General features: G+C 68.9%; 96 protein-coding genes and 1 riboswitch (2 of these 97 cut by a window edge). Of the genes, 43 read left to right on the forward strand and 53 right to left on the reverse strand.

What is annotated here, in order from left to right; translation table 11 throughout:
* From DMC64_RS30305 to DMC64_RS30330, 6 genes are all read right to left on the reverse strand, one after another.
* Positions 1 to 52: the 5' portion of a biotin carboxylase N-terminal domain-containing protein gene (locus DMC64_RS30305; RefSeq protein WP_125736322.1), read on the reverse strand. The gene continues 1,901 nt to the left of window position 1, outside the view; 52 of the gene's 1,953 nt are visible here — the first part of the coding sequence; its start codon is at positions 50 to 52; its stop codon lies off the left edge, out of view.
* 5 nt (positions 53 to 57) lie between these two features.
* A complete protein-coding gene (locus tag DMC64_RS30310) occupies positions 58 to 1,656 on the reverse strand; it encodes an acyl-CoA carboxylase subunit beta (RefSeq protein ID WP_046199778.1) in 1,599 nt (532 codons plus the stop codon).
* Complete coding sequence (locus DMC64_RS30315; protein WP_125736323.1) at positions 1,653 to 2,801, reverse strand: acyl-CoA dehydrogenase family protein; 1,149 nt, start codon at positions 2,799 to 2,801, stop codon at positions 1,653 to 1,655. Before DMC64_RS30315 ends, DMC64_RS30310 begins: the two co-directional genes overlap by 4 nt.
* A complete protein-coding gene (locus DMC64_RS30320; protein ID WP_125736324.1) occupies positions 2,798 to 4,489 on the reverse strand; it encodes an acyclic terpene utilization AtuA family protein in 1,692 nt (563 codons plus the stop codon). Before DMC64_RS30320 ends, DMC64_RS30315 begins: the two co-directional genes overlap by 4 nt.
* Entirely contained in the window at positions 4,486 to 5,280 is a 795-nt protein-coding gene (locus DMC64_RS30325; RefSeq protein ID WP_125736325.1) for a TIGR03084 family metal-binding protein, read from the reverse strand. The genes DMC64_RS30320 and DMC64_RS30325 overlap by 4 nt, the downstream gene beginning before the upstream one ends.
* 364 nt (positions 5,281 to 5,644) lie before the next feature.
* Positions 5,645 to 6,499: an NAD(P)-dependent oxidoreductase gene (locus tag DMC64_RS30330; RefSeq protein WP_125736326.1), complete on the reverse strand. Its 855-nt coding sequence runs from the start codon at positions 6,497 to 6,499 to the stop codon at positions 5,645 to 5,647.
* Positions 6,500 to 6,549: 50 nt separating this feature from the next.
* Here DMC64_RS30330 and DMC64_RS30335 point away from each other — a divergent pair, with 50 nt between their 5' ends.
* The 5 genes from DMC64_RS30335 (at position 6,550) to DMC64_RS30355 (ending at position 12,883) form a co-directional block, all read left to right on the forward strand.
* A complete protein-coding gene (locus DMC64_RS30335; protein WP_038523787.1) occupies positions 6,550 to 6,942 on the forward strand; it encodes a MerR family transcriptional regulator in 393 nt (130 codons plus the stop codon).
* Positions 6,943 to 7,042: 100 nt separating this feature from the next.
* Positions 7,043 to 7,882 carry an enoyl-CoA hydratase-related protein gene (locus DMC64_RS30340; RefSeq protein WP_125736327.1) on the forward strand — a complete coding sequence of 280 codons (840 nt, stop codon included), beginning with the start codon at positions 7,043 to 7,045 and terminating at the stop codon, positions 7,880 to 7,882.
* On the forward strand, positions 7,867 to 8,487 hold the full coding sequence (locus tag DMC64_RS30345) for an acetoacetate decarboxylase family protein (RefSeq protein WP_125736328.1): 621 nt from the start codon (positions 7,867 to 7,869) through the stop codon (positions 8,485 to 8,487). The genes DMC64_RS30340 and DMC64_RS30345 overlap by 16 nt, the downstream gene beginning before the upstream one ends.
* A 222-nt stretch (positions 8,488 to 8,709) precedes the next feature.
* Positions 8,710 to 11,730: a ribonucleoside-diphosphate reductase subunit alpha gene (locus DMC64_RS30350; RefSeq protein WP_125736329.1), complete on the forward strand. Its 3,021-nt coding sequence runs from the start codon at positions 8,710 to 8,712 to the stop codon at positions 11,728 to 11,730.
* A gap of 76 nt (positions 11,731 to 11,806) precedes the next feature.
* Positions 11,807 to 12,883 carry a ribonucleotide-diphosphate reductase subunit beta gene (locus DMC64_RS30355; protein WP_037344090.1) on the forward strand — a complete coding sequence of 359 codons (1,077 nt, stop codon included), beginning with the start codon at positions 11,807 to 11,809 and terminating at the stop codon, positions 12,881 to 12,883.
* A gap of 183 nt (positions 12,884 to 13,066) precedes the next feature.
* Here DMC64_RS30355 and DMC64_RS30360 read toward each other — a convergent pair whose 3' ends face one another.
* Positions 13,067 to 15,697: a hypothetical protein gene (locus DMC64_RS30360; RefSeq protein WP_125736330.1), complete on the reverse strand. Its 2,631-nt coding sequence runs from the start codon at positions 15,695 to 15,697 to the stop codon at positions 13,067 to 13,069.
* A gap of 728 nt (positions 15,698 to 16,425) precedes the next feature.
* A riboswitch (cobalamin riboswitch) is annotated at positions 16,426 to 16,640 on the forward strand.
* Between the two features lie 98 nt (positions 16,641 to 16,738).
* Here DMC64_RS30360 and metE point away from each other — a divergent pair.
* The 4 genes from metE (at position 16,739) to DMC64_RS30380 (ending at position 23,124) form a co-directional block, all read left to right on the forward strand.
* Positions 16,739 to 19,012: a 5-methyltetrahydropteroyltriglutamate--homocysteine S-methyltransferase gene (gene metE, locus DMC64_RS30365; protein WP_125736331.1), complete on the forward strand. Its 2,274-nt coding sequence runs from the start codon at positions 16,739 to 16,741 to the stop codon at positions 19,010 to 19,012.
* A gap of 138 nt (positions 19,013 to 19,150) precedes the next feature.
* Positions 19,151 to 20,596 carry a cytochrome P450 gene (locus DMC64_RS30370; RefSeq protein WP_199755166.1) on the forward strand — a complete coding sequence of 482 codons (1,446 nt, stop codon included), beginning with the start codon at positions 19,151 to 19,153 and terminating at the stop codon, positions 20,594 to 20,596.
* Between the two features lie 234 nt (positions 20,597 to 20,830).
* A complete protein-coding gene (locus DMC64_RS30375; RefSeq protein ID WP_125736332.1) occupies positions 20,831 to 22,642 on the forward strand; it encodes a diguanylate cyclase domain-containing protein in 1,812 nt (603 codons plus the stop codon).
* 17 nt (positions 22,643 to 22,659) lie between these two features.
* Complete coding sequence (locus DMC64_RS30380) at positions 22,660 to 23,124, forward strand: peroxiredoxin (protein ID WP_037344085.1); 465 nt, start codon at positions 22,660 to 22,662, stop codon at positions 23,122 to 23,124.
* Here the strand turns inward: DMC64_RS30380 and DMC64_RS30385 are convergent.
* The 4 genes from DMC64_RS30385 to DMC64_RS30400 all read right to left on the reverse strand — a co-directional run bounded on the left by DMC64_RS30385 (position 23,111) and on the right by DMC64_RS30400 (position 27,063).
* A complete protein-coding gene (locus DMC64_RS30385; protein WP_125736333.1) occupies positions 23,111 to 23,641 on the reverse strand; it encodes a GNAT family N-acetyltransferase in 531 nt (176 codons plus the stop codon). The genes DMC64_RS30380 and DMC64_RS30385 overlap by 14 nt on opposite strands.
* A gap of 139 nt (positions 23,642 to 23,780) precedes the next feature.
* The gene (locus DMC64_RS30390) at positions 23,781 to 24,989 is read right to left on the reverse strand and encodes an LCP family protein (RefSeq protein WP_037344081.1); all 1,209 of its coding nucleotides are present in this window, start codon (positions 24,987 to 24,989) and stop codon (positions 23,781 to 23,783) included.
* 94 nt (positions 24,990 to 25,083) lie between these two features.
* A complete protein-coding gene (locus DMC64_RS30395; protein ID WP_125736334.1) occupies positions 25,084 to 26,346 on the reverse strand; it encodes a cyclopropane-fatty-acyl-phospholipid synthase family protein in 1,263 nt (420 codons plus the stop codon).
* A 21-nt stretch (positions 26,347 to 26,367) separates the two neighbouring features.
* A complete protein-coding gene (locus DMC64_RS30400; RefSeq protein WP_037344078.1) occupies positions 26,368 to 27,063 on the reverse strand; it encodes an alpha/beta hydrolase in 696 nt (231 codons plus the stop codon).
* Positions 27,064 to 27,194: 131 nt separating this feature from the next.
* On the opposite strand from DMC64_RS30400, the gene DMC64_RS30405 reads away from it, so the two are divergent.
* Positions 27,195 to 27,923: an SIS domain-containing protein gene (locus DMC64_RS30405; RefSeq protein WP_037344077.1), complete on the forward strand. Its 729-nt coding sequence runs from the start codon at positions 27,195 to 27,197 to the stop codon at positions 27,921 to 27,923.
* A gap of 91 nt (positions 27,924 to 28,014) precedes the next feature.
* Positions 28,015 to 29,163 carry a serine hydrolase domain-containing protein gene (locus DMC64_RS30410; protein WP_125736335.1) on the forward strand — a complete coding sequence of 383 codons (1,149 nt, stop codon included), beginning with the start codon at positions 28,015 to 28,017 and terminating at the stop codon, positions 29,161 to 29,163.
* A gap of 93 nt (positions 29,164 to 29,256) precedes the next feature.
* On the opposite strand, the gene DMC64_RS30415 is transcribed toward DMC64_RS30410, so the two are convergent.
* A complete protein-coding gene (locus tag DMC64_RS30415) occupies positions 29,257 to 31,122 on the reverse strand; it encodes an ABC transporter ATP-binding protein (protein WP_125736336.1) in 1,866 nt (621 codons plus the stop codon).
* Between the two features lie 146 nt (positions 31,123 to 31,268).
* On the opposite strand from DMC64_RS30415, the gene DMC64_RS30420 reads away from it, so the two are divergent.
* Positions 31,269 to 32,570: a glycosyltransferase family 87 protein gene (locus tag DMC64_RS30420; RefSeq protein WP_125736337.1), complete on the forward strand. Its 1,302-nt coding sequence runs from the start codon at positions 31,269 to 31,271 to the stop codon at positions 32,568 to 32,570.
* Here the strand turns inward: DMC64_RS30420 and DMC64_RS30425 are convergent, their stop codons facing one another.
* The 5 genes from DMC64_RS30425 to DMC64_RS30445 form a co-directional block, all read right to left on the reverse strand.
* A complete protein-coding gene (locus DMC64_RS30425; protein WP_003071237.1) occupies positions 32,571 to 32,780 on the reverse strand; it encodes a helix-turn-helix domain-containing protein in 210 nt (69 codons plus the stop codon).
* A gap of 178 nt (positions 32,781 to 32,958) precedes the next feature.
* Positions 32,959 to 34,587, reverse strand: a complete 1,629-nt coding sequence (locus DMC64_RS30430) for an ABC-F family ATP-binding cassette domain-containing protein (RefSeq protein WP_038515461.1) — start codon at positions 34,585 to 34,587, stop codon at positions 32,959 to 32,961.
* 142 nt (positions 34,588 to 34,729) lie between these two features.
* Positions 34,730 to 35,398 (reverse strand): acVLRF1 family peptidyl-tRNA hydrolase, encoded by a 669-nt coding sequence (locus DMC64_RS30435; protein WP_199755152.1) that lies wholly within the window; start codon positions 35,396 to 35,398, stop codon positions 34,730 to 34,732.
* A gap of 226 nt (positions 35,399 to 35,624) precedes the next feature.
* The gene (locus tag DMC64_RS30440; RefSeq protein WP_125736585.1) at positions 35,625 to 38,495 is read right to left on the reverse strand and encodes a S8 family serine peptidase; all 2,871 of its coding nucleotides are present in this window, start codon (positions 38,493 to 38,495) and stop codon (positions 35,625 to 35,627) included.
* Between the two features lie 213 nt (positions 38,496 to 38,708).
* Complete coding sequence (locus tag DMC64_RS30445) at positions 38,709 to 40,271, reverse strand: deoxyguanosinetriphosphate triphosphohydrolase family protein (RefSeq protein WP_125736338.1); 1,563 nt, start codon at positions 40,269 to 40,271, stop codon at positions 38,709 to 38,711.
* 43 nt (positions 40,272 to 40,314) lie between these two features.
* On the opposite strand from DMC64_RS30445, the gene DMC64_RS30450 reads away from it, so the two are divergent.
* Both DMC64_RS30450 and DMC64_RS30455 read left to right on the forward strand, forming a co-directional pair.
* Positions 40,315 to 41,442, forward strand: a complete 1,128-nt coding sequence (locus tag DMC64_RS30450; RefSeq protein ID WP_125736339.1) for a lycopene cyclase family protein — start codon at positions 40,315 to 40,317, stop codon at positions 41,440 to 41,442.
* A 72-nt stretch (positions 41,443 to 41,514) separates the two neighbouring features.
* Complete coding sequence (locus DMC64_RS30455; protein WP_125736340.1) at positions 41,515 to 43,197, forward strand: GGDEF domain-containing protein; 1,683 nt, start codon at positions 41,515 to 41,517, stop codon at positions 43,195 to 43,197.
* Positions 43,198 to 43,274: 77 nt separating this feature from the next.
* On the opposite strand, the gene DMC64_RS30460 is transcribed toward DMC64_RS30455, so the two are convergent.
* From DMC64_RS30460 to DMC64_RS30470, 3 genes are read right to left on the reverse strand one after another with little or no spacing between them, the layout of a single operon-like run.
* Positions 43,275 to 44,435: a sulfotransferase gene (locus tag DMC64_RS30460; protein ID WP_125736341.1), complete on the reverse strand. Its 1,161-nt coding sequence runs from the start codon at positions 44,433 to 44,435 to the stop codon at positions 43,275 to 43,277.
* Between the two features lie 10 nt (positions 44,436 to 44,445).
* A complete protein-coding gene (locus DMC64_RS30465; protein WP_125736342.1) occupies positions 44,446 to 45,228 on the reverse strand; it encodes an SDR family oxidoreductase in 783 nt (260 codons plus the stop codon).
* Entirely contained in the window at positions 45,225 to 46,394 is a 1,170-nt protein-coding gene (locus DMC64_RS30470) for a DUF1214 domain-containing protein (RefSeq protein ID WP_125736343.1), read from the reverse strand. The genes DMC64_RS30465 and DMC64_RS30470 overlap by 4 nt, the downstream gene beginning before the upstream one ends.
* Before the next feature lie 87 nt (positions 46,395 to 46,481).
* On the opposite strand from DMC64_RS30470, the gene DMC64_RS30475 reads away from it, so the two are divergent.
* Positions 46,482 to 47,363, forward strand: a complete 882-nt coding sequence (locus tag DMC64_RS30475) for a helix-turn-helix domain-containing protein (RefSeq protein ID WP_125736344.1) — start codon at positions 46,482 to 46,484, stop codon at positions 47,361 to 47,363.
* A gap of 224 nt (positions 47,364 to 47,587) precedes the next feature.
* Here the strand turns inward: DMC64_RS30475 and DMC64_RS30480 are convergent, their stop codons facing one another.
* Positions 47,588 to 48,055, reverse strand: coding sequence for a nuclear transport factor 2 family protein (locus DMC64_RS30480; RefSeq protein ID WP_016333182.1), 468 nt, complete (start codon positions 48,053 to 48,055; stop codon positions 47,588 to 47,590).
* 77 nt (positions 48,056 to 48,132) lie between these two features.
* On the opposite strand from DMC64_RS30480, the gene cysD reads away from it, so the two are divergent.
* Both cysD and cysC read left to right on the forward strand, forming a co-directional pair.
* Positions 48,133 to 49,041, forward strand: coding sequence for a sulfate adenylyltransferase subunit CysD (gene cysD, locus DMC64_RS30485; protein ID WP_125736345.1), 909 nt, complete (start codon positions 48,133 to 48,135; stop codon positions 49,039 to 49,041).
* Positions 49,041 to 50,867, forward strand: coding sequence for an adenylyl-sulfate kinase (gene cysC, locus DMC64_RS30490; RefSeq protein ID WP_125736346.1), 1,827 nt, complete (start codon positions 49,041 to 49,043; stop codon positions 50,865 to 50,867). Before cysD ends, cysC begins: the two co-directional genes overlap by 1 nt.
* Before the next feature lie 8 nt (positions 50,868 to 50,875).
* Here the strand turns inward: cysC and DMC64_RS30495 are convergent, their stop codons facing one another.
* Genes DMC64_RS30495 through DMC64_RS30505 form a run of 3 tightly spaced genes read right to left on the reverse strand, consistent with a single transcriptional unit; the run spans position 50,876 to position 53,334 of the window.
* Positions 50,876 to 51,529 (reverse strand): response regulator transcription factor, encoded by a 654-nt coding sequence (locus DMC64_RS30495; protein ID WP_125736347.1) that lies wholly within the window; start codon positions 51,527 to 51,529, stop codon positions 50,876 to 50,878.
* Entirely contained in the window at positions 51,526 to 52,755 is a 1,230-nt protein-coding gene (locus DMC64_RS30500) for a sensor histidine kinase (RefSeq protein ID WP_125736348.1), read from the reverse strand. Before DMC64_RS30500 ends, DMC64_RS30495 begins: the two co-directional genes overlap by 4 nt.
* A 9-nt stretch (positions 52,756 to 52,764) precedes the next feature.
* Positions 52,765 to 53,334 carry a TetR/AcrR family transcriptional regulator gene (locus DMC64_RS30505; RefSeq protein WP_125736349.1) on the reverse strand — a complete coding sequence of 190 codons (570 nt, stop codon included), beginning with the start codon at positions 53,332 to 53,334 and terminating at the stop codon, positions 52,765 to 52,767.
* 90 nt (positions 53,335 to 53,424) lie between these two features.
* Here DMC64_RS30505 and DMC64_RS30510 point away from each other — a divergent pair, with 90 nt between their 5' ends.
* On the forward strand, positions 53,425 to 54,642 hold the full coding sequence (locus tag DMC64_RS30510) for an MFS transporter (protein ID WP_125736350.1): 1,218 nt from the start codon (positions 53,425 to 53,427) through the stop codon (positions 54,640 to 54,642).
* Between the two features lie 13 nt (positions 54,643 to 54,655).
* Complete coding sequence (locus DMC64_RS30515) at positions 54,656 to 56,620, forward strand: AarF/ABC1/UbiB kinase family protein (protein WP_125736351.1); 1,965 nt, start codon at positions 54,656 to 54,658, stop codon at positions 56,618 to 56,620.
* Here DMC64_RS30515 and lepB read toward each other — a convergent pair.
* The 9 genes from lepB to DMC64_RS30560 all read right to left on the reverse strand — a co-directional run bounded on the left by lepB (position 56,544) and on the right by DMC64_RS30560 (position 64,422).
* Positions 56,544 to 57,344, reverse strand: a complete 801-nt coding sequence (lepB, locus tag DMC64_RS30520; protein ID WP_125736352.1) for a signal peptidase I — start codon at positions 57,342 to 57,344, stop codon at positions 56,544 to 56,546. The genes DMC64_RS30515 and lepB overlap by 77 nt on opposite strands.
* An 18-nt stretch (positions 57,345 to 57,362) precedes the next feature.
* Positions 57,363 to 57,692: a YnfA family protein gene (locus DMC64_RS30525; RefSeq protein WP_125736353.1), complete on the reverse strand. Its 330-nt coding sequence runs from the start codon at positions 57,690 to 57,692 to the stop codon at positions 57,363 to 57,365.
* 323 nt (positions 57,693 to 58,015) lie between these two features.
* Complete coding sequence (locus tag DMC64_RS30530; RefSeq protein ID WP_016333171.1) at positions 58,016 to 58,423, reverse strand: metal-sulfur cluster assembly factor; 408 nt, start codon at positions 58,421 to 58,423, stop codon at positions 58,016 to 58,018.
* Positions 58,420 to 58,869 carry a Fe-S cluster assembly sulfur transfer protein SufU gene (gene sufU / locus DMC64_RS30535; protein ID WP_007029705.1) on the reverse strand — a complete coding sequence of 150 codons (450 nt, stop codon included), beginning with the start codon at positions 58,867 to 58,869 and terminating at the stop codon, positions 58,420 to 58,422. The genes DMC64_RS30530 and sufU overlap by 4 nt, the downstream gene beginning before the upstream one ends.
* Positions 58,869 to 60,155: a cysteine desulfurase gene (locus DMC64_RS30540; protein WP_125736354.1), complete on the reverse strand. Its 1,287-nt coding sequence runs from the start codon at positions 60,153 to 60,155 to the stop codon at positions 58,869 to 58,871. The genes sufU and DMC64_RS30540 overlap by 1 nt, the downstream gene beginning before the upstream one ends.
* Positions 60,156 to 60,194: 39 nt before the next feature.
* Complete coding sequence (gene sufC / locus DMC64_RS30545; protein ID WP_016333168.1) at positions 60,195 to 60,965, reverse strand: Fe-S cluster assembly ATPase SufC; 771 nt, start codon at positions 60,963 to 60,965, stop codon at positions 60,195 to 60,197.
* Positions 60,966 to 61,001: 36 nt separating this feature from the next.
* On the reverse strand, positions 61,002 to 62,174 hold the full coding sequence (gene sufD, locus DMC64_RS30550) for a Fe-S cluster assembly protein SufD (RefSeq protein WP_037344045.1): 1,173 nt from the start codon (positions 62,172 to 62,174) through the stop codon (positions 61,002 to 61,004).
* 2 nt (positions 62,175 to 62,176) lie between these two features.
* Positions 62,177 to 63,625 carry a Fe-S cluster assembly protein SufB gene (gene sufB / locus DMC64_RS30555; RefSeq protein WP_007029701.1) on the reverse strand — a complete coding sequence of 483 codons (1,449 nt, stop codon included), beginning with the start codon at positions 63,623 to 63,625 and terminating at the stop codon, positions 62,177 to 62,179.
* The gene (locus DMC64_RS30560) at positions 63,622 to 64,422 is read right to left on the reverse strand and encodes a metalloregulator ArsR/SmtB family transcription factor (protein WP_016333166.1); all 801 of its coding nucleotides are present in this window, start codon (positions 64,420 to 64,422) and stop codon (positions 63,622 to 63,624) included. Before DMC64_RS30560 ends, sufB begins: the two co-directional genes overlap by 4 nt.
* Before the next feature lie 198 nt (positions 64,423 to 64,620).
* On the opposite strand from DMC64_RS30560, the gene mptB reads away from it, so the two are divergent.
* The 5 genes from mptB to DMC64_RS30585 all read left to right on the forward strand — a co-directional run bounded on the left by mptB (position 64,621) and on the right by DMC64_RS30585 (position 70,045).
* Positions 64,621 to 66,207 carry a polyprenol phosphomannose-dependent alpha 1,6 mannosyltransferase MptB gene (mptB, locus tag DMC64_RS30565; RefSeq protein ID WP_125736586.1) on the forward strand — a complete coding sequence of 529 codons (1,587 nt, stop codon included), beginning with the start codon at positions 64,621 to 64,623 and terminating at the stop codon, positions 66,205 to 66,207.
* 19 nt (positions 66,208 to 66,226) lie between these two features.
* Positions 66,227 to 67,153, forward strand: coding sequence for an ABC transporter ATP-binding protein (locus tag DMC64_RS30570; protein ID WP_037344043.1), 927 nt, complete (start codon positions 66,227 to 66,229; stop codon positions 67,151 to 67,153).
* Positions 67,150 to 67,950: an ABC transporter permease gene (locus DMC64_RS30575; RefSeq protein WP_125736355.1), complete on the forward strand. Its 801-nt coding sequence runs from the start codon at positions 67,150 to 67,152 to the stop codon at positions 67,948 to 67,950. Before DMC64_RS30570 ends, DMC64_RS30575 begins: the two co-directional genes overlap by 4 nt.
* Positions 67,951 to 68,014: 64 nt before the next feature.
* On the forward strand, positions 68,015 to 68,983 hold the full coding sequence (locus DMC64_RS30580; RefSeq protein WP_125736356.1) for a heme A synthase: 969 nt from the start codon (positions 68,015 to 68,017) through the stop codon (positions 68,981 to 68,983).
* 114 nt (positions 68,984 to 69,097) lie between these two features.
* Entirely contained in the window at positions 69,098 to 70,045 is a 948-nt protein-coding gene (locus tag DMC64_RS30585; RefSeq protein WP_125736357.1) for an acyl-CoA desaturase, read from the forward strand.
* Positions 70,046 to 70,124: 79 nt separating this feature from the next.
* On the opposite strand, the gene DMC64_RS30590 is transcribed toward DMC64_RS30585, so the two are convergent.
* A complete protein-coding gene (locus tag DMC64_RS30590; RefSeq protein WP_125736358.1) occupies positions 70,125 to 70,991 on the reverse strand; it encodes a RimK family alpha-L-glutamate ligase in 867 nt (288 codons plus the stop codon).
* Positions 70,988 to 71,296 carry a hypothetical protein gene (locus DMC64_RS30595; RefSeq protein ID WP_037344035.1) on the reverse strand — a complete coding sequence of 103 codons (309 nt, stop codon included), beginning with the start codon at positions 71,294 to 71,296 and terminating at the stop codon, positions 70,988 to 70,990. Before DMC64_RS30595 ends, DMC64_RS30590 begins: the two co-directional genes overlap by 4 nt.
* A gap of 95 nt (positions 71,297 to 71,391) precedes the next feature.
* On the opposite strand from DMC64_RS30595, the gene DMC64_RS30600 reads away from it, so the two are divergent.
* Both DMC64_RS30600 and DMC64_RS30605 read left to right on the forward strand, forming a co-directional pair.
* Positions 71,392 to 72,363: a quinone oxidoreductase gene (locus tag DMC64_RS30600; protein WP_125736359.1), complete on the forward strand. Its 972-nt coding sequence runs from the start codon at positions 71,392 to 71,394 to the stop codon at positions 72,361 to 72,363.
* A complete protein-coding gene (locus tag DMC64_RS30605; protein WP_125736360.1) occupies positions 72,360 to 72,887 on the forward strand; it encodes a GNAT family N-acetyltransferase in 528 nt (175 codons plus the stop codon). The genes DMC64_RS30600 and DMC64_RS30605 overlap by 4 nt, the downstream gene beginning before the upstream one ends.
* Positions 72,888 to 72,936: 49 nt before the next feature.
* On the opposite strand, the gene DMC64_RS30610 is transcribed toward DMC64_RS30605, so the two are convergent.
* The 4 genes from DMC64_RS30610 to DMC64_RS30625 all read right to left on the reverse strand — a co-directional run bounded on the left by DMC64_RS30610 (position 72,937) and on the right by DMC64_RS30625 (position 78,142).
* Entirely contained in the window at positions 72,937 to 73,509 is a 573-nt protein-coding gene (locus DMC64_RS30610) for an FKBP-type peptidyl-prolyl cis-trans isomerase (protein ID WP_125736361.1), read from the reverse strand.
* Between the two features lie 10 nt (positions 73,510 to 73,519).
* Positions 73,520 to 75,775, reverse strand: coding sequence for a UvrD-helicase domain-containing protein (locus tag DMC64_RS30615; protein ID WP_125736588.1), 2,256 nt, complete (start codon positions 75,773 to 75,775; stop codon positions 73,520 to 73,522).
* Between the two features lie 70 nt (positions 75,776 to 75,845).
* Complete coding sequence (locus DMC64_RS30620) at positions 75,846 to 77,027, reverse strand: MFS transporter (RefSeq protein ID WP_233629878.1); 1,182 nt, start codon at positions 77,025 to 77,027, stop codon at positions 75,846 to 75,848.
* A gap of 134 nt (positions 77,028 to 77,161) precedes the next feature.
* Positions 77,162 to 78,142: a heme o synthase gene (locus DMC64_RS30625; protein WP_125736362.1), complete on the reverse strand. Its 981-nt coding sequence runs from the start codon at positions 78,140 to 78,142 to the stop codon at positions 77,162 to 77,164.
* A 300-nt stretch (positions 78,143 to 78,442) separates the two neighbouring features.
* Between DMC64_RS30625 and tkt the strand changes: the two genes are divergently transcribed.
* The 7 genes from tkt (at position 78,443) to DMC64_RS30660 (ending at position 88,401) form a co-directional block, all read left to right on the forward strand.
* Complete coding sequence (tkt, locus tag DMC64_RS30630) at positions 78,443 to 80,545, forward strand: transketolase (RefSeq protein ID WP_073847007.1); 2,103 nt, start codon at positions 78,443 to 78,445, stop codon at positions 80,543 to 80,545.
* A 10-nt stretch (positions 80,546 to 80,555) separates the two neighbouring features.
* Entirely contained in the window at positions 80,556 to 81,668 is a 1,113-nt protein-coding gene (gene tal / locus DMC64_RS30635; RefSeq protein ID WP_037344543.1) for a transaldolase, read from the forward strand.
* 8 nt (positions 81,669 to 81,676) lie between these two features.
* Entirely contained in the window at positions 81,677 to 83,296 is a 1,620-nt protein-coding gene (locus tag DMC64_RS30640) for a glucose-6-phosphate isomerase (protein WP_037344022.1), read from the forward strand.
* Positions 83,293 to 84,822: a glucose-6-phosphate dehydrogenase gene (gene zwf / locus DMC64_RS30645; protein WP_016333149.1), complete on the forward strand. Its 1,530-nt coding sequence runs from the start codon at positions 83,293 to 83,295 to the stop codon at positions 84,820 to 84,822. Before DMC64_RS30640 ends, zwf begins: the two co-directional genes overlap by 4 nt.
* Positions 84,819 to 85,823 (forward strand): glucose-6-phosphate dehydrogenase assembly protein OpcA, encoded by a 1,005-nt coding sequence (opcA, locus tag DMC64_RS30650; RefSeq protein WP_037344020.1) that lies wholly within the window; start codon positions 84,819 to 84,821, stop codon positions 85,821 to 85,823. The genes zwf and opcA overlap by 4 nt, the downstream gene beginning before the upstream one ends.
* On the forward strand, positions 85,820 to 86,575 hold the full coding sequence (pgl, locus tag DMC64_RS30655) for a 6-phosphogluconolactonase (protein WP_016333147.1): 756 nt from the start codon (positions 85,820 to 85,822) through the stop codon (positions 86,573 to 86,575). Before opcA ends, pgl begins: the two co-directional genes overlap by 4 nt.
* 623 nt (positions 86,576 to 87,198) lie before the next feature.
* Positions 87,199 to 88,401, forward strand: coding sequence for a sensor histidine kinase (locus tag DMC64_RS30660; protein ID WP_162836902.1), 1,203 nt, complete (start codon positions 87,199 to 87,201; stop codon positions 88,399 to 88,401).
* 153 nt (positions 88,402 to 88,554) lie between these two features.
* Here DMC64_RS30660 and DMC64_RS30665 read toward each other — a convergent pair whose 3' ends face one another.
* The 7 genes from DMC64_RS30665 to DMC64_RS30695 all read right to left on the reverse strand — a co-directional run bounded on the left by DMC64_RS30665 (position 88,555) and on the right by DMC64_RS30695 (position 94,256).
* On the reverse strand, positions 88,555 to 88,896 hold the full coding sequence (locus tag DMC64_RS30665) for an RNA polymerase-binding protein RbpA (protein WP_034311760.1): 342 nt from the start codon (positions 88,894 to 88,896) through the stop codon (positions 88,555 to 88,557).
* Between the two features lie 65 nt (positions 88,897 to 88,961).
* Positions 88,962 to 89,192 (reverse strand): preprotein translocase subunit SecG, encoded by a 231-nt coding sequence (secG, locus tag DMC64_RS30670; protein ID WP_016333144.1) that lies wholly within the window; start codon positions 89,190 to 89,192, stop codon positions 88,962 to 88,964.
* A 140-nt stretch (positions 89,193 to 89,332) separates the two neighbouring features.
* Entirely contained in the window at positions 89,333 to 90,118 is a 786-nt protein-coding gene (tpiA, locus tag DMC64_RS30675) for a triose-phosphate isomerase (protein ID WP_037344017.1), read from the reverse strand.
* Complete coding sequence (gene pgk, locus DMC64_RS30680; protein WP_305019201.1) at positions 90,118 to 91,326, reverse strand: phosphoglycerate kinase; 1,209 nt, start codon at positions 91,324 to 91,326, stop codon at positions 90,118 to 90,120. Before pgk ends, tpiA begins: the two co-directional genes overlap by 1 nt.
* A gap of 9 nt (positions 91,327 to 91,335) precedes the next feature.
* Entirely contained in the window at positions 91,336 to 92,340 is a 1,005-nt protein-coding gene (gap, locus tag DMC64_RS30685; protein WP_016333141.1) for a type I glyceraldehyde-3-phosphate dehydrogenase, read from the reverse strand.
* Between the two features lie 184 nt (positions 92,341 to 92,524).
* Positions 92,525 to 93,706, reverse strand: coding sequence for a winged helix DNA-binding domain-containing protein (locus tag DMC64_RS30690; RefSeq protein ID WP_125736364.1), 1,182 nt, complete (start codon positions 93,704 to 93,706; stop codon positions 92,525 to 92,527).
* A 118-nt stretch (positions 93,707 to 93,824) separates the two neighbouring features.
* Complete coding sequence (locus DMC64_RS30695; protein ID WP_125736365.1) at positions 93,825 to 94,256, reverse strand: nitroreductase family deazaflavin-dependent oxidoreductase; 432 nt, start codon at positions 94,254 to 94,256, stop codon at positions 93,825 to 93,827.
* 87 nt (positions 94,257 to 94,343) lie between these two features.
* Between DMC64_RS30695 and DMC64_RS30700 the strand changes: the two genes are divergently transcribed.
* A complete protein-coding gene (locus tag DMC64_RS30700) occupies positions 94,344 to 95,291 on the forward strand; it encodes an AraC family transcriptional regulator (RefSeq protein ID WP_125736366.1) in 948 nt (315 codons plus the stop codon).
* 19 nt (positions 95,292 to 95,310) lie between these two features.
* On the opposite strand, the gene DMC64_RS30705 is transcribed toward DMC64_RS30700, so the two are convergent.
* From DMC64_RS30705 to DMC64_RS30720, 4 genes are all read right to left on the reverse strand, one after another.
* A complete protein-coding gene (locus tag DMC64_RS30705) occupies positions 95,311 to 99,777 on the reverse strand; it encodes a hypothetical protein (protein WP_125736367.1) in 4,467 nt (1,488 codons plus the stop codon).
* 13 nt (positions 99,778 to 99,790) lie between these two features.
* Positions 99,791 to 100,531 carry a hypothetical protein gene (locus tag DMC64_RS30710; RefSeq protein ID WP_052120950.1) on the reverse strand — a complete coding sequence of 247 codons (741 nt, stop codon included), beginning with the start codon at positions 100,529 to 100,531 and terminating at the stop codon, positions 99,791 to 99,793.
* Positions 100,532 to 100,578: 47 nt separating this feature from the next.
* Positions 100,579 to 102,030, reverse strand: coding sequence for a hypothetical protein (locus DMC64_RS30715; RefSeq protein ID WP_125736591.1), 1,452 nt, complete (start codon positions 102,028 to 102,030; stop codon positions 100,579 to 100,581).
* A gap of 79 nt (positions 102,031 to 102,109) precedes the next feature.
* Positions 102,110 to 102,739: a peptidase inhibitor family I36 protein gene (locus tag DMC64_RS30720; RefSeq protein ID WP_158634274.1), complete on the reverse strand. Its 630-nt coding sequence runs from the start codon at positions 102,737 to 102,739 to the stop codon at positions 102,110 to 102,112.
* 151 nt (positions 102,740 to 102,890) lie between these two features.
* Between DMC64_RS30720 and DMC64_RS30725 the strand changes: the two genes are divergently transcribed.
* From DMC64_RS30725 to DMC64_RS30740, 4 genes are all read left to right on the forward strand, one after another.
* Positions 102,891 to 103,289: a hypothetical protein gene (locus tag DMC64_RS30725; RefSeq protein ID WP_125736369.1), complete on the forward strand. Its 399-nt coding sequence runs from the start codon at positions 102,891 to 102,893 to the stop codon at positions 103,287 to 103,289.
* Positions 103,290 to 103,387: 98 nt separating this feature from the next.
* Positions 103,388 to 103,825, forward strand: a complete 438-nt coding sequence (locus tag DMC64_RS30730; RefSeq protein WP_037343995.1) for a PPOX class F420-dependent oxidoreductase — start codon at positions 103,388 to 103,390, stop codon at positions 103,823 to 103,825.
* 313 nt (positions 103,826 to 104,138) lie between these two features.
* On the forward strand, positions 104,139 to 106,643 hold the full coding sequence (locus tag DMC64_RS30735; protein WP_125736593.1) for a PQQ-dependent sugar dehydrogenase: 2,505 nt from the start codon (positions 104,139 to 104,141) through the stop codon (positions 106,641 to 106,643).
* Between the two features lie 126 nt (positions 106,644 to 106,769).
* Positions 106,770 to 107,279, forward strand: a complete 510-nt coding sequence (locus tag DMC64_RS30740; RefSeq protein WP_125736370.1) for an NUDIX domain-containing protein — start codon at positions 106,770 to 106,772, stop codon at positions 107,277 to 107,279.
* Here DMC64_RS30740 and DMC64_RS30745 read toward each other — a convergent pair.
* Complete coding sequence (locus DMC64_RS30745; RefSeq protein WP_228708328.1) at positions 107,254 to 107,865, reverse strand: TetR/AcrR family transcriptional regulator; 612 nt, start codon at positions 107,863 to 107,865, stop codon at positions 107,254 to 107,256. The two genes, DMC64_RS30740 and DMC64_RS30745, sit on opposite strands and share 26 nt — an antisense overlap.
* A gap of 85 nt (positions 107,866 to 107,950) precedes the next feature.
* On the opposite strand from DMC64_RS30745, the gene DMC64_RS30750 reads away from it, so the two are divergent.
* Positions 107,951 to 108,829, forward strand: coding sequence for a sterol desaturase family protein (locus DMC64_RS30750; protein WP_125736371.1), 879 nt, complete (start codon positions 107,951 to 107,953; stop codon positions 108,827 to 108,829).
* Here DMC64_RS30750 and DMC64_RS30755 read toward each other — a convergent pair.
* Together DMC64_RS30755 and DMC64_RS30760 are read right to left on the reverse strand one after the other, a co-directional pair.
* On the reverse strand, positions 108,803 to 109,807 hold the full coding sequence (locus DMC64_RS30755; protein WP_125736372.1) for a glucosyl-3-phosphoglycerate synthase: 1,005 nt from the start codon (positions 109,805 to 109,807) through the stop codon (positions 108,803 to 108,805). The two genes, DMC64_RS30750 and DMC64_RS30755, sit on opposite strands and share 27 nt — an antisense overlap.
* Before the next feature lie 85 nt (positions 109,808 to 109,892).
* Positions 109,893 to 110,816: a hypothetical protein gene (locus DMC64_RS30760; protein WP_125736373.1), complete on the reverse strand. Its 924-nt coding sequence runs from the start codon at positions 110,814 to 110,816 to the stop codon at positions 109,893 to 109,895.
* Between the two features lie 60 nt (positions 110,817 to 110,876).
* Here DMC64_RS30760 and DMC64_RS30765 point away from each other — a divergent pair, with 60 nt between their 5' ends.
* The 4 genes in view from DMC64_RS30765 to DMC64_RS30775 are tightly spaced (at most 3 nt apart) and all read left to right on the forward strand, a layout consistent with a single transcriptional unit that may run on beyond the window.
* Positions 110,877 to 113,618: an FHA domain-containing protein gene (locus DMC64_RS30765; protein WP_233629879.1), complete on the forward strand. Its 2,742-nt coding sequence runs from the start codon at positions 110,877 to 110,879 to the stop codon at positions 113,616 to 113,618.
* Positions 113,572 to 113,805, forward strand: coding sequence for a hypothetical protein (locus DMC64_RS43360; RefSeq protein WP_233629880.1), 234 nt, complete (start codon positions 113,572 to 113,574; stop codon positions 113,803 to 113,805). Before DMC64_RS30765 ends, DMC64_RS43360 begins: the two co-directional genes overlap by 47 nt.
* A 3-nt stretch (positions 113,806 to 113,808) precedes the next feature.
* Positions 113,809 to 115,023, forward strand: coding sequence for a glycosyltransferase family 4 protein (locus tag DMC64_RS30770; RefSeq protein ID WP_199755155.1), 1,215 nt, complete (start codon positions 113,809 to 113,811; stop codon positions 115,021 to 115,023).
* Positions 115,017 to 115,343, forward strand: partial view of a class I SAM-dependent methyltransferase gene (locus DMC64_RS30775; protein WP_125736374.1) — the beginning only. It continues 381 nt past the right edge of the window; the window shows 327 of its 708 coding nt (coding positions 1-327); its start codon is at positions 115,017 to 115,019; its stop codon lies beyond the right edge, outside the window. The genes DMC64_RS30770 and DMC64_RS30775 overlap by 7 nt, the downstream gene beginning before the upstream one ends.

The raw sequence follows: 115,343 nt of genomic DNA on the forward strand, positions 1-115,343 counted from the left end.
ACACGCGGCGGGCGATCTCTCCGCGGTTGGCGACCAGAAGTTTCTCGATCATGCCGCTCACATCCTGAAGACGCCGAAGCCTTCGGCGCCCTTCACTGGTCCATTGTGGATCACGGACAGGCTGAGCCCGAGCACCGTGCGGGTGTCGCGAGGATCAATGATCCCGTCGTCGTAAAGCATCCCGGAGAGGAACATCGGCATCGACTCGGCCTCGATCTGCCCTTCCACCATGGCGCGCATGGCGGCGTCGTGCTCCTCGTTGTACTCCTGCCCCCGCGACGCGGCGGCGGCACGGGCCACGATGGACAGCACACCCGCCAGCTGCTGCGGGCCCATGACCGCGGATTTCGCGCTGGGCCAGGCGAACAGGAACCGGGGATCGTAGGCCCGGCCGCACATGCCGTAATGCCCGGCGCCGTACGAGGCGCCCATGAGCACCGACAGATGCGGCACCTTCGAGTTCGACACGGCGTTGATCATCATCGCGCCGTGTTTGATGATGCCGCTCTGCTCGTACTCCTTGCCGACCATGTAGCCGGTGGTGTTGTGCAGGAAGACCAGCGGCGTGTCGATCTGGTTGGCCAGCTGGATGAACTGCGCGGCCTTTTGCGACTCCTCGCCGAACAGCACGCCTTGGGCGTTGGCGAGGATGCCGACCGGGTAACCGTGGATACTCGCCCAGCCGGTGGCGAGGCTGCTGCCGTACAAGGGTTTGAACTCGTCGAAGTCCGAACCGTCGGCGACCCTGGCGATCACCTCGCGCGGGTCGAACGGCACCTTGAGATCGGTGGGCACGATGCCGAGCAGGTCTTCGGCGGAGTACAGCGGCTCGGCGTAGTCCGGCTTCGGCGTCGGGCCCTGTTTGGTCCAGTTGAGCCGTTTGACGATACTGCGCCCGAGACGGATCGCGTCCTCTTCGTCCGCCGCGAGATAGTCGGCGAGGCCCGACGTGCGGGCGTGCATTTCGGCGCCGCCGAGCGATTCGTCGTCGGATTCCTCGCCGGTCGCCATCTTGACCAGCGGCGGACCGCCGAGGAACACCTTCGCGCGTTCCTTGACCATCACGACGTAGTCCGACATGCCGGGCAGGTACGCGCCACCCGCGGTCGAGTTACCGAACACCAGCGCGATCGTGGGCACCTTCGCCGCCGAGGACCGCGTGAGGTCACGGAAGATCCGGCCGCCGGGGATGAAGATCTCCTTCTGCGTCGGCAGATCCGCCCCGCCGGACTCGACGAGGTTGATCACCGGCAGCCGGTTCTGTGCGGCGATGTCCGCGGCGCGGTAGCTCTTCTTGGCCGTCCACGGGTTGCTCGCCCCGCCTTTGACCGTCGGGTCGCTGGCGGAGATCATGCACTCCACGCCTTCGACGACGCCGATACCGGTGATCACACTGGCGCCGACCTGGTAGTCCGAACCCCAGGCCGCCAGCGGCGACAGCTCCAGGAACGGCGAGTCCTCGTCGAGGAGCAGCTCGATCCGCTCGCGGGCCAGCAGCTTGCCGCGTTTGCGATGCCGGGCGACGTACTTCTCGCCGCCGCCCGCGATCGCCTTGGCGTGCTCGCCGTCGATCTCGGCGAGTTTGCCGAGCATGGATTCGCGATTCTCCGCGAACTCCTCGCTCCGCGTGTCCACAGTGGACCTGATCGTGCTCATGCGGTGTATCCCAATCGCTTCGCGGCCAAGCCGGTGAGGATCTCGTTGGTCCCGCCGCCGATACCGAGGATGCGCACGTCACGGTAGTGACGCTCCACTTCGGACTCCCGCATGTAGCCGAGTCCGCCGTGCAGCTGCACGGCCTCGTTGACCACCCATTCGGCGGTCTCGACGGCGGTGTTCTTCGCGAAACAGGCTTCGGCGATGACCTCTTCACCCGCGACGTGCCGCTGGGCCACCTGACGGGTGTAGGTGCGGGCGACGTCGATCTTGCGGGCCATCTCGGTGAGCTTGTGCTGCACCAGCTGACGGGAGATCAGCGGACGGCCGAAGGTCTCGCGCAGACGACACCAGTCCAGAGTAAGGTCGAGCGCCCGCTGCGCATGCGCGTAACCCTGCACGGCCAGCGAGACCCGTTCGGTGACGAACTGCGTGGCGACCTGCGCGAAGCCGCTGTTCTCGGCGCCGATCAGGTTCTCCGCCGGTACGCGTACGTCCACATAGGACAGCTCGGCGGTGTCCGAGCAGAGCCAGCCCATCTTCTCCAGCTTGCGGGAGACGGTGAAGCCAGGAGTGCCGCGTTCGACCACGATGAGCGAGATCCCGTGGGCGCCGGCTTCCCCGGTGCGGACCACGGTGGTCACGAAATCGGCGCGGCAACCCGAGGTGATGAAGGTCTTCGCGCCGTTGATGACGTACTCGTCGCCCTCGCGTACCGCCGTCGTGCGGATCCCGGCGACATCGGAACCGCCGTCCGGTTCGGTGACCGCGAGCGAGCCGATCTTGGCGCCTTCCAGCGTCGGCCGGACCCAGCGTTCGATCTGCACCGGATCCCCGGCCGCCGCGATGTGCGGGACGGCGATACCGCAGGTGAACAGCGAGGCGAAGAGGCCACCCGATCCGCCCGCGTAGTGCAGTTCCTCGGCGATGACGACGGCGTCGAGATAGTCGCCGCCCCCGCCGCCGACCTCCTCGGGGAAGCCGACGCCGAGCAAGCCGAGTTCCCCGGCCTTGCGGTGCAGATCGCGGGGCAACTCGCCGTCGCGCTCCCACTCGTCGAGGTACGGCAGGATCTCGGTTTCGGCGAACCGCCGGACGGTCTTGCGCAGTTCGGCGCGTTCCGGCGTGGCGAAGGGGTCGGTCACAGGAGGGCCTCCGGGATGTCGATCTCGCGGGAACGCAGCCATTCCCCGAGCGCCTTCGCCTGCGGGTCGAACCGCGCCTGCGACGCGACGCCCTCGCCGAGGATGCCTTCGACGACGAAGTTGACCGCCCGCAGGTTCGGCAGCAGATGCCGCCGGACCTCGAGGTCCGCGGTCTCCGGGAGCAGCAGTTTGAACTCGGTGACGGTCAGCCGGTGCGCGAGCCAGCGCCACGCCTCGTCGGACCGCGCCCAGACGCCGACGTTCGCGTTGCCGCCCTTGTCGCCACTGCGCGCGCCGACCACCTTGCCGAGCGGCACCCTGCGGACTTCGGCCTGGGTGAACGGCGCGGGCAGAGTGTATTCGTCCACTTCGGACAGAGGCAGGGTTTCGGCGGCGGGCGCGATGTCGCGACGGGTTCCGTCCGGCAGGACGGCGATATGCGGCACCTCTTGTGCATCAACGAAAGCTGCACGATAGACGCCATAGGGCGAGGCGGCCGCGGGCGGCGCGGTGACGTGGAACCCGGGGTAGCTCGCCAGCGCGAGCTCGATCGCCGCGCCGCTGAACGCGCGCCCCGCGACCTCCGGATCGGCGTCCTTCACCGCGACGTGCAGCAGGGCACTCGCCTGCTGCTCGGTTTCGGCGTCGGGCCGGTCGGTGCGGGCCAGGGTCCACCGGACGTCGGCGGGAGGCCGGGCCTTGAGCGCGCCTTCGAGTTGTTCCTTGACCAGAGCGGCTTTCGCCTCGATGTCGAGTCCGGTGAGGACGAACGTCGTCTCGTTCCGGAAACCGCCGAGCCCGTTCAGGCAGACCTTGAGCGTCGGAGGCGGCGGCTCGCCCGTGACGCCGCTGATCCGGACGCGGTCCGGGCCGTCCTCGGTGAGGGTCAGCGTGTCGAACCGCGTCGTGACGTCCGGCCCGGCGTACCGGGCGCCGGTGATCTCGTAGAGCAGTTGCGCCGTAACGGTTCCGACGTTCACCACGCCGCCGGTGCCGGGGTGTTTGGTGATCACGCTGGAGCCGTCGGCGGAGATCTCGGCGATCGGGAACCCCGGGACGCCGATCTCGTGCTCGGTGAAGAAGGCGTAGTTGCCGCCGGTGGCCTGCGTCCCGCATTCGATCACGTGCCCGGCCGCGACCGCGCCCGCCAGTGCGTCGTAGTCATCACGCGCCCAGCCGAAGTGCGCGGCCGCGGGACCGACGATCACCGACGCGTCGGTGACACGCCCGGTCACCACGATGTCGGCGCCCGCGTTCAGGCATTCCGCGATCCCCCACGCGCCGAGATAGGCGTTGGCGGTCAAGGTCTTGCCGAAGCCGAGCTCTTCCGCGCGCTGGATGAGGTCGTCACCCTCGACGTGCGCGATCGCGACGTCGACGCCGAGTTTCGCGGCCAGTTCGCGGAGTGCGTCCGCGAGTCCGGCGGGATTGAGCCCGCCGGCGTTCGCGACGATCTTGACGCCTTTTTCCTTGGCCAGCGCGAGATTCTGCTCCATCTGGCGCAGGAACGTCTTGGCGTAACCGCGGTTCGGGTCCTTCATCCGGTCGCGGCCGAGGATGAGCATGGTCAGCTCGGCCAGATAGTCGCCGGTCAGCACGTCGAGCGGGCCGCCGGTGAGCATCTCGTGGACCGCGGAGAACCGGTCGCCGTAGAACCCGGACGCGTTGCCGATGCGGATCGGGGTCATGCGAACTGCCCCGGCTTCCGTCCGGCTCCGGGAGGCCCGGCGAAGGCCTGCGCGATCCCGAGCCATTCCTCGACGTCCTTGCCGGTGGCGACCAGATCGGTGTCGGCGGGGTGACGGCGCTGGGTGATCACGAGGCAGAAGTCGACCGCGCTGCCGGTGAGCCGCTGTCCGGCGTCCTCGGGACCGAAAGCCCAGGTGGTGCCGTCGGGCGCGGTCAGCTCGACGCGGAATTCCTCGGCGGGCGGCGCGAGCGAGTTGAGCTTGTAGGCGAAGTCGCGCGTGCGGGTGCCGAACCGGGCGATATGCCAGATCCGGGCGGTGTTCTCGCGCGCGACCCCGAGCGCGTCGAAGATGTCCTGGCCGTGGGCCCAGGTCTCCATGAGGCGCGCCGTCACCATGGACGCGGCGCTCATCGGCGGGCCGTACCAAGGGATCTTCTGCCCGTCTGGCACCGCGGCGAGTGCCTCGGCGAGCTCCGCGCGACCGGCGCGCCACTCCGCCAGCAGCTCGCGGGGCGGCGTCTTCGCGCCCTCGGCGGCGCCGTCGTCGACGTAGGACTCGCCCGTCGCGAGCAGCCCTTCGATCTCGGCCTGCCACTCGGCCTCGGACCCGCGCGCCGCGATCAGCGCCTTCTTGTCCGTCCAGGCCAGATGGGCGATCTGATGGGCGATCGTCCAGCCTTCGGCCGGGGTCTGCCGCGCCCAGTCCGACGCGGGCAGATCCGCCACCACGTCGTCGATGGCCTGCGATTCCACCGCGAGATCCCCAAGGATCACGCCCAGGTCAGCCATGCCCGCCTCCTCGCGTCCTCCTCAGGCTGACACTCGGCGGCGGAAAAATCAAGCGCGCCTGATTGTTTTCCTCGATCGACGTTCCGTGAAGGCCTCCTTGAGGGACTCTGGGTCCCTCAAGGAGGCCTTCACGGACAGCGGGGCCCCCCTCAGACTGTCCAAAAAGGACACTTTTCGAGATCGAGACGTCCGATTTACGCACTTTGCGCAGTATTGCCCAGGGGTCGTGAGTGGCAATGGTTGTTCTAACCCTATTTATCACTCACGACCCGGAGTCATCCCCGCGAGTCGTTCCGGAATCCCGCGCGGCAGGCCCCTCAATAACAGAGGTCCCTTAAGGAGACCTTCACGGACAGCGGACAGCTCAGCTCCCCGACCGCTCGAATTCCCGGATCAGCACCGGATACTGCTCACCCCCGTGCCCGGCGGCGATCGCGCGGTCGGCCATCGCCTTGATCAGCTTCGGCAGCTCGGCGTTCACGCCCAGCGCCTCGCTCTCCTCGACCATGTGCGCCATCGCGCGCGCGTCGGTCTCCAACGCCGACACCTCGGCGGGGAACGAACCCTTGTCGATCTGCTCCGCGTAGCCGGGCAGCCACTCCGCCACCCCGGCGGCGATCTGCCGCGCGAAGGGCGCGTACGTCGCGGCGTCGACACCGGCCGTCTTGAGCATCGCGGTGCCCTGGAGCCACGCGTTCAGGACGCTCCACATCATCGTCAGACCGGCGACGTCGTAGAGGGACGCGAGGCCGGGGTCCTCGCCCAGATGGCTGACCGTGCCGAGCGCACCGAGGTCGAAGTCCGGCCGCGGTCCGCTCAGCAGGATCACCGCCTCGTCGGTCCCGATCGACGACGGGATGGCCATGATCGCCCCGTCCAGGTAGCGGGCGCCGTGTTTTTCGGCCCAGGCGGCGGTTTCCCGCGCCTGCGCGGAGTCGCCCGAGGTGAGATTGACCAGTGTCGTGCCATCGAGCCGGGCGTCGCCGAGCAGTTCGCGCACGGCGGAATAGTCGGTGAGGCACACGATCGTCACGCCGCCGAGCGCGTCACCGATCGTGGGCGCGAGCCGCGCGCCCTCGGCCACGAGCGCGTCCGCCTTGGCGGCCGTCCGGTTCCACACGGTCGTGGGATGCCCCGCCTTCAGGAACGCGCGGGCGAGCGCGGTGCCCATCAGGCCGAGGCCGACGACCGAAATCGGAGTGTTCGTTTTGTCTGTCATGGCACGATCGTCAACGTTGATACCGGTATGAAGGTCAAGTGGGGAAAGCGATGAAGATCGGTGAACTGAGTCACCGGACGGGCGTCAACGCCCACCAGCTGCGCTACTACGAGGCGCAGGGCCTCTTGGAGGCGAGCCGCGGCACGAACGGCTACCGCGAGTACGACGAGACGGCGTTGCTGCGGGTGAGGCAGATCCGCCATCTGCTCGCCGCCGGCCTGTCGTCCGAGGACATCGCGTACCTGCTCCCCTGCGCGATCGGCGAGGAGCCCGAGCTGATCGGCTGCCCCGAACTGCTGGCCGCGATGCGCGAGCGGCTCGGCCGCCTGGACGAGCAGCTGGCCAAGCTGAACCGGTCGCGTGACGCGCTGGCCGAGTACATCGTCGTGGCCGAGCGGGTCGGCGCCGAGACCTATCCGCCGTTCGACGGCACCGCCGCGTGAACGAGGCGATCCGGGAGCAGGGCACCGGCGAGGCGGACCATCTGGACGACGTCGAATGAGTCTTGTTGACACCTTGTCAACACTGGCTTACTTTCACGACATGAGCGCGTACGCCGAAATCACCTACGAGGTCGAGGACCGCATCGCGACGGTCACGCTCAACCGGCCCGAGGCCCGCAACGGCTACACCATCCGCATGGCCGACGAACTCGGCGACGCGATGGACCGCGCCGACCGCGACGAGGACGTCCGGGTGGTGATCCTGACCGGCAACGGCAAGGATTTCTCGGTGGGCGCCGACCTCACGCAGGGCGGTTTCGACTTCGACCCGGAGACCGGGCCGGACGCGGCGTGGCAGGAGCCGGCGGGACGCTGCTCGAAGCGGATCTTCACGATGAACAAGCCGGTGATCGCGGCCTTGCGGGGCGCGGCCGTCGGTGGCGGCGTCACGATCACGCTGTCGTGCGACTACCGCCTCGCGTCCACGGACTCCCGGTTCGGCTTCGTGTTCGTCCGCCGAGGGATCTACCCCGAAGGCGCGTCCGCGTGGTTCCTCCCCCGGCTCGTCGGGATGGGCACGGCGCTCGACTGGATGATCAGCGGCCGCGTCTTCGGCGCCGAGGAAGCGAAAACGGCGGGACTGGTCCACAGTGTCCACGAGCCCGAAGAAGTGCTCGGCAAGGCCCGCGAACTCGCTCGCGAGATCGCCGCGACCACATCGCCGGTCTCGGTCGCCGTGACCCGCCAGCTGCTGTACCGGATGGCGAGCGCGGAATCGCCGTTCCCCGTGCACGAGCTCGACTCCCGGCTGATCGGCGGCCTGGGCGCCAGCCCGGACGCGGTCGAAGGCGTCGTGTCCTTCCTGCAGAAACGACCACCGGAGTTCTCCATGCGCGTCGACACCGACCAGCCTCCCTACTTGCCATGGCTGAACAAGTGACCGCCTATCCCCCGGAACCCTGGAACCTGGCCGGTCAGGCGTACCTGTCGATCTGGCGTGTCCCGGTGAGCGAACTGCCCGCACTGCCCGGCGGCGTCGAGCCGATCGTGGTCGGCGGCCGCGCCCAGGTGTTCACCGCCTGGATCGACTACCAGGAACCCGGACAGCTCCAGTACCACGAGCTGCTGGCGACGGTCGCGGTCCGCGGCGAGCGCCTCTCCAGCTCCATCACCGACATCTGGGTCGACAGCGAAGTGTCGCTCGCCGGCGGGCGGGCGCTGTGGGGCATCCCCAAGGATCTCGCCGCGCTCGACTTCGCCCACGGCCGGACCTTCACCGCCTCGGCGGCCACCCAGGACGACTGGATCGCGACGGCGGCCTTCACGCCTCGCCCGAGCCTCCCGGTGCGGATGCCCGCGGCCTTCGACGTCGTCCAAATGCTGGACGGTCGTCTCAAAAGGAGCCCCGTCCGGGCGAAGACGAGGCCTTGTCCGGCGGCCGCGGACTGGCGGATCAACGAGTCCGGGCCGTTCGGCTTCCTGGCCGGTCAGCGGCCCGTCCTGAACGCCTGCCTGCGCGATTTCAAGATCGTCTTCGGCGGTTGACCAGCCGCTCAGCGTGATCGTCTAACCCGCCAGGGTGAGCCCACGACACGCCACCCATTGGGGCACGTGCAGCCTCCGACCCCTACATGTAGTCTCTGGGAACCGGCACCGCCCAGCGACGGGGAGACCGCTCGGGAGCGGTGGTCGGACAGCTTTGTGAACGTGCAGCGCACGGCCTTGTGAGGCCTTGTGGTGCTTCAACGCGCCCTTTTGGAGACATGCATGTCAGTGGAAACCGGTCAGCGGCCGCCCTCGTCCTCGGACACCACGCCCGCGACCGTGCGAGTCATCCGGCGGGACGGCAGCGTGTCCCCCTTCGACGCGAACAAGATCTCGGTCGCCGTGACCAAGGCCTTCCTCGCCGTCGAGGGCGGTGACGCGGCCGCTTCGTCGCGGATCCACCACCTGGTCAAGGAACTGACCGAGCAGATCGAGACCACCCTGCTCCGCCACGCCGGTCCCGAGACCGCGCTGCACATCGAGCAGATCCAGGACATCGTCGAGCTCGCGCTCATGCGCGGCGAGCACCACAAGGTCGCCCGCGCGTACGTCCTGTACCGCGAGGAGCGCGCGAAGGCCCGTGAGGCCGAGAAGCCCGCGTCGTCCGACGTCGCCATCAGCGTCAAGGCGGCCGACGGCTCGCTTCGCCCGCTCGACTGGGCCCGCGTCTCGCACGTCGTCGGCGAGGCCGTCGCCGGTCTCGAGGACGTCTCCGCGGAGCCGGTGCTGGCCGAGGCCAAGCGCAACCTCTACGACGGCATCAGCGCCGACGAGCTCGCCCTCGCGCAGATCATGGCCGCGCGCGTGCTCGTCGAGCAGGAGCCGAACTACTCCTACGTCAGCGCCCGGCTGCTCGCGGACAAGCTCCGCGGCGAGGCGCTCAGCTACCTCGCGGGCGTGCCGCAGCAGGCCAGCCAGGACGAGATGGCCACCCGGTACCCGCAGTACTTCCGGGACTACCTCAGGCGCGCCGTCGAGCTGGAGCTGGTCAACCCCGAGCTGCAGGCCTTCGACCTGGACAAGATCACCGCGGCCATCCACGCCGAGCGCGACCTCGACTTCGGCTTCCTCGGCCTGCAGACGCTGTACGACCGGTACTTCCAGCACCACGACGGGGTTCGATTCGAGCTGCCGCAGGCGTTCTTCATGCGCGTCGCGATGGGCCTGGCGATCCGCGAGGACGACCGTGAGGCTCGTGCCATCGAGTTCTACGAGCTGCTCTCGACGTTCCACTTCATGGCGTCCACCCCGACGCTGTTCAACTCGGGCACCACGCGCCCGCAGCTGTCGTCCTGCTTCCTGACCACGGTCGACGACGACCTGGACTCGATCTTCCAGGCGTACAAGAACAACGCGCTGCTGGCGAAGTACTCGGGCGGTCTCGGCAACGACTGGACCCCGGTCCGCGGCCTCGGCGCGCACATCAAGGGCACCAACGGCCAGTCGCAGGGTGTCGTGCCGTTCCTCAAGATCGCCAACGACACCGCGGTCGCGGTGAACCAGGGCGGCAAGCGCAAGGGCGCGGCCTGCGCGTACCTCGAGACCTGGCACGTGGACATCGAGGAATTCCTCGACCTGCGCAAGAACACCGGTGACGACCGTCGTCGTACGCACGACATGAACACCGCGAACTGGGTGCCGGACGAGTTCCTGCGCCGGGTCGAGGCGGACGCGCAGTGGACGCTGTTCTCGCCGAACGAGACCCCGGACCTGCACGACCTCTACGGCAACGCGTTCGCCGAGCGCTACCGCGAGTACGAGGCCGCCGCCGAACGCGGTGAGCTGAAGGTGTTCCGCAAGGTCCGCGCGGTCGACCTGTGGCGCCGCATGCTGACCATGCTGTTCGAGACCGGCCACCCGTGGATCACCTTCAAGGACCCGTGCAACCTGCGTTCGCCGCAGCAGCACGTGGGTGTCGTGCACTCGTCCAACCTGTGCACCGAGATCACCCTGAACACCACCACCGACGAGGTCGCGGTCTGCAACCTCGGCTCGGTGAACCTGCTCAAGCACGTCACCCCCGAGGGCCTGGACACCAAGCGCCTCGAGAAGACCGTGCGCACCGCGGTCCGCATGCTCGACAACGTGATCGACATCAACTTCTACACGATCCCGGAGGCGCGCCGCTCCAACCTGCGTCACCGCCCGATCGGCCTCGGCCTGATGGGCTTCCAGGACGCGCTGTTCGAGATCGGTGTCCCGCTGTCCTCGGACGAGGCCGTGCAGTTCGCGGACACGAGCATGGAGCACATCAGCTACTACGCGATCTCGGCGTCGACCGACCTCGCGGAGGAGCGCGGCCAGTACCAGACGTTCGAGGGTTCCTTGTGGAGCAAGGGAATCCTGCCGATCGACTCGATGCAGCTCTTGATCGACGCGCGTCAGGGCGACGCGCTCGACGTCGACACCTCGTCCACTTTGGACTGGGCGCCGCTGCGTGAGCGGGTCAAGACCGTCGGCATGCGCAACTCCAACGTGATGGCGATCGCGCCGACCGCGACGATCTCCAACATCTGCGGCGTCGGGCAGTCGATCGAGCCGCTGTTCCAGAACCTGTTCGTCAAGTCGAACATGTCCGGCGACTTCACCGTGGTGAACCCGCACCTGGTCCGCTCGCTCAAGGAGCGCGGGCTGTGGGACGAGGTCATGGTGTCGGACCTGAAGTACTTCGACGGCAGCCTCGGCCAGATCGACCGCGTGCCGGACGACCTGAAGGCGCTGTACGCGACCGCGTTCGAGATCGAGTCCAAGTGGCTGGTGGACGCGGGTTCGCGGCGCCAGAAGTGGATCGACCAGGCCCAGTCGCTGAACCTGTACATCGCGGCGCCCAGCGGCCGCAAGCTCGACGAGCTGTACCGCTACGCCTGGCACAAGGGCCTCAAGACCACGTACTACCTGCGGGCCCGGTCCGCGACGCACGTGGAGAAGAGCACCCTGCGCGGCACCGACGGCAAGCTGAACGCGGTTTCGGCCACCCCGGCCCCCGCCGCACCCGCTTCGCCGAAGCCCGCCGCCGCCCCGGCTCCCGCCGCTTCGCCCGCGCCGTCGGCTTCCGCCGCGGTGTCGCCGTCGCCTGCCGCCGCGGTCCCGGCGGCCTCGGTCCCGGCGGCCTCGGTCCCGGCCGCGGTTCCCGCCGCCAAGCCGGAGCCGAAGGAGATGCCGAAGGTCTCGGACGTCGACTTCGTCGCCACCGAAGGCGCCGCCTGCCGGATCGACGACCCCGACTGCGAAGCCTGCCAGTAAGACATCGTCGTGAGTGGCGATTCGGGTTCTGACCCGAATCGCCACTCACGACCCCCGACTCGTGAAGTGAGCTTTCATGACCACCTTTGACGCCTCCGCCGACGCCACGGGCCTCGGTGAGATCGAAGTCGGCGCCGCCCGTATCAACGTCGACGACAAGCGGATGATCAACGCCCGCGCCGACGTCAACCAGCTGCTGCCGATGAAGTACACCTGGGCGTGGGAGAAGTACCTCGCCGGCTGCAATAACCACTGGATGCCGACCGAGGTCGCCATGCAGGCCGACATCGCGCTGTGGAAGTCGCCCGACGGCCTCACCGAGGACGAGCGCACCATGCTCAAGCGCAACCTCGGCTTCTTCGCCACCGCGGAATCGCTGGTGGCCAACAACATCGTGCTCGCGGTGTACCGGCAGATCACCAACCCCGAATGCCGCCAGTACCTGCTGCGCCAGGCGTTCGAGGAGGCCGTGCACACGCACACCTTCCAGTACATCTGCGAAAGCCTCGGCCTGGTCGAGGGCGAGCTGTTCAACATGTACCGCGAGGTCCCGTCCATTTCGGACAAGGACGCGTGGGCGCTGAAGTACACGCAGAACCTGGAGAACCCGGACTTCGAGACCGGCACCCCGGAAGCCGACCAGAACTTCCTGCGTGACCTCGTCGCGTTCTACGTGATCTTCGAGGGCATGTGGTTCTACACCGGTTTCGCGCAGATCCTCTCGCTCGGCCGCCGGAACAAGATGATCGGCATCGCCGAGCAGTACCAGTACATCCTGCGCGACGAGTCGATCCACCTGAACTTCGGCATCGACTGCATCAACCAGATCAAGATCGAGAACCCGCACCTGTGGACCGAGGAGTTCCAGGCGGAGATCCGGACGATGCTGACCGAGGCGTGCGAACTCGAGGTCGCCTACGCCCGCGACACCATGCCGCGCGGCATGCTCGGCCTCTCGGCCGAGTTGATCGAGCAGTACATGCACTTCATCACCGACCGGCGGGCGCAGCAGATCGGCCTCGCGCCGATCTTCGGCGAGACCGAGAACCCGTTCCCGTGGATGTCGGAGGCGATGGACCTCAAGAAGGAGAAGAACTTCTTCGAGACCCGCGTCATCGAGTACCAGTCCGGTGGCGCCCTCGACTGGGACTGATCAAACACCCGCAAGTAGCTACCGCAGCAAAACGACTCAAATAGCCAACTCACATTCGAACAGAGAAGTCAGAATCGAGCCTTATTCGAAATACTCGAATAAGGCTCGATTCTTCACTTTCACACAATCTCCCCGTAGGGGTCATATTCCGTGTTCCACTCGCGCAAATGCGGAAACCGACCTTTAGAATAAATCAGGGGAAAGCCAGCTCTGCAGCTTTCGAATGTGCGGGTTGCTCGGATCACGGTCGGCCCCCTTTAGCACATAATCCGCAGCAAGAGGCATGTCATGAACAATCACGGCAAGCCACGCCATACGCGAGTAATCTGTAGCAGTTGCGCATTCTTCCGATAAGTCGAGCCGCCCCAACAGAGTTCGCACGAGAACAGCAAGTTCATCCTCAGGAACCTTAGCTAACTCTTTTGCATTATTGAGAGCACTGATTCGCCAGGCCGCCTCGGTTGCTAATTCATAAGAAGCACCAGGCTGCATACTCCGACTGACAAGCGCTTGAGCCTCACCCAAAAAGTCACCTTGCCTACGGGAAAGCAAAGCAAGACGACTCCATGCATTCAAGCTTTCCGGACGCTCTTCCAAATAATGGCGAACACATTCAATCGCAAGCTTAGTGCCGTGATCCTGTTGCTGCTCCTCATAAAGATCGGCCAGCATCAGCCAAGCTGGCGCGTACCGTCGAGCTATATGCTCTAGAACAGGGAGGTAGGTATCTAGCAAATTTACATCCGGCTCAGCTTGTATCTTTACTGCAACCGACTTAAACATCCGAATCAACTTCGGCTTAATGCCGCGACTAACATCGACCCCACGAGTTGCACCGAACATGTGAAGGAATTGTAGGTCCGCCTCAATTGAACTACCGAGCGGACTCACCTGCAGCTTTTTTCTACCAAACAGTGATGCCGCAAGTGGCACCGCGAGAAATTCATCACCATCGTCCGACCTTGAAGCATCGGCCATGGAACTTCGAACAAGTTGATCAACAGCTCTTCCAGTATCAAGCGGCTCCTCAGCTGATCGCAATAACGCCGCCTCAATAGCAAGCCTAGGAACAGCTGACCGCCATCCACAGAGCGTCAAGAAAATACGCCTAGCTAACGGACTGAGTTGCGTGTACGTACGTTCAAATAAGGCCTGCAGCAAGTCATCTTTACCTGCGACCAACTGGTTGACGTCTGACCATTTATGTTGATTAGCAATATCACTCAACAGCAGCTTGGCAATATAAGGATGCCCGTCTGAATGATCAAACAAATGCGAGCAACGCTGCGGCGTTAAGAGTTGACTAATCTCCAGCTGTATACTCGTGGCAGAAATCAGTTGGTCAAACTCCTCCTTTCGCATACCTCCGACCTCAACCGGATAGTCGCCTTTGAAATCTCGAAGTCTCGTTGTTATTAGAATCTTATTCGGCGGGCGAATATATGTATCGAACCACTCATACATAGCCTGCGGATCGCGAACAGTTTCGAAATTGTCGAAGACATATAGAAGGGGGCCTTCCGTACGTCCAAGCTGCTCCGCCAGAAATTCGACCTTTTTTGACCCTTTTCCTATTGACACAGAAGGCTGGACAAGGTCGATATACTGATCAGCAATGTCAGCAATACTTACAACCCTTGGCCTAACAAGCTTCGGCCCCAATGAGGTCAGATCGACATCACGCGCCGAGAACCACAGGATCGCTAAGTATCTATCTGTTTCTTCGTTTGCAATTGCCATTCGATGAAGCACCTCAAGAGCCAACGAGGTCTTTCCCGTACCACCCCGGCCCACGAGAGTTACTATCGCATGACGATCGTTGCGAAGTACCCTTTCCAAGGATTCCTCGAGTTGAGGTCTGGAAATATAATCTTGCTTCCTTGAAGGCAAGTTACCGAAAGTTCCACCCTGCATCTCCAACGAGCCTAATCCCTGAGTTTCACTCATTGGCAACTGCGTTGGAGCGCTCACATAGCGCTGAGCGTCGAGATGTTTCCTGGTGTCGGTTACATATGAGAGAGCTTCGAATTTCGCATCCGTGTACCCGCCATTGCACAGGAAGAAATCATTCAGTTCCACATCCGAGAATATCAACGGGACCAGGAAGGGAAGATCCCCATAAACTATGTAGATGCCGTCTTCATAGGAAGAATCATTCTGGCGCTTGAGGCGCTCTAGCGAAGTCGCTTGTTCCGTTACTGGAACAACCCGGTACTTGCCTGACAAGTTCCGATGAAGATATGCCCATTCACGCCGAAAGAGCTTAAAGTTATCAATTATAGCCAAGATAGACCGCTCCAGCGCGGCCACCATGCGCGCACTTGAGCCAATGGTGGTAGCGCCGTGACCTCTAGTCTTATTCCGCAGCCAGGTAAAGTGGCGCGCCCAAATTCTTGCAGCAACACGATTGGGGTGATCAGACCAGTATTCTGGATCTATGATTCTACACGCTTCAAGGATAGAATTTACGGCAACAGATTGCCACCCCTCTTCCACTTTCAGCTCATAATTTTTGGCTAGTTCAACCTTTTCAGGAAGTGCACCAGACGTGACGTTCGCCGAGGCTGGACCCGTTAACAGATCATCAAGTGCATCACACCATTCGCCCAGCCCACTGGCTCGCACCAACCCATATTCCAACCTATAGCGGTGGCGATCGCGGTCGTCCTCGGTTGCAGCCAGCATGCCAGCAACCATAATCTTGAGCGTTAGTTCTCCGAGGTACATCAACTCCAGGAAGACCGTGGTGTCGTCGCTATCCTCACGAGATCTCGCAAGCCGCTGCTGCATTCGCGCGATTAGCACCATAGACATTCGCGTATCTTAAGCCCCGCCCGCACAGATCTCAGTATTGAGAGACAACAATTGTGTTTCGGTCGATCATCTCGGACGATCAGATATTCGCCGAAATAACCTACAGCAACCGTGGTTAGCAAATTTTCTTCAGCCTCGGTATTGTGGCCACCATTCCCGACGGCCGAACCTGCGGTTCATCGTCCACGATCCCGCCATGGGCGCCAAGTGATACAGCCCCATATGGAGCAATACTCTACGAATTTGACTCAAATGACACAAACCGACTATGGCACCCTGCTAAATTTCGTGCCAAGACTACGATATCCGCTGCGGCAGGGCGACTTACCGATTCCTCTTCACCTGGCCGAATCCGGTAACATTGCGATCCCGTGCCTGCGGCGATAACCAGATCGCGTCCTCCATCAAAAAGGGGCAGTGACGCTGCCCGAGCGCGATCGCACCGGTCGACGAACTCGATGAGGACAGCCCAGCCGAGCTGGCATTGTCGATATGCCTCAGGGAGTCGAGCCCGGGTTAGGGCTGACGCTGCACCGACGCGCAGCAACTCGATCAGCCCGCAGCGGAGGAGGAGGCCGTGGCAATGAACGACACGCCCCTTGCCGCCGATCGATATGATCTGGCACGCGAGCTCGCCACCTGATCACGCGAGTTCACCCTCTGGTCACGCGTTGCGTCCGGTTCGTCACATGTCCAGCGGGCCACTAGCGCGCCTCGGTACGCTCCGGAGTGCTACTGGTTCGACCGGCCTCCCAGGCCGGTCGAGGTAACAGGGAACCCGGTGCGAATCCGGGACTGCCCCGCAGCGGTATGTGGGAACGAAAGCCGTCACCGTGCGAGACACGGTAAAGCACTGGGACATGGCGCCCCGGGAAGCGACGGCCGGTAGGAGCGAGCGAGTCGCCCACGAGTCCGAAGACCTGCCCGTGGTACGCGCGCCGACGGCGTGCGTGAGTCCGGGCCTCGTGGGATGGGCACGACCGAACGGCGGTCACTCCTGCGCGCTCCGGGCTCCGACGACAAGCTCGCGAGGAGAGAGCTGTGACCGAAATCGGCACGACAGTGCTGGGCTACCCCCGGATCGGACCGGACCGGGAACTCAAGCGTTCACTCGAACGCTACTGGGCGCGAAAGACCGACGAAGCCGAACTGCTCGGCACCGGCCGCGCGCTGCGCACCCGCGCCTGGCGGGAGCTCAAGGACGCGGGGCTGGATTCCGTCCCCTCCAACACGTTCTCCCATTACGACCAGGTGCTCGACACCACCGAGCTGTTCGGAGCGCTGCCGGAGCGCTTCACCACGCTCGGCCTCTCGCCTCTCGACACCTACTTCGCCGCCGCGCGCGGGGTGCAGGACGCGCCGGCGATGGAGATGACGAAGTGGTTCGACACGAACTACCACTACATCGTCCCCGAACTCGGCCCGGACACGACGTTCTCGCTCACCGGCACCAAACCGCTGGACGAGTACCGCGAAGCCCGCGCGATCGGCGTCGAGACCCGGCCGGTACTGGTGGGCCCGGTGACGTTCCTGCTGCTCGCGAAGCCGGCCGAGACGGCTCCTGAGGGCTTCCGTCCGCTGGAGCTGCTCGACAACCTTCTCGACGGCTACGTCGAACTACTGCGCCGGCTGCACGACGAAGGCGTCGAGTGGGTCCAGTTCGACGAGCCCGCCTTCGCCGCGGATCGCAGCGAACGGGAACTCAACGCGCTCATCCGCGCCTACCACCGGCTCGCGAAGGAGACCGCGCGGCCGAAGATCCTGGTCGCCGGGTACTTCGGCGGGCTCGGCCGCGGACTCGGCGTACTCGCCCGCTCCCCGATCGACGCCATCGCCGTCGATCTCGTCTCCGATGAGTCCTTTGTGGACGCCGTCGCCTCGGAACCCGCCTTGCGGGACAAGGAGGTCCTGGCCGGTGTCGTGGACGGGCGTAACGTCTGGCGCACGGATCCGACCCGCGCGCTCAGCCGGGCGGCGACGTTGCTGGGCACCGCGAAGTCGGTCAGCGTGTCGACGTCCTGTTCGCTGCTGCACGTGCCCTACGACGTCGAACGGGAGGACGGGCTTCACCCGCGGCTGCAGGGCTGGCTCGCTTTCGCCAGGCAGAAGGTCGACGAAGTCGTCCTGCTCGGGCGAGCGTTGAAGGAAGAGGGTGTCGACCTCTCCGCCGCCCGCGCCGCGGCCACGGATCGCGCGACGGCGGCCGACCTGGCCGACAGCGGGGTCCGTGCCCGGCTGGAGGCGCTGCGGCCGGAGGACACCGTCCGCTCCCCCTATGCCCGGCGCGCGGCGGCTCAGCAGGCCGCGTTGAAACTGCCGCCGTTGCCGAGTACGACGATCGGCTCGTTCCCGCAGACCACCGACGTCCGCAAGGCGCGGGCGGCGCACAAGGCGGGTTCGCTGGACGACGCGGGCTACGAAGCCGCGATGAAGGCCGAAATCGAGCGTGTCGTCCGGCTGCAGGAGGATCTCGGCCTCGATGTGCTGGTGCACGGCGAGCCCGAGCGCAACGACATGGTGCAGTACTTCGCCGAGCGGCTGGCCGGCTTCGCGGCCACCGACTTCGGCTGGGTGCAGTCCTACGGTTCGCGCTGCGTCCGGCCGCCGATCCTGTACGGCGACGTCTCGCGTCCGGAGCCGATGACCGTCGAGTGGGCGCGCTACGCGCAGGGCCTGACCGGCAAACCCGTCAAGGGCATGCTGACCGGACCGGTGACGATCCTGGCGTGGTCGTTCGTCCGCGACGATCAGCCGCTGGGCGAGACCGCCCGTCAGGTGGCGCTGGCCATCCGCGACGAGGTGCACGACCTGCAGGAGGCGGGCATCCGCGTCATCCAGGTGGACGAGCCGGCGTTGCGGGAGCTGCTCCCCCTGCGCGCGGCGGCGCACGAGGCGTACTTCGCGTGGGCGGTTTCGTCGTTCCGGCTGGCGACTTCCGGGATCGACGACGCCACCCAGATCCACACCCATATGTGCTATTCGGAATTCGGTGAGGTGGTCAAGGCGATCGACGCGCTCGACGCCGACGTCACCAGCATCGAGGCCGCGAGGTCGAAGATGGAGGTCGTCACCGATCTCGGCGCGGCGGGCTTCGGCCGCGGCGTCGGGCCGGGTGTCTACGACATCCACTCGCCGCGCGTCCCCGGCGTGGACGAGGTCAGTGGCCTGCTGCGGACCGCCGTCGGCGCCGTGCCCGCCGAGCGGATCTGGGTCAACCCGGACTGCGGCCTGAAGACCCGCGGCTACGCCGAGGTCGAACCGGCCTTGCGGAACCTGGTCGCGGCCGCCCGCACGGTCCGCTCCGAACTGGCCTGACCGGTCCGTGAAGGCCTCCTTCCCTACCCTCAGGGTAGTAAAGGGGGCCTTCACGGAACTTCCATCGAGGTATTGTCAACGCGTCAATAAGGGTGCGATGGTGGAGTGGTAACCGGTCTCAGCGGGGAGATGGTCACCATGGCGAACGCCGTCGAAAAGGTCACCGGGGCGCTGCGCGAGCGGGTTCCGCCGCTCACCTCGATCCCCCTGCCGCGTTCGGTCGACCAGCGCTGGCTCGGCGCGACCTGGCCGGTCCGCGAACTCGCGCCCGCCCCGCCGGGCCTCAAACCCGTCCTCGGCGACGAGGGGCCGCCGGTGATCGGGCACGCGCTGGACTTCATGCGCTTCGGCATCGAGTTCGGCCTCAAACGCTACGAGACCTACGGACCGGTGTCGTGGATGGGCGCGTTCGGCCGCCGCATCGTCGCGCTCACCGGCCCGGAGGCCACCCAGATCGCGTTGGTGAACAAGGACAAGGCCTTCTCCCAGGAGGGCTGGAAGTTCTTCATCGAGCAGTTCTTCGACCGCGGCCTGATGCTGCTCGACTTCGGCGAGCACCATCTGCACCGCCGGATCATGCAGGCGGCCTTCACCCGGCAACGGCTCACCGGTTACGTCGACCAGATGGGCCCGGCCCTGCGCGACGGCATCGCCGCGTGGGCCGACCGGCCGAACCCGCGGATCTACTGGTCCCTCAAGCAACTCACGCTCGACGTCGCGACCCGCGTGTTCATGGGGATGAGTTCCGGCGACGACGCGGCCGCGATCAACCGCGCGTTCGTGAATTCCGTGCGCGCGGGCACGGCCATCGTGCGGTTCCCCGTCCCCGGCGGCCGCTGGGCGGCGGGCCTGCACGGCCGCAAGGTCCTCGAACGCTACTTCTCGGCGAACCTGCCCGCGAAACGGGCGAGCGACGGCGACGACCTCTTCACCGCGTTGTGCCACGCCACCACCGAGGACGGCGACCGCTTCACCGACGCCGACGTCGTCAACCACATGATCTTCCTGATGATGGCCGCGCACGACACGTCGACGATCACCAGCGCCGCCGCCGTCTACCACCTCGCCAAGCACCCGGAGTGGCAGGAACGCGCGCGCCGGGAGTCGCTCGCGCTCGGCGACGACATGCCGGACATCGAAGCGCTGGAGACCCTGACGACACTGGACCTGGTGATCAAGGAAGCCCTGCGCCTGGTGGCCCCGGTTCCTTCCCTGACCAGGAAGACCGTGAAGGACACCGAGGTTCTCGGGCATTTCATTCCCGAAGGGACACTCGTCGGGATTTCCCCGACCGTCAACCATTTCTCCCCGGAGCACTGGACGGATCCGATGCGGTTCGACCCGGACCGCTTCGGCGAGGACCGCCGCGAGGACAAGTCGCATCGCTACGCGTGGATGCCGTTCGGCGGCGGGGCGCACAAATGCATCGGCCTGCATTTCGGGACGTTCGAGGTGAAGGCGCTGCTGCACGAGATGCTGCGGGCGTATCGCTGGTCGGTCCCGGAGGGCTACACCGCGCGCTGGGATTACGTGTCGCTGCCCGTGCCGGCGGACGGCCTGCCGATCCACCTGACGCCTCGGTGAACCCATGTCCACGATCGAGCACTCTTGGTAACTTCCGGTCACCACTCGTGTAGCAGCGATCACCCTTTCAGCCGGTAGACACCCCGGATCGCGCATGGTGCCGTGGCACTACACCCGGTCGGCTCATACCTAGTGTGGGTCCGTGGGCTCGGACACCCGGTCTGAGCTGGCCATCAACCGCGCATGAAGAGGTGAAGTGTGCCCGAACCTGGTTCCGCGCCAGGGTTGGTGGACGTGGCCCGGAGATGGGCCGAGACGCTCGCTGACACTAAAGGAGTATCGCTTCCCAAGGAGCAACTCGAACAATTCCTGCTCGGCGTCGCCGAGGACGCCGTCCGTGCCGAGCCCGATCATCAGCCGGCGCTGCTGCGCTTCTCCAAGCTCTACTCCGCCTCTCCCATCGGGATCGCCCTCGCCGACGCCAACGGCACCATCGTGGAGGCGAACGCCGCGCTCGGCCGTCTCCTCGGCTGTCGTCCCGCCTCGCTGCGCGGCCGGGAGATCCCGGACCTCGGCTCCGCCGAACACGACGTCGCCCGCCTGCGGAACGCGCTCGCGCAACTCATGACGCACGGCCAGCCGACCCAGCAGGAACGCCTGCTGCTGACCCACAACGAGGAAGGCCCGCTCTGGGGCGACGTGACCCTGACCGATCTCCCCGGTGACCGGCCCGGTACGACCTATCCGGTGCTGATGGTCGCCGACGCCAACGAGATCCACCTGCTGCAGGAACAACTGCGGCACCAGAACGTGCACGACGTGCTGACCGGCCTGCCCAACGCCACCGCGTTCGGCAACGCCCTCGAAACCGCGCTCGCCGGTTCCGGCGGCGAGCAGGTCGCCCTCGTCTATCTCGACATCGACGGCTTCAAGGTGATCAACGACGGGCTCGGCGCCGGTATCGGTGACCAGGTGCTGCGCGGCGTCGCGACGAAGCTCAGGTCCGTGTTCGCCGGCAGGCACGAGGGTTCAGTCGCCCGGTTGTCCGGCGACGGATTCGCCGTCCTGCTGCGCGGCGATTTCACGCCGCCCCAGGTGATCGCCCTGGTCGAGCAGGCGCTGGAGGAACTCGCCGAGCCGATCTACCTCGGCGGGCACGGGATCGGCGTCAGCGCGAGCGCGGGCATCGTCGTCCGCCCGGTCGCCGACGGCGGCTCCGAAGACCTGTTGCGGGCCGCGGAAATCGCCCTGCACCGCGCCAAGGAGGCGGGCAAGGCGCAGTGGATGCTGTTCGACCCGGAGCTCGACGCGCGTGACCGTGGCCGCTACCAGCTCGGCGCGGTCATCGCGGGCGCGCTGGAGAACGGCGAGTTCTCGCTGATCTACCAGCCGACGGTGAAGCTCGCGAATCCCGACCAGCTGGCCGCCGTCAACGCCGGGCTGCGCTGGAGCCATCCGGAGAAGGGCGAACTGGACTCCGACGAGTTCTATCCGCTGGCCCAGATCACCGGGATGACCATCCCGCTCGGCCGGTGGCTGCTGGCCGAATCGCTCGCCGCCACCGCGCGATGGCGCAGCAGGTTCGGCGACGCCGCTCCCGACGTCTGCGTGCGGCTGCCGACCCGGCTGGCCATCGAGCCCGATCTGGTCCTGCTGGTCAAGGAACAGCTCGACCGGCACAACCTGCCCGCTCAGGCGCTGAGGCTGTGCACGGACCGCGATTCCGTGCTCGACTCGAGCGGCGAGGTGCTCGACTCCTTCGCCGTGCTGGCGGATCTGGGCGCACAGCTGGTGCTGACCATCTCCGGTTCGGACGATCTGGAGCTGATCCCGCGGCACGGGCTGCCCGTCCGCCACGTGATCCTGTCCGGCCCGGTCGTCGACGCGCTGGCAGAGGGCGAGAACGAGGCCGACGTCCGCCATCTGTGCCAGCTGGTCGCCAGGGCGAAGGAGCTGAAACTGCGCATCGGCGCGGAAGGCGTCCAGAGTCACGAACAGGCCGAACGGCTGCGGCGGTACGGCGTCCTCGCGGCGCGGGGTTCGTTCGTGGCGGATTCCGCGACCGGGGACGAGGTCGACGAGCTGATCGAACGGCATGCTCATTGACGTGACAGGATCGCTCCATGGACCAAGGTGACCTCGCCCCGGACTTCACGCTGCCCGACGACAAGGGCGAAGAGCGCAGGCTGTCGGACTTCCTCTCCTCCGGTCCGGTGGTGCTGTTCTTCTACCCCGCCGCGATGACCAGCGGCTGCACCGCGGAAAGCTGCCATTTCCGCGACCTGGCCGCGGAATTCGCCGAAGTGGGCGCGCACCGCGTCGGCATCAGCCCGGACGCCGTCGCCAAACAGCAGGAGTTCTCCGCCAAGCACGGCTTCGACTATCCCCTACTGTCCGATGTGGACGGTGTGGTGGCGAAACAGTTCGGCGTCTGGCGCAAATTCAGCCCGCTGCACGCCAAACGGCACACCTTCGTCATCGACACCGACCGCAAGGTGCTCGAAGTGATCAAGAGCGAGCTGAAGTTCACCGTGCACGCCGACAAGGCGCTCGCGGCCCTGCGTGCGCGCAAGACTAAGGACGCTTGAGCCGCCAGGACCGGTTGACACCCGAACAGGCGGGGGCGTGCGGCGGTTCGGCGGGCTCCTCGCCGACCATCGTGAACCCCAGCCGCGCGGGTACGGCACCGCTCGCGAGGTTCTTCTCGTCGTGCCGGATCTCGACCTCCGGCGCGCCGAGCCGGAAAGCCTCGTCGACCAAGAGCTTCGCGGCCCTGGTCGCGAAGCCGCGGCCGGTGTGGTGCCTGCCGAGCCAGTAACCGATCTCGATCCGGTCCGGATGCGTGATCATGCCCGTGCCGCCGACGAGATCCTCCCCCGCGAGGATCGCGAAGTCGTAGGTTTTGCCGTCGGCCCAGTTCTTCGCGGACCGCTCCAGGAAGTCGGCGGCTTCACGACGGCCGTAACCATAGGTGGCCCAGATCATCCAGGCGCCGAGGTGTTCGGCGGAGTCGCCCGCGACGGCGGCGAGGGTTTCGAGCTGCCCGGGCTTCCAGCGGCGCAGGGTGACGACTTCGTCGGCGAGGGTCTCGGCGGGCGCTTCCATCCGCCCATGGTGACGCGCTTCGGTTCCGGGCGCCTCCGGTTTTCGGCGCCGAACGGGTTTCGCGGGTGTCATGAAAGGGCCGTTCAGGACATCTTTCGTCCTGAACGGCCCTTTCATGACACCTGAAGCGACCCGAGGATCAGGTCAGGATCGCGCTGTCCGGGATCTCCGTGTCGTTCTTCAACGCGTCGAACAGCAGCTTCGACTTCGTCTTGTCCCAGTTCTCCGCCGAGCCGTTGGTCACCGGCACCGTCGTGGTGACGACGCCGCCCGACGAGATCCCGCGCATCGCCAGCGCCAGCCCGACCAGGTTGTGCACGTGGTCGCCCGAATCCATGGTCAGCGCGTCCGGCGCGGTCGACAGCAGCGGGAACAGCGAGAACGGGTTCAGCAGCGTGCCGGGGCTGCCGATCTCGCTGACCAGCGCGCCGATGAACTTCCGCTGGTTGGCGACGCGGTCGAGGTCCGAACGCGGGGTCGCGTCGCTGTGCCGCATGCGGACGAACCCGAGCGCCTGCGGGCCCTGGAGGTCCTGGCAGCCGGCGGGGATCTTGATCTTGGTGAGGGTGTCCTCCATCGGCTTCTCGACGCACATGTGCACCCCGCCGATCGCGTCGACGATCTTCGCGAAGCCGCCGAAGCCGATCTCGGCGTAGTGGTCGATGCGCAGGCCGGTGGCGCCTTCGACGGTCTGCGCCAGCAGCGTCGGGCCCCCGATCGAGAACGCCGCGTTGATCTTGTTCTTGCCGTGCCCCGGAATGCTCACCTGCGAGTCCCGCGGGAGGCTCAGCAGCGTCGGTTTGACACTGTTGGACGGGACGTGCGCGATCATGATGGTGTCGGTCCGCTTGCCGCCACCGGCGGCCTTGGAGTCACCGGTGACCAGCTTCTCCTGCTCTTCGGGCGTGAGCCCGTCCCGGCTGTCGGAGCCCACGATCAGCCAGTTGGTGCCCTCGGCCGCGACGGGGCGGCCGGAGTAGTCGGCCAGCGCGTCGACGCGGTTGATCGAGAACTCCAGGTACACCCACACGCCGGCGAGGAACACCACGAACACGGTCAGCAACGTGAGCAGCACCTTGCCGAAACCCCACCGCTTGCGCCGCCGCGGGGGGCGCGCGTCGTCCATCGGACGCCCAGGAGGGGGCTGCGGCGGGCCTGGACGGCGCGGAGGCGGGCCGGCGGGGCGTTCCTGGCCTCCGTGCCCCATCGGCGTCGTCCGCTCGTCGTACGGGCTGCTCCCCCGCCCCGGCAGCGGCATCATCTGCGCGGGCTGGTGCCGCCGGGGGCGGCCGGACGGCGGCCGTTGTGGCGGCAGCCGTCGCCCTCGGTCGTCGCCTCCATACGTCATGCCGAATCACCCGTCCCGATCTCGCGTGTGGGGCCCAGTCAACCGCAGACCCTAGGTGAAGGACGTGCGGCACCCCGCATCGGTTGGGTGGTGCTCACCGTCCGGTTTCGGCGAATCCGAACTGGTGGACCTTGAGATACCCCGACCGGAACCCCGCTTCGGAGTACGCCAGATAGAACTCCCACATCCGTTTGAAGACCTCGTCGAAGCCCAGTTCGGTGATCTCGTCCCACCGCTGGGTGAACCTCTCCCGCCACAGGCGCAACGTGCGGGCGTAGTCGTGGCCGAACTCGCGCACCCCCTCCAGCTTCAACCGCGCGTGCTCCAGCAGGCCCTGTTCGACAGAGGTGGTCGACGGGATGAGCCCGCCGGGGAAGATGTACTTGTGCACCCAGGTGTACGAACGAGCCGCGGCGAGCATGCGCTCGTGGTCCATCGTGATGGCCTGGAGCCCCAGTCTGCCGCCCGGCTTCAGCCGCTTCCCGATGGTCTCGAAGAACGTCGGCCAGTACGCCTCCCCGACCGCTTCGATCATCTCGACACTCACCACGGCGTCGTACTCGCCGGAGGAGTCGCGGTAGTCGCACAGCCGGACGTCGACGCGGTCGGCGAAACCCGCCGCCGCGATGCGCTCGGTCGCCAGCTTCGCCTGCTCCTCGGAGATGGTGAGTGACGTGACCGTAGCCCCGCGCGCGGCGGCCCGGATCGAGAGTTCGCCCCAGCCGGTGCCGATTTCGAGCACCGTGCTGCCTTCGCGGACGCCGGCGTAGTCGAGGACGCTGTCGATCTTGCGGTGCTGGGCGGCGGTGAGGTCGTCGTCCGGGCCGAACAACGCCGACGAGTACATCATCGACGGGTCCAGGAACGCGCCGAACAGATCGTTCGACAGGTCGTAGTGACGATGGATGTTCGACCGTGCGCCTTCGACGCTGTTCTCCTCGCCGTCCGGGTGACCGCGGTCGACGAACCGGCGGAACCGCTGCAGCAACGGCGGGATGAGCGTCGCCATCCGCTCCGCGAACGGGGTCAGCACCTCGGCGAGCGCGTCGCTCGTCCAGTCACCGACCATGTACGCCTCGCCGAAGCCGATCTTCGCGTCCACGCCGAGGCGGTGGAAGAAGGCGGCGGGACGGTTGAGCCGCATCTCGGGCGCGTCCGGGCCGCCCGCGCCCAGCTGCGAGCCGTCGGGCATGCGCACGCGGACGTTCAGCGGGCGCACCGCGTGCCGGAACAATTGTTCGGCGATCCGCGCCCGGAACGGGGAATGCGGCGGGGTGGCCAATCCCGGCCACCGGGTTTCGTCGGGACCGGGAAGGCCGGACGGACCTGCCGCCCGATCGACGCTCGACGTGGACATGGGTACTCCCTCCCGCCCGGTCTAGACCGGGATCCGCAGCCGCTCCGAGCTCGGCCGATCCCAGGCCCCGCTCAGCGTTTCGTCAGTGCCCCCGGCTTCGATCAGCTCGAGCGCGAATGCCCGTACCAGACGGTTCCAGACCCGAGACCTTCGCAGCATCGCGTGCCCTTCGCCACCGATTTCAAACCGCGCCGACCGCGATGTCACCTTTTCGGCGCGTTCGGCGAAAGCGTGTGACGCCACCGGATCCGTCATCCGGTCCTTGGTCCCGTGCGCGATCAGCACGGCGCGGCCGCGGACGGCGTCGACGGGTTCACCCGGCGGTGTCCACGGTGCCAGCGCGCAGACCCCGACGACGGCCGGATCGTCGGCCACGCGCAGGCCGACCCGTCCCCCCATCGAGTGGCCGACGAGGATCACCGGCACGCCGGGGTGATCGTCGTGGATCCGCGCCAAGGCCCAGCGCGCGTCGGCGAGCGCGTCGGTGCCGTGGTCGTTCCAGCCGTAGATCCGGTTGCGCAGCAGCCGCACCTCGACCCCGTGCCCCCGGCCCGCCCGGTGCACGTCCTTCGCCAGCGGCACCATCCGCTGGTACGCCAGCCGCCACGGCGCCACGCGGGCATGACTGTGCTCCGCGCCGCCGTGCAGTACCAGCACCACGGCTTTCACCTGGCCGCGTGCCCGCCAAGTCCGCACCGCGGGATCAGCCTCGCTCACCCTGGACCCTCCAGTCTCCGAAACCCCGGCCGCAGTGATCGGGTCAACCTCGATCATGACCCCATGTATTCCACTTCGGCGATTGGTCCACGCGATACATTCGTCGCTGATCTCCAGACGGAAGGGCGGATGTGGTGAGCACCACCGAACGTTGTGCAGACGTCGCCGAACGGCTCGCGGAGGCCGAACGGGGTAACGCGGAGCAGATCCGGAAGTCGGCCGAGCTGATCCTGGGGGTCATCCGGGCCGACGCCCTGGTGTTCACCGCCGGGGCGGGGCATTCACTGGCCGCGGTCGCCGAGACCTTCTACCGGGCCGGCGGGCTCGCCTGCGTCTACCCGGTCTACCACCCCGAACTGCTGCCACTGCACGGCGCGCAGCACAGCACCAAGACCGAGCGCCGCTCCGGGCTCGCCGAAGAGGTGCTCGCCGAACGCGCCCCCGGTCCGGACGATCTGCTGGTGGTGTTCTCGACGTCGGGCGTCAACCCGTACCCGGTCGAACTGGCCGCCGGGGCGCGCAAACGCGGGGCGTCGGTCATCGCGGTGAGTTCGGCCGCCTCCGTGGCCGCGGCGCCCAAGCGCGCGGCCACGACGCTGATCGAAGAGGCGAACATCGTGCTCGACTCGCACGTCCGTCCCGGCGACTCGAGCTACCCGCCGGAGGCGCCGCGGACCGCGCCACTGTCCACAGTGATCAACGCGTTCCTCTGGAACCTCGTGCTCGCCGAGGTCGTGGACCTGGGTGCGGCGCAGGGCGTCGACATCCCGCTGTGGCGCAGCTCCAACGTGGACGGTGGCGACGAGGCCAACGCCGCACTGCTGGCCAAGTACGGCGCGCGAGTCCCGGCACTGCGGTAGCGATTCGCGGGGACGGGCCTCTTGACTCGTCCCCGCGACGCTTCTACGGTCACATACCGACCGGTCGGTGTCCCCACGGGAGGTCCGCGCCATGACCGAGATCCACGGCGACTGCGCGGCGGGCTTCGAACCCGTCCGGGCCGCCTTCGAGGAGAACTTCGCCGGACGCGGTGAGCTCGGCGCCGCGTTCTCGGTGACCCGGCACGGCGAGACCGTGGTCGACCTCTGGGCGGGCTGGGCCGATCCGGACCGGACGATCCCGTGGCGCGCGGACACGCTCACCAACGTCTGGTCGACCACCAAGGGCATGACCGCGCTCTGCGCGCACCACCTCGCCGACGCCGGCGCGCTCGACATCGACGCCCCCGTCGTGAAGTACTGGCCGGAGTTCGCGGCCGCGGGCAAACAGGACATCCCCGTGCGATGGCTGCTCTCGCACCGCTCCGGGGTGACCGGGATCGGCGTCGAGCGGCCGGTCAAGGTCGAGGAACTCTACGACTGGGACCACATCACCGGACTGCTCGCCGCGCAGCCGCCGCTCTTCGAACCGGGCTCGGCCAGCGGCTATCACGCGTTGTCGTTCGGTTTCCTCGTCGGCGAGGTGATCCGCCGGGTGAGCGGCCAGGACGTCCGCGCGTACTTCGCCGAACACATCGCCGGTCCGCTGGACGCGGACATCCGGATCGGCCTGGATTCCGACGACGATCTGGCACGCTGCTCCACCCTCGTCGAGCCCGTGCTCAGCGACGAGATGAAGACCGCGCTGACCCAGGCGTTCGCCAACGCCGGCCCGGTCGCCCTCGCGGCGCTGGCGAACCCGCGCGTCCAAGGCCGCGACGCCAACGATCCCGCCTGGCGGCGCGCGATCCTGCCCGCCTTGAACGGACACGGCACCGCCCGGGCGATCGCGACCGTCTACGGCGCGGTCGCCTCCGGGCGGCTGCTCTCGGCCGAGGCGCTCGCGACGGCCCGCGAAGGGCAGGGCCGGGAGACCGACGTCGTCGGCGGGCTGGGCAACGAATGGGCGCTGGGGTTCTACCTCGGCAGCGAGGAACGCGGCTTCGGCCCGAACCCGCGCGCCTTCGGGCACGACGGGCTCGGCGGCTCGTCCGGTGGCGTGGATCCCGAGAGCGGGATCGCCTTCGGCTACACGATGAACCGGATGGGGCCGCTCATGCGGGACGATCCGCGGAAGATGGCGCTGGTGAACGCGACCTTCGCCTCCCCTGCCCTCGCCTGACCCGCTCCGGATGTCATGAAAGGGTCGTTCAGGACGAAAAATGTCCTGAACGACCCTTTCATGACACATCAAGTGGAAAGCGACCCACCTCGGTCACGCGGCCGCAGGCTCCTCCGAGAACTGCGTCAGGTACAGCGACGCGTAGCGACCATCGCGCGCGAGAAGCTCTTCGTGCGTCCCTCGCTCGACGATCTCCCCGTGCTCGATCACCAGGATCTGGTCCGCCGCCCGGACCGTCGACAACCGGTGCGCGATGACCAGCGCGGTCCGCCCGTCCAGCGCGTCGGTCAGCGCCTCGCCGACGGCCGCTTCGGACTGCGAGTCCAGATGCGCGGTCGCCTCGTCGAGGACGACGACCTTCGGCTGCGCCAGCAGGAGCCGGGCGATCGTCAGCCGCTGCCGTTCACCACCGGAAAGCCGGTACCCCCGCTCCCCCACCACGGTCTCCAGCCCGTCCGGCAGCTCCCGGATCAGGTCGGCAAGGCGTGCCTTCTCCAGCGCCGACCAGATCTCGTCGTCGGTGACCCCGGGCCGCGCGTACTCGAGGTTCGCGCGGATGGTGTCGTGGAAGAGGTGCCCGTCCTGGGTCACCACGCCGACGGTTTCCCGCAGCGAGGCGAAACTCAGCTCACGAACGTCCACATCGGACAAACGGACCGAACCGGCGTCGACGTCGTACAGCCGCGGCAGCAGTGAGGCGATCGTCGACTTGCCTGCGCCCGACGATCCCACCAGTGCCACCATCTGCCCGGGTTCGGCGCGGAAGCTGATGCCGTGCAACACCTCCTCGCCACCTCGATGATCCAAAGTGGACACGTCTTCCAGTGAAGCCAGCGAGTACCGGTCCGCCGCCGGGTAGCCGAACCGGACATCGGAGAACTCCACCGAAACCGGGCCTTCGGGAACGCGTCGTGCGTCCGGCTTCTCTTCGATCATCGGCTTGAGGTCGAGCACTTCGAAAACCCGCTCGAACGACACCAGCGCGGTCATCACGTCCACCCGGACGTTCGCCAGCGCGGTCAGCGGCGAGTACAGCCTGGTCAGCAGCAACGCCAAGGCCACGACGGTGCCCGGCGCGAGCGCCCCGGTCAGCGCGAGGTAGCCGCCCAGCCCGTAGACCAGCGCCTGCGCGAGCGCGGAGACCGTGGTCAGGCTGGTCAGGAACCAGCGCGTCAGCATCGCCGTGCGAACGCCGATGTCGCGCACCCGCCCCGCCCGCGCGCCGAACTCGCCCGCCTCGCGCTCCGGGTCGCCGAACAGCTTCACCAGCGTCGCGCCCGGCGCGGAGAACCGTTCGGTCATCTGCGTGGTCATCGACGCGTTGAGCCCACCGGCCTCCCGCTGCAGCCCGGCCATCCGCCGCCCGAGCCGCCGCGTCGGCAGGATGAACACCGGCAGCAGCACCAATGCCAGCAGGGTGACCTGCCAGGACAGCGTCACCATGACCACCAGCGACAGCGCCAGCTGGATCACGTTGGTGACGAGCCCCGACAGCGTGGCGGTGAACGTGCGCTGCGCGCCGATGACGTCGTTGTTGAGCCTGCTCACCAGCGCGCCGGTGCGGGTGCGCGTGAAGAACGCGACCGGCATCCGCTGCACGTGGCGGTACACCGCGAGCCGCAGGTCGAGGATGATCCCCTCGCCGATCCTCGACGACTGGGCGCGTTCGGCCAGGCCGAGCCCGGCGTCGATCAGCGCCAGCGCCGCGATCACCACGGCGAGCCACACCACCAGCGCGACGTCGTGCCCGCCGACGATCGCGTCGACCACCTTCCCGGCCAGCACCGGCGTGCTCACCGCCAGCACCGCCGAGACGACGGTGAGCACCAGGAATATCAGCAACCTCCGCCAGTGCGGCCTGGCGAACCGTGCGACGCGGCGGAGCGTGCCCTTGTGCAGCCCCTTCGGAACGTCGGCCGACTTCATCGCCGAGTTCATCAGCGTCCACGTGTTGTCCATGAGAACCCTCTCTTCGCCCCCAAAACCTCGATATTAGTCGAGAGTTTTCCCGGATATAAGCATGACCAACACCGGAGCACACCGGATGCTTCCCGGTTTCCGCGTCCTCTTTCCGGCGCAGGTGGCCACGTCGGTAGCCTGAGCCGGTGACCAAGGACCCCGACCGGCGACGACTGACCATCGACCTGGTCTTCTACACGGGCTGCCTGATCTTCGCCGTCGCGAACACGGCGGTCGCGGAATTCTACGGCTATCGCGTGTGGGCGAACTTCGCCGTCGCGGGTTACGGCCTCGCCGTGGTCCACACCGGCTGGCTGACGATCGCCGCGCGGCGCGGCAAGACGCCGCCCGGCGCGCTCGGCTCGCGGTGGGTGGGTATCGGCGCCATCGGGTTGTTCGCCATGATCCTTCCGTTGGGAATGCTCGTCATTCGCCGTCTGACCGGAGTGGACTGGCTCGTCACGCCGAACTCGTGGGCCGCGCAGCCCGAGGTCTGGGTCATCGAACGCTCGGCGAAACTCCTTCTGGAGAACGGAACCCCGTACGTCGACGTCACCGCGCTCGGTCGCGCGGTGGAAGTAAACGATTACACGCCATACGGTCCCGTGATGACCGTCTTCGGTCTGCCGCGCGCCTTGCTGGGCGGCGGACCGGTCGCGAACGCCCTCACCGACGCGCGCTGGATGTTCGCGCTGGCGGCCGTCGCATGTGTACTGCTGACGCTGCGGCTGCTGAAGTGGCCGAAAATCCCGGTCAGCGCGGCACAACTCGCCCTCGCCTGCCCGCTGACCGCGCTGACCTGGGCGGTCGCCGGCCCGGATCTGGCCATCGTGGGGCTGCTGGTGCTGTCCTTCGCGCTGGCCTCGACGGGCCGCGCGGTCCTGTCGGGCCTGGTGCTGGCACTGGTGGTCAGCGCGAAACTCATCGTCGCGCCGGCGATCGTGGTGCTGGGTGTCCTGTTGATCACGCGGCGTGGTCCTCGCGCACTGGGCGGATTCGCCGCGGCACTCGTGGTGACGACCCTCGTCCTGCACGTACCCGTCTATCTGGTGGACCCCAAGGCGTTCGTCGAGCACGTCTTCCGGTTCCCGATGGGAATCGGCGTGATCAAGTCACCGGCGGCGAGCCCGTTGCCCGGCCACCTCATCGCCTCGCTCGGCCCGGTGGGCACGGCGGTTTCCTTCGCCCTGCTCGGGATCGCGGCCGTCGCGATCCTGGTCTGGCTGCTGCGACGCCCGCCCGCGACCGGTTCGGACGCGTTGCTGCGCATGGCCATCGGGCTGGTCGCGCTGATCATGCTCACTCCGGCGACACGGTACGGCTACCTGGTGTATCCGCTGGTCCTGCTCGGTGCCAGGCTGGCCTTCCTCGCCGCGGAAACCCGTGAAACAGCGGTCCCTGGAAAGGGAACTGCGCCCCCCGCGCAGCAGTCCGCTACTTCCTCGTGACTACTTCTTCTTGACCCTGGTGGCACCGCCACGGCCGCGCAGCTGGACGCCGGACTCCGAGAGGACCCGGTGCACGAACCCGTACGAGCGACCCGTGGACTCCGCGAGGGCGCGGATGCTCGAGCCCTTCTCGTATTTCTTCTTCAGGTCAGCGGCCAGCTTGTCACGCGTGTTGCCGGTGATCCGCGCGCCTTTCTTGAGATCAGCCACGTCGATCGCCTTCCCGCCGAGAGTGTTCTGGGCCACATAACGGCCCCTGTCGCCGCAATGATCGAACACTGAGCGCCGGAATGCCAGACGACGAGCGCAAAACTGCTGAAACCGCGATCACATTGGGCCATTTCAGTGGCCGGATGGCATCGATCAAGCACCCGAACGGACGCAGGCCTCACGCAAGCTGGACAAGTTCCAGATAATCCGCCGACCAATGGTCCTCGGTTCCGTCCGGCAGGAGGATCACGCGTTCCGGCTCCAGCGCCTCGACCGCGCCCGGGTCGTGCGTCACCAGGACGACCGCTCCGGCGAAGCTGCGCAAAGCGTCCAGGACCTGGGCGCGGCTGGCCGGGTCCAGGTTGTTCGTCGGCTCGTCGAGCAGCAAAACGTTGGCAGCGCTGGACACCAGACCGGCGAGCGCGAGCCGCGTCTTCTCACCGCCGGAGAGCGTGCCGGCGGGCTGATCGAGCTGCTCGCCGGTGAACAGGAACGAGCCGAGAAGGTTCCGCAACTCCTGCGCGCCGGTGTCCGGCGCGAGGTGACGGATATTTTCCCACACGGACGCATCGTGGTCGAGCGTTTCGTGTTCCTGTGCGTAATAGCCCAAACGCAATCCGTGACCTGGAATGGTCTCGCCGGTATCCGGAGTTTCCATTCCGCCGAGCAGCCGGAGCAGAGTCGTCTTTCCGGCACCGTTCAATCCGAGCACGACGACCTTCGAACCACGGTCGATGGCGAGGTCGACGCCGGTGAAGATCTCGAGCGATCCGTAGGACTTCGAGAGCCCCTCCGCGGTGAGCGGGGTCCGGCCGCACGGGGCGGGCTCGGGGAACTTGATCCGGGCGACCTTGTCGGCCTGCCGGGTCTCGTCGAGCGCGGACAGCATCTGCTCGGCGCGGCGGGCCATGTTCTTGGCGGCCACGGCCTTCGTCGCCTTGGCACCCAGTTTGGCGGCCTGCTGCTGCAGCGCGGACGCCTTCTTCTCGGCGTTCGCGCGCTCGCGGCGGCGGCGCTTCTCGTCGGTGGCGCGCGCGTCGAGATAGCGCTGCCAGCCCATGTTGTAGAGGTCGAGCTCGCCGCGGGTCGCGTCGAGGAACCAGACCTTGTTGACCACGTCCGCGAGCAGTTCGACGTCGTGGCTGATGACCACGAGACCGCCGTCGTGCTGCTTCAGGAAGCCGCGAAGCCAGTTGATGGAGTCGGCGTCGAGGTGGTTGGTGGGCTCGTCGAGCAGCAGGATGGTCTCGGATTTGCCGCCGGCGCCCGCTTCGGCGGCGGCGAACAGGATCCGGGCCAGCTCCACGCGGCGGCGCTGACCACCCGAGAGCGTCTGCAGCGTCTGCGCGAGCACCCGGTCGGCGAGGCCGAGGTTGGAACAGATCCGCGCGGCCTCGCTCTCAGCGGCGTACCCACCGAGAGAGGCGAAGCGCTCCTCGAGACGGCTGTAGCGGTTGACCGCCTTGTCGCGTTCCTTCTCGTCAACCAGCTCCGACATCGCGTTCTGCGCTTTTTCCATGTTGCGCAGCAAGGAGTCGAGGCCGCGAGCGGAGAGCACACGGTCCTTCGCGGTGACGGACAGATCGCCCTCACGCGGGTCCTGCGGGAGGTAGCCGAGCTCGCCGCTGCGGCGGACCTCGCCCGCGTACGGCTCGCCCTCCCCCGCCAGTACCTTGAGCGAGGTGGTCTTGCCGGCGCCGTTGCGGCCGACCAGGCCGATGCGGTCGCCCTGCTGGATGCGGACGTTGGTGTCGTCGAGCAGGATGCGCGAACCAGCGCGCAGCTGCAGGCCAGAGGCCGTGATCACGGGAACTCCCGGTACAAGGGGTGGATGAGCGGACAGCTTCGACTCGCCGGCCGACGGGCCGGCGAGGAGCTACTCCAAGAGGATGTCCACGCGATCAGTGTACGGGCCGGTGTCGAACGGTTTTATCCGACCGTGCCCGACGTCACGGCCCGGCGAGGGTGATTTCGACCGCGACGGCCCGCTCCGCCGCGTCTTCGAGCACCGTGCGGCGTGGTTCCGGGATGTCGAGAACGCGGGGTTCGGCACGCTCGAACAACGGCGCCAGCCGCCTGTCCTCACGCAAGGTTTCCAAGGCGCGGCGGTCACCGCCGAGCACGACGGCGTCCACTTCGGACAGTTGAGGGACGAGCACCTCGAAGGCGTCTTCCGCGGCGGCCCGTAGCGCTGTGCGGACTTGCCCTTCCCGACGCCGCGCGAACCGCTGCTGCGACCACCCGCCCGCCGCGGACCGGCCCTGGACGAGATGACGGTCCGTCCTGGACTGGACGACCACTCCCCCGCGCGCGATTCCGACACTGTGCCCGCCGCGGCGCACCAGCAGAAGGGCGATCCTCCGCGAGATCAGCGCGTGCTCGACGAGCGGGCCGACGGCCAGTCCCGTCACCGTTCCTTCCGCCTTCAGCGGTCCGAAAGGGACGATCGCGACGGCGACGACGCCGTTGTCCGCGACGACCGTGACGGTGTCCGGCTTCAGTTCCGTCGAGCGGACGCCTTCGTTGCGGACGGCGAAGCGCGCGTACCAGCCTTCGAGCCGATCCGGGGCGACCTCGACCGCCCGGCCCCCGCCCGCCACCTGCCGCTCCCTCGCCATAGTTCCAACGTACGGGGCCCGGCCGGATCGGCAACCCCGCACTCGCGTGCTCAGGCACGGAACTCGCGTGCGGGAAAGCGGAACTCGCGTGATTGAAGGCGAAACTCACGAGTCACGCCGTCAATCACGCGAGTTACGGCTCCAATCACGCGAGTGTCGCGCTCAAGCACGCGAGTCACGCCTTCAAGCACGCGGGCGCGAAGGCGTGACTCGCATGACCGGAGGACTAGACCGGCTTCACCGGCCCCTTCCCCACCGACTTCCCGACACCCGCGGGCCGCTCGGCCACGCCGGGCTGCACGAAACCGTTGAGGTGCAAGGAGATCGAGCGGATCGAACCGGTGTCGCCACCGGCGACGTCGACCGCGGTGAACTTCCACGTGCCGTCGGCCGCCGCACCGGCAAGGCCACCGAGCGCCTGCGCCGGCTTGTAGGTGCCGGTGAACGGCGCGTTCGCCGCGCTCACCGAGCTGAACGCGGCGGCCGCGTTGTCGGCGAAGACGACCTGGCACAGGTTGTTGCCCGAGCCGCCGCTGCGCTGGAACACGGTCGCCTTCGCGCCCGCGGGCGACGTCAGCGTGCCGACCAGGTCACCGACGTACGAGTGGTTGATGCCCACGGTCGCCGAGGTCTGGTCGGTGTTGCAGGTCGCGCCGTCCACCGAGAACGTCAGCTTCGACGCGCGCCCGACACCGCTCACCGTGATCGGCACGGTCACGCCGGTCGGATCGCTGTCCGGGATCGCCACCGCGTCACCGGCGTAGGCGAAGTTCTGCGTCACCGGCGACGGGGTGCCGACCGGCAGCGAGAACGTGGACGTCGTCGGCGAGTACGAACCCGCGAAGGTCACGCGCGCGTTCAGCACCACCGGCACCCCGAGTTCCTGCGTGGCGGGAACGGTGATGGTGAAGTCGTTCACGCCGGTCTGCCCGGGGCTGATCGTGCCGTAGGACTTCGATCGCGGCGCCACCGTGACACCGGGGGTCGGGCTGGAGAGCACGACACTGGTGGACGTCGCGGTGCCGTCGCCGCGGTTGGTCACCGGCAGGGTCACCTTGGCGGTGTCGCCCGGGTCGAGCGCGGATCCGCCGTCGGCCGGGGTGACCGTCGGCTGGCCCGCGGACGCGAGCGGCTGCGGGCTGGCGCCGGTGTAGGCGAGCACCTTGTCGGCGAGGATCACGCCCGCGCCGCTGGAGTTGTCGCGGCCGGGGGCCAGGATGTCGACGGCGGTGTTGATCAGCGCCTCGCGCACCTCGGCCGGGGGCAGCCCCGGGTTGCCCGAGAGCACCAGGCCCGCGATCGCGGCGGCGTGCGGCGCGGCGGCCGACGTGCCGTAGAACGTGGTGAAACCGGTGACGCTGGTGGAGACGCCGTCGGCCGCGGTGATGTCCGGCTTGGCGCGGACCTCACCACCGGTCCCGGACACGTTGCCGGGAGTGATCGGGGTGCCGTCGGCCTGGTAGAACACCCGCCGCGGACCGTCCGAAGTGAACCGTTCGACCTTCGAGCCCGGGCCGAACGCCGCCGGGAACGGGCCCGCCGGGTTGGCCGGGTCACCCGGTTCGAGAGCACGGGGGAACGCCTTGGCGGCGGGGGCCGCCGCGACACTGAACGCGTCCCGCGCAGCCGAGTGGCCCACGGTCACGCCGGGTTTGGTGTAGGCCTTGAGGCCGTCGGCCGAATCGGTGAATCGGCCGCGCAACGCGGACAGCGAAAGGTAGCGGCCCTCACCGGAGAACTTGACGATGGCCAGCCGCAGCCCGGCGACGCCCGTGGTGTCCACCCGTTCGTAGGCATCCTGGGTGCCGGTCTGGACGTCCTGGCTGAAGTCGACGACGTTGCCCGCCGCGTTCAGCAGGTACAGGTCGTAGTCGTTGTTCGAGCGGCCCAGCGGGTCCGACCAGAACAACGTGACCGGCACCCGGCCCGAAGCGCTCGAGATCGGCTGGAAGATCTGGTTGCCCGCGGCACCGGCGAAGTTGTGCGCGGTACCGGCGTATTTGCCGATGCTCTTGCCGGAGTCGACGAAGTCGCCTTCCCAGTGGCCCGAAGTGCCGTCGGCGACGTTGCCCTCGTTACCGGCAGAGGAGAAGTACAGCGCGCCGTTCGCGGTCACGTCGTTCACGGCCTGGGCGATGATCCAGTCCTGGAACGGGGATTCCTTGAAGTACAGGACATCGTCGACGATGACGTCGCAGTGCGCGTCGAAGCGCAGCTTGCGGATGTTGTCGGCGAAACTGGCGTCGGAGTTGAACGCGCTGGCGAAACCGAGTGCCGCGTTCGGCGCGAGATCGTGGATGATCTCGAGCATCGCGGTGCCCTCGTCGCCGTCGCCTTCCTGGCCGGGGATCACGTCGACGCCCGCCGGGAGTTCGCCGCGTGCCTGCGAGGTCGCGAGCGAGTCGACGCCGTCGGACAGCGCGCAGATCTTGGTGCCGACCCCGGTGACGCCGAACTGCTGGCGGGCGGTGTCGGCGTTGTGCGCGCGGTCGCCTTCGCTGTTCGTCGGCCCAGCCGCGATACCGACCTGCCCCTTGGCCTCGACGGCCTTCTTCAGCTCGTCCGCGATCCGGGCGGCCTTCTCCTCCTTGCTCTCCCGTTTGCCCGCGGTGGCGGGCTCGGCGAGCTGGCGGGCCGTGAACGCCTCGTTGGCGGTCTCGACCTTCTTGACGTCGGCCCGGGCCGCGATCGACGGCACCGCGTTCAGCGGCACCTCGGCGCGGACACTGCCGTACCGCTCGGAGACCGCGCGGATCCCCGCACCGGATTCACGCAGTCCCTTGAGGAGTTCTTCCGAGACCTGGCCCCGGATGTCCACGAGTACGGTGCCGGCCGCGGAGACATTCGCCCCAGACCCCAGTGCGGGAACCGCGGAGGCCGACATCCGCTGCGCGCGGAGTTTCTGTTCGACGAGCAGTCGGCTGTCCACTTTGGACTCGCCGGCGTTCTGGCTCTTCTTGATCGACTGCAGTGCCTCGATCTGCCGGACGGTGTTCTCCGAGAACGCGTCCGGGGACTGCGTGGTCTCCGCCATCGCGACGGGCGGGCTCACCAGGCCGAGCGCGGTGACGAGGGCCGCGGTGCCCGCGGTCAGGATCGTTCTTCTTCTCCTACTAGAACGGGTTGGACGCACGTGCGCCTCCGATTCCTAGGCGCGTGCCCCGACTCACGCTGACCGACGCCGGCGATCACCGGCTGGATCAAGCTAAGTACCGGGCGCGCACCGGCGGCAGGAGCCGTTCGGGTGACGTCGGATGGATAATTTCCGGATTCGGCCGCAGGTCGTGGGCCGTTCAGGGTAATCGTGTCGTCACAGGACGAACGAGTCCGACCAAGGCTGCGAAGCACGGCCCGACAAGCCGTCCAAAAGGGTCACCGCCTGCTTGTCCGTCAGCGACGCCACGAAGTCGACGACCGCCCGCCCCCGCGCCAGGCCCCGTACGGCGTCCGCGCCGGTGACCGGTTCCCCGGTCGCTCCGATGAGCAATTCCGGCGACGTCCGCGCCAACGCGGAGAACTCGGACTGCGCCAGTTCCACCAGATCGTGCAGCCGCCGCGGGAGACGGTAGAACTCGTCGCGATCGAGCAGCCACGCGTCGAGCGCGTCGACCAAGGTGGTCACCAGGCTCGCCTGTCCGCGTTGGTGCAGCGCGAGTTCCGGGCGCAACAGGACGAACCGCCGGTGCACAAACTTCAGCACCTGCACCTCGTGCCACTGCGCGGGACGCAGGGTGAGATGCCCTGTCCGGGTGGAGGGCGACGCCACCACCTGGACGCCGTCGACGAGCCGCGCGGTCCATTTCGCGGAGAAGGCGGCGGTGGCCTGTTCGGCCTCGATGGAACCGTCGAACCCGGTGGCGAGCAAACCGTCGACGAGTTCGTCGCGCACGCGGGCGACGGCGCTGGTGAAGGCGTCGTCGTCGACGATCCACCCGTCCTTGGCGTGCATCCGGCGGCGCAGCCGTTCCAGCGAACGGCCGGGCAGCCGCCGTTCGGCGGTCAAGGTCGCCTCGTCCAGGGCGGCCAATTCCGCCGCGTGGTCGGCCCAGCCGGTGAACTCGGCGGCGACCGGGGCGTGCTGCAGGACACCGATCCGGTGGAAGTCCTGGAGATCGTGGATGGCGTACGCGATGTCGTCGGCGGTGTCCATCACGGACGCTTCGACGGTCTGCTGCCAAGGCTCGATCCGGCCGGCGAACGGGGCCCGCGCCTGGGTGAAGTCGTCGAGTTCGGTGCTGTAGGCGGAGAACTTGCTCGCGCCGGTGCCGGGGGCGTCGGCCGGTTCGGCCGCACCGCGGGGCTGGACGTCCATCGACGTCGGATGCGGATCGGGTACGTGCAACCGCGCCCACGGGTATTTCAGCACCGCGGCGCGCACCGCCGTGGTGAGGTCCAGACCGGAGGCGGACGGGCCGCGCACGTCGGTCGTGGTGATGATCCGGAACGACTGCGCGTTGCCTTCGAAACCGTCGGCGAGGCCGAACCGGTGCCGGGCGATCCGGTCCAGGGTCTGCTCGCCGAGATGCCCGAACGGCGGATGCCCCAGATCGTGCGCGAGCGAGGCGGCCTCGGCGACGTCCGGGTCGCAACCACCCAGCTTCGCGGCGAGCTCGGCTGAATCACTGGCGGAATTGATCCGCTCGGCGATCGCGCGGGCGACCTGCGCGACCTTGAGGCTGTGGGTGAGGCGGTTGTGCAGGAGCCCGGAACCGCCGGCGCTGACCACCTGCGTCACGCCGCCGAGCCGCGCGAAGAAGGGCGACGCGGCGATCCGGTCCCGGTCGATCCGGAACGGGCTCGTGGCGAGGTCGGTGAACCCGGCGCTCTCGCTCGCCGGATCGCGCCGCCACGTCCTCGGGTCCGTCTGTTCCATGCGCAACACCGTATCCGTCGAGGCGGCGTGATGAGATACGAAGGTGGCGGACGTGGTGATCGCGGGTGGCGGCCCGGCGGGCCGGGCGCTCGCGCGTGCCTGCGCCCGGCGCGGCCTGGCGACGGTCCTGATCGACCCGGCGCCGGGCAGACGCTGGCGGGCGACCTACGGGCTGTGGGCCGACGAGCTGCCCGCGCTGCCGACCAGCGCCGTCGCGTGCGCGCCGTCGGCCACGCTCGCCTTCGGGACCAGACCACACGTCCTCGACCGCCGATACCTGGTGGTGGACAACGACGGCCTGCGCCGGTGGCTGGACGAGGGCTACGACGTCGTCGCCGGGACGGTGTCCGGCGTGGACCACGGACGGCTGGGTTCCTCGGTGCGCCTGGAGGACGGCCGGGGCCTCGCGACCGGTCTGTACGTGGACGCCACCGGCGCCCGGCCGCGGGGGAACCGGTACGAACAGACGGCGTTCGGCGTCGTCCTCCCCGCCGAGGACGCGCTGCGCCTGGTCGACCGCCCGGACACCGCCGTGTTCATGGACTGGCGGGACACGGAGTCCGGATTCCTCTATGTACTGCCGCTCGGCGACGGCAGCGTCCTGGTCGAAGAAACCTCGCTCGCCCGCAAACCAGGGCTGCCGCTGGACGTCCTGGCGGCGCGGTTGCGCGCCCGGCTCCGGGCCGTCGGGCTGAGGTCGCACAGGCGTGAGGAACGCGTGCGGATCGTGCTCGACCTGCCCGCGCCCCGACGTGGGCGGACGGTGCCGTTCGGGGCCGCCGGAGCGCTGGTGCATCCGGCGACCGGGTACAGCGTCGCGACGTCGGTGCGGCTCGCGGAGCCGGTCGCGGACGCCGTCGTCCAGGTTTGGGATCGAGGTCCCGCCGCGGTGGCGTCGGCCGCGCATCGGGCGCTGTGGCCGTCCTCGGCACGCACCGTGCACGGATTGCGACGGCATGGATTGCGCGCGTTGTGCGGGATGCCGCCCGAACTGGTCCCGGTGTTCTTCGATCTGTTCTTCACGTTGCCCACGGAGCTCCAGCGCGCTTTCACGAGCGGTCGCGAAGATGTTTCGGGTACGACCGAAGCAATGTCGGCACTTTTCCGATTGTCACCGTGGCAAGTAAGAAAACACCTGATCGGGTGGCGTGCGTTACGCCGTTCTAGGTAACCCAGGTGCCTTCGCGATGAACATCAGTTGACACGTGTTTTGTTTCGCGCCGTCACCCGCGAATATGCGCTTGTGACGTTGCAGATCGCTGTCCGCTTCGCTTACCAGCCGTTGTACAGCCTGCACACCGGTGGAGTCGTCGCGTTCGAAGCCTTGGCGCGGCCGGGCCGTGGGACCGCCCACGAGTTGCTCGCCGACGCCCGGCGCAACGGCAGGCTGGCCGAGGTCGACGTCGGGCTGGCCGCCGAGGCCGTCCGGCAGCTGCGCGAACCGCAGGCCGCCCTCCCCCTGCACCTGAACCTGTCGGCGCGGACGGTGGCGGCGCCGCCGTCGCAGTTCGACCCGCTGACCGACGCGCTCAGCCTGGCGGGCCGCCGGACCAGGGACGTGGTGCTGGAGATCGGGCCGCCGTTCACGCAGATCCCCGCCGACCTGCTGCTGACCGGTATGCGGCGGCTCACCGAACTCGGTTTCCGGCTCGCGCTCGACGGCCTCGGCCGCGGCGACCTCCCGCTGACGCTGCTCGCTTCGGCGCCCGTCGACCTGGTGAAACTGGACCGCAGCGTGCTGCGGGGGCTGCCGCACGACCCGGCCGCCGTCGCGGTGGTCGAAGCGGTGCTGCACTTCGCGTCGCGCACCGACAACCGCCTGGTCGCGACCGGGCTGGAGACCACGGAGCAGCTGGAATCCGCCCGGCGGCTCGGCGTGCGGATCGCGCAGGGCAACCTGCTCGCCCCGCCGGACGGCGACCACGCGCCGCTGCCCGCGCCGGACGCGCCCGGCCCGTTCATCCCCGGCACCGCCCGCGCCCGCCGCGTCGGCGACTTCCTCCGGCCCGCGACGACGCTGCCGGAAGACGCGACCTGCGACGACGTGCGCGAGGTGCTGGCCGCCGCCGACGGCCCGAGCGGCATCGTCGGCATCGACGACCGCCACCGTCCACAGTGGTCGATCGACCGGACCCGGTTCCTGGTCGCGGTCACCGGGTTGTACGGCCACGCCCTGCACGCCAAACGGCCGGCGTCGCGGCTGGCCGACCGGCCGCACACGATCCACGCCGACGCGAGCGCGCTCGAATTCCTCGAACTGGTCACCGACGCGGACTGGGGCCGCACCGGCGACGACGTCGTCGTGGTCGACGACCGCGGCCGGTGCGTCGGTGTGGTGCTGGTGAACGAGGTCGTCCGCGGGGTCGCGGAGGCGAAGGTCGAGGAGGCGGTCTCGCTGAGCCCGCTGACCCGTCTACCGGGCAGCGACGCGGTCGCGAGGGACGTCGACCGCCGGATCAACGCGCGGGAGCCGTTCGTCGCGGCCTGGCTGGACGTCGATTCGTTCAAGACGGTCAACGACACCGCCGGCTTCGCCGCTGGCGACGACCTGATCCGCACGCTCGGCCGGACGCTCACCGATCTGGAGGCCCGGCTGCGCCGGATGCGCGTCAGCCACGTGGGCGGGGACGACTTCCTGATCGCCTGCGACGTCGACGAGATCGGCACGGTCGCCACCGCGTTGCTGGACACGCCGTGGTCGGCCGACGGGCTCCCGGTGACGGTCTCGCTGGCGACCCTGGTGTGCGGGAACGGCGCCATCCGGTCCTACAAGGACGCATCCCGGCTGTTGGCACCGTTGAAGAAGCAGGCCAAGAAGGTCCCCGGGTCGAGCTGGGTGCTCGGGCGGCCGGGCTCGGACCGGGTCGAGGTGCTGCGCGGGATCACGACGCGCGGCCTGCCCTCGCAACGCGTCGCGGGCTTCTGACCCCTTTCCGCATTTCGTCCTCTGAATGCGTTCCTTGCGCGTGCAAGTACCGCATTCAGAGGACGAAATGCGGCGGGTCAGAGGTCGTAGGCGGCACGGTAGGCCGAGAAGCGTTCGTCGACCTCGCCTGCGGTGAGCCCGAAGTCCGCGAGGTCGTACCGGTGCAAGGGTTTCCTTTCCCCGGAGCGGCTTTCGGCGTGCACGACGGTCATCGCGTGCCGCGCGGCGTCGCTCAGCGGGAGGCCGAAATGCCGGTAGACGCCCTCGACCGTGCCAATCGGGTCGGCGACGAAATCCTCGTACCGTACATCGCAGAATTGCGCGGGATCATGCCGTTTCCGCGCCTCCAAGGACTTTTCCGCACCCCGCGCCCAGAGATCCAGCTGGCTCCGGCCGATCACGTCGCCGCGGAAGACGTCGGACCAGCCCTCCGAAGCCTGCTCGTTCAGGCTGCACACCGACGCGACGATCGTGCTCGGCGCGCGATGGGTCTGGACGATCAGCGCGTCCGGGTACACCTCCAGCAGCGCGTCGAGCGCGAAAAGATGGCTCGGGTTCTTGAGCACCCAGCGGCGCCCGGCGTCGGGCAGGCCGATGAGCTGCAGGTTGCGCCGGTGCCTGCGATAGGCGTCGGTCCAGCTCTGCCCGTCCAGCCAGCGCGAGTACGACGGCACGTGCGCGAGGCATTCGTAGGACACCGATTTCAAGGACTGCCGCAGCAGTTGCCAGCATTCCTCGACCTGATCGGCGGACATGTGGTGCAGCCCCATGAACTCGGGATGCTCCACGTGGTGCTTCTCGTAGCCCGCCTGGATCCCTTGGAAGACCGGGTTTTCCGCCCACGTCTCACGCGGCGGGCGTGGTTGCGGCACCTCGGTCAGCCAGACTTCCAGCCCTTGGTGCGCCGGATCCTCGGTGAGCAGCCGATGCAGCGCCGTGGTCCCGGTGCGCGGCAGGCCGGTGACGAAGATGGGCCGTTCGATGGGAACCTCGGCGTACTCCGGGTTCTGCTTCCAAGACGCCTCGCTCAGCGACCTCGCCACCAGGGCACCGCGCAGGAACGCACGATGGATCTTGTTGCCGTACGGGGTCAAACCCGCCTCGCGGGCGTACGAATCCAGCAGCACGCGGAGACCTTCGAGATGGTCTTCGCCACCGAAGTCGTCCAACCCGGTGAGCTTCGCCGCCGACGCGTGCAGATCTTCCACGGTGCCGACGTTTTCCCGCCCTGGCAGCATATTCTCCCTCTCAGTGATGATATTCACCGGCGTTGACGTCGAGACACTGGCCGGTGACGCACCGGGCGAGCGACGAGGCCAGGAACACGACGGTGTCGGCGATCTCGTCCGGCTCCGGCAGGCGGCGCAGGTCGATCGTCTCCGCCGTCTCGGCGTACACCTGCTCCGGCGGCACGCCGCGTTCCTTCGCCAGATAAGCGAAATACCATTTCAGCGAGTCCGCCCAGATGTAACCGGGCGCTACCGAATTGACCCGGATCCCCCGCGGTCCGAGTTCCGAGGCGAGACTTTGCGCGAGCGCGAGCAGACTCGCCTTCGCCATCTTGTACGCGCCGAAGGTCCGCCGGGAATGCCGCAGTACGGCCGAATTGATCATCACCACCGAGCCGCCGCTCTCCGCGAGCGAAGGCGTGAACAGCCGCGTGAGGCGCAGCGCGGCGAGCACGTTGGTCTCGAACCCCGCCCGCACGTCGGCCAGGTCGACGTCGGCGAGATCCATGATCGGCGGGATGGCGAAAGCGTTGTTCACCAAGGCATCCACCCGGCCGAAGGCCTTCAAGGCGGACTCGGTGAGGTTCGCGGCCGAAGCGTCGTCGGTGATGTCGGTGGGCACGGTGACCGCGCGGCGGCCGAGCGCGTCGACCTCCTTCGCGACCTCGGCGAGCCGCGATTCGGTGCGTGCGGCGAGGACGACGTCGGCGCCCGCCGCGGCACAGCGGATGGCGATGGACCGGCCGAGTCCCGGCCCGACGCCGGAGACCACGACCACCTTGTCCCGCAAGAGATCCGTCATCCCAGCATCCTCGCCGCGACGGCGGTCTGACGGGCCGAGATCCGGTCCGACCATTCCCGCGGGGTCACCCGCGCTTCGTCGTAAAACGGCAACCGGTCGGCCAATTCGCCGAACTTCACCACCTCGACCTCGGGACCGTCGGCTTCGCTCAGCGCACGGGAGAGGCGCTGCCAGCGGATCTGGACGTACCCGCGGTCGTGCCCGGTGCGTTCGAGCCAGTTGGCCAGGCCCGGGTCGCGTTCGCTGATCACGAAACGGATCTTGCCGTCCGGGTCGACCCGCGCCTGGTCGGCGGTGAGGCTCGTCTGATGGTTGATGTAGTCGAGCGAGAGATACCAGACGCTGCCGAGCTGGATGCCCTGATAGGGCGCGTCCGAACGCGGCACCGTCACGATCATGACCTCTTCGTCGCCGAGTTCGTAGTGCCCCGCCGAGGAGTACTGCGTGGTCAGCCCGCCCGGTGTGGGACGCGGCTCGGTCATCGTGTTCACCGGCAGGTTCAGGTAGAACCACTTCGGGAAGGCGAGGAAGGTACGCAGCCTGCTCAGCAGGATCTTGCCGGTGACGCCGTACCGCTTGGCCAGCCCGTCGCGGGTGAGCGGCGCGGGCGCACCACCCGCGGTGTCGGCGCACTGGATCTGGATCGTGCCGCGGCGTTCGGTGGCCCAGTCGCTGTAGACCTCGCGTACCACGAGCATCGACGAACCCGGGCCGAGGACGAAATAGTTGGGGCCGGGGTCGGGTTTCGCCGGGCCGAAGCGGAGTTCGAACGAGCCGTCGTCGGCGATCTCGATCTCGCGGTCGTCGAAGGCGGCGAGGCTGTCCGGCACCTCGACGGGCGAGTAGTCGCCGTTGAGGACCTGGAAACTGACGTCGGCCGTGCTCCCCCGCGTCCCGGTGACGACGTACTCGCGGTCCTCGCGGATGTTCGCGTTGAAGTACAGCGTGTCCGGGTTGTCCAGGCCCATCTTCGTGTACGGCCCGGTGGACTGGGTGAAGAACGGGTAGTCGCGTTCGTAGGCCCACGCCATTTGCAGGGAGGCGCGGATGCTGCCGGCGAGGTAGTCGTATCCCTCGACCAGATCCTGTTCGGTGCGGATGTGCGGCGCCTCCGCGATGACCTTCTCGGCTTCGGCGATCGCGTCCGCCAACGGTTGAGTGAGCACCGGCGACTCCTCATACTGGTACAAATATGTACCGACTTGGTACGTTCTTCGCACGGTCAGACTAGAACGCGTTCTAAGGATGGGTCAATGGCCCGGCATTCCCCGCCCACCGAGCGAGTCGTGAGGCTGCTCGACTTCTTCACCGCGCATCCCGGCCGGCGCTTCGGGCTTTCGGAGCTCGCCCGCGAGCTCGACCTGGCGAAACCGACCTGCCTCGGCATCGTCACCGAACTGACGACGGGCGGCTACCTGGTCCGCGACCCCCAGCCGGTCACCTACCGGCTCGGGCCCGCGATGGTCGCCGCCGGCCGCGTCGCGAGCGAAGGCTTCGGCGCGAGCGAGGTCGCGCGACGACATCTGGAGGACTTGAGCAGGCGCTACGGCGCGACGTGCACGGCGTCGGCCGTGGTCGGCGACCGGATCCTGATGCTGCAGAGCGCCGGGCCAGGCCGCGTCAAACTGGGCGAGACGTATCCGTTCGCTCCGCCGGTCGGCCTGATGTACGTGCTGTGGGACTCCGACGCGGCGTTCGACGCGTGGCTCGCCAAACCCCCGGCGGTGCCGGTGCGATTGGACGAAGCGCACCTTCGCCGCGTCGTCGCCGAATGCCGGGAGCACGGGTATCTGGTGGAGAGCCTGACTTCCGCGGGGCGGCGGCTCTACGCGCTGATGGCGGGCGTCGGCGCGGAGGACCTGCCGCCGGAAGTGCGGGGCCTGGTGGGGGAACTCGTCTCGAGCCTCGGCGAGCGCGTCTACCTCGGCGCCGATCTGGAGCCGCGCCGCAAGCACGCGGTGAGCCTGCTGGCCGCCCCGACGTTCGACGCTTCGGGACGGCAGGAACTGGTGCTCACGCTCTCGGTCGGCGAGCCGGTCACCGGCGCCGAAATCGCGCGACGGGGCGCCGCACTGGTCGCGGCCGCCGATGCCGTCACCGCCGAATCCGGGGGCCGCCACCCCACGCGCATTTAGTCCTCTAAATGCGGCAGTTGCCCGCATCGCCCGGTGCCCTGAATGCCTCCTTCGAGACGTTCAACGTCCCAAAGGTTCCCTTCACGACCCCCGTGACCAGCCCCGGCTCGCATTTAGAGGACTAAATGCGAGCCACGAAGTCCTCCAGCACCCGGTGTCTCCAATGTGGCATTGGGGGCACCGAGCGAGCCTCGGCCTGCCGCATTTAGAGGACTGAACGCGGGTCAGGAGGACCACCGGTTCGCGGTGAGCTTCAGGCTCGGCACGTCGTCCATCGACATCATCGTTTCGTACAGCCGGTCGTACTGGGTGGACGCGGTCAGCCACACGCCGTCCACCCGCCGGTAGGTGTCCTCGTAGTACGCCGCGCCCTCGATGATCACCCGGTGCTCGGGCACGATCACCTTGTCCCGCATCAGCCACGTCCCGGTCGCGGTGTCGCCGTCGACGTCGATCTCCGGCTGCCCGGCGAAGTGCACCGTGGTGACACCGGGGCCGACGGCGTTCCGAAAGAACTCGACGATCGCTTCGCGGCCTTCGAAGGTCAGCGGTTTGCCGTACGACGGCGTTCCGTACCGCGCGTGCACGTCGGCGGTCAGGGTCCCGGCCATCTCGTCCCACAGCTTGAGGTCGAGGCAGCGGAGGTAGCGGGCTTTCAGGCGGCGGATCTCTTCAAGCGCGACCAGGTCCATGTCGACAGCGTCCTCCTCCCCTTGACCAAGCACAAGAACTTGTTCTACTTTTCTGATCTCGAACGACGGAGGTCACGATGGCGTCCCCGGCCTACGAGCTCACCCATCTCGAAGCACTCGAAGCCGAAGCCGTGCACATCTTCCGCGAGGTCGCGGCGACCTTCGAACGGCCCGTGCTGCTGTTCTCCGGCGGCAAGGACTCGATGGTGATGCTTCACGTCGCGGCCAAGGCGTTCTGGCCGTCACCGCCCCCGTTCCCGGTGATGCACGTCGACACTGGGCACAACTTCGACGAGGTCATCGAGTTCCGCGATCGCACGGTCGGCAGGTACGGGCTCCGGCTCGTCGTCTCCAGCGTCCAAGACGACATCGACGCGGGCCGGGTCGTCGAAGACCCGAAGGCCGGCCGCAACCGGCTCCAGACCGCCGCCCTCCTGCGGGGGATCCGCGAGCATTCCTTCGACGCGGTCTTCGGCGGCGCCCGGCGCGACGAGGAGAAGGCCCGCGCGAAGGAACGGGTGTTCAGCTTCCGCGACGAGTTCGGCCAGTGGGATCCGCGCAATCAGCGGCCGGAGCTGTGGGATCTGTACAACGGCAGGCATCGCAAGGGTGAGCACATCCGCGTCTTCCCGCTGTCGAACTGGACAGAGCTCGACATCTGGCAGTACATCGAGGCGGAGGACGTCGACCTGCCGTCGATCTACTACTCGCACCGGCGGCCGGTCGTCCAGCGGGACGGCATGCTGCTCGCGCACACCCGCTTCCTCACCTTGCACGAAGGCGAAAGTCCTTACGAGGCAACGGTTCGCTTCCGCACCGTCGGCGACGCGACCTGCACCGGTTGCGTCGAGTCGACGGCGTCGTCGCCGGGCGAGGTGGTCGCCGAAGTGGCGGTCAGCAGGCTCACCGAACGTGGCGCCACCCGCGCCGACGACCGGATCTCCGAGGCGGGTATGGAAGACCGGAAGAAGGAAGGTTACTTCTGATGGGCGCCTCACTGGTCCGTCTCGCGACGGCGGGCAGCGTCGACGACGGGAAGTCGACGCTGATCGGCCGCCTGCTGTTCGATTCGAAGACGGTGTTCACCGACCAGCTCGAAGCCATCGAACGCACCAGCCGCGACCGCGGCGAGGCGTACCCGAACCTCGCGCTGCTGACCGACGGCTTACGCGCCGAGCGCGAACAGGGCATCACGATCGACGTCGCCCATCGCTATTTCGCCACCCCACGGCGGAAGTTCATCATCGCCGACACGCCGGGACACGTGCAGTACACCCGCAACATGGTCACCGGCGCGTCCACGGCGGATCTCGCGCTGATCCTGATCGACGCCCGCAAGGGCGTGCTCGAACAGTCGCGGCGGCACGCGTTCCTGGCCAGCCTGCTGGGGATCCCGCATCTGGTGCTGTGCGTCAACAAGATGGACCTGGTCGGCTGGTCGCGGGAACGCTTCGAAGAGATCCGCGAGGAGTTCCGCCGGTTCGCCATGAAACTTCAGGTGCACGACCTCACCTTCGTGCCGATGTCGGCGTTGCACGGCGACAACGTCGTGCACCGGAGCACCGGTATGCCTTGGTACGAAGGGACTTCCCTGCTGCATCACCTCGAACAGGTGCACGTGGCCTCGGATCGCAACCTCATCGACGCGCGATTCCCCGTGCAGTACGTGATCCGGGAGCACAGCCGCGACTTCCGCGGCTACGCGGGCACCGTCGCGGGCGGGGTGTTCAAACCCGGTGACGAGGTCGCCGTCCTGCCTTCCGGCTTCACCACCACGGTGCGCGCGATCTGGGGCCCGGGCGGCACCACTGTCACCGAGGCCTTCGCTTCGCAGGCCGTCACGATCGAACTCGAAGACGACCTCGACCTCGGTCGCGGTGACCTGATCTGCCGCCCCGGCAACCGTCCCCACACGAGCCGGGACGTCGACGCGATGGTGTGCTGGTTCTCCGAACAAGGCGCCCTGACCCCGGGCTCGAACTACCTCGTGCGGCACACCACCCGGGAGACCAAGGCCGAGATCCGCGACCTGGACTACCGGCTCGACGTCACCACGCTGCACCGCGACGAGACGGCGAAGTCGTTGTCCCTCAACGAAATCGGCCGGATCCGGCTGCGTGCCCGGCAGCCGTTGCTCTTCGATTCCTACCGCCGCAACCGCTCCACCGGAGGTTTCCTGCTCGTCGACGAGCATTCCGGCGCGACGGTCGCGGCGGGCATGATCACCGGGCCGAGCGTGACCGCGTCCAACGTCGTCTGGCACACCGCCGCGGTCACCAGGGCGGAACGCGCGACACGCGGGCTCACCGTCTGGCTCACCGGGTTTTCCGCGTCCGGGAAATCGAGTGTGGCCGTGGAACTGGAACGGCGGCTGGTGGCGTCGGGCAGGCCCTCGTACCTGCTGGACGGCGACAACCTGCGGCACGGACTGAACGGGAACCTCGGCTTCAGCCCCGCCGATCGCGCCGAGAACGTCCGCCGCGTCGCCGAAGTCGCGAAGCTGTTCGCCGACGCCGGTGTGGTGTCGGTGGTCTCCTTGATCAGCCCGTACCGGGCCGACCGCGAACTCGCCCGCGCCACGCACGAGGCCGCCGGCCTGCCGTTCCTCGAGATCTTCGTCGACACGCCGCTGGAGGTCTGCGAAGACCGCGATCCCAAGGGAATGTACGCGAAGGCGAGGGCGGGCGAGATCAGCGGGTTCACCGGGGTGGACGCTCCCTACGAGCAGCCCGAGAGCCCGGATCTGGTGCTGCGCCCCGAAAACGGGGATCCTGCCGCGATGGCCGCGCTGATCCTCGCCGCCCTCGACTGACCTGAGCCTCAGCCCGCCGGCGTGACGAATCCGGTGTCGTAGGCCTTGATCACCGCTTGCGTCCGGTCCCGCGCGCCGAGTTTCGCGAGCACGTTCCCGACGTGCGTCTTGACCGTCTGCACGCCGAGGTACAGCTCGCCAGCGATCTCCACATTGGACAGTCCACCCGCCATCAACCGCAGCACCTCGCTTTCGCGTTCGGTGAGCCCGGCACCGGACAGACCGTCGAGTGGCCCCCGGTTCGCCTGCTGCGCGGCCAGCCGCCGGATCGCGGCCGGGAACAGCAGCGACTCTCCCGCCGCCACGGTGCGGATCGCCGCGACGATCTCCTCGGGCCGGGCCCGCTTCAACAGGAAGCCGCTCGCCCCGGCGAGCAAGGCGTCGTAGACGTAGTCGTCGTTTTCGAAGGTGGTCACCACGATCACCTTCGGCGGATTGGCAAGAGTGGCCATCAGATGGGTGGTCGCGTGGATCCCGTCGACCGAAGGCATCCGGACGTCCATCAGCACGACGTCGGGCCGGAACCGCGACACCAGGCCGGGCACCTCGGCACCGTCGGACGCTTCGCCGACGACCTCCAGGTCGGGCTCCGAGGCGACGATCGCCCGCAGCCCGGCCCGGATGAGCTGTTCGTCGTCGACCAGCAGCACCCCGATGCTCATCGCCGTTCCCCCCATGGCACCGCCACCTCGACCTTCCAGAATCCGTCCGCGCGGCCCGCGGTGATCGTGCCCCCGAGCACTTCCACCCGTTCCGTCATTCCCCTCAGCCCCCGGCCGCCCCCGTCCCGTGACGGCGGCGCGTCGCCGAGCGGATTGGACACCCGCACCCGCAACAGCTCCGCCCCGGCGTCGACGAGGACCGCCACCGGCACCTTACCGGCGTGCCGCAACGCGTTCGTCAGGCATTCCTGCAAGATCCGGTACGCCTCACGGGAGACGACCGGCGGCACCGCGGACGGATCACCGCGCATCTCCGCCGACACCTCGGCGCCGGCCAGCCGCGTGGCCTCGACCAGCGCGGGCAGCTCCGCCAGCCCGGATTGCGGCGCCCGCGACGACGCCTCGTCACGCAGCAGGCCGAGCACGTGGTCGAGATCGTCCAGCGCGGCGCGGGCCGAATCCTCGATCGCGGTGAGCGCCTGCTCGGTGAAGTCCGGATCGGACCTCAGGGTGCGCCGCGCCGCGCCGGCCTGGATGGTCACGACGCTCAGCGCGTGCCCGACCGAGTCGTGCAGTTCGCGCGCGAGCCGGTTGCGTTCGGCGAGCTGTTCGGTGCGCTTCTCCAGCTGGGCGATCCGCTCCGCGGCCGAGATCCCCAGCAGGCTCTTGGCGCAGCGGGTCAGCACCGCGCCCGCACCCCAGACGACATAGGCCAGCACGACGACGCCGAGCAGGCACGCCACCGGGATCCACGCGCTCGCCCAACCTTTCGGCACCTCGATCGCGCTCGCGTCGGTCAGGGCGATCTTGCCGCTGAACGGGGCCGCGATCGTGAAGCCGAACGCGACCGGGACGAACAGGCTCACCAGGCTGATGACGCAACCGGTGCTCACGTGCAGCAGGAACATCGCGGTCGAACGCAGGCGGACGGGCCAGCTCCCCGCGGGCCCGAACACGACTCCCGGCACGGGATCGTCCAGCAGTTCCCGCACGGCCGCGCCTTCCAGCACGCGGACGGCGGGGATGAACGACGACGCGATCATCACCACGACGACGGTGATCAGCCCGATCACCGTCCCGCGTTCCAACGTCACGACGAGGGGCAGCAGCGACGGCACCATGATGGCGGCGAAGAGCACGTACGGCACGCTCAGCGCGCCACCGAGGATGAAGTAGACCCACCTGCGGTAGGTCGCCCGATCCAGGAGCGGGCCGAAAAGTCGCATGGGGTCTTTCTAGCGTGTGCCGGTTTGGCGCGGATCCCTCATCAGTATCTCCGCGATCTCCCTCGCGAGGGTGACCCGGTGCGCGTCCCCGTCGATGCCGGTATGCGCGACGGCGCCTTCGAGCAGGAGGAAGAGCTGCTCCGCGAGCCGCTCGGGATCGGCGGCGCCCGGCGCGTCCTCGCGGAGGAGTTCGGCGAACTTCGCGCGCACCGCCGCCTTGTGCCGCCGGATCACGTCGAGGCCGGGATGCCCGGCGGGCAGTTCGGCGGCCGCGTTGAGGAACGCGCACCCCCGGTCACTTCCGAGCTTGGGATGATCGACGTAGGCGTCGAAGACCGTCAGCGCCCTGGGCACTTCGGCCTCCGCCAGCCGCTCTTCGAGGTACGCCCACCAGATGTCATGACGGCTTCGCAGGTACGCGACCGTCAGCTCCGTCTTCGACCCGAAGGACGCGTACAGCGTCTTCTTCGTGACGCCCGCGGCCTCGGCGATGGCCGCGACGCCCACGGCGTTCAGGCCCTCCTGGTAGAAGAGCTCGCTCGCGGCGCTCAGAACACGCTCGCCCGCCGGTGTCAGCATGCCCCCGACTATACCGATCGGTTGACCCGAGCGCGAAATGCGGGAACACTCCAGAGGTATACCGCTCGGTATACCTCTGGAGGAGAGCTGATGGTTTATTCGTACAAACGCGAGCTGACGTTCACCGCGGCCGGGTTGTCGCTGATCGCGGTCTCCTACGGACTCGCGAGGTACGCGTACGGCCTCTTCGCCCCGATGCTCCGCACGGAGTTCGGCCTCGACGGCGGCACGCTCGGCGCCATCGCGGCGGGAAGCTACGTCGCGTACTGCCTCGCGGTCATCGCTTCGACCGCCGTGACGACCCGTTGGGGCGCGCGGACGGGTGCGCTCGCCGCCGGGGCGACGGCCACCGCCGGAACGTCCATGATCGCGGCCGCGCCGAACGCGGTCGTCCTCACAGTCGGCGTCGTCCTCGCCGGAGCCAGTACCGGCCTCGCTTCCCCCTCACTCGCCGACGCGGTCTCCCACGTCGTCCGCGTGACCCGCCGGGACCGTGCCCAGTCCGTGGTGAACGCCGGGACCGGACTCGGCGTGCTCGTCTCGGGCCCGGTCTCCCTGCTCGCGGTCGGCGACTGGCGAATGGCTTGGTGGGCCTTCGCCGCGGCCTCGGCCTTGGTGACCTTGTGGATCGCCCGTGTCGTGCCGCCGGTGAAGGACGACCGCGCGCGGGGACTGCCTTCGCCGCTGTTCCCGCCCGCCACCGGACGGCTGCTGCCCGCCGCCGCGACCCTCGGCCTGGCCAGCGCGGCGATCTGGACGTTCGGCCGGGACATCGCCGTGAGCGTCGGCGGACTCGACGAGACCGCCTCGACGGTGGTGTGGATCGTGCTCGGCGCGGTCGGCCTGGCGGGCGCGTTCACCGCCGAACTGACCTCCCGGGCGGGACTGCGCCGCGCCTGGTCGGTGGGAATGCTCCTGTTCGCCGCCGCCACTGCCCTCTTCGCCCTCGCCACCCGCTCTCTTCCGGCGCTCGTCATCGCGGCGGCGCTCTTCGGGGCCGTCTACATCGGACTGACCGGGGTGCTGATCCTCTGGGGTACCAGGGCTTACCCGACGGCGCCCGCGTTCGGTGTCGGCGTGGCGTTCCTGATGCTGGCCCTCGGACAGGCCACCGGAGCACCGATCATCGGTCTTCTGGGTGATCTCCTCGATCTTCGTGCCGGTTTCCTCGCGGCGGCGGTGATCGCCGTCCTCGGCGTCCTGTTCGCACCCAAGGAGGCGACCACTACCTACAACTTCGGGGTCCGCTCCCTCTCAGGGGTGAGTACCGTCCCGCCGCAGCGGGAATCCCGCGCGGGCCGCGCGTGATGTCCTCTTCGGCATGAACCTGCTGCTCGGCCTGCTCACCCTGCCCGTCTACGCGCTCATGCTGTGGCCGCTCGTGGTCGGCGCCCGCCGCGTGCTGGGGGTGCGGATCGGCCTGATCCGCGCGGGCTGCGCCGCCGGCTTCGGCTGGCTCGTCGCGGGCGGCATCCTCGCCGCGTTCCCGCAGGCGATGTACGCGGGAAACGCCTTCGCCGGACTGGTCATCCCGGTGGCGGGCAGCGCCTTCCTGGCCACGCTGATCTTCCTGTTCGTCGCGGAACTCGCGCTTCCCGCCGGTTCGGGGCTCGGGCTGATCGGCAGGATCCGGTCGATGCGCCGCCGCGCGGCCCGGACCCGGCGCTACTCGCAGATCACCCGGATCGCGATCAAACACGGCCTCGGCCGCTACCTCACCGGCCGCCGCGAACCCGGCCTCGCCGAGGTCCGGCACGCCAAACTGGCGCGCTCGCTGCGGCGCGCGCTGGAGGAGGGCGGCGTGACGTTCGTGAAACTCGGCCAGCTGCTCTCGACCCGGTCCGATCTGCTCCCGCCGGTTTTCGTCGACGAACTCAGCAAACTCCAGGACCAGGTCGCCTTCGCCGACGCCGACGAGGTCGCGACGGTGCTGCGGGAGGAACTGGGCGGCGACCCGGCCGAGATCTTCGCCGAATTCGACCCGGAACCGATCGCGGCCGCGTCGATCGCGCAGGTCTACCGGGCGAAGCTGCGCGGCGGGCAGGACGTGGTCGTCAAGGTGCAGCGGCCCGGCGTGCAGGCCTTGGTCGAGCGGGACCTCGACATCGTCCGCCGGGTGGCGGCCGCACTGGACGTACGCGCGGGGTGGGCACGCTCGCTCGGCGTCGTCGACCTCGCCGAAGGATTCGCCGACGCGCTGGTCGAGGAACTCGATTTCCGCACCGAGGCCAGGAACATCGAAGCGGTCACCGCCGCCTCCCCCGGTACCGAGGTCGCCCTTCCGACCGTCCACAAAGAACTGTCCACCGAACGTGTTTTGGTGATGCGACGCCTCGACGGCAAACCGCTCGCCGCCGCCAAGGAGCAGGTGCCGGTCGCGGAGCGGGCGAAACTCGCGCGGTCGATGCTGCGGTGCGTGCTCGGCCAGGTGATGGGCAGCGGCGTCTTCCACGCCGACCCGCATCCCGGCAACGTCCTGCTGCTCGCCGACGGCAGGCTCGGGCTGCTCGACTTCGGCTCCGTCGGCAGGCTCGACTCGGGTCTGCGCGGCGGGCTGCAGAACCTGATCCTCGCGCTGGACCGCGGCGACCCGGCCGCGTTGCGCGACGGCCTGCTGGAGATCGTCGACCGGCCGGACGAGATCGAGGAGCGGCGGCTGGAACGGGCGCTGGGTGCCTTGGTGGCCAAGCATTTCAACCACGGCCAGGCCCCGGATCTCGACATGTTCACCGACCTGTTCCGGGTGATCGCCGACTTCAAGCTCAGCGTGCCCCCGCCGATCGCCGCGGTGTTCCGCGCCCTGGCCACCTTGGAGGGGACACTGGCCGCGCTGGCGCCGGGATTCAACATCGTCGTCGAATCCCGCGCCTACGCCGCCGAGCAGGTCGGTGCCGGCCTGCGCCCGGAATCGCTGCGGTCCACGGCCACCAACGAACTGATGGCGCTCCTGCCGGTGCTGCGACGGCTGCCCCGCCGCGTCGACCGGATCGGCGACGCGCTGGAGCAGGGCAGGCTTTCGGTCAACGTCCGGCTGTTCTCCGACGAACGCGACCGCGACGTGGTCACCGGGCTGGTGCACGAGATCCTGCTGGCGTTCGTCGGCGTGGCCACCGGGCTGATGGCCGTGCTGCTGCTGGGCAGCGCGACCGGCCCGGAGGTGCTGGCCGGGGTCACGCTGCACCAGATGTTCGGCTACAACCTGCTGGTGGTCAGCGCATTGGTGGGATTGCGGCTGCTCTTCGTCGTTTTCCGGCGGAGCGGACAACGAGCACGATCGCCCCGATGACCCCGACGGCCACGAGCCCGGCCCCACCGAACGCGAGGTTGCGCGAAGTGCGGAACCCGGTGTCGGACACCGGATCGCCGGGCAATCCGGCCTCGACGAACGCGGTGGTCTGCGGGAAGGGATCGGCGGCGAGGACACTCCCCAGCCCGACGACGACTCCGACGACTTTCGACAGCGGCACGGCGCCGTCACCCGGCATGCCGACGTAGAGCCGTGAGTCCCGGGAGTTGTTCCGCTGGTCGCCCACGACGAACACGGCGCCCGGCGGCACCTGGACGCTGAACGGCCGGTACTCCTTGCGGCCGTACCCGTTGTCGTCCTCGGTGTAGGGCTCCTTGACGGGCTTCCCGTTGACGGTGATCAGGTTGTCCTGCGTGCAACAGACGACCCGATCACCGCCGACACCGATCACCCGCTTGACGATCCGGCCGTCGGCGGGGCTCGAATCCGGGAACGCGGAAACCTCCATGAGGACCACCGCGCCGCGAGGGATCTCGGGCAGGGAGGTCCAGCGGTACAGCACGACCGCTCCCGGCTGGATCGTGGGCGCCATCCCGCCGCCGGGAACGCTCGCCATCCGGTAGCTCAGCAGGGTCCAGAACCCGTATCCGCCGGCGCCCACGCCGACGACCGCCAGCAGGATCATCACGAGCAGGAGCGGGGAGAATCTTCGCTTCGGCCCGGGTCTGTCGGCGGGCGGCGCGGGAAAGTCCGTTTCGGTCACAGCGCAGAGTAGCGCCACTCAACCTCGGGGCGCGTACATGATGACCCCGACCCCGGCCAGGCAGATCAACGCGCCGATCACGTCGTAGCGGTCCGGGCGGTAGCCGTCGGCGACCATGCCCCACGCCAGCGAACCCGCGACGAACACTCCGCCGTACGCGGCGAGGATGCGGCCGAAGTTCGCGTCGGGCTGCAAGGTCGCGACGAAGCCGTAGAGGCCGAGCGCGATGACGCCGGCGCCGATCCAGAGGTAGCCGCGGTGCTCCCGGACGCCTTGCCAGATCAGCCAGGCACCGCCGATCTCCAGCAGGGCGGCGAGCGCGAAGAGCGCGATGGACCGGAAGATCATCCCGGCAGCTTATTGCGGCGTGGTCGTGTGCTTGACCGGACGACACGCGTGATCCAGCGGACGACACGCGTGTCTGGATGGACGACACGCGCCCGGCCGGGGTTTCACCGCGAGTCGTCCGCCCAATCACGCGTGTCGTCCGTCGGATCACGCGCGTCGTCCATCCAGACACGCGAACCGGCGCTATCCGCATCAGCGGCGCGGTATAGGCCGTTATACGCTCGGCGCCCTCTACCCGCCCCCGAATGCAATGAACGGTCCTTTCCTTGCAAATTTCGCAAGGAAAGGACCGTTCCTAGCACTCGAAAGGAGCGAAGCGAGCCTCAGACGGTGAAGCCGAGCGCCCGCAGCTGTTCGCGGCCGTCGTCGGTGATCTTCTCCGGACCCCACGGCGGCATCCAGACCCAGTTGATCCGGAAGTCCTTGACCAGTCCCGTTCCCCCGCCGACGAGCGCGGCACCGGTCTGGTCCTCGATGACGTCGGTCAGCGGGCAGGCCGCCGACGTCAGGGTCATGTCGATGGTGGCGGTGTTGTCCGCCTCGACGCGGATGTCGTAGACCAGCCCGAGGTCGACGACGTTGATGCCGAGCTCCGGGTCGACGACGTCGCGCATCGCCTCTTCGACGTCCTCGACCTTCGCCACGTCGGCGCTGTCCGGGGCGGCGGCGGTCTCGGCGTCGAGGTCGGCGGCCGTGCGGCCCTCGCGGGTTTCGGTCTGCTGTTCGGTCATGCCGTCTCAACTCCGTTGGTCGTGCGGGCGACGGCGTCCTTGAACGCCATCCATCCGAGCAGGGCGCATTTCACGCGGGCCGGGTACTTGGCCACGCCGGCGAAGGCGATGCCGTCCTCCAGCACGTCCTCGTCCGGCTCGATCTGTCCCTTGCCCTGCATCAGCTCGACGAAGGCGTCCATGGTGGTGAACGCCTCCTCCACGGTGTGCCCGACGACGAGATCCGTCAAGACCGACGTGGACGCCTGGCTGATCGAGCAGCCCTGTCCCTCGTAGGAGACGTCGGCGACCTTCCCGTCGTCGACCTTCACCCGCAACGTCACCTCGTCGCCACAGGTCGGGTTGACCTGGAACGACTCGGCGTCGAACGGCTCGCGCAGGCCGCGGCCGTGCGGGTTCTTGTAGTGGTCCAGGATGATCTCCTGGTACATGCTCTCCAGGTTCATCACGCCACCCCGAAGAACTTCTGCGCCTCACGCACACCGTTCACCAAAGCGTCCACTTCGGACAGGGTGTTGTAGACGTAGAACGACGCGCGCACGGTCGCGGGCACCGAGCAGGCCCGGTGCAGCGGCCACGCGCAGTGATGCCCGACGCGGACGGCGACACCGAGGCTGTCCAGCACCTGACCCGAGTCGTGCGGGTGGACGCCGTCGATGACGAACGAGACGAGCCCGCCGCGGTCGACCATGTCGGTGGGGCCGACGATCCGCACGCCCGGGATCTCGCCGAGTCCGGCCAGTGCCGCCTCGGTGAGCATGTGCTCGTGCGCGGCGACGCGGTCCATGCCGATCGCCGACAGGTAGTCGGCGGCCGCACCGAGGCCGACGGCCTGCGACGTCATCGGGGTGCCCGCCTCGAACCGCTGCGGCGGCGCGGCGAAGGTGGTCTGCTCCATGCGGACCAGCTCGATCATCGAGCCACCGGTCAGGAACGGCGGCATCGCTTCGAGCAGCTCGCGGCGGCCGTAGAGGACACCGATGCCGTACGGGCCGACCATCTTGTGCCCGGCGAAAGCGGCGAAGTCGACGTCCAGCGCGTGCAGGTCCACGGGGAAGTGCGGCACCGACTGGCAGGCGTCCAGCACGACCAGCGCGCCGACCTTGCGGGCCTTCTTCACCAGGAACTCGACCGGGTTGATCGTGCCGAGCACGTTGGACTGGTGCGTGAACGCCAGCACCTTGGTCCGCTCGGTGATCAGCTCGTCCACATTGGACAGATCGAGCCTGCCGTCCGCGGTGACGGAGAACCACTTCAGCGTCGCGCCGGTACGCTGGCTGAGCTGCTGCCACGGAACCAGGTTCGCGTGGTGCTCCATCTCGGTGATGACGATCTCGTCGCCGGGACCGAGCTTGAACCGCTCGGCCTCGGGACCGGCCGTGGCGGCGTTGCTCATCGCGTAGGCGACGAGGTTGATGCCCTCGGTGGCGTTCTTGGTGAACACCAGCTCGTGCGGGGAGGCGCCGACGAACTCCGCGATCCGCACGCGGGCGGACTCGTAGGCGTCGGTCGCCTCCTCGGCGAGCTGGTGCGCGCCGCGGTGCACCGCGGCGTTCGAGGTCTCCAGGAACCGGCGCTCGGCTTCGAGCACCTGCGCCGGCTTCTGGGACGTCGCACCGGAATCCAGATACACCAAGGGTTTCCCGTCCCGGACCGTGCGGGTCAGGATCGGGAAGTCGGCCCTGATGGCCGCTACGTCCAGCGGAACAGAGTTAGCCGTGGTGGTGGTCATCGGGCCAACTCCTCTCGGTGTAGTCGTGAAGTTCAGTGATCAGACGGCGGCGGTCTCGGCGGAGCCGGTGTACTTGACGTACCCGTTCTCCTCGAGCTCGTCCGCGAGTTCACGGCCACCGGACTCGACGATCTTGCCGCCGGCGAAGACGTGCACGAAGTCGGGCGTGATGTGCCGCAGGATCCGCGTGTAGTGCGTGATCAGCATGACGCCGGCGTCGTTGTTGGCCTTGAACTCGTTGACGCCCTCGGACACGACGCGCAGCGCGTCGACGTCGAGGCCGGAGTCGGTCTCGTCGAGGATGGCGATCTTCGGCTTGAGCAGCGCCAGCTGCAGGATCTCGTGGCGCTTCTTCTCGCCGCCGGAGAAGCCCTCGTTCACCGAACGCTCGGCGAACTCGGCCGAGATCTCCAGCTTGCCCATCTCCTCCTTGACCTCCTTGACCCAGTGGCGCAGCTTGGGGGCCTCGCCACGGACCGCGGTGGCCGCGGTGCGGAGGAAGTTGGACATGGACACGCCCGGCACCTCGACCGGGTACTGCATCGCGAGGAACAGGCCCGCGCGGGCGCGCTCGTCGACGCTCATCTCCAGCACGTCCTCACCGTCGAGCAGGACCTGCCCGGAGGTGACTTCGTACTTGGGGTGACCGGCGATGGCGTAGGACAGCGTGGACTTGCCCGAACCGTTGGGGCCCATGATCGCGTGGGTCTCGCCCGACTTGATGGTCAGGTTGACGCCCTTGAGGATCTCCTTGGGGCCCTCCTCGGTCGTGACCGAGGCGTGCAGATCCTTGATTTCCAGCGTAGGCATTTCTTTCCTAAAAGTCTCTTGTGGACGGACGCGCGCTCAGGCGCCGACAGCTTCGAGTTCGGCTTCGATCGCGGCCTCGAGACGCTCGCGCACCTCGGGAACGCCGATCTTGACCAGGATCTCGTGGAAGAACCCGCGTACGACCAGGCGGCGCGCGGCGTCTTCGCCGATTCCGCGCGACTGGAGGTAGAACAACTGCTCGTCGTCGAACCTTCCCGTCGCGCTCGCGTGGCCCGCGCCTTCGATCTCGCCGGTCTCGATCTCCAGGTTCGGGATCGAGTCGGCCCGCGCGCCCGGCGTGAGCACCAGGTTGCGGTTGAGCTCGTAGGTGTCGGTGGCCTCGGCGGCCGCCCGGATCAGCACGTCGCCGACCCACACGGTGTGCGCGTCGTCGCCCTGCAGCGCGCCCTTGTACATCACGCGCGACTTGCAGTTCGGCACCGCGTGGTCGACGAAGAGCCGGTGCTCCTGGTGCTGGCCCGAGTCCGCGAAGTACAGGCCGAGCATCTCGACGTCGCCGCCCTTGTCGGCGAAGGTCGCCGTCGGCGAGACGCGGACCAGGTCACCGCCCAGGGTGATGACGATGTGCTTGAGGCTGGCGTCGCGCCCGAGCTTCAGGTGCTGCTCGGAGACGTGCACCGCGTCGTCGGCCCAGTCCTGGACGCTGACCACGGTGACGTTCGCCGAATCGCCGATGACGAACTCGACGTTGTCGGCGTACGTGCCGGAGCCGACGTGGTCGAGGACGATGACGGCCTCGGAGAACTGCTCGGCGCGCACCTGCACGTGCCCGTAGGCGACCTTGCCCTCGCCGGGGCCGGTGATCTTCACCGTCGACGGCTTCGACGTCTTCGTCTCCTTGGGCACCGTGATGACGGTGGCCTCGGTGAACGAGGAGTACGCCTGCGCGGCGATCCGGTCGCTCGGGACACCCGCGGCGCCGAGGCGCTCGTCGTCCCGGCCGACCGTCTCGATCTTCAGTTCGGGGGCGGCGTCGGCGTCCACGGTGGCCGAACCCGAGGCGGCGGCGGACCCGTCGTGCAGGCCGCGCAGCCGCTTCATCGGCGTGAAGCGCCAGTTCTCCTCACGACCGCCGGGGACCTCGAAGGCCTCGACGTCGTAGGAGGTGAATCGCTCCGCGCGGGACGTGGCCGGGATGACCACGCCCTCGCGCATCGCTTCGGAAACGTTGTTCTCGGTAACCGACATGACTAGCCGACGGACCCTTCCATCTGAAGCTCGATCAGGCGGTTCAGCTCGAGCGCGTACTCCATCGGCAGCTCACGCGCGATGGGCTCGACGAACCCGCGCACGATCATCGCCATGGCCTCGGCCTCGTCGAGACCGCGCGACATGAGGTAGAACATCTGGTCTTCGCTGACCTTCGAGACGGTCGCCTCGTGGCCCATGGAGACCTCGTCGTTGCGGATGTCGACGTACGGGTACGTGTCCGACCGCGAGATCGTGTCGACCAGCAGCGCGTCACAGACGACGCTGGACCGCGAGTGGTGCGCCCGCTTGGCGACCTTCACCAGGCCGCGGTACGAGGTGCGGCCACCGCCGCGCGCCACCGACTTCGACACGATGGTCGAGGAGGTGTGCGGCGCCAGGTGCTCCATCTTCGCGCCGGCGTCCTGGTGCTGGCCCTCGCCCGCGAACGCGACCGAGAGGACCTCGCCCTTGGCGTGCTCGCCCATGAGGAACACGGACGGGTACTTCATCGTGACCTTGGAGCCGATGTTGCCGTCGATCCACTCCATGGTCGCGCCCTCTTCGCACTTGGCGCGCTTGGTGACCAGGTTGTAGACGTTGTTCGACCAGTTCTGGATGGTCGTGTAGCGGCAGCGGGCGCCCTTCTTCACGATGATCTCCACGACCGCCGAGTGCAGCGAGTCGGACTGGTAGATCGGCGCGGTGCAACCCTCGACGTAGTGCACGTAGGCGTCTTCGTCGACGATGATCAGGGTCCGCTCGAACTGACCCATGTTCTCGGTGTTGATCCGGAAGTAGGCCTGCAGCGGGATGTCCACCTTGACGCCCTTGGGCACGTAGATGAACGAACCGCCGGACCACACCGCGGTGTTCAGCGCGGAGAACTTGTTGTCCCCGGCCGGGATCACGGAGCCGAAGTACTCCTTGAAGATCTCCGGGTGCTCCTTGAGCGCGGTGTCGGTGTCCAGGAACAGGACGCCCTGGGCCTCCAGGTCCTCGCGGATCTGGTGGTAGACGACCTCGGACTCGTACTGCGCGGCGACACCGGCGACGAGGCGCTGCTTCTCCGCCTCGGGGATGCCCAGCTTGTCGTACGTGTTCTTGATGTCCTCGGGCAGGTCTTCCCAGGAGGTGGCCTGCTTCTCCGTGGACCGCACGAAGTACTTGATGTTGTCGAAGTCGATCCCGGAGAGGTCCGCACCCCAGTTGGGCATCGGCTTCAAGTCGAAGAGCTTGAGCGCCTTCAGTCGCGCTTCGCGCATCCACTCCGGCTCGGACTTCTTCGAGGAGATGTCGGTGACGACGTCCTCGTTCAGTCCGCGACGGGCGCTGGCGCCCGCCTCGTCGGAGTCCGCCCAGCCGAACGCGTACTTGCCAAGGGACTCGATGGTCTCTTCCTGGCTCATGGGCGCGGTGGTGGGAGTGCGCTGCTCGGCAGCGGCAGTCATGCGGGTTTCCCTCCATTCGGGATCCGTGCTGTGCGCCCTGGGGAGGGCGCCGTGCTTCCCGGCCCGGGTGTGGCCGGGTGACCCGTCGAGACGACGGGTACGTGTGTGGTGCACGCGTTGTCACCGCGTGCGATGGTCGCCAGCCGCTGGACGTGAGTACCCAGCAGTTCCGCGAAAGCCTCGGTTTCGGCTTCACACAACTGAGGGAACTCGGCGGCGACGTGGGCGACCGGGCAATGGTGCTGGCAGAGCTGTTCGCCGACACCGACCTGACGGGTCGACGCAGCGTAGCCCTCCCTGGTCAGCGCCGCAGCGAGAGCCTCGGCACGGGCGGCCGGGTCCGTGTGCTTGGTGATCGCGTCCTGGTGCGGACCGACCAGCGAAGCGACCCGAGCCTCCGCGAAGGCCTTCACGGCGTCTTCGCCGGCGTGTTCGGCGAGGAAGCGGATGGCCGAGGACGCGAGATCGTCGTAGGCGTGCCCGAACCGGGCGCGGCCGGCTTCGGTGAGGAGGAAGTTCTTGGCGGGACGGCCTCGTCCGCGGGGGCCCCGGCGGGGCGCGTCCCGGGTTTCGGCCTCGCCGTCGGCGAGCAGCGCGTCGAGATGACGGCGGACGGCGGCGGCGCTGATACCCAGCTGCTCGGCCACCACGACGGCGGTCATCGGACCCTGTTCCAGCAGCAAACGGGCCACTTCGTGCCTGGTCCTGCCCTCGGGGCCGACCTGCACGGGGACAGGCTGGACCTCGGCGCGGGGCATGTCGCCACCGGCCTCGTCCTGCGTCCCCGTCTTTTTCACAACACAAGTGTGACGTATTTCCGGGGAGACGGCAAAGAGGGGTGCCTCACGGAGTGGCGTGGGTCACGTCGGCGCGGCTGAGCACAGGGGTAACCACGTACCCGCCCGGTCTGTTCCCGGGATCGCTACCCTTCGTGCGTGGTAGTGGGCGATCACCCGGCACAGCGGGACAAGGACGAAGACCGGGCGGCGGGGTCGGTGGCGACGCTCGTGCCCGGGCGCCCGCACGATCCGGAACCGCTGGACGACAAGGAACTGCGCGGGCTGAACGTGGTCCGCCGGTTCGGCGCGGTCGGCTCCCTGTTCCTCGCCCTCGGCTCGCTCGGCGCGGGTGCCGCCCCGGTGATCAACCCGGTGCAGGAGATCCCGGTCCTGCGGCTGTTCACCCGGATCCCGATGGTCTCGCTCGCGATGGGCCTGGCGGGCATGGCGATCATCGTGCTCAGCTGGCTGCTGCTCGGCCGGTTCGCCCAGCCCGCGCGCCGCCGCCTCGCCACCCAGGGCCAGCTCGCCCGCACCATCGCGCTCTGGTGCGCGCCGCTGCTGTTCATCCCGCCGCTGTTCTCCCGCGACGTCTACAGCTATCTCGCGCAGAGCGAGATCGTCGCGCGCGGGATGGACCCGTACTCCCTCGGCCCGGCCGAAGCGCTCGGCGTCTCCGACCCGCTGACTTCGGGCGTCTCCAACATGTGGCGCGAGACCCCGGCGCCCTACGGCCCGCTGCTGCTGCGTCTCGGCGGCTGGCTCGCGCCGCTCAGCAGCGGCAACATCGTCACCGGCGTGCTGCTGCAGCGCGGGCTCGCGCTGATCGGCGTCATCCTGATCATCTGGGCGCTGCCCCGGCTGGCCCGCCGGTTCGGCGTGCAGCCCGCCACCGCGCTGTGGCTCGGCGCGGCGAACCCGCTGCTGATCTTCCACTTCGTCGCCGGCGCCCACAACGACGCGCTCGCCATCGGGCTCATGGTGGCCGGGCTGGAGGTCGGCCTCCAGCGGATGCCGGTGCGGTTCAAGAACGACGAACCGCCACCGCTGGCCAAGGGCGAACTGCTGTACATCGGGCTCGGGGTGGTGCTCATCACCCTCGGCGTCGCGGTGAAGATCAACGCGATCCTGGCGCTGCCGTTCTTCACGGTGATGGTCGCCAGACGCTGGCACGGCCGGATCAAGGACCTCATCACCGCCGCGGTACCGATGGCGTTGCTGTTCGGGGTGACCCTGGTGGCGGTCTGTTACGGCACCGGCCTCGGCTTCGGCTGGGTCGGCGCGCTCGGGACGCCGGGGCTGGTCCGCTCGTGGATCTCGCCGACGTCGGAACTCGCCGCGCTCGGCGGTGTCCTCGGCATCGCGCTCGGCCTCGGCAACCACACCAACGCGATGGTGCCGATCCTGGGCTCGCTCGGCTATCTCGTCGCGGGCGCGGTGACGGTCAAGTTCCTCTGGGACAGTTTCAAATGGCGCTACCGCCCGATCATCGGGCTCGGTGTCTCCCTCGGCGCGGTGATGGTGCTGCACGTCGCGCTGCAGCCCTGGTATCTGCTGTGGGCGATCATCCCGCTCGCCGCGGCGGCGGGGACCTCGCGGTTCCGCATCGCCGCGACGATCGTCACCGCCGTCCTGCCGTTCCTCCTGCCGACGACGGGGAGCACCTTCGAGGGCCGCGGTTTCGTGCTGCCATTCGCGTGGGCGGCCGCCGGGGTCGTCACGCTTCTGGGGCTGTTCATCGTCCACCGCCTCTCACCACTGCTGCTGTCCAGACCGTCCCCGGAGCATTCGGTCCCGGCGTGAGGCCGTATCGTGACCTGTCGTGAACGCCCCCGCCGTCGAGATCACCGGGCTGGTGAAGCGCTACGGATCCACCACCGCCGTCGATGGACTCGACCTGCGGATGGAACGTGGCACCCTGCTCGCTCTGCTCGGCCCGAACGGGGCCGGCAAGACCACCACCGTCGAGATCTGCGAAGGCTTCCTGCGGCCTGACGACGGCGAAGTCCGCGTGCTGGGCCTGAACCCGGCGCGCGACGGCGCGGCGCTGCGACCCCGGATCGGCGTGATGCCCCAGGGCGGTGGCGCGTATCCCGGCGTCCGCGCCGACGAGATGCTCGGCCTGGTCGCCGCGTGCGCGGCGAATCCGCTCGACCCGGCGTGGCTGCTGGACGTCCTCGGTCTTTCGGGCGCGAGGAAGACGCCGTTCAAACGGCTTTCCGGCGGGCAGCAGCAACGGCTCTCCCTCGCCTGCGCGCTCGTAGGGCGGCCGGAGTTGCTCTTCCTCGACGAGCCGACGGCGGGGATGGACCCGCAGGCCCGCCGCCTGGTCTGGGATCTGCTCGAAGCGCTGCGCGCCGACGGGGTCAGCGTGCTGCTCACCACGCATCTGATGGAGGAGGCCGAAACGCTGGCCGACACCGTGGTGATCGTGGACCACGGCAAGGTCGTCGTCGAAGGTTCCCCGCAGTCGCTGACCGTCGAAGCCGGCGAGACGGCGCAGTTGCGGTTCAAGGCCCGCACGCGGCTCGACACCGCGCTGCTGACCGCGGCGCTGCCCGAAGGGCACCTCGTCCACGAGTCGGCGCCGGGCACGTATCTCGTCGAGGGCGCGATCGATCCGCAGGTCGTGTCGACGGTGACGGCGTGGTGCGCGCAGCAGGGGGTCATGCCGGAGGAACTGCAGGTCGGCAGGCGCACGCTGGAAGAGGTCTTCCTGGAGCTGACCGGACGGGAACTGCGCGCATGACCACGACGCCCACCCCGCGGTTCGCCGCCGGCACGTTCACTCCCGCTCCCGGTCGCGGTTCGCTCGGCAAGATGCTCCGCACGCACGCGAAGGTCGAGGCGAGCCTGACGCTGCGCCACGGCGAGCAGATCCTGCTGACCCTGCTCATCCCGCTCGCGCTGCTGATCGGCCTGTCGCTGCTGGACATCCTGCCGTCGTCACAACTCGGCGATTCATCCAAAGTGGACTGGATCACGCCGAGGATCCTCGCGCTGGCGGTGATGTCGTCCGCGTTCACCGGACAGGCCATCGCGCTGGGCTTCGACCGTCGTTACGGCGTCCTCAAGCGGCTTTCCGCGACCGCGCTGCCCCGCTGGCTGCTCGTCGCGGGCCGGGTCGCCGCCGCGCTCGTGGTGGTCGCGCTGCAGGCGGTGATCCTCGGTGTCGTCGCCGCGCTGCTGGGCTGGTCGCCGTCGCTCGGCGGGATCCTCGGCGCGATCCCGTTCCTGATCGTCGGCACGCTCGCGTTCGGCGCGCTCGGCCTGCTGCTCGGCGGGGCGCTGCGCGCGGAAGCCGTGCTGGCGCTGGCGAACATCGTCTGGTTCGTGCTGCTGCTCGCGGGCGGCATCCTGCTGGCGCCGTCGACGATGCCGTCCGGCGTGGCGTGGATCGTCGAACTGCTGCCTTCGGGCGCGCTCGCCGAAGGGCTGCGGTCGGTGCTGCTGGACGGTTCGTTCGGCTGGGGCCCGTTCGCGGTGCTCGTCGGCTGGGGTGTCGTCGCGGGCGCGGTGGCGAGCAAGACGACTCGCCTGACCTGAGGCGGCCGACACAGCCGGTGCGGCCGGTGGAAGGCTCTCAGGAAGAGCGTTCTAGCATCGGACGGTGCCGTTCCAGAGCCTTGTAGCGCGTCTGCCGTATCCCTCGTTCGCGGTCCAGCGAGCGGTCGCGATAGCGGCGGTGATCGCCCAGGCCGGAATCGGCGTCACCGGATCGGTCGTCCGGGTCACGGGTTCGGGTCTCGGCTGCCCGACCTGGCCGCAATGCGTCGAAGGCAGCATCGTGCCGGTCGCGCACCCCGAATTCGACGCGCTCACCCAGTGGATCGAATTCAGCAACCGGATGCTGACCGGGGTGGTCATCCTGGTCGCCGCGCTGTGCGTGATCACCGCGTGGCGTGTGCAGATCGAGCACCCGAGCCGCCGCCGTCTGGTGAAGCTGGCCTGGACGATGCCCGCCGGCGTGATGCTGCAGGCCGTCGTCGGCGGGATCACCGTGCTCGCGAAACTCGAATGGTGGACCGTCGCGCTCCACTTCCTCGCCTCCACTCCCCTGGTCTGGCTCGCGGTGCTGCTGCTGCGGGCGTTCAAGGAGGGTGACGAGCCCGCGCGCTGGCTGATCCCGGACGCGGGCCGCAAGACGTTGATCGTGCTCGCCGCGGCCATGTGGGCCGTGCTCGTCGCGGGCACCGTGGTGACCGGCGCGGGCCCGCACGGCGGCGACCCCGGCACCCATCGCCTCCAGGCCCCGATCGAGACGCTCACCCAGGTCCACGGCGGACTGCTGGTGGTCTACCTGATCGTGCTGGCCGTCTTCGGGCTCCAGCTGATGCGGGGCGAGACGCCGAAGCCGGTGTGGCGGCGCTACACGATCGTTTGGGTCGTCGCGCTTTCCCAGGGCGTCCTGGGCTCGGTGCAGTACGCGCTCGGCGTGCCGGAAGCGCTGGTCTCGCTCCATGTCCTCGGCTCCGCGCTGGTGATCATCTCGACGGCCGCGCTGTGGTGCGGTTCGCGCGATCGTGGCCCCGCGCCGGTTTCGCCCGCCGCCGATCGGGAACTCGCCACTTCGAACTGACCCCTCGGCAAACCGGACGTAACCCCCGGGCGGCGTGCTCGCCAGACTGCCCCCTTACGCTGCGCTCGGTGCCCCACTCGGGGGTCACCACCGAGTCGAGGCACGAGGTGTCGCATGACCGCCAGCACCGAGCCGGACGCACCGGCCAGTCCGTCCAAACCCCTGATCTCCCACCGCCGGGGTTCCGGCGAGATGCTGATACTCAAGACCTTCCTGCTGGTCCCGTTCGTCGCGCTGCTCGCCGCCGTGCCGATCGTGTGGGGCTGGGGCATGACCTGGGTCGACCTCGTGCTGGCGGCGGTGTTCTACACCCTCGGGACGCTCGGGGTGACCGTCGGCTACCACCGCTACTTCACCCACGGCGCCTTCAAGGCCGGGCGCCCGCTGCGGGTCGCGCTCGCCATCGCCGGGAGTTTCGCGGTGCAGGGCTCGGTGATCTTCTGGGTGGCCAGCCACCGTCGCCACCACGCCTTCGCCGACCGTGAAGGCGACCCGCACTCCCCCTGGCTGTTCGGGACCTCACCCGGGGCGCTGCTGCGCGGCTTCTGGCACGCGCACATGGGCTGGATGTTCAGCCGCGAGGTGACCAACTACGACCGGTTCGCGCCGGATCTGGTGGCGGACAAGGATCTCCGGGTGGTGAACCGCTACTTCTGGCTGTGGATCACGCTGAGCCTCGCGCTGCCCGCGGTGCTCGGCGGGCTGCTCAGCTGGTCGTGGTGGGGCGTGGTGACCGGGTTCTTCTGGGCCGGGCTGGTCCGGATCGCGTTCCTGCACCACGTCACCTGGTCGGTGAACTCGATCTGCCACCTGGTCGGCGAGCGCCCGTTCGCCAGCCGGGACAAGGCGGCGAACTTCTGGCCGCTGGCGATCCTGTCCATGGGCGAGTCGTGGCACAACTCCCACCACGCCGACCCGACCTGCGCGCGGCACGGTGTCCTGCGTGGACAGGTCGACGTGTCGGCGCGGGTGATCTGGCTGTTCGAGAAGTTCGGCTGGGCACGGGACGTGCGGTGGCCGAAGCCGGAACGCCTGGCCGCGAAACTCGTCAAACCCGCCTGACCCCCGATCGCGTTTCGTCCTCTGAATGCGGTAGTTGCACACGCAAGGATCGCATTCAGAGGACGAAACGCGGGGAGTGTCAGGCGAGTTGCTGCCGGACGGCGGAGGCGAAACGCCAGGCCGCGGCGGCATCGGTCTGCCGGAACCCGAGCGAAGGCTCGACGAGCTCCAGTTCCAGCAGCAGCGGCCTGCCGTCCGGCCCGGCGACGAGGTCCACGCGGGCGTAGAGCAGTTCCGCACGCAGGATGCCCAGCAGCACCGCCGTCGCGTCCAGAGCGTCTTCGGCCAGCGCGCGAAATCCCGCAGCCGGCTGCACCGGCGCGAGTTTCTCCGTCACGTACAGCCCGGATTCGTCGAGTTCCCGGCCCAGCATCGCGGCCTTCGAGAACGCGTGCGAGTACACGCCGCCGAAGTACACCAGCGCGATCTCGCCCGCACTGTCCACACTGGACTGATACGGCTGGAGCAGCACGGTGTTCCCGTCCGCCTGCAACCCGGACAGATGCGCGGCGGCCGCGTCGCCCGCGGTGAACCGGCCGGCACCGCGTGAACCGGCGCCGATGGCGGGCTTCAGCACGAACTCGCCCTTGGGCCAGCTCGGGGCCTTGTCGTCCGGCGCGATCAGGGTCGTCGGCACGACCGCGACCCCGGCGTCACCGAGTTCGGCCAGATAGGACTTGTCGGTGTTCCAGCGCACGACTTCGGCCGAATTCGACAGTGCCGGCACGGATTCGGTCCAGGACAGGAACTCGTCGTGGCGCTCGGCGTAATCCCAGGTGGCCCGCAGCACGACGATGTCCGCGGCGCCGAAGTCGACCGTCGTGTCGTCCCAGGCGGCCCAACGGGTCTTGAAGCCGAGGTCGGCCAGCGCCTCGGGAACCGCGTGCTCGTCACCGTCGCCTTCCGGCAGCGTGGAGCAGGCGACGAAGATCGCGGACCCGCTCACTTCCCCGCCATCCGGCGGCGGTGCTCGGCGCCGATCTTGGTGGCCTTCACGGTCTCGCTGTCCCATTCGGCGGGTTCGAGGTCTTCGACGGCCTCGACCAGCGCCTCGCCTGCCTCCACGGAGGCGACGACGACGTCGCCGAGCGCGCCGTCGGCACCCACGAGCACGACCCGCGCGCCGATCCGGCCGATGTTCTCCACCACCGCGCGCGACGGCTTCCCGTGCCGCTTCACGAAGTCGCGGGCGGCCGCGACCTGGCGCGACGTGGGGGCGGCGGTCTCGGTCTTCTCTTCGGTCTCAGCCACCCGCCGAGCTTAACCGCGAAAGGCCCGGGACGCGGAATAACCGTGGCGTCGGCCATAGTTGTGCCGGTCGGAACGACCTTGAACGAGGAGGATGTATGCCCGCGGCAGTGCAGATCCGGCGAACCGGTGGCCCCGAAGTCCTTGAACTGGCGCAAGTCGAGGTCGGTGAACCCGGTTCCGGTGAACTGCTCGTGGACGTCGCGGCGGCGGGCGTCAACTACATCGACACCTATCACCGCGAGGGCATCTACCCGGTCGACACCCCGTTCGTCCTGGGCATGGAAGGTGCGGGCACGGTGGCCGCGGTCGGCCCGGACGTGACCGGTTTCGCCGTCGGCGACCGGGTCGCCTGGCAGGGTTCGCTGGGCAGCTACGCCCAGCGCCGCCTGCTCCCGGCCACCATCGCGGTGAAGATCCCGGACGGCGTTTCCGAGGAGACCGCCGCCGCCACGATGCTCCAGGGCATCACCGCGCACGCGCTGATCGCCTCGACCTACGAGGTCAAGACCGGTGACGACGTGCTGATCCACGCCGCGGCGGGCGGCATGGGCCTGCTGCTGGTCCAGCTGGCCAAGGCGCGCGGCGCCCGGGTCATCGGCACCGTCTCCACCGACGAGAAGGCCGAACTCGCCAAGCAGGCGGGCGCGGACGACGTCATCCGCTACGACCAGGTCGACTTCGCCGAGGCCACCCGCGACCTCACCGGCGGCAAGGGGGTCGAGGTCGTCTACGACGGCGTCGGCAAGTCCACTGTGGACGGCAGCCTGGCGAGCCTGAAGATCCGCGGCCTGCTCGCCCTCTACGGCGCGGCCAGCGGTCCGGTGCCGCCGATCGACCCGCAGCTGCTCAACCGCAGCGGCTCGGTGTACCTCACCCGCCCGACCTCCGCGCACTACGTGCTCACCCGCGAGGAACTGGAGTGGCGCGTGAACGAACTGTTCACCGCCGTGCAGGACGGCTCGCTGAACATCCGGATCGGCGGCCGCTACCCGCTGGCCGACGCCCGTCAGGCGCACGAAGACCTCCAGGGCCGCCGCACCACCGGCAAGCTCCTGCTGATCCCGTGACGAAGCTCTGGCCGGACGAGGTCCGGCTCACCGGTGAAGGGCTCGTCCTGCGGGACTGGGTCGAAGACGACGTCGCCTTCATGCCCGGGTTGTTCGACAACCCGGCCGTCGCGCGGTTCACGCCGCTGCCCTCCCCGTTCGACGAGGCGGCGGCCAAGGCGCACTACGCGGAGTACCTCACCCGCCGCGCCGAGGGCACGGGGCTGCGGCTGGCCATCACGGCCGACGGCGGCGAGCCGCTCGGCGAAGTGGTGCTGTTCCTGAAGGACGACGCGGCCGAACTCGGGTACGCCGTCGGCCCCGCGCACCGTGGGCAAGACCTGGCGGCGCGGTCGCTGCGGGTGCTCACCGCGCACGCGCTGGACCTCGGGCTGGGACCGCTCCAGCTGAAGATCGACGCCGAGAACGCCGCCAGCGCGGCCGTCGCCCGCCGCGCCGGCTACGCCCTGACCGACGCGCCTCCCGAGCCCAAGGTCGAGAAAGGCTTGGAGATCACCCTGCTCACCTGGGAGTACGCCGGCTGACTCGTGAGTGGTGAGGACGGTTCTAACCGTCCTCACCACTCACGAAGACTCAGCCCTTGTCGGTCGGGACGCTCACCGCGTCGGTCACGAAGACCAGCGTCTCGTTCGGCTCGATACCGTTCCCGCCCTGGCCGTAGCCGAGGTCCGGCGGGATGATCAGCAGCCGCCGCGCGCCCTGCTTGATCCCTTCGAGGCCCTGATCCCAGCCCTTGATGACGTCACCGGCGCCGAGCGTCAGGTCGAACGGCTCGCCGCGGTCGAACGAGCTGTCCAGCTTCTGCTTGTTGGACCAGGTGACCAGCGAATAGTTCATCTTCAGGTTCGCGCCGGCCTTGGCGCCCTCGCCGGTGCCGGGCTCGAGGTCCTTGGTGATGAGCTTCTTCGGCGGATCGCAGTCGTCCGGGATGGTGATGGTCGGCGCCTCGCCGAACTTCCCGGTGGTCTTCACGTCCTCGGCCGTGCATTCCTTGCCCTTCGGGGCGGCCGGAGCCGACGACGACGCCGACGCGGGTGCCGCGCCGGAGGACTGCTGGACGGAACCCGCGGTGTTCTGCTTTTCGCCACAGGCCGCCAGGGCGAGGACGCCCGCGCCGATGACCACGATCTTGCCGAATGTGCGCATGCGGCCGACCTTAGCCAAGACCCTCCAGCGCGGGAACAAGGTCACCGGTCTGCACTACGCCCATCCGACGGGTCGCCCTGGTCAGGGCCACATAAAGATCGTTGAGCCCGCGCGGCGACTCGGCGACGACCTCGTCCGGGGCGACCAGCAGGACCGAATCGAACTCCAGCCCCTTCGCCCGCTCGACCGGCATCACCGACACCCGGTCCCCCGACTCGCCGAGCGTCTCCGACAGGGCAGGGACCAAGGACGACGGGCACAGCACCGCGACCGTCCCACCGTCCACAGCGGACAGTTCGGCGTCGACGAGGCCGGGCAATTCCGCGGTGAGCTCCGCCGGGTCCACCTCACGCAGCCAAGGCTCGAAACCCGTCTCCCGTACCGAAACCGGCGCCTCCAGCTCCGGGTTGACGTCGGCGAGCACGCGCGACGCGATGGCCATGATCTCCGCCGGGGTCCGGTAGTTCACGGTCAGTTCTTCGAGCCGCCAGCGGTCGGCGACGTACGGCGAAAGCGCCTCTCCCCACGACCTCGCCCCACCGGCCGCGCCGGTCTGGGCGACGTCGCCGACCAGTGTCATCGACCGGTTCGGCGACCGGCGCATCAGCAGCCGCCAGTCCATCGCGGTCAGTTCCTGCGCCTCGTCGACGATCACGTGCCCGAAGGTCCAGGTCCGGTCCTGGGCGGCCCGCTGTGCCGCGGTCATCTCGCTGCGGCGCTGCTGACGTTCGGCGAACAGTTCGGCGTCGAGGACGTCGCCCACCCGCAGCAGTTCCTCGTCGACGATCTCCTCGTCCTGTTCGAGGATGTCGAGCACGCCTTCCGCGTAGGCGCGGTCTTCCCGCTCGCGGCGGGCGGCCTCGGCGCGGGCTTCGGTGTCGTCCTCGCCGAGCAGCTCGGCGAGCTCGTCGAGCAACGGGACGTCCGACGGGCTCCACTTCGCGTCCGTCGGGCTGTAGAGATGCTCACGATCGGTGTCCGACAAGGCTTTCCCCGCCGCGCTGCGTAGCCGTTCGCGGTCGGCGAACAGCTCGTCGAGCACGATCTCCGGGGTGAGTTTGGGCCACAGTCCATTGATCGCGGCGGCCACGTTCCTGTCCGCGGCGACCTCGGCCCGGATGTCCTGGACGTCGCGGGCGTCGAGCAGGTCCTCCCCCAGTTTCCGGGCGGCCTGCCGGGTCAGCGCGTCGAGGAGGTCCGAGACGAAGATCCGCCGCGCGAGGTTGTGCGGACGGCGCGACCGCCGCGCCCGCGTCCGCGCCTCGGTGCAGGTCTTGCGGTCGAGCATGAGGATCTCGCGCTCGAACTCGATCTCCAGCACCGGCTCCGGCACCCGCTGACGATCGCGGACCGCGTTGGCGAGCACGTCGGCCATCACCGGGCGCCCCTTGATCTCGGCCGCTTCGCGCGTGACCGGCCCGGCGGCGTCCAGCCCCGGGTACAGCTGGCCGATCGTGGCCAGCAGCACCCCGGTCTCGCCCAGCGACGGCAGCACCTGCCCGATGTAGCGGAGGAACGTGCTGTTCGGCCCCACCACCAGCACGCCGCGCGTGGTGAGCTGCTGGCGATGCGTGTAGAGCAGGTACGCCGCGCGGTGCAGCGCGACGGCGGTCTTGCCGGTGCCCGGTCCGCCCTGGACCACGAGGACGCCGTTCGGCGACGCGCGGATGATGCGGTCCTGCTCGGCCTGGATGGTGGCGACGATGTCGCTCATCTCGCCGGTGCGGCGGCGCTCCAGCGCGGCCAGCAGAGCCGCCTCGCCCGCGAGCCCGAGGTCCTGGCCCTGGTCGGCGGCGGAGAGGTCGAGGATCTCGTCGTCGACGCCGACGACCTTCCGGCTCAGCGACCGGATGTGACGACGCCGCCGGACACCTTCGGGCGAGGCCGCGGTGGCGAGGTAGAACGGCCGCGCGACCGGCGCGCGCCAGTCGACGAGCAGCGGGCGGTAGTCGTCGTCCTCGTCGAACAGCCCGAGCCGTCCGATGTAGGTGGTCTCCTCCGCGTGGTCCGGCAGGAAGTCGAGGCGGCCGAAGCACAGGCCCTGCTCGACGGAGCTCAGCTGGGACAGCCTGTCGGTGTAGAGCGTCGTGGCGACGTCGCGTTCGGTGCGCGCCTGCGGGGTGCCGCCGGTCTGGCGCAGCGTCTCGTCGAGCCTGCGCTGCGCGTCGACGCGTTCGGTGTCGAGCTTGCGGTAGAGGGTGGTGACGTACTGCTGCTCGAGCGCGACATCCTGCTCGAGCGCGTCGAGTTCCCGGTCCGGGGACACGGACAAAAGCAGCCTGCTTTCGAGAGGTGGGACAGGGGCCGAACGAAGTACAACGGCGCCCTCCATCATCTCATTCCCGCACGCTCACCCGGACCAGGAGGAAGGCCGACAGGGACAGGACGGTCGCCACACTCGCCCACACGACGTTCTCGTGGAGCAGGACGGCGAACGTGGCCGCGATCCCCGCGATGGACTGCGCGACGAACCCGCACAGCGCGACGGCGTAGGCGCCGTGTCCGGGCACCTCGCTCACCGCGACGGCCATGCTGCTCGGGAAGAGCGCGGCCTGGCCGAAGGTGGTCCCGCAGTAGAGCGCGACGAACGTCACGAAAGCGGCCGTGAGCGGGATCGCGGGCACGAGCCACAAGACGATCGTCAGCAGGCCCGCGCCCGTCATGATCAGCGCGCCCGCGCGCATCAGCCACGGCGATCCCTTGCGCCCGGCCAGCCGGTTCACCAGCAGCGCACCGGCGAAGTACGCGAGCCCGAACAGGAGCCCGAGGCCGCCGTACTGGTCCGCACTCAGCCCGAAGTGCTGCTGGAACACGAACGGCGCGACCTCCTGGAGCAGCACGATCGTCGCGAACCCGAGCCCCGCCGCGATCGTCGGCCGCAGGAACGCCGGAACGGTGAGGATCCGGAGATAGACGCGGACCATGCCGGTCTTGTCGGACCGGCCCTTGCCGAGCGGAATCGTCAGCGTGCTCAGGACGCACAGCACACCCGCCGCCGTCAGCACCACGAAACCGCCCTGCCAGCCTCCGATCAGCCCGCCGGCGAACTGCCCGCCGCCGAGCGCGGTGACGAACGCGATGGACAGCACCGAAAGCCGTTTGGCGAGCGCGTCGCCGTCGCCGAGGTCGCGCACGACGATACGGGCGATGATGGCCGCTCCCCCGGCGCCGATCCCTTGCAGGGAACGGAGAACGAGCAGCCATGCCGGGGAGGCGTTCACGATCAGGACCGCGCTGGACGCGACGAAGAGACCGAGTGCCGCCAGCATCGCCGCCCGCCGCCCGAGCCGGTCGGCCGCCCTACCCCACAGCACCACCGGGGCCGCCGCGCCGACGACGAACAGCGACACCGAGAGCGCCGCGAAGCTGCGCGACACGGCGAAGTCGCGCTCGATCATGGGTAGGGAGGGGAGGTAGATCGTCGTCGCCATCTGGGCCGTGAAGACGATCAGGCAGGCGACCGCCATGGTCGCGCGGCCGGCCCGGACGGTGGCCGGGCGCTCGGTCGTGCTCGTCACTCCGCCGGACGGTACCGACGGGTAACCCGGCGCGTCGCCCTATGCCACACCTTGGGAAGCCCATGCATTTAGTCCTCTGGATGCGGTACTTGCGCGTGCAAGTACCGCATCCAGAGGACTAAATGCCAAAGAGATCAGAAAGGCAGCCCGATGGCGGGAAGCCCGATCGCCGAGTCCACCGCCAGCGCGACGAACACGATCATCAGGTACGTGTTCGACCGGTGGAACAGCGACATCGGCTTGGTCTCCTCGCCGCGCCGCACCGCCGCGTTCAGGCTGTGCGCGTAGAAGAGGAACCAGCCACCGGCGAGCAGGGCGAACGTCGTGTAGATCCAGCTCGTCACCGGGACCAGCAGCAGCGTCCACGCGACCATCACCCACGAGTAGATGACGATCTGCCGCGCCACGTGCTGCGGGGTGGCGACCACCGGCAGCATCGGCACGCCGGCGCGCTCGTAGTCCTCGCGGTACTTCATGCCCAGCGCCCAGGTGTGCGGCGGGGTCCAGAAGAAGATGACGCCGAACATCACGAACGCGGGCCACTCGACGGTGCCGGTGACGGCGGCCCAGCCGATGACGACCGGCATGCAGCCCGCCGCGCCGCCCCAGACCACGTTCTGTGACGTACGCCGCTTCAACACCAGCGTGTAGACGAAGATGTAGAAGAGGATCGTCACGATCGCGAGGATCGCCGAGAGCAGGTTCACCGTGAAATAGAGCACGACGAACGACAGGACGCCGAGCACGAGACCGAAGATCAGCGCGCCGCGCCGGGGGACGGATTCCTTCACCAGCGGCCGGCGCTTCGTGCGGTTCATCACCTTGTCGATGTCCGCGTCGATGACGCAGTTCAAGGCGTTGGCACTGCCGGCGGCCATGGTGCCGCCCACGAGCGTCGCGAGGACCAGCCACGGGGACGGGATTTCCCGGCCGGCCAGGAACATCGCGGGAATCGTGGTGACGAGGAGGAGCTCGATCACCCTGGGCTTCGCGAGGGCGGCGTACGCGCCGACGACCTGGCGGATTGTTCGCCGGCCACCGTGCGGTCGTTCACCGGTCGGATGTACGGCGCTGGTGCTGTCACTGCGTCCGTGCGCAGCGTTCACCAACGACATTTCACTCCCTGCGTCAGTTTTCGGGGCGGGGCCCACCAGGCTTCCGGGTGATGTGGCGGCCCCGGATCCGGAGTGTTCTGAACCCTCCCCCGATGTTAGACGTGCTGTTTCCAGAGGGTGATCGCGGGTCCTCGACCGGCCGAACCATTAGGCTGGCCGCGGTAGCTCGCGGCGTGCCCCTGCGAACGGCCCGGACCAGGAATATCGTCCCTTCCGGATCGATTGAGATTAGTAGCGGTACGCGTGGGTTATCCACGAGGGAAGAGAAGCCACAACCTGATGACGGGGAGTTCGAGTTCAGTGTCCGAAACCGCCTCTACCAGCGAGAAGAACCCACTCCTCCGGCGCAACGTGCCCGCCGACTGGACCGAGAACGACACGCGGGCCGTCGACACCGTACGGGTGCTCGCCGCGGACGCGGTCGAGAACTGCGGCAGCGGTCACCCCGGCACCGCGATGAGCCTGGCGCCGCTCGCGTACACGCTCTTCCAGCGGACGCTGCGTCATGACCCGGCCGACCCGGAGTGGCCCGCTCGTGACCGCTTCATCCTCTCCGCCGGTCACTCGAGCCTCACCCTCTACATCCAGCTGTACCTCGCCGGGTTCGGCCTGGAGCTGGAAGACCTGAAGCAGCTGCGCAAGTGGGACTCGAAGACCCCGGGTCACCCGGAGTACCGCCACACCAAGGGCGTCGAGACCACCACCGGCCCGCTCGGCCAGGGCCTGGCCAACGCGGTCGGCATGGCGATGGCGGCCCGCCGCGAGCGCGGTCTGCTGGACCCGGACGCCCCGCAGGGCGAGAGCATCTTCGACCACTACGTCTACGTGATCGCCTCCGACGGTGACATCGAAGAGGGCGTCACCGCCGAGGCCTCGTCGATCGCCGGCCGCCAGGAGCTGGGCAACCTGATCGTCTTCTGGGACGACAACGAGATCTCGATCGAGGACGACACCAAGATCGCCCTCTCCGAGGACGTCGTGAAGCGCTACGAGGCCTACGGGTGGCACACCCAGGTCGTCGAGGGTGGCGAGGACGTCGTCGCGATCGAAGAGGCCATCAAGGCCGCGAAGGCCGAGACCGAGCGCCCGTCGTTCATCGCGCTGAAGACCGTCATCGGGTACCCGGCGCCGAAGAAGATGGGCACCGGCAAGGCCCACGGCGCCGCGCTCGGCGCCGAAGAGGTCGCCGCGGTCAAGGAGATCCTCGGCTTCGACCCGGAGCGGACCTTCCAGGTCGACGACGAGGTCATCGCGCACACCCGCCAGGCCGTCGACCGCGGCAAGACCGCCCGCGCCGAATGGCAGGAGAAGTTCGAGGCGTGGGGCGCCGCCAACCCGGAGCGCAAGAAGATCGCGGACCGGATGGCCACCCGTTCGCTGCCCGAGGGCTTCGCGGACAACCTGCCGACGTGGGAGCCGGACGCCAAGGGCATCGCGACCCGCAAGGCCTCCGGCGAGGTGCTCAACGCGCTCGCCGAGCCGCTTCCCGAGCTGTGGGGCGGTTCCGCGGACCTCGCGGAGAGCAACAACACCACCATGAAGGGGGCCGACTCGTTCGGCCCGGAGAAGGCTTCCACCGACATGTGGAAGACCAGCCCGTACGGCCGGACGCTGCACTTCGGCATCCGCGAGCACGCGATGGGCTCGATCCTCAACGGCATCGCGCTGCACGGCGGCACCCGCCCCTACGGCGCGACGTTCCTGATCTTCTCCGACTACATGCGCCCGCCCGTCCGGCTGGCCGCGCTGATGAAGGCGCCGGTCACCTACGTGTGGACGCACGACTCGATCGGCCTGGGCGAGGACGGCCCCACCCACCAGCCGATCGAGCAGCTCTCCTCGCTGCGCGCGATCCCCGGCCTCAACGTCGTCCGCCCGGCGGACGCCAACGAGACCGCGTACGCGTGGAAGGCCGTCCTGGAGGACGTCCACCACCCGTCGGGTCTCGCGCTCACCCGGCAGAACGTGCCGGTGCTGGAGGGCACCAGCGCCGAAGGCGTCAAGCGGGGCGGTTACGTCCTCGCCGAGGCGTCCAACGGCAGCCCCGAGGTCGTGCTGATCGCGACCGGCTCCGAGGTCCAGCTGGCCGTCGAGGCCCGCAAGACCCTCGAAGCCGACGGCATCCCGGCGAGCGTCGTCTCGATGCCGTGTGTCGAGTGGTTCGACGCGCAGGACCAGTCCTACAAGGACTCGGTCATCCCGCCGTCGGTCAAGGCACGCGTCTCCGTCGAAGCCGGTATCGCCCAGTCGTGGCACCGCTTCACCGGTGACGCCGGGGTGAACGTTTCGATCGAGCACTTCGGTGCGTCGGCCGACGCCGCCACACTGTTCCGTGAGTTCGGTTTTACCGCGGAGGCAGTCGTCGAGGCCGCCCGTCGCTCGATCGCCAACACCAAGAACTGAAGGGGAAAGCATGAGCAACGACAAGCTCGCGCAGCTGTCCGAGGCCGGGGTGTCGATCTGGCTCGACGACCTGTCCCGTGAGCGCCTGAACACCGGCAACCTCGCGGACCTGATCCGCGACAAGCACGTCGTGGGCGTGACGACCAACCCGACGATCTTCGCCAACGCGATGTCGAAGGGCGAGGCGTACGACGAGCAGACCAAGGAGCTCGCCGCCCGCGGCGCCGACGTCGAGGCCACCATCCGTGAGCTGACCACCACCGACGTGCGCAACGCCGCGGACCTGTTCCGCGACGTCTACACCGCCACGAACGGGGTCGACGGCCGGGTGTCCATCGAGGTGGACCCGCGGCTGGCCAAGGACTCCGACAAGACGGTGGCCGAGGCGCAGGACCTGTGGAAGACCGTGGACCGGCCGAACGTGCTGATCAAGATCCCGGCCACCGAAGAGGGTCTCCCGGCGATCACCAAGACCCTCGCCGAAGGCATCAGCGTCAACGTCACGCTGATCTTCTCGGTCGAGCGGTACCGGGCGGTCATCGAGGCCTACTTCGCCGGCCTGGAGCAGGCGAAGGCCAACGGCCACGACCTCAAGGGCATCCACTCGGTCGCGTCGTTCTTCGTGTCCCGTGTGGACACCGAGATCGACAAGCGCCTCGACGCGATCGGCACCGACGCGGCCACCGCCCTGCGCGGTGAGGCCGCGATCGCCAACGCGCGGCTCGCGTACGCGGCGTTCGAGGAGCTGTTCGCTTCGGACCGCTGGAAGGCGCTCGCCGAGGCGGGCGCGAACCCGCAGCGTCCGCTGTGGGCCTCCACCGGCGTGAAGGACCCGCAGTACTCCGACACCCGCTACGTGGACCAGCTCGTCGTCAAGGACACGGTCAACACGATGCCGGAGAAGACCCTCGACGCCGCGGGCGACCACGCCGAGATCACCGGTGACACGGTGACCGGCAAGGGCCCCGACGCGCAGGTCGTCTTCGACAAGCTGCGTGTGGTCGGCATCGACATCGACGACGTGTTCCTGACGCTGGAGAACGAAGGCGTCGAGAAGTTCGAGAAGTCGTGGACCGAGCTTCTCGAGACCGTCACCGGGCAGCTGGAAAAGGCGAAGGACTGATCTGGACCATGGCAGGGGAAACGACCGGCGTCGAAATCGTCGACGCCGCCCTGGCCGGCGAAGCCGCTCCGTTCGCGGAGCGGCTCGTCGCCGACCAGGTCGCATCGAAACTGGCGTCCCAGGACGCCACACTGTGGGGTCCCGAAGCCGAGTCCGAAGCGTCGATCCGTCTCTCGTGGACGACGCTGCACAAGTCCTCGCGGCCGTTGATCGGCGAGATCGAGGCACTGCGGACCGACCTGCGTTCCGAGGGCGTCGACCGCGTCGTCCTCGCGGGCATGGGCGGTTCGTCGCTGGCCCCCGAGGTCATCACCGCGACCGACGGCGTCCCGCTGACGGTCCTCGACACCACCGACCCCGGTCAGGTCGCCGACGCGCTCGCCGGTGACCTGGAGCGGACGGTCATCGTCGTGTCGTCGAAATCCGGCGGCACCGTCGAGACCGACAGTCACCGGCGGATCTTCGCGAAGGCCTTCGCCGACGCGGGCATCGACGCGGCGCGGCGGATCGTGGTCGTCACCGACCCCGGCTCGCCGTTCGCGGAACTGTCCGAAAAGGAGGGTTACCGCAAGGTCTTCCTCGCCGACCCGAACGTCGGCGGCCGCTACTCGGCGCTGACCGCGTTCGGGCTCGTCCCCGCCGGGCTCGCCGGAGCGGACGTCGCCCGCCTGCTCGACCAGGCCGCTTCGGTGGCCGACGAGCTGGCCGCCGACTCCGTCGACAACCCCGCGGTCAAACTCGCGGCGGCGTGGGGCGCGGCGCACGAAAAGGGCGCCGAGAAGGTCGTCATCGCGGACACGGGATCGGGCATCAAGGGCTTCGCCGACTGGGCGGAGCAGCTGATCGCCGAGTCCACCGGCAAGCAGGGCACCGGTCTCCTGCCGGTCGCCGTCGAGGGCCCGGACTCCCCCGGTTTCGCCGACGCCAAGGGCGACGCCACCCCGGTGGCCGTCGGCCAGGCGGAAGGCGCGGCGAAGATCTCCGTGACCGGCTCGCTCGGCGCGCAGTTCCTGCTGTGGGAGTTCGCCACCGCGCTCGCCGGACGGCTGCTCGGGATCAACCCGTTCGACCAGCCCGACGTCGAGGCCGCCAAGAAGGCCGCGCGTTCGCTGCTCGACAACCCGGACAAGCTCAAGGGCGGCGAAGAGCCGTCCACTGTGGACGGCGCGGTCGAGGTGTTCGGCTCGGAAGGCGTCGTCACGGACGGGAAGCTCGCGGACATCCTGCGGGCTTTCTTCGATTCCGCGCCGGAAACCGGCTACATCGCGGTGCAGGCGTACCTCGACCGGCTCGACGACGCGTCGACGGCCGTCCTGCGCGGCGAGATCGCCAAGCGGACCGGCCGCCAGACCACCTTCGGGTGGGGGCCGCGGTTCCTGCACTCGACCGGGCAGTACCACAAGGGCGGGCACCAGAACGGCGTCTTCCTGCAGATCACCGGCGCCGTCGAGGACGACCTCGACGTTCCGGACCGGCCGTACACGCTCGGTGTCCTGCAGCACGCGCAGGCGCTGGGCGACGGTCAGGTGCTCGCCGAGCACGGTCGTCCGGTGCTGCGCCTGCACCTCACCGACCGGGCCGCCGGCCTGGCCGAACTGGTCCGCGCGGTACAGGAGGCCGGCGAGTGACACGAGCCTGGAACAACCCGCTGCGCGACCCGCGCGACAAGCGGCTGCCGCGGATCGCCGGGCCGTCCAGCCTGGTGATCTTCGGCGTGACCGGTGACCTCGCCCGCAAGAAGCTGATGCCGGCGATCTACGACCTGGCCCACCGCGGGCTGCTGCCCGCCGGGTTCTCGCTCGTCGGATTCGCCCGCCGGGACTGGGAGCACCAGGACTTCGGCGAGCTCGTGCACGACTCGGTCAAGGAGCACGCGCGGACGCCGTTCAAGGAGTCGGTGTGGAACCGGCTCGCCGAAGGCATCCGGTTCGTGCAGGGCACCTTCGACGACGACGAGGCCTTCGACAAGCTCGCGCAGACGGTCAAGGACCTCGACGCCGAGCGTGGCACCGGTGGCAACACCGCGTTCTACCTGTCGATCCCGCCGAGCGCGTTCCCGGTGGTGACCAAGCAGCTCGCCCGCTCCGGCCTCGCCGACGCGAGCGAGGACACCTGGCGCCGCGTCGTCATCGAGAAGCCGTTCGGCCGCGATCTCAAGAGCGCCAAGGAGCTCAACGAGATCGTGAACGACGTCTTCCCCGAGGAGTCGGTGTTCCGCATCGACCACTACCTCGGCAAGGAGACGGTGCAGAACCTGCTGGCGCTGCGGTTCGCGAACCAGCTGTTCGAGCCGATCTGGAACGCCAACTACGTCGACCACGTGCAGATCACCATGGCCGAGGACATCGGCCTCGGCGGCCGCGCGGGGTACTACGACGGCATCGGCGCCGCACGCGACGTCATCCAGAACCACCTGTTGCAGCTCCTCGCGCTGACCGCGATGGAGGAGCCGGTCTCGTTCGCTCCGCGCGCCCTCCGCGCGGAGAAGGTCAAGGTGCTTTCGGCGACCAAGCCGCTGGCGCCGTTCGACGAGACCACCGCGCGCGGGCAGTACGCGGGCGGCTGGCAGGGCGGCATGAAGGTGCCGGGCCTGCTGCAGGAGGGCGGTTTCGCGAAGGACTCGACCACCGAGACCTACGCCGCGGTGACGCTGGAGGTGCAGAACCGCCGCTGGGCGGGCGTGCCGTTCTACCTGCGCACCGGCAAGCGGCTGGGCCGCCGGGTCACCGAGATCGCCGTGGTGTTCAAGCGGGCGCCGCATCTGCCGTTCGACTCGACCTCGACCGAGGAGCTGGGCCAGAACGCGCTGGTGATCCGGGTGCAGCCCGACGAGGGCATCACGCTGCGGTTCGGGTCGAAGGTGCCGGGGACCACGATGGAGGTCCGCGACGTCACGATGGACTTCGGGTACGGGCACGCCTTCACCGAGTCGTCCCCGGAGGCCTACGAGCGGCTCATCCTGGACGTGCTGCTCGGCGAACCGTCGCTGTTCCCGGTGAACGAAGAGGTCGAGCTGTCCTGGGAGATCCTGGACCCGATCCTCGACCACTGGGCCAAGAAGGGCGCCCCCGAGGCGTACCCGCCCGGTTCGTGGGGACCGCCGTCCGCCGACGAGATGCTGGAACGTACCGGCCGGAACTGGAGGCGTCCGTGATCATCGACCTGCCGTCGACCACGACGTCGCAGCTGAACAAGAAACTCGTCGAGATCCGCGAACAGGGCGGGCAGGTCGCGCTCGGCCGCGTGCTGACGCTGGTGATAGTGGCCGACGACGACGACAAACTCGAAGAGGCGATCGAGGCCGCCAACGAGGCCAGCCGCGAACACCCCTCGCGGGTGATCGTGGTGGCCAAGGGCGCGCGGACCGCCGCGCCGCGGATCGACGGCCAGATCCGGGTCGGCGGCGACGCCGGCGCGAGCGAGGTGATCGTCCTGCGGCTCTACGGTCCGCTGGCCTCGCAGGGGCAGAGCGCGGTCGTGCCGCTGCTGCTGCCGGACGCGCCGATCGTCACCTGGTGGCCCGGCACCGGTCCGAAGGCTCCGGCCAAGGACCCGCTCGGTGAGCTGGCGCAGCGCCGGATCACCGATTCGGCGGCGGAGAAGGCGCCCATAAGGGCACTCACCACGCGGGCGAAGTCCTATGTGGAGGGTGACACCGACCTGGCGTGGACCCGGCTGACCCGGTGGCGCGCGCAGCTGGTGTCCGCTTTGGACCTTCCGCCGTACGAGAAGGTCACCGGCGCGACGGTGACCGGCGAGGCCGATTCGCCGTCGACCGAACTGCTCGCCGGCTGGCTGGCCGAGTACCTCAAGGTGCCGGTGAAGCGGGTCAAGAGCAGCGGCGCGGCGGGCATCATCTCGGTGACGCTGGACCGGCGTTCCGGCCCGGTGGAACTGCACCGGCCGGACGGACGGGTCGGCACGCTGACCCAGCCGGGCCAGCCGACGCGCCGGATCGCCCTGCAGCGGCGGGACAACAAGGACTGCCTGATCGAGGAGCTGCGGCGGCTCGACCCGGACGAGGTTTACGAGGCTTCGCTGAACGGGCTCGGCAAGATCTCGACGGGTACCGCGGCCAAGCCCGCTCCGGCGAAGAAGGCGGCTCCGGCGGCGAAGAAGGCTCCGGCCGCCAAGACCGCGAAGAGCGCCTCATGAGCAAGACCGAGGTCGTCGTCTACGAGAACCCGGACCTCCTGGCCGCCGCCGCGGCGGCCAGGCTGGTCACCCGGCTCGTGGACGTCCAGGCCGCCAAGGGCTCCGCTTCGGTGGTGCTCACCGGCGGTGGCACCGGGATCGCGATCCTGCGGGAACTGCGTGACTCCAGTGCCCGTGACGCCATCGACTGGTCGCGGCTGGACGTCTACTGGGGAGACGAGCGCTTCGTCCCGGCGGATTCGGACGAGCGCAACGAGAAGCAGGCCCGTGAGGCGCTGCTCGACCACGTGCCGCTCGACCCGAAGCGGGTGCATGCCATGGCACCTTCGGACGGGGAGTTCGGCGATGACGTGGACGCGGCGGCCGCCGCGTACGCGGAGATCTTGACCCCTGAGGTCCCTGCGTTCGACATCATGCTGCTGGGCCTCGGCGGGGAGGGGCACACCGCCTCGATCTTCCCGGACAGCCCGGCGGTGCACGAGAAGGAACGCTCGGTCGTCGCGGTGCGCGACTGCCCGAAGCCGCCGCCGACCCGCATCTCGCTGACTCTGCCCGCGATCCGTCGCGCGCAGGACATCTGGCTGGTCACCGGCGGCGACGCCAAGGCGGACGCCGTCGCGCAGGCGCTGGCCGGTGCGGGCGAGGTCGAGATCCCGGTGGCCGGGGCACGCGGCTCGCGCCGCACGCTCTGGCTGCTGGACCGAGGCTCCGCCTCGAAACTCACGAAGGTCTATCAGCCGCCTACGGGCTGACGTTTCGCGCGTGAAGGCCCCCTTCCCTCGGCTGAGCCGAGGGAAGGGGGCCTTCACGCGCATCCGGGCACCGTGACCCAAGGCGTGACTCGCGTGATCAGAGGCGTAACTCGCGTGATTGGAGGCGCCACACGCGAGTTACGTCTCCAGACACGTGAGTTACGTCTTCGATCACGCGAGTCACGGGCCTGATCACGACCCGCCAGGCGGCCGCGGCGGTGACACCCTCATGGCGGAAGTCCGTGAAGGCCTCCTTCCCTACCCTGAAGGTAGTGAAGGAGGCCTTCACGGAACTCGCGCGGCAGGGTCACCGCGCGACCACGAAACGTGACATAGATCAACTTCCCCGGACTTCGGCATCAGAGAGGACTTGTTCGCGCGTCGAAATGATCAGCGGACCACCGAGCCCGGGTGGTCCGGTGTGGATTCGACCGACCGAACGTTCATGCACTTGTCCGCAGAACGGACAGTGATCGCCCAGTCGCTAGCCCGACTGGGGGAAACTTACCGCCCTTGTACATCCACCCGTTAGCATCCGCACATTTGTTCGTTCCTGCGCGTCCCGATCGGGCGAAGAACACGTCTCACCATCCAAGTCCACAAGACGAGTGAGGTCGCCAGCGATGAGCACAGAGGGTCTCTCGATGCCAGGTATCTCGGTGGGCGGCTCCGGAGCGGACGCCGCCGACCGGATGCGCCGTGCCGCCGGGGTCATGTCGTTCGCCAAGCTCAAACGTCCGGCGCTGGTCGCGCTGGGCATCGACACGCTCGCGATCTTCCTCGCCGCGCTCGACGTCTGGCTGGTGATCCCCGAGAAGGCCCAGCCGTACTCGATCTATCTGTCCGGCGCCGCGTGCCTCGGCCTCGCCTTCCGGCGCAAGCTGCCGTTCCTCGCGGTGATCGTCACCGTCCCCGGCTTCCTGGCGGGGTGGTCGCAGCTGGCCGCGATGATCGCGCTCGGCTTCCTCGCCACCCGCAAACAGATGCACTGGCAGACCTGGGCCGGATTCGCGCTCGTCTTCACCTGCCGGTTCGTGCAGTGGCCGCTGGCCGACTTCGTCGAGCTCAGCTGGCGTGAACACGTCCTGGACGGCATCTACGGCGTCATCGTCGCCGGGATGCCGGTGGCCATCGGCCTGCTCATCGGAGCGCGGACCGAGATCTCGCAGAAGCTGTCCGAACTCGCCGCCAGCCGCGACCGCGAACGCCGCTTCCACGCCGACGCCGTCCGCGCGGAAGAGCGCGCCCGCCTCGCGCGGGAGATGCACGACGTCGTCTCGCACCAGATCACGCTGATCGCGATGCAGGCCGGCGCGCTGCAGGCGCAGACCACCGACGCCCGGTCGCTCGAAACCGCGCAGGTCATCCGGAAGCTGAGCACCAAGACCCTCGAAGAGCTGCGCTCACTCGTGAGCGTGCTCCGCTCGGGCTCCGAAGACGACGGGCCCCGGCCGGGCATCAACGAACTCGACCGGCTGATCCGCGGCTCGGACGTCCCGGTGCACCTGACCGTGGAGCGGATCCCCGACCTGCTGCCCAGCCAGGTTTCGGCGGCGGCCTACCGGACCGTGCAGGAATGCCTGACCAACGTGCACAAGCACGCACCGGGCGCCACCGCGACCATCCGGATCCAGGGCGAGCACGGTTCGCTCAAGGTCGAAATACGCAACGAGCGCGCTCGGACCCCCGGTGCGGCCCTGCCCTCGGGAGGGCACGGGCTGACCGGGCTGGCCGAACGCGCTCGACTGCTGGGTGGGAGCTTCGAAACCGCCGACACCGAGGACGGCGGGTTCCGGGTGCGTGCCCGGTACCCGCTCGACCGGTGATGGCCGGTGGTCGGCGGAGCTGAGCTGAACGCGCCTGGCCGTAGGCCTCGCGATCCCGGCGGCAGGGCGCATACACCGCCTGGCGCCGACATGCCGGACGGGCGCCCTGGCGACGGGATCGCGGACGCGGGCTCAGCCCTGAAATAGCAGCTGCTAGATCTCCCGGCGCTGGCGCAACCGCTCCAGCGCCTCGGCGAGGATGGCCTCGCCGTCGGCGTCGGAACGCCGTTCCTTCACGTACGCGAGGTGAGTCTTGTAAGGCTCGGTCCGCGGCGCGGCAGGAGGGTTCTTCTCGTCCTGCCCACCGGGGAGCCCGCAACGCGGGCAGTCCCACTCGTCGGGAATCTCGGCGTCCATCGAGAACGAGGGCTGTGCCTCGTGCCCGTTGGCGCACCAGTAGGAAATACGGCGCCGCGGCGCCGACTCACCCCGCTCCGATTCGCCCGAAGGCCCGGCACCCACACGGGTGCCCCGAATCGCGTTACCGCCAACCATGAATCCTCACACCTATAGGGATCGGCGGCGCGCCCCCCATAGGCACGCCGAAACACCTGGATCGATCAGACCTTGAGCAGGAGCCCGAGGCCGATGATGCTGATCAGCCACACCGCGCCCAGCAGCAGCGTGATCCGGTCGAGGTTCTTCTCGGCCACGCTCGAGCCGGAGAGGCTCGACTGCATACCGCCACCGAACAGCGAAGACAGACCGCCACCACGGCCGCGGTGCAGCAACACGGCGACCACCAGCAGCACGCTGGAGGCGATCAACAGGATTTGCAGGAACAGCTTCATGTCATCCTCTGCGCTCTTGGAGAATGCAGGAAAACGGTGTGCCACCAGCGGCTCTTGACCGCCAGAACACACCGTACTCCTGGACTCGTCCACTGCTGTGTGACGGACCGGATACCCAGGTTACCCGGTAGGTGCCCCGATCAGGGCAGGGGCCCGCCCGCGGCGAGTGCGCAGAGTTTGGTGAACTCGTCACCATCCAGGCTGGCACCACCGACGAGCGCACCATCGATGTTCTCGCAGGCGACGAGGTCACTGATGTTGTTGGCCTTGGCCGAGCCGCCGTAGAGCACGCGGACCGAGGACGCGACCTCGGCACCGTACTTCTCGGCGAGGGTGGCGCGGATGGCTCCGCACACCTCCTCGGCGTCCTGCGGGGTCGCGACCTTGCCGGTCCCGATCGCCCAGACCGGCTCGTAGGCGACGACGACGTCCTTGACCTGCTCGGCCTTGAGCCCCTTGAGGCCCTCGACCAGCTGGGCCGTGGTGTGGGCGATGTGCTCCCCGGCCTCGCGGACCTCGAGCTTCTCCCCCACGCACAGGATCGGCTTGATGCCGTGCTTGAGCGCGGCCTTGACCTTCTTGTTCACCAGTTCGTCGGACTCGCCGTGGTACTCACGCCGCTCCGAGTGCCCGACGGTGACGAAGCTGCAGCCCAGCTTCGCCAGCATCGGGCCCGACACGTCGCCGGTGTAGGCACCGGAGTCGTGCGGCGACAGGTCCTGGGCGCCGTAGGTGAGCGACAGCTTGTCGCCGTCGGTCAGCGTCTGGACGCTGCGGATGTCGGTGAACGGCGGCAGGACCGCGACGTCGACCTTCGCGTAGTACTTCTCCGGCAGGGCGAAGGCGATCTTCTGAACCAGCGCGATGGCTTCGAGGTGGTTCTGGTTCATCTTCCAGTTGCCGGCGATGAGCGGTTTGCGCGCCACTAGTCGTTCTCTCCCAGCACAGCGACTCCGGGCAGTTCCTTGCCCTCCAGGTACTCCAGCGACGCGCCGCCGCCGGTCGAGATGTGCGAGAAGCCGTCCTCCGGCAGGCCGAGCTGCCGCACGGCCGCGGCGGAGTCGCCACCGCCGACCACCGTGAAGGCGTCGCTCTTCACCAGCGCTTCGGCCACGGCACGGGTGCCGCCGGCGAAGGACTCGAACTCGAACACGCCCATCGGGCCGTTCCAGAACACGGTCGCCGCGTCGGCCAGCTTGCCCGCGAACAGCTCGCGCGACTTCGGGCCGATGTCGAGGCCCATGCGGCCGGCCGGGATGGCCGTCGCGTCGACGACGTCGAACTCCGCGTCGGCCGCGAAGCCCGTCGCGGCGAGGACGTCCACCGGCAGGATCAGCTCGACACCGCGTTTCTCCGCCTCGGCGAGGAAGCCGCGGACCTGGTCCAGCTGGTCCTCCTGCAGCAGCGAGTTGCCGACCTCGTGGCCCTGGGCCTTGAGGAAGGTGTACGCCATGCCGCCGCCGATGAGGAGCCTGTCGACCTTGGTGAGCAGGTTGGCGATGACGCCCAGCTTGTCCGACACCTTCGCGCCGCCGAGGACGACGACGTACGGCCGCGCGAGGTCCTCGGTCAGCTTCTTGAGGACGTCCACCTCAGCCAGCACGAGGCCGCCCGCGTACGCCGGAAGCGCCCGCGCGATCTCGTAGACCGAGGCCTGCTTGCGGTGCACGACACCGAAACCGTCGGAGACGAACGCGCCGCCGGGGACGAGCGCGGCCAGCTCGGCGGCCAGCTCCTGCCGCTCGGCCTCGACCTTGCTGGTCTCGCGCGCGTCGAAACGCACGTTCTCCAGCAGGGCCACCTGGCCGTCGGTCAGGCCGGCGACGGTGGCCTTGGCGGACTCGCCGACGAGGTCACCGGCCAGCGGGACGTCGACACCGAGCAGCTCGGTGAGCTTCGCGGCGACGGGCGCGAGCGAGAACTTCGGGTCCGGTTCGCCCTTGGGACGGCCGAGGTGCGCCGTGACGACCACCTTCGCGCCCGCCTCGGCGAGGCGCTTGAGGGTCGGCAGGGCCGCGCGGACACGGCCGTCGTCGGTGATGGTCTCCCCGTCGAGGGGGACGTTCAGGTCGGAACGCACGAGTACGTACCGGCCCGAAACGTCCCCGCTCAGCAGGTCTTCGAGGTTCTTCAGCGCCATGGCTCAGGAGAGCTTGGTGCCGACGAGCTTGACGAGGTCGGCGAGGCGGTTCGAGTAGCCCCACTCGTTGTCGTACCAGCCGACGACCTTGACCTGGTTGCCGATGACCTTGGTCAGCGGCGCGTCGTAGATGCAGGAGGCCGGGTCGGTGACGATGTCGGCCGAGACGATCGGGTCGTCGCTGTAGCGCAGGATGCCGGCCAGGGGGCCCTCGGCGGCGGCCTTGTACGCGGCGTTGATCTCCTCGATGGTCGCGCTCTTGGCGAGCGTGACGGTGAGGTCGGTGGCCGAACCGGTCGGGACCGGGACGCGGACCGCGTAGCCGTCGAGCTTGCCGTTGAGCTCCGGCAGGACCAGGCCGATGGCCTTGGCGGCACCGGTCGAGGTCGGGACCATGGACAGCGCGGCGGCGCGGGCGCGGCGCAGGTCCTTGTGCGGCGCGTCCTGCAGGTTCTGGTCCTGCGTGTACGCGTGGATCGTGGTCATCAGGCCCTGCTCGATGCCGAAGGCGTCGTTGAGGACCTTGGCCAGCGGGCCGAGGCAGTTGGTGGTGCAGGACGCGTTCGAGATGATGGTCTGCGAACCGTCGTACTTGTCGTCGTTGACGCCCAGCACCACGGTCAGGTCCTCGCCCTTGGCGGGCGCGGAGATGATGACCTTCTTGGCGCCACCGGCGATGTGCGCCTTGGCGGCGTCGCCGTTGGTGAAGAAACCGGTCGACTCGACGACGACGTCCACGCCCAGGTCGCCCCAGGGCAGGTTGGCCGGGTCGCGCTCGGCGAGGGCCTTGATCGTCTTGCCGTCGACGACGATGCCCTCGTCGCTGACACTGACCTCGCCCGGGAAGCGGCCGAGGATGGAGTCGTACTTCAGCAGGTGGGCCATGGTGGCGACGTCGCCGAGGTCGTTGAACGCGACCACCTCGATGTCGTGACCGGCGGCCTGCACGGCCCGGAAGAAGTTGCGGCCGATGCGGCCGAAGCCGTTGACACCTACGCGAACCGTCACTGCTGCCACTCCCTTGAGACTCGTCCGGGATCGCCCCGGTAAGACGTCCTTTACTCGGGCGCAACCCTAGCGTGCGTGCTCGGGCGCCCCTCTTTGCCCTGACGAGACTTCCACCACTCGGTGGGTCAGGTCAAGAATCGATTAAGTGCGTCGCTACCAGGACGTCTTGGGAAAACTCTCAGCTTCACTGTGCTAGCCGTCGCTCCAGCGGTGTGCGCATCCGTGGCGTGACTCGCACCTCTCCGAACCACTCGGCCAGGTGGTTCGCCTCCGCCTCGACGGCCCGTTCGACGTCCGCGCCCACGTCCTCCAGGAGGTGATGGACGACCTCGCCGTCCGGCCGCTGCGCCCAGCCACCGACGATGCGGCCGTCGGCCCAGACGGTGGGCCCGATGTTGCCGGTGCCGTCGAACAACGGCGCCTTGTGCGGGCCGAGGTACCAGTCGCGCTCGATCCACCCCATCGCCGTCGGGTCGAGGGACGGGAGCAGGGCGACCCAGGGTTCGGGCTCCGCGACCGGCTCCAGATCGTCGGCGAGCACCACGCCGGGGACGCCGTCGAGATCGACCTCGACCGGCTGAATCTCCGCGAGCGCCTTCTTCGTCTGGCCGATCGTCCAGCCCGTCCACCAGCGGAGGTCCGCGATCGGGGCGGGGCCGTAGGCGTAGAGCCACCTTCGGGCCAGCTCGACCCTGGCCGCGTCGGCGTCCCAGCCGGCGAGGCCCTGTGGCAGCCAGTCCGCCATCGGGGCCCAGTAGTACTGGCTGCTGATCCAGCTGCCGCGCGGGCGGCCGCGCACGATGCGGCCGTCGACCGCGAGCTGGAACAGGACGCGGCTGGTGACGTTGGCGATCGCCTCGTACGGCTTTCCCTTCGCCATCAGGAGTTGCTGCTTCAGGCGTGGCTCGTCCTGGGAAAGCTCCTGCGCCGTGGCGGAACCGCGGGCCTTCAGCGCGCGCTCCGTCGCGTCCTCGACCTCGGCCAGCCAGCGTGCCGGCTCCGGCACGTTCTCCGGATGTCCCTGCGTGCCGAGGTGCTGTTCGAGCAGGCGGCGCTGCTTCTTGGCGATGTCGGCGGAACACGCGACCTGCACGAGGGCCGCGTTCTCGTGCCCGAGGACGAAGACCGTGCGGCGCATGCCGAGCATCCGGATCAGCGTGCGTTCTTCGTAGAGCGCGCTCTCCAGTTCGGCGACGCCGTCGCCTTTCACGCGCGCCCAGGCCGACAAGTGCACGGACGCCGGATCCGTGGCGTGCAGCGCGACGACCGCGTCCGCGGCGGCGAGCACCGACTCGGCGGGCGTGGTGAGGCGATGACGCGTCGCGAGCCGGGCGCGGCGCTGCGCGATGTCGATCTTGGGGGTCACGGATCGGTTCTATCACCGGGGCCCGACAGTTTCGGCCGCAAGCGGCTGAAGGGCGCTTTCCCCGCATGCGATGCGGGGAAAGCGCCCTTCACCGCGTGAGACGCGGGGAAAGTCCCCTTCAGCTCGCCTGGACGCGCTCCAGCTCGAACACCGGGATGACCCGGCTGGTCTTGCTCTGGTACTCGGCGAACTGCGGCATGAGGGCCGACTGCCTGGCATAGACCTCGTCGCGCTCGGCGCCGGTGAGCACGCGTGCGCGGACCGGGAAGGTCTCGGTGCCGAGCTCGACCTTGGTGTCCGGGTTGGCCACCAGGTTGTGGAACCACGCCGGGTTGTCGTCGGCACCGCCCTTGCTCGCGAAGATGTAGATCCGGTCGTCCTCGAGGAGCGGGACGAGCGGCGCGATCCGCTCGGTCCCGGACTTCGCGCCGGTGTGGTGGACGAGGACGAGCGGGTAGCCCTCGAACATGCCGCCCGCCTTGCCGCCCGTTTCACGGAACTCGGCGATCACGCTTCGGTTGATCTTGTCGAAGTCGAAGGTGTCTGTCATGACCTCGATCGTATGGCGCACCGAGTGACCCCATCGATGCTCAGAATGGCCATGAACATATCCGTCTGTCGCATTATCATCGCCGTCATGGACCTTTTGGCCGAAGTGCTCGCCGTGGGCGGCGTTCGGGGCACCGCCGGCGCCCGCATCGAGGCGTCCGGGCCGTGGGGCATCCTCTGGCACGGCATCACCCGCGCCGCCTTCTACGCGATCACCTGTGGGACGGCCTGGCTGGAACTGGCCGGGCACCCGCCGCGGCAGCTCATGCCCGGCGACGTCGTCCTGCTGCCGAACGGGCCGGAACACACCCTCCGCAGCGCCCCGGACGTCGCGATCATTCCCAATCTGTGCACCGCGGCGGAGAAGGCACGCGACTGCGGCGGCGTGCTGCGCCTCGGCTCCGGGGAGGTCGAGACGCACGTCCTCGGCGCGTCCTACGACTACGACCCGGCGGTGTCCACCCAGGTGCTCGCCACCCTGCCGGAGGTGGTGCACATCCGCGCGAACCGCGGCCGCGACGGGCTGGACGACACCGTGCGGCTGCTGTCGCGGGAACTGGCGAGCCCGCAGATCGCCACCGACTTCGTCCTCAACCGGCTCGTCGACATCCTCCTGGTCCAGCTGCTCCGCGCTTGGCGGACCGAGAAACCGGCCGAGACGCGGGGAACCTGGCTCGGCATCCTGGGCGATCCGCTGATCGGCGTGGCGCTGGCCAAGATCCACGAGGACCCGGCGAAACCCTGGACCACCGACCTGCTCGCGGCGGAACTGTCGACCTCACGCAGCACGCTGACCCGCCGGTTCCGCGAAACCACCGGCCGGACGCCCGGCGACTACCTGACCCTGTGGCGGATGGACCTGGCCGCGGTGCGGCTGCGCGACACCGACGACACCGTGGACACCATCGCGCGCTCGGTCGGCTACACGTCGGTGTACGCGTTCAGCCGGGCTTTCCGGCGCGCCCGCGACCAGGCGCCGGGGCAGTACCGGACGTCGACGCGGAAGCGCCTCACGCCGGCCGCGCCTGTCGCGTGAGGGCGAGTCATGATCTCCCTCAGGCCGTCTCTTCCTCCTGCTCAGGCTCCTCGGACGGGCGCGTGAACAGCCGCGTCGCCGACAGCCGCGCGACACCGTCCGGCTCGCCGAGTTCGTCGGTCGCGTTCCGGATCGTCGCGTCGACGGACAGGTACTTGCGCCCCGCCCGCAGGTCCGCGTCGTTGCGCAGCCGCACGATCAGCGGGAACTCGCTCAGCGCGCCGGCGTCGAACAGGCCGGTGGTGTAGATCAGCTGGACACCCAGCGCCTCCGCGACCGCGCGCTGCAGTTCCAGCAGGTAGCCCGCCGACGCGCGGCCGATCGGGTTGTCGAGGAACAGCACGCCGGAATGCCGGTTGCGGGCCTTGCCGCGGTTGTTCGCCCGCAGCGCCGCCAGGGTGCAGTACAGGATGATCGCCGCGGTCAGCTGCTGCCCGCCGGAGAACACGTCCCGGATCTCGGAGACCCGCTGCCGTTCGGTCCGCAGCACCGAGTCCGGCTTCAGCATGTCGACCCGGAACCCCTTGGGAGCGGCGGCCTGCACGCCGCGCAGCACGAGCGAAAGCCCGTCCCGTTTGACGTCGCGGCCGTCGGAGGTCTTCCCCACCGCGGCCTCGTCGACGACCTCGCCCAGCTTCTCGGCGAGCACGTTCTCTTCGAGTTCGGTGAAGCGGATCCGCAGGAACTCCTGACCCGACCAGTCGCCGAGACCGTCGGGCAACCGTGAGACCCGTTGCGCCGCACGGAGTGTGCGCAGCGCGCCGTCGACCATGCCCTGCAGCCGGGTGATGATGCCGCCGCGGTGCCGGTCGATCTGCGCGAGATCGTCGGTGAGCGTGCGCAACCGGGGACGCAGCGCCTCCGCCCATTCCGCGGCGTGGGCGGGCAGCTGGTCTCGGCGGACCGAGATCACCTGCTGCCGCACCGGTGTGCTGAGCTTTTCGAACCGCTTGTCCGTGGCGTACTGCGCCAGCTGGTCCGCCGCCGCCCGCACCCGCCGGTCACCCGCGTCGGCCGCGTCCTGCGCCTCGGTGAGCGCTGTGTTGAGCCGGGAGTGCTTGGCGCGCGCGGATTCGACGTCGCCCTCGAACGGCGCTTCTTCGTCCTCTTTGGACAACAGATGCGCCATCGATTCGGCGAGCAGACCGAAGCCGGACGCGGACGCCTTCGCGGACTCCAGTGTCGCTTCGGCCGCGGCGCGGCGCTCCTGCAATTCCTCCCATTTCCTCGCGGCGGCGGACACTTCGAGACCGGCTTCGTCGATCAGCTCCAGGCCGTGCTCGATGTCCTTCGGCCGCGCGTCGAGGGCGAGCGCTGACGGCTGTTCCGGCAGCTGGCCCAGTTCCGCCTTGCGGGTCGCGACGAGCCCGACGATCTCGGTGCGCTCCTCCTCCAGCACCGCGACGGCCCGGTTCGCCCGCGCCTGCGCCGCGGCCCGCGCCGAAGCGTCGGAGCCGTCCGGCGTCTCCAGCAGCGCGGAAGCCCGCTCGCGGACGGCGTCGTCCAACGCCTCCAGCGCCGCCCGCGCGGACGCCTCGACGCTCTCGGCCTGGTCGAGTTCGGCACGGAGATCGCTGCCGACCTCCACCTTCGCGTACGCCTCGGAGGCCGAGGCGAAGGTACGCCGCAACGCGTCCACCGGTTCGGCGGGTACGGAGTCGTCTTCGGTGACGTCGCTCGATCCCGGCACCTCGGCCAGTTCCGCCTTCGCGGTCGTCGCCGTGCGCCGGTGCCCGTCGGCGGTGCGTTGTTCCTCGCCCGCCTGCTCGCGCAGCCGGGAAGCCTTCACCGCGGCTTCGGACGCCGTCGCCTCGGCCCGCTCGGCGATCTCGGTGGCGCGTTCGACGTCGTCCGTCCACTCCGGGATCTTCGCGGCACGCGTGGCGAGTGCTTCCAGCCCGCGAACGCGCTCCCCCGCCTCGGCCGAGATCGAGCGCAGCTCGGGGATCCGCTCCCGCAGCCCGGCCGCCTTCTCACCGAGCCGCTGGAACTCCTTTTCGGCCTGCTCCAACGCGGTCCGAGCGGTCTCGTGCGCGGTGCGCGCGTTCTGGAGCTGCTCGGCGAGCGTCGCGATGCTGCCGGGCGGGTAGTCCTCGCGCCAGGTCTTGAGCTTCCACGACAGCGCGCTGTCGTCGGCCAGCGACGTCGCCAGTGCCTCCAGCCGGCGCTGACGTTCCGCGTGCCGGAGCGCGATGGCCTCACGCTCGGCGTCGGCGGCCTCCTCGTCGTACATCGCCGGATTGGGCGGCACGAGGAATTCGATCCCGGCCTCACCCGGCAGCCGGTCGGTCGTGGTGGCCTCGGTCGTGGCGACGGGGATGATCGTGCTGGGCAGCAGCCGCCGCTCCGCCAGGACCTTTTCGGCGAGCCGCACCTGTTCCGGTTCGTTCAGCAGGATGCCCGAGACCAGCTGGGGCGCGCGGGCCAGCACGGCCGCCCGCCGCTTCTTGTCCAAAGTGGACAGATAGCGCCAGCCGGACCACGCGTTCATCCCGGCGGCCTCCAGCGCGTCGAGCGCGGCCTGGACGTCTTCGGGAGCGGGCAGGAGGCCACCGGAACCGAGCGCGTTCAGCGCGCGCTCGTCGACGGATTCCTCCATCCGCAGCGCGGTCTGTTCCTTCTCCGCGGCCGAACCCGCCTCGCGCAGACGTTCCAGCAGCACCGGGAGATCCGTCTCCAGCGCGACGTCGTCCGCACCGAGGAGTTCGCTCAGCCGCGGTTCGACGGCGAGCGCGTCGGTGCGCCGGTTGGCGCGGTCGAGTTCCTCGGCCGCGCGTTCCAATCGGTCCTTTGTGGACCCCGCGAGCCGGTGCGCGTCGTTGACCGTGGCCTGCGCGGCACGCAGGTCTTCGGCGACACGTTCGAGTTCCTGTTCCCGGCGGACGAGTTCCGCGGCGGCCGTCTCGGCCTCGGCCCTGGCCGCGCGCGCCGCTTCGGCGACGTCCGCCCCGGCCTTGAGCGCGCCGGAGCGGACGGCTTCCGCGATCTCCTCCCGGATTTCGGCGATCCGCGCCCCCAGCCCGCGAGCCTCCGCCCGGCGCGACGCCGCGAGGTTCGCCGATTCGTCGCGTTCCGCCTGCGCCTTCTCCGCTTCGGCCCGCAGGGCGGCCACATGGGCTTCGGCCTTCGACGCCTGCTCGGTGGCGTTCTTGGCCAGCCCCAGCAGTCCCCTGGCGAGCGCGCTCGCGGCGGCGTTGCGTGCCTGCAGCGCGGGCTGTGCCTTCTGCTCGCGATTCCCCACCAGTTCCCGGAAATCGCGGGCCTTGCGGGCGGCGTTGAGGTGGTTGAGCACGGTGGCGCATTCACGCCAGGCCTCGGCCGCGGTCTTGGCCTCGGCCAGTTCGCCGTCGATCCGCTTCTTGCTCTCCTGCGCCTCGTCGAGCCGCAGTTTCCCGACCAGGCGGCGGAGTTCGGTGACCCCGGCGGTGAGACGGCGGTGGTCGCCCTCAGCGAGCTTCTCCGCGGACTTCACCTCGTCGACGTGCTGTTCGAGCCCGCTCAGCCGCTCGTTCTCCAGCTTGTCGCGGGCGGCGACCCGACCGGCCAGCGTCCGCATCTCGGCGCGGGCCGCGTCGGCGAGCTTCCGCGACGCGGCGGCGACGCCTTCCTCCTCCGCCAGCGGGGTGAGCAGGTCGAGCGCGCCCGCGACGAAGTCCCGCTCCGACAACAGATCCCCGCGCTGGGCGAGGTTGTGCGCGTAGGTCGCGACGACCTCGGCGAGGTCCTTCGGCTCCTCCTCCGAAAGCACCGCGCGCAACAGGAACTCGACGAAAGCCTCGTCGGTGCTGAAGGCGAAGGCGTCCGCCGCCTCGCCCTCACCGGCGTTCATCGCGCGCTGGTACCGGAAGAGCTCGGTGTCGAGGCCGAGACCGTCGAGCCGCGACGTCCATTCGTGGTGCCGCCGGGTCCAGAACAGCTCCAGTTCCGGCTCGCCGCCGTGCACCTTGTCGAGCTGGTCGTGGAAACCGGACATCGTCAGCAGCCTGCCGTCCGACGTCAGCGGCAGCGAGTCCAGATCGAGCGAGGGCGTCGGCCGGAAGCAGTACCAGGAATCGACGAGGTTCTCCGAGTCCGCCGACACCACGTGCCCGCGCCATTCCGACACCTTGCCGGTGATCACCCGGTGGCCGGTCTCGACCTGCAGCCACTCCAGCACGACGTGCGAAACGTCCTTGGCGGCGACGAACTTCTCCAGCACCTTGGTGTTCGTCGTGCCGACGACCTGGCGGCGGCCGGGCAGCATGACCGAGAAGATCAGCTTGATCAGGACGGATTTGCCGCCGCCGTTCTCCAGGAACAGCACGCTCGCCGGCGAGGGGCGCCGCGGCGGCCCCTCCCCCGCCAGGTGGATCCCGGCGCTGAACAACGCGTCCTGTTTGGGCGCGGTGATGGCGGCGCCGACGCCGCTGAAGTCCAGCACGACGTCCTGGTACCGCGCGCCCGCCGGGCCCACCGAGTGCAGGCGAACCCGCGAAAGCTCGTACATCGACTCCCCTTGGTTAAAGCGTGTCCGACGCGGCCGCGCGCAACGTTCCGCCGCCGTTGGCCACCGACACCACGTTCAGCTCGAGCAGATCGTCGAAGGCCGCGTCGGCGGCGAGTTCCCGCACCTGCACCTGGTAGCGCGGTGTCGTCCGGTAGGTCCCGCCCTGTTCTCCGCTGACCTGGACGAGAAAACCTTGATCGGCGAGGAACCGCAGGGCCCGCGCGACCATGCCGCGTGTGGTGTCCGACGACAGCCTGCCGTCCTTGGTCGCGGCGGCCGCGGGACGCCGGGCGTAGGCGCGCCACGCCTGTTCGAGTTCGGGCGCGTCGGCCAGCGGGTCGTTGTTCGCTTCGGCCTGCGCCGCGCGCTCGTCGAGGATCCGGCATGCCTCGCGCACCATCGCGTCCACCTGCTCGACACTGACGCGGCCGATGTAGGTGTCGTTGGCGAGGTCGTCCGGACGCGGGTAGCCGAGCGCGGCGGTCGCCAGATGGACGAGACCGTGCAGGACCTTCTCGGTCTCGCGGCGTTCGCGGATCTTGCTCTGCCGCGCGTAGCTGTCCATCTTGATCTCGAAGACGGACTCGTCGGTCGCCGCCAGCACGGCACCGGCCTGGAGGTTCACCTCCAGCACCATCAGCCCCAGCCCGGCCGCGACCGCGTGCGTGAGCTGTTTGAACGCCCTGTCCTCGCCGTAGCGCCGGACCAGGTCGCCGTACACGACGTCCCGCGACGGCAGCTGCTTCGGGCGCATGCCGAACGAGACGAGCCGGGCCGCGGATTCGACGTCCCCGTTGGTCGTCACGCGACCTCCTCCTCTTCTTCTTGTCGATCGACCGTGGCCGACGAGAGCAGCAGGTCCGCTCCGCCGAACTCGGGATCTTCGAGCAGCGTGCCGTCGTCCACGGCCAGCAGCACCTGACGCTCCCCCAGCCGGAGCGCCGCGCCGACCTCGGGACTGTAGGCGTGCACCGCCCGCAGGGCGACCAGGGCGGGCAGCGCCGGATCGATGCGGCGGGCCTCTTCGAGCAGCCCGGACAGCCGTCGCGGCACCTCGGGCAGGTCGAGCAGGTCGTCGGCGAGGCGCCACTGCTCGTCGCCGAACTTGTCGGTGACGTCAGCGGGCATCAGCTCGGGCTCGGGGATCTCGCCGACGAGCTGATCGCGTTCGGGGGCGGGCCGCAACAGCAGCGACACCAGCGAGGACAGCGACGGCACGGTCGGCGGCGAGATCCCGGCACCGGCGTGGAAGAACGACTCGGCAGGCGCGACGGCCTGGGCGATCGGCAGGCCCAGCGTCGGCATCAGGAGCTGGCCGAACAGGTCGATCGTGGCGCGCTGCGGCGGCCCGGAGAACTGCTGGCGGTCCTGCTCGGCACGGAACACGGCTCCCGCGTCGGCGAGCCGCGACTGGAGCCGGGTGTGGCGGCGGATGCAATCGCTGACGATGTCCACGAGCTCGGCGGCCCGGCGTTTGCGGTCGAGGTCTTCGGTCTCGTCCCGCGACGCGGTGATGTTCTTGAGGATCGCGTTCTCGGCGCGGAACCGGGACTCGATATGGGACAGCGCCTGATCCAGCAGATCAGGGACCTCGCGCTCCCAGTCGACCGCGCGCACGTCGCGACGGGTGGCGTCGAGTTTGGCGCGCAACGTCTCGCCGTACTGGACAGTGCGGTAGCGGGCCTGTTCGGCGGCGAGCTTCGCGTCGGCGAGGCGGCCGCGGTTGATCAGGTTCTCCAGTTTGACCTCGGCCGCGATCTGCGCGGACTCGACATCGGTGTCCAGCGCGCCGACGAGCACGTTGATCGCCTCGTCGGTGGCGCGCAGGTAGACCTCGCCGTCGGGCGCGGCCAGCTCGACGAGCAGTTTGAAGTCGAACTGGCGGCGCTGATAGCCGCCACCGGGGCCGATGGAGCCGTAGACGCGGCGGAACCCGCGATCGGTGGTGCCGACGTTGATCAGGTTGTCGAGCACCCACCGGGCGACCTTGGCGTGTTCGTCCGGCGTCCGGCCGGGTGCCTGGAGCGCGACGAACGGCAGCAGGCGCGCGATCACCTGATCGTGGTCGGCGCCGGTGTCGAAGTCCATCGACACGGTGACCTGGTCGATCGTGTGCAGGGCGATCTCGGCCATCTGGTAGATCGTGGCGTCCGCCCAGTCCAGCTTCGACTTGCGCGCGTCGAGGTCGTGCAAGGGCGCTGTGCAGGCCAGCGCCTTGAGGCGGCGCGTCAGCCCCTCGTCGGCCAGCCCCATCCCGGTCAGCTCGTCGTCTCGCACAGCAGGCCAGGCTAGTCGCCGTCCCCTCCACCCCGCACGGGTGACCGGGTGGAGCTCAGGTGTGGACGTAGGACTGGATCAGGATCGAGGTTTCGGCGCCGCCTCGATGCTGCAGAATCGTCCGGTCCCCGCCCGCGCAGTCCCGTCCGGCGTAACCCCAGTGCCGCTCCGCGCTGCGGTTCACCATCGACCTCGCCGGGAACGGCAAGGCGGCGCACTGCCGTCCGTCACTCGCCCAATCCGGCGGCAGCTGCACCTTGGCCCCGCCGTAACCGGGTTCGGGCCAGAAACAGAGGAAACCCTCCGCGCAGTCCGGGACGACCGTGGCCGCCGGAGCCGAGCCGGAATGATCCGAAGCCAGGACGAGCACCACGGCGGTGGCGGCGAGCCCGGCGGCCACCGCCGAGCCCACCCGGAGCACGCGTCTTCGCCACGGTCCGGCGGGCGGGCTCGTTTTCACCTCGCCCCGGATCCGGTCGAAGCGCTCGAACAGTTCGGGCTTCCCGCAGCCGTGGAGATAGCAGCGCAACTGCCCCGCCGTCGGCAGCAGACCGTTCTCGATGTTGGACACCCGTTGCCGGGTCAGCGCGTCCTGGCCGAGCAAAGAGCGTTTGGCGACGCATTCCTGAGTGAGCCTTCCGCGCACCTCGCGCAATTGCGCGCCGAAGTCCTTCGCAGTGGACATGGTCCACCCCCTCCCCATCGCCATTGTGTCGCACCCGGTCACGGTGTCGGGGGACGAACCGCGACATACCGCGACATCGTTTTCCCTGGTCAGCGCCACGCGATGCTGCTGTCGTGGACCTGTCGGACAACCGATCAGGGAGGAATTCACCATGAAACGTTCACTCGTTCCGGTGGCCGCGGCCGCCGCCTTGCTCGTCTCGGGTGTGGTCTGCACTCCGGCTTCCGCGGCGGAAGAGGGCAACTGCACCCCGGTCGTGCACTGGTGCGGCGGGGTCTTCAACGACACTCCGCGCGTCGTCACGGTGGCCGGGAACTTCGACGGCCGGAACTACACCGATCTCCTGCCGCTCAGTGCCGGCGGGCGGACCGGGCCGAACCGGGACATCGACGGCGTGCGGATCCCGGTCGGCTGCACCGCGCATCTGCGCACGATCGTCAACCGGTGGGGTGGCGAGGACTACGACGGCGGCGCCGCGTACGCGTCGGGCACCTGGCACCGCATCCACGACGACGAGGTCGTCAAGATCACCCGGCTCGCCTGCCGGTAGCCGGGGCGGGGTGCCGCCCGGCCACCGGGGGTCCGGGCGGCACCACCCGCGGGTGACCGGGGCTGCTCACCGCCGGGGTGTCCCAGTAGCGTCGGGTCATGCGTGAAATGAACAGGGACGAATGGTGGGCCTTCGCGAGCGAGGGCACGCGGACGGGCATGCTCGGTCTGGTCCGCGCCAACGGGGCGGCGATCGTGACGCCGGTGTGGTTCCTGCTGAACGAGGGGCCGGACGGGGACGAACTGATCTTCACCACCGGCACGGACACGCTCAAGGGCAAGGCGCTGCGGCGCGACCCGCGGCTTTCCCTCGCCGTCGACGACCAGAAGCCGCCGTACTCGTACGTGCAGTTCACCGCCGAAGCCGTGTTGCACCACGACCTCGGCGAGATGCTCGAATGGGCGACCAGGCTCGGTGGCCGGTACATGGGTGAGGACAAGGCCGAGGCCTACGGCAAGCGCAACGCCGTACCGGAGGAGTCCTTGGTACGCGCGCGGATCACGAAGGTGATCGCCCGCGCCGACATCGCCGGCTGACCCCTTCCCCCTCTCTCGCATTTAGTCCTCTGGATGCGGTCCTTGCGCGTGCAAGTACCGCATCCAGAGGACTAAATGCGTTTGGGGGCGTGACCCTGCGTGTTGATGTTGGTCAAGTATTGACACGAAGCACCCACTGGTGTGTGATCTGAACCATAGATAGGAAAGTTTCCTAACTAAAACTCAGCCTTCCCCGCCGGGCCTCGCCCGGTCCGCCGTTGTACCTCCCGACCCCCGAACTTCACGTATGGAGGCTCCAGTGGCACCCCGACCACCGTGGCGCGCGCTGCTCACGTGTGCCGCCGCGACGGCGATGTCCGTCGCCGTCCTGCCGGCTCCGTCCGCCGGCGCGGCACCGACCGATCACGAATCCGAAGCCGCCACGATCTCCCAAGGCGCCGTCGAAAAGAACCACGCGGGCTACTCCGGCACCGGGTTCGTGAACTTCGACAACGTCGTCGGCAGCTACGTCGAGTACACGGTGAACGCCGCGCAGGCCGGAACCCAGACGCTGACCTTCCGCTACGCCAACGGAACCACGATCGACCGGCCGGTCTCCCTCAGCGTCAACGGCACCGCGGCCGGGACGCTGTCGTTCCCCGGCACCGGCGCGTGGACCACCTGGAAGACCGTCACGAAGGACGTCGCGCTGGCCGCCGGGGCCAACAAGATCCGTACCACCGCCACCACCGCGAACGGCGGCCCCAACGCGGACAAGCTCACCGCGAGCGGAGTGACCGACGCCGAAGCGCCGACGCCGCCGAAGAACCTGGCCGCCAAGGACATCAAGGCCCGCAGCGCCACGTTCACCTGGGAAGCCGCGACCGACAACGTCGGCGTGGTCCGCTACGACGTGATGCGCGGCGGCAACGTGCTCAAGTCCGTCGACGGGAACACGCTCACCACGACCGTCGACAACCTGCAGCCGAACACCGCCTACGACATCTCGGTCGGCGCCTTCGACGCGGCCGGGAACCCTTCGCAGCAAAGCAATGTCGTCCAGTTCACGACGCCGTCCAGCGGGGACACCACGCCGCCGACGGTGCCGGGGAACCTGCGCTCGACGTCGGTGACCGCGAACAGCGTCTCGTTGGCGTGGAACGCTTCCACGGACGACAGCGGCACCATCGCCGGTTACGACGTGTACCAGGGCACCACGAAGGTCGCGACGACACCGTCGCTCGAAGCCACGGTCACCGGCCTGACGGCGAACACGTCGTACACGTTCACGGTGAAGGCCCGTGACCTCGACGGCAACGCTTCGGCCGCGAGCGACGCCCTGACCGCGAAGACGGGCGGCGCCGCGGGCGGCGGGATTCCCGAGTACGACAAGGACATCACGAAGGCGGATCTCGCCTGGTCCGTCGACTTCCTGCCGGACGGCACGGCGCTGGCGACCGAACGGGACCGGTTCGAGATCCTGCGGATCACGCCGTCGGGCGAGAAGACGACGGTCGGCAAGGTCCCCGGCGCGGTCGGCACCAACGGCGAGGGCGGCCTGCTCGGCATCGCGATCTCGCCGAACTACGCCACCGATCACGCGATCTACCTGTACCACACCGCATCCGGCGACAACCGGATCGTGAAGATGACCTACGACAACGGAAAGCTGTCTTCGTCGTCGACACCGGTGCTCACCGGGATCGCCAAGAACCGTTACCACAACGGCGGAAGGCTGCGGTTCGGTCCGGACGGCAAGCTCTACGCCACCGTCGGCGACGGGCAGAACAAGGACACCGCGCAGAACAAGGGCTCACTCAACGGGAAGATCCTGCGGGTCAACCCCGACGGTTCGGCGCCGAGCGACAATCCGTTCTTCTCCACCGGTGGCAACGCCCGCTACGTCTGGAGCTTCGGGCACCGCAACCCGCAGGGCCTGGCCTGGGATTCGCGCGGTCAGCTGTGGGCGTCGGAATTCGGCGACGGCAAACTCGACGAGCTCAACCTGATCCAGAAGGGCGGCAACTTCGGCTGGCCCCAGTGCGAAGGCACCGAAGGATCCTGCGGCGGCACGGTCGCGCCGAAGAAGACGTGGCCGACCAGTTCCGGCGGGCCGAGCGGGATCGAGATCGTCAACGACTGGATCTACGTCGCGGCGGTCACCAGCGCACAGCTCTTCGCCACGCAGATCAACGCGGCGGGCAACGGCGTCGGTCCGGTGCAGTCGCTGTTCTCCGGTCGCTGGGGCAGGCTCCGCTCGGTCACCAAGACACCGGACGGCGGGCTGTGGGTCACCTCGACCAACGCGGACAAGAACGGCGGCACGCCGAGCGTGCTCGACAACGTGGTGGTGCGGCTGAAGTTCCCCGGCGGCTCGCAGCCGGGAGCGTTCAAGCTGACCAGTTCCGCGTTCGCCGACAACGCGACCATCCCGGACAAGTTCACCTGCGCCGGTGACGGCACCGCGGGACAGGACACCTCGCCGCCGCTGGCGTGGAGCGCCGGGACGACGGGCGCCAAGGGGTACGCGATCGTCTTCGCCGACGTGGCCAACAACGGCAACAAACTGCACTGGGCGATCTGGGACATCCCGGCCTCCGCGGCTTCGCTGCCGGAAGGACTGGGCTCGGGCTTCACGGTCCCGAACCAGAACGGCGCCAAGCAGAAGGCCATGGGCAGCGGGGCGAACTCGCAGAAGTACTTCGGCCCCTGCCCCGGCGGCTCCAGCCATCCCTACACGTTCACGCTCTACGCGCTGAAGTCGGCGACGGTGCCGGGCTTGTCCTCGTCCTCGACGATGGCGCAGATCGAAACGGCCATCAAGAACGCTTCGACGGGCAACGTCAAGCTACGCGGCAAATCCAGCGCCGCGTCCTGAGCACGGCCGGGGTGTCCGGAGCGGCGCCGGGCACCCCGACCGTATCCAGTGTGACTGGAGGAACGCCACCCCGTCCGGGATTTCCCGGCGGGGTGGCGTTTTCGTGCGGCCAGTAGGCTTCGGCGGGTGAAGGACTGGACGTTCTGCCCGCGCTGCGGGGACCGGACGAGACTCGACGGCGCCGGCGAGGACACCCACGTCCTCTGCCCCGCCTGCGGCTTCACCAAGTACGACAACCCCTTGCCGACCACGGTCGGTCTCATCCTCGACGGCGATCGGATCCTGTTGCTGCGCCGGGCACACGAGCCCCGCAAGGGCACTTGGGACACCGTCGGCGGTTTCCTCTCCGGCGCCGAAACCGCCGAGGAGAACCTCGTCCGCGAAGGGCTGGAGGAGATCGGCTGCGAACTCCGGAACCTCCGCTTCGCCGGGACGTATCCGTCGGTCTACGGCGACACCGGCCTGAAGACGATCGGCCTCGCCTTCGTCTGCGAGCTCCCCGAGGACGCGGAAATCGTGCTGTCGGAAGAGAATTCCGAGTACGCCTGGTTCCCGCTGGCCGATCGGCCACCGCTCGCCTTCGCCGACTGCGAGGCCGCGGCCGCCTCGCTCACCAGCCGAACAGGTTCCGCATGATCCGCGAGCAGCGCTCGGTCATCGCCGCGGCGTCCTGATCCGGCTGGTCGATCCACCAGCTGATCAGGGAGTCGACCACGCCGGTCCACACCTGGGCGATCGCCTCGATGTCACGGTCGTCGTCCAGCCCGCGCGAGTGCATCAGCTGAGCGGCGCCGACCAGCGCGAAGCCGTCGAGCCGGTAGCGGTAGTCGACCGCGACACCGGCGATCTCACCGGTCGAGGGCACCGTCGGGTCGCGTAGCAGCTTCCAGGCGTACCGGTCTTTGTCGAACGTCTCGAAGATGGCCGAGAGCACCGCGAGCGGCATCCGTTCCGGCGGCTCACCCTCCTCCGCCATCGTCTCGGCGACACCTTCGGTCAGCCGGTCCCCCGCCCGGTGCAGGCAGGCGAGATACAGCCCGTCCTTCGAGCCGAAGTACTGGTACAGCAAGGGTTTCGTGACGCCGACCCGGCGGGCGATCTCCACCATCGACGCCCCGGCGTACCCGTTCTTGCCGAACTCCTCCGTCCCGGCGCGCACGATCTGGGACTCCCGCTCCTCGCGGGGCACCCCCTTCGTGCCGACGGCCCTTGCTTCTGTCACGGCGGCTATCTTACCCTGAGGTAAATGACCTTAGGGTAAGTTACCTGGCGGTCAGATAACCGGGGGCGAGACAGGGAGAGGTGCGGTGGCGGATTTTCTTGCCCATCTGAGTGACCCGGTGCTGATGGCGACGCCGGTGTTCCTGCTGTTCGTCGCGATCGAGATCCTCGCGCTGCACGTGCTGGGGCACGACGACAACGTCATCGGCTACAGCGTCAAGGACACCCGCACCAGCATGTCCATGGGCGCGGTGGCGGTGGTGATCAACGGTGTCTTCCGCATCGCCATGCTGTTCGTCTTCGCCGCGCTCTACGAGCTCGCGCCGGTGAAGTTCAGCCCGCACGACTGGTGGACCTGGGTCCTGATGCTGCTGGGCCAGGAGATCGTCTTCTACGCCTACCACCGGGCGAGCCATCGCGTCCGGCTCATGTGGGCGGGCCACCAGGTGCACCATTCGAGCGAGCACTACAACTTCTCGACGGCGTTGCGGCAGAAGTGGACCCCGTACTTCCAGCTGCCGTTCTGGTCGATCCTCGCCTTGGCGGGCATCCCGCCGTGGATGATCCTCACCGGCCTGTCGATCGACCTCGTCTACCAGTTCTTCGTGCACACCGAGAAGATCCGGAAGCTGCCGCGCTGGTTCGAGTACGTGTTCAACACGCCTTCACACCATCGGGTGCACCACGGCAGCGACCAGGAGTACCTGGACGCGAACTACGGCGGCATCCTGATCATCTGGGACCGGATGTTCGGCAGTTTCGTGCCGGAGGGCAAACGCCCGACCTACGGGCTGACCAAGAACGTCGACTCCTACAACCTGCTCAAGGTCGGCTTCCACGAGTACGGCTCGATCCTGCGCGACGTCCGCGCGGCCGGTTCGTGGCGGGACAAACTCGGTTACGTGTTCGGCCCGCCGGGCTGGCGGCCCAAGGAGGCGCTAAGCGCTCCTGCGCAAGGCGGGTGAGTTCTCCGGGCGGATCTCCGGCGGGAGGCTCTCCAGCGGCGGCCGCTGGGTGAGGGTCACGTCGGTGAGCACGAGTTCCCGCTCGACGGCCTCCCCCGCGCCGCGCCGGAACTGGGCGAGCGACGTCGACGGCGGCGCCGCGGAGATCACCCGGCCGCCGCGCTCCAGCCGGTCCATCAGCGTCAGCATGATCTGCGCGGCCATCCGGCCGAGTGCCTGGGTGCCCTGATGCCGGTGGGTCCGATGGCCGAGGTCGACCTGCGCGAGCGCGTCGAGCCCGTGCAGTTCGAGCAGGTCGATCAGGTGGCCGACCTCGACACCGTAATGCGTGACGAACGGGATGCCTTCGAGCACTTCACGCCGTCCCGCGTACTCGCCGGCGAGCGGCTGGACGAAACCGGCCAGTTCCGGCCAGTACATGTTGAGCAGCGGACGGGCGACGAGTTCGGTGACCCGGCCGCCGCCGTCGGGTTCGACGCCCGCCGCCCCGGCGAGCGGACGGTGGTAGAACCCTTTGACGTAGGCGATCGCCGGGTCGGTCAGCAGCGGTCCGAGCAGTCCGGTCACGTAGTCCGCGGTGAAGTCGCGGAGGTCGCCGTCGACGAAGACGACGAGGTCCCCGCTGGTTTCGGCGACGCCCTTCCAGAGCGCTTCCCCCTTGCCCGCCAGGCTTTCCAGCTCCGGGAACACCGCGTCCTGCGCGACGACGTCCGCCCCGGCCGCGGCGGCGACCTCGGCGGTCGCGTCCGTGGAATGGCTGTCCACCACCAGGATCTCGTCCACCAAGGGGAAGCGTTCGACGAGTTCGCGCCGGATGGTGCCGACGATCGCGCCCACCGTCTCCGCCTCGTCGCGAGCCGGGATCACCACCGAAACCCGCGTCCCGCGTTTGGCGGCGACCAGCTCCGCCGCCCACCAGTCCCCCGCCCGGCTGCTGCGCCGCGCGAGCCACGTGCCGACCTCCGCCGATACCCGCATGGCTGCCCCTTCCCTCGAAGATCACCTCACCGGTGAGCTTCGAGGGCGGCTGTTTCCAACCGTCGTCGCCGCGGAAACCGCCGCGTTACGCCTGCCCGCCGGAGGTTAACGCCCGGGAGAGGACCTCACCCGTCCGTCGTTTGGCGAGATAGAACGCCGCCTCGTGCGGCTTCGCCCCGTTGTCGACCGTGTAGCCGCTGTCCAGGACCCCGTCGGCGCCGGGGAACAGCCCGCTGAGGTCGGGCCGGGCGGCGACGAGGTCGTCCCGGTCGGCCAGGTTCACCCAGCTCGCGACGCCGGGCGGGACGGACGGCGGCTGCGGGCGGGTCCGTTCGTAGACGACCGTGCGCAGGCCCAGCGGGGAGCCGAGGGTGAGCAGCAGCGGCAACGGGCGGCCGTGCCGATGGGCGGCCTCGTAAGCGACGACGGAACCGAGGGAATGCCCGATGATCGCCTCGGTCTCCGGCCCGATGTGCTCGGCGACGCGGGCCTGCACGCGTTCCCGGATCGTCTCGTCGGTGAGGTACAGCGTCACCTGCTTGAGCGCCTTGACCACCACGCGTTCGGCGAACGCCACCCCGAGCCGCGCGAACGGCTTCAGCCGCACCAGCGCGTTCAGCACCGGGCGGGCGGCCGCGCGTACGCCCTGGGTCTCCCCCGCCGGACCGCCGAGCAGGTCCAGTTCGGCCTTCGCCCGGTTCCGGTCCGCCTCGCGGGACGCCGAAGAAGCCGCGTTCCGGAGCCATTCCGCCGCCAGCGTTTCGGCGAGCGCCCACTCGTCCGGGGTGAGTTCGTCCGCGCCGCCCTGCTGGCCGTCCTTGAGGAAAAGGTCACCGTAGAAGGCCATCCGCGCGTCACCGGGCCGGGCGTCGCGCCACAGGGTGTCGGCCAGCGCGGCGTCACCGGCGAGCCGGACCCCGCCCGCCAGGCTCGGCAGCCATTCCGCCTCGAGCGTGTCCGCGGACTTCTGTTCCTGGGCGATGCCGTGCACCAGAACGATCCGAGCCATGGCGCACAGTATCGCGGGCCGCCCTTGCCGGTGGCCGCCCGATGAGACAAAGTGATCTCCGTGGGAGAGCGGAGGTCGTTGGTGGTCGCGTCGCAATGCGACTCACTGAACCTTCTCTCGTTCCTCCCCGACGCGGGCCATCAGGTCTCGACGGCCCTGCTCGACCCCGACATCGGCGACTGCGTCCCCGCCCTCGAAGACGGTCGCGGCCTGCTCGTCGACCCGACGATGGTCGAGCTGGACGACGCGCTGGTGGAAGCCTTCGAGCGCGCGTCGGAAGACGAGGCGACGCTCTTCCTCTCGCTCGTCGGGCACGGCGAATACGCCGACGACGACTTCTACTTCCTCACCAAGGACACCGGTTTGCCGGTGGACAGCCGCCGCTCCTTCCTGTTCGCGCAGCGGATCAAAGAACTCCTCGGCCGCTACTCGATGCTCGACGGGCTGGTCATCCTGCTCGACACCTGCCACGCCGGAATCGGGGCGAGGCAGGCTGGTCAGCGCTGGCTGCGGATCGTCGGCGAGGCGGGCAAACGGTTCGACCTGCTCACCGCGTCGGACGACCGTGTCGCCGCGAATGGGTGTTTCAGCCGGTCGCTGGTCTCGGTCCTGCGGACGGGGCACGCGGAGTTCGGCGAACGCGTCCGGTGCGCGGATCTCAAACGCGTGATCACCGGCCTGTGCCCGGCGCAGACCGCCGTCCACCTGGGTTTCGACGGCACCCGCGAGGTCGCCGAGGCCGACCAGGGGCTGTGGCTCGCGCTGAACTCCTCCCCCGCCTGGCGGCGTTCGCCGCTGGCAGGCAACCCGGCCGCGCCCACCATCGAACGGCTGACCGCGCACTACCAGCCGGATCCGAAACTCGGCGAGACCGTCGGGCATCTGCTCACCGGCGCCCGGCTGGTCGCGATCACCGGCGAGGCCGGCGCGGGGAAGTCGACCATGCTCGCCGCGCTGGCCCGGCCTTCGGTGGCCGGATCCTATGTGCCGCCCGACTTCCTGCACGCCGTGCTGTTCGCGAGCCGCGGCGACACGGCCGAGCGGCTCGCGAGCGAACTCGCCCGTCAGTTGCGGCGCACGGTCCCTGGTTTCGCCGACGCCGAGCAGGCGCACCGCGCCGGTCTCGACGACGCCGGCCGGAGCGGTGCGAGCGCTTTCGATCTTGCGCTGCTCGGTCCGCTGCGGAGTCTCGCTCCACAATGGACCGGAGCCCCCGTGCGGATCGCGATCGACGGGCTCGACGACCTCGATCCCGATGTCCGGGACCGGCTGTGCGGTCTTCTCCGGAGCCTGTCGACGGCATCGGAGCCCGCGCAGGTCAAGACGGTCGTGGCCACGCGGGATCCGGCGCGGCTTCCACCCGCGGTCGAGGTCCGCCTGGTGATGGCGGGCGGTTTCGACCCGGCTCCCGTGGTGCAGGAACCGGAGGACAGCGGGGACTGGGGCAGCGAGCCCGGCTACGACACGGGGTCACCCACCTCGCCGAGGATCACCCCCGCCACGCTGATCATCGACGTCCCCGGACAGTCGCCCGCCCACCACGAACTGTCCTTCGGGCTCACGACGCTCGGCCGCAGCAGGAACGCCGCGATCCGGCTCGGGGACTCGCGGGTGTCCCGGCTCCACTGCAAGATCCGCTGGGACGGCACGGACGCGTGGCTGACGGATCTCGACTCCGCCAACGGGACCTTCGTCAACGGCCAGCGGGTGCCGGACGCCCGGCTGGCGCACGGTGACGTGCTCCGGCTCGGCGATTCGACGGTCACCTTCATCAGCGTGGCGCAAGAGGACGCCGACATCGAACAGAGCACCGGCGCGGTTGCTTCGCCTCGGCCCGGTCACGCCGTCCTGCTGGAGTTGCTGGGGCTCGCCGCCACCCGGGGCCCCGTCCCGATCTCGGTCCTCACCGCGGCGAGCGCGGCGGCGGGCGGTCCGGACCGGCAGGTGCGCGTCCGCGATTTCCTGGCCGGGCTCGGCGACTCGGTCAGCCGGACGCGGGCGGGTCTCGACGACGAAACCGTCCTGTGGACCGGAGAGCCGCCCGTTCTCTCCCCGGACACGGCGGCCCGGCTGCGTGCCCGCCTGGCGGCGGCGACCTCGGAGGTGCCACTCGTGGCCGGAGACGACGAGCCGACGCTGGAACAGAGCTACGCGGCGGCCAACGAAGCCGAGCACTTCTGGCTCGCCGGGCTCCGCGAAGACGCCTTCGCCGCGTTGGAGCGACGGGCGTCCCATATCCCCGTCGAGAACCGGGAACGCTGGGCCGCCTGGGCGAACCGGGCGGCCCGGGAACTCGGCGACACCGACCGGATCACCTTGCGCTGCAAGGCGCGGCACGCGACCTGGACCGGCAAGGCGGGCGACGCGGCCGGAGCGCTCGCCCGGTTCGAGGAGCTGCTGCCGATCGCCACGGCCGCCCTGTCGAGTGGCGACGAAGAGGTCTTGAGCATTCGCCACAACATCGGCTATCTCCTCATGGATCTCGGCCGCTTCGAAGAGTCCCGGGCGGCGTTCGAAGCCCTGGTCCGGGACGCCACCCACGCTCTCGGAGCCGATCATCGCGAGACGCTGCACGCCCGGCACCTACTCGCGGTGGCGACGGGCAAGACCGGGAACGGGGAGGAGTCCCTGCGCCTCTCCCGGGAGCTGCTGCCGCAGGCGAAACAGGCGCTGGGCGACGACGAGATCGTCAGCCACGTGCGGCACAACATCGCGTTCTGGAGCGCCGAAATCGAGCACCCCCCCCCCCGTCGTTTTGGAGTACCGAAGGCTCCTCACCGAAGCGACGGGACGGCTGAATGAGCGGCATCCCGACGTCCTCGACCTCCGGTTCGGTCTCGCGCTCGCCCTCGCCAAGGCGGGCCAGGTCACGGAGGCGCTTTCGACCTGGACCCTGCTGCTCGGCGATTCCGTCGAGGTCCGCGGCGAACGGCACGGCGAAACCCGGAAGATCCGCGAGCAGCTCGATCACTGGGGCGCGCGGGAGTGAGCGGTGAGCGCCCTGCGCATCGCGCTCCTGACCTACCGCGGAAACCCGCGCAGCGGCGGTCAGGGCGTGTACGTCCGGCATCTGAGCCGCGAACTCGCCGCGCTGGGGCATCGCGTCGAGGTGCTGTCCGGGCCTCCCTATCCGGAGGTCGATGAGGGCGTGCGGCTGACGAAGATCCCGGGCCTCGATCTGTTCGCGGAGCCGAACCCGTTCCGGACCCCGCGGCCGCGCGAGCTGCGCGACCTGCCGTCGTGGGTGGAATTCCTCGGCATGCGCCGCGGCGGTTTCCCCGAACCCCTCGCGTTCTCCCTGCGTGCCGCGCGCCTTCTCGCGAAGCGCCGGGGCGAGTTCGACATCGTCCACGACAACCAGGGACTCGGCTACGGGATGCTCCACTGTGGACTGCCGACGCTCGCCACGATCCACCATCCCATCGCCGTGGACCGGGCGCTGAAGCTCGCGACCGTCACCGGACGGGAGGCGGCGCGGGTCGCGCGGTGGTACGGCTTCGTTGAGATGCAGCACCGTGTCGCGCGGCGGTTGCCCGCGCTGACCGTGTCGCGGGCTTCCCGTGCGGCCATCGGCCGGGAGATGGGCGTTCCGGAGGACCGGATCCACGTCGTCCCGCTCGCGGCGGACACCCGGATCTTCCGGCCACGACCCGAGATCCCGCGCGTCCCCGGCCGGGTCGTGGCCACCGCGAGCGCGGACGAACCGTTGAAGGGGCTCGAACACCTGCTGGCGGCGTGGGACCGGATCGAAGGCGAACTGGTGATCGTCGGCAAACCGAAGCCGGACGGCCCGGCGGCGCGGGCACTCGCCCGGCTCGGCCCTGGCGCCGACGTCCGCTTCGTCAGCGGGCTGACCGACGAAGAACTCGCACGGCTGCTGTGTTCGGCCGAAATCGCTTGCATACCTTCATTGTTCGAGGGGTTCTCGCTGCCGGCGGCCGAGGCCATGGCCTGCGGGACACCGGTCGTCGCGACGACCGGCGGCGCCCTGCCCGAAGTCGTGGGTGACGCGGGGATCCTGGTGCCGCCGGGCGATGTCCCGGCGCTCGCGGAAGCGCTGACCAAGGTACTCGGCGACGAACACCTGCGCGCCGACCTCGCGGCCCGGGGCCTGGCGACGGCGGGCGCGCTGAGCTGGCGGCGCACCGCCGAGGAGACCGCGGCGCACTACCGGCGCGTCCTCGGCCGGGAGCGTGCGGAGTGCTGACCGTCGATTTCGACCGGTTTCCCGTCGGCCCCGGCGACCGGGTGCTCGACCTCGGCTGCGGGGACGGCCGTCACGCGTACGAGGCCTACAAACGCGGCGCGGACGTGGTCGCCGCCGACCTCGACGACACCGCGCTCAAACACGTGCGGGACATGTTCGCCAACCTGGCAGAGGCGGGTGAGGCGCCCGACGCGGCTTCGGCACTGGCCGTCCGCGCGGACGCTCTCCGGTTGCCGTTCCCGAGCGGCTCCTTCACCCGGGTGATCGTCGCCGAGACTCTGGAGCACATCCATGCCGACCGCGCGGTGCTCGCGGAGGCG

Source organism: Amycolatopsis sp. WAC 04197 (genome assembly GCF_003947475.1).
Taxonomy (GTDB): Bacteria; Actinomycetota; Actinomycetes; order Mycobacteriales; family Pseudonocardiaceae; genus Amycolatopsis; species Amycolatopsis japonica.

Bases quoted from the DNA above. Each gene is read 5' to 3' on its own strand.
- DMC64_RS30310 (WP_046199778.1), bottom strand. From the start codon at position 1,656: ATGAGCACGATCAGGTCCACTGTGGACACGCGGAGCGAGGAGTTCGCG.
- DMC64_RS30320 (WP_125736324.1), bottom strand. From the start codon at position 4,489: ATGACCCCGATCCGCATCGGCAACGCGTCCGGGTTCTACGGCGACCGG.
- DMC64_RS30325 (WP_125736325.1), bottom strand. From the start codon at position 5,280: ATGGCTGACCTGGGCGTGATCCTTGGGGATCTCGCGGTGGAATCGCAG.
- DMC64_RS30330 (WP_125736326.1), bottom strand. From the start codon at position 6,499: ATGACAGACAAAACGAACACTCCGATTTCGGTCGTCGGCCTCGGCCTG.
- DMC64_RS30335 (WP_038523787.1), top strand. From the start codon at position 6,550: ATGAAGATCGGTGAACTGAGTCACCGGACGGGCGTCAACGCCCACCAG.
- DMC64_RS30340 (WP_125736327.1), top strand. From the start codon at position 7,043: ATGAGCGCGTACGCCGAAATCACCTACGAGGTCGAGGACCGCATCGCG.
- DMC64_RS30345 (WP_125736328.1), top strand. From the start codon at position 7,867: ATGGCTGAACAAGTGACCGCCTATCCCCCGGAACCCTGGAACCTGGCC.
- DMC64_RS30350 (WP_125736329.1), top strand. From the start codon at position 8,710: ATGTCAGTGGAAACCGGTCAGCGGCCGCCCTCGTCCTCGGACACCACG.
- DMC64_RS30355 (WP_037344090.1), top strand. From the start codon at position 11,807: ATGACCACCTTTGACGCCTCCGCCGACGCCACGGGCCTCGGTGAGATC.
- DMC64_RS30360 (WP_125736330.1), bottom strand. From the start codon at position 15,697: ATGTCTATGGTGCTAATCGCGCGAATGCAGCAGCGGCTTGCGAGATCT.
- DMC64_RS30370 (WP_199755166.1), top strand. From the start codon at position 19,151: ATGGCGAACGCCGTCGAAAAGGTCACCGGGGCGCTGCGCGAGCGGGTT.
- DMC64_RS30380 (WP_037344085.1), top strand. From the start codon at position 22,660: ATGGACCAAGGTGACCTCGCCCCGGACTTCACGCTGCCCGACGACAAG.
- DMC64_RS30385 (WP_125736333.1), bottom strand. From the start codon at position 23,641: ATGGAAGCGCCCGCCGAGACCCTCGCCGACGAAGTCGTCACCCTGCGC.
- DMC64_RS30390 (WP_037344081.1), bottom strand. From the start codon at position 24,989: ATGACGTATGGAGGCGACGACCGAGGGCGACGGCTGCCGCCACAACGG.
- DMC64_RS30395 (WP_125736334.1), bottom strand. From the start codon at position 26,346: ATGTCCACGTCGAGCGTCGATCGGGCGGCAGGTCCGTCCGGCCTTCCC.
- DMC64_RS30410 (WP_125736335.1), top strand. From the start codon at position 28,015: ATGACCGAGATCCACGGCGACTGCGCGGCGGGCTTCGAACCCGTCCGG.
- DMC64_RS30415 (WP_125736336.1), bottom strand. From the start codon at position 31,122: ATGGACAACACGTGGACGCTGATGAACTCGGCGATGAAGTCGGCCGAC.
- DMC64_RS30435 (WP_199755152.1), bottom strand. From the start codon at position 35,398: ATGGCGAGGGAGCGGCAGGTGGCGGGCGGGGGCCGGGCGGTCGAGGTC.
- DMC64_RS30445 (WP_125736338.1), bottom strand. From the start codon at position 40,271: ATGGAACAGACGGACCCGAGGACGTGGCGGCGCGATCCGGCGAGCGAG.
- DMC64_RS30460 (WP_125736341.1), bottom strand. From the start codon at position 44,435: ATGCTGCCAGGGCGGGAAAACGTCGGCACCGTGGAAGATCTGCACGCG.
- DMC64_RS30465 (WP_125736342.1), bottom strand. From the start codon at position 45,228: ATGACGGATCTCTTGCGGGACAAGGTGGTCGTGGTCTCCGGCGTCGGG.
- DMC64_RS30475 (WP_125736344.1), top strand. From the start codon at position 46,482: ATGGCCCGGCATTCCCCGCCCACCGAGCGAGTCGTGAGGCTGCTCGAC.
- DMC64_RS30480 (WP_016333182.1), bottom strand. From the start codon at position 48,055: ATGGACCTGGTCGCGCTTGAAGAGATCCGCCGCCTGAAAGCCCGCTAC.
- cysD (WP_125736345.1), top strand. From the start codon at position 48,133: ATGGCGTCCCCGGCCTACGAGCTCACCCATCTCGAAGCACTCGAAGCC.
- cysC (WP_125736346.1), top strand. From the start codon at position 49,041: ATGGGCGCCTCACTGGTCCGTCTCGCGACGGCGGGCAGCGTCGACGAC.
- DMC64_RS30495 (WP_125736347.1), bottom strand. From the start codon at position 51,529: ATGAGCATCGGGGTGCTGCTGGTCGACGACGAACAGCTCATCCGGGCC.
- DMC64_RS30500 (WP_125736348.1), bottom strand. From the start codon at position 52,755: ATGCGACTTTTCGGCCCGCTCCTGGATCGGGCGACCTACCGCAGGTGG.
- DMC64_RS30505 (WP_125736349.1), bottom strand. From the start codon at position 53,334: ATGCTGACACCGGCGGGCGAGCGTGTTCTGAGCGCCGCGAGCGAGCTC.
- DMC64_RS30510 (WP_125736350.1), top strand. From the start codon at position 53,425: ATGGTTTATTCGTACAAACGCGAGCTGACGTTCACCGCGGCCGGGTTG.
- DMC64_RS30515 (WP_125736351.1), top strand. From the start codon at position 54,656: ATGAACCTGCTGCTCGGCCTGCTCACCCTGCCCGTCTACGCGCTCATG.
- DMC64_RS30525 (WP_125736353.1), bottom strand. From the start codon at position 57,692: ATGATCTTCCGGTCCATCGCGCTCTTCGCGCTCGCCGCCCTGCTGGAG.
- DMC64_RS30530 (WP_016333171.1), bottom strand. From the start codon at position 58,423: ATGACCGAACAGCAGACCGAAACCCGCGAGGGCCGCACGGCCGCCGAC.
- sufU (WP_007029705.1), bottom strand. From the start codon at position 58,869: ATGAACCTGGAGAGCATGTACCAGGAGATCATCCTGGACCACTACAAG.
- DMC64_RS30540 (WP_125736354.1), bottom strand. From the start codon at position 60,155: ATGACCACCACCACGGCTAACTCTGTTCCGCTGGACGTAGCGGCCATC.
- sufC (WP_016333168.1), bottom strand. From the start codon at position 60,965: ATGCCTACGCTGGAAATCAAGGATCTGCACGCCTCGGTCACGACCGAG.
- sufD (WP_037344045.1), bottom strand. From the start codon at position 62,174: ATGTCGGTTACCGAGAACAACGTTTCCGAAGCGATGCGCGAGGGCGTG.
- sufB (WP_007029701.1), bottom strand. From the start codon at position 63,625: ATGACTGCCGCTGCCGAGCAGCGCACTCCCACCACCGCGCCCATGAGC.
- DMC64_RS30575 (WP_125736355.1), top strand. From the start codon at position 67,150: ATGACCACGACGCCCACCCCGCGGTTCGCCGCCGGCACGTTCACTCCC.
- DMC64_RS30585 (WP_125736357.1), top strand. From the start codon at position 69,098: ATGACCGCCAGCACCGAGCCGGACGCACCGGCCAGTCCGTCCAAACCC.
- DMC64_RS30600 (WP_125736359.1), top strand. From the start codon at position 71,392: ATGCCCGCGGCAGTGCAGATCCGGCGAACCGGTGGCCCCGAAGTCCTT.
- DMC64_RS30610 (WP_125736361.1), bottom strand. From the start codon at position 73,509: ATGCGCACATTCGGCAAGATCGTGGTCATCGGCGCGGGCGTCCTCGCC.
- DMC64_RS30625 (WP_125736362.1), bottom strand. From the start codon at position 78,142: ATGTCGTTGGTGAACGCTGCGCACGGACGCAGTGACAGCACCAGCGCC.
- tal (WP_037344543.1), top strand. From the start codon at position 80,556: ATGAGCAACGACAAGCTCGCGCAGCTGTCCGAGGCCGGGGTGTCGATC.
- DMC64_RS30640 (WP_037344022.1), top strand. From the start codon at position 81,677: ATGGCAGGGGAAACGACCGGCGTCGAAATCGTCGACGCCGCCCTGGCC.
- pgl (WP_016333147.1), top strand. From the start codon at position 85,820: ATGAGCAAGACCGAGGTCGTCGTCTACGAGAACCCGGACCTCCTGGCC.
- DMC64_RS30660 (WP_162836902.1), top strand. From the start codon at position 87,199: ATGAGCACAGAGGGTCTCTCGATGCCAGGTATCTCGGTGGGCGGCTCC.
- DMC64_RS30665 (WP_034311760.1), bottom strand. From the start codon at position 88,896: ATGGTTGGCGGTAACGCGATTCGGGGCACCCGTGTGGGTGCCGGGCCT.
- secG (WP_016333144.1), bottom strand. From the start codon at position 89,192: ATGAAGCTGTTCCTGCAAATCCTGTTGATCGCCTCCAGCGTGCTGCTG.
- DMC64_RS30695 (WP_125736365.1), bottom strand. From the start codon at position 94,256: ATGACAGACACCTTCGACTTCGACAAGATCAACCGAAGCGTGATCGCC.
- DMC64_RS30700 (WP_125736366.1), top strand. From the start codon at position 94,344: ATGGACCTTTTGGCCGAAGTGCTCGCCGTGGGCGGCGTTCGGGGCACC.
- DMC64_RS30705 (WP_125736367.1), bottom strand. From the start codon at position 99,777: ATGTACGAGCTTTCGCGGGTTCGCCTGCACTCGGTGGGCCCGGCGGGC.
- DMC64_RS30710 (WP_052120950.1), bottom strand. From the start codon at position 100,531: ATGCGCCCGAAGCAGCTGCCGTCGCGGGACGTCGTGTACGGCGACCTG.
- DMC64_RS30715 (WP_125736591.1), bottom strand. From the start codon at position 102,030: ATGGGGCTGGCCGACGAGGGGCTGACGCGCCGCCTCAAGGCGCTGGCC.
- DMC64_RS30720 (WP_158634274.1), bottom strand. From the start codon at position 102,739: ATGTCCACTGCGAAGGACTTCGGCGCGCAATTGCGCGAGGTGCGCGGA.
- DMC64_RS30725 (WP_125736369.1), top strand. From the start codon at position 102,891: ATGAAACGTTCACTCGTTCCGGTGGCCGCGGCCGCCGCCTTGCTCGTC.
- DMC64_RS30730 (WP_037343995.1), top strand. From the start codon at position 103,388: ATGCGTGAAATGAACAGGGACGAATGGTGGGCCTTCGCGAGCGAGGGC.
- DMC64_RS30735 (WP_125736593.1), top strand. From the start codon at position 104,139: ATGTCCGTCGCCGTCCTGCCGGCTCCGTCCGCCGGCGCGGCACCGACC.
- DMC64_RS30755 (WP_125736372.1), bottom strand. From the start codon at position 109,807: ATGCGGGTATCGGCGGAGGTCGGCACGTGGCTCGCGCGGCGCAGCAGC.
- DMC64_RS30760 (WP_125736373.1), bottom strand. From the start codon at position 110,816: ATGGCTCGGATCGTTCTGGTGCACGGCATCGCCCAGGAACAGAAGTCC.